Source organism: Paraburkholderia sediminicola, assembly GCF_046026855.1.
Taxonomy (GTDB): domain Bacteria; phylum Pseudomonadota; class Gammaproteobacteria; order Burkholderiales; family Burkholderiaceae; genus Paraburkholderia; species Paraburkholderia sediminicola_A.
In genome coordinates, this window is the sequence record NZ_JAQQET010000023.1 from 57,672 (window position 1) to 141,378 (window position 83,707).

General features: G+C 61.1%; 79 protein-coding genes and 1 tRNA gene. 53 read left to right on the plus strand and 27 right to left on the minus strand.

The annotated features are described in order from the left end of the window. Positions 1–83: 83 nt before the first annotated feature. Positions 84–1,229: a hypothetical protein gene (locus tag PQR40_RS24255; RefSeq protein WP_408234674.1), complete on the minus strand. Its 1,146-nt coding sequence runs from the start codon at positions 1,227–1,229 to the stop codon at positions 84–86. Between the two features lie 370 nt (positions 1,230–1,599). Between PQR40_RS24255 and PQR40_RS24260 the strand changes: the two genes are divergently transcribed. From PQR40_RS24260 to PQR40_RS24315, 12 genes are all read left to right on the plus strand, one after another. Continuing rightward, positions 1,600–1,713: a hypothetical protein gene (locus PQR40_RS24260; RefSeq protein WP_054035137.1), complete on the plus strand. Its 114-nt coding sequence runs from the start codon at positions 1,600–1,602 to the stop codon at positions 1,711–1,713. Next, positions 1,710–1,802, plus strand: a complete 93-nt coding sequence (gene kdpF, locus PQR40_RS24265; RefSeq protein ID WP_200564436.1) for a K(+)-transporting ATPase subunit F — start codon at positions 1,710–1,712, stop codon at positions 1,800–1,802. The genes PQR40_RS24260 and kdpF overlap by 4 nt, the downstream gene beginning before the upstream one ends. Then, positions 1,799–3,604, plus strand: coding sequence for a potassium-transporting ATPase subunit KdpA (kdpA, locus tag PQR40_RS24270; RefSeq protein ID WP_408234678.1), 1,806 nt, complete (start codon positions 1,799–1,801; stop codon positions 3,602–3,604). The genes kdpF and kdpA overlap by 4 nt, the downstream gene beginning before the upstream one ends. 68 nt (positions 3,605–3,672) lie before the next feature. Then, complete coding sequence (gene kdpB / locus PQR40_RS24275; RefSeq protein WP_408234681.1) at positions 3,673–5,757, plus strand: potassium-transporting ATPase subunit KdpB; 2,085 nt, start codon at positions 3,673–3,675, stop codon at positions 5,755–5,757. Positions 5,758–5,787: 30 nt separating this feature from the next. Continuing rightward, on the plus strand, positions 5,788–6,366 hold the full coding sequence (gene kdpC / locus PQR40_RS24280) for a potassium-transporting ATPase subunit KdpC (RefSeq protein WP_408234684.1): 579 nt from the start codon (positions 5,788–5,790) through the stop codon (positions 6,364–6,366). 241 nt (positions 6,367–6,607) lie between these two features. Continuing rightward, a complete protein-coding gene (locus PQR40_RS24285) occupies positions 6,608–9,442 on the plus strand; it encodes a DUF4118 domain-containing protein (protein ID WP_408509999.1) in 2,835 nt (944 codons plus the stop codon). Beyond that, positions 9,435–10,133, plus strand: a complete 699-nt coding sequence (gene kdpE, locus PQR40_RS24290) for a two-component system response regulator KdpE (protein WP_074284939.1) — start codon at positions 9,435–9,437, stop codon at positions 10,131–10,133. The genes PQR40_RS24285 and kdpE overlap by 8 nt, the downstream gene beginning before the upstream one ends. 89 nt (positions 10,134–10,222) lie before the next feature. Further along, a complete protein-coding gene (gene sugE / locus PQR40_RS24295; protein ID WP_408234693.1) occupies positions 10,223–10,543 on the plus strand; it encodes a quaternary ammonium compound efflux SMR transporter SugE in 321 nt (106 codons plus the stop codon). 248 nt (positions 10,544–10,791) lie between these two features. Further along, on the plus strand, positions 10,792–11,403 hold the full coding sequence (locus tag PQR40_RS24300) for a DUF4126 domain-containing protein (protein WP_408510000.1): 612 nt from the start codon (positions 10,792–10,794) through the stop codon (positions 11,401–11,403). Between the two features lie 56 nt (positions 11,404–11,459). Beyond that, positions 11,460–13,976, plus strand: coding sequence for an ABC transporter permease (locus tag PQR40_RS24305; protein WP_408339173.1), 2,517 nt, complete (start codon positions 11,460–11,462; stop codon positions 13,974–13,976). A 28-nt stretch (positions 13,977–14,004) separates the two neighbouring features. Beyond that, on the plus strand, positions 14,005–14,418 hold the full coding sequence (locus tag PQR40_RS24310) for a group II truncated hemoglobin (RefSeq protein WP_325043844.1): 414 nt from the start codon (positions 14,005–14,007) through the stop codon (positions 14,416–14,418). Then, positions 14,411–15,025, plus strand: a complete 615-nt coding sequence (locus tag PQR40_RS24315; RefSeq protein WP_408510001.1) for a DUF924 family protein — start codon at positions 14,411–14,413, stop codon at positions 15,023–15,025. The genes PQR40_RS24310 and PQR40_RS24315 overlap by 8 nt, the downstream gene beginning before the upstream one ends. 50 nt (positions 15,026–15,075) lie before the next feature. Here the strand turns inward: PQR40_RS24315 and PQR40_RS24320 are convergent, their stop codons facing one another. From PQR40_RS24320 to PQR40_RS24370, 11 genes are all read right to left on the minus strand, one after another. After that, on the minus strand, positions 15,076–17,073 hold the full coding sequence (locus PQR40_RS24320; RefSeq protein WP_408510002.1) for an ArnT family glycosyltransferase: 1,998 nt from the start codon (positions 17,071–17,073) through the stop codon (positions 15,076–15,078). Positions 17,074–17,334: 261 nt separating this feature from the next. Then, positions 17,335–18,081 (minus strand): SDR family oxidoreductase, encoded by a 747-nt coding sequence (locus PQR40_RS24325; protein ID WP_408510003.1) that lies wholly within the window; start codon positions 18,079–18,081, stop codon positions 17,335–17,337. Between the two features lie 81 nt (positions 18,082–18,162). Then, positions 18,163–18,747: an LOG family protein gene (locus PQR40_RS24330; RefSeq protein ID WP_408234708.1), complete on the minus strand. Its 585-nt coding sequence runs from the start codon at positions 18,745–18,747 to the stop codon at positions 18,163–18,165. A 2-nt stretch (positions 18,748–18,749) separates the two neighbouring features. After that, the gene (locus PQR40_RS24335) at positions 18,750–19,475 is read right to left on the minus strand and encodes a TetR/AcrR family transcriptional regulator (protein WP_408510004.1); all 726 of its coding nucleotides are present in this window, start codon (positions 19,473–19,475) and stop codon (positions 18,750–18,752) included. Between the two features lie 272 nt (positions 19,476–19,747). After that, positions 19,748–20,380, minus strand: a complete 633-nt coding sequence (locus tag PQR40_RS24340) for a diacylglycerol kinase (RefSeq protein WP_408510005.1) — start codon at positions 20,378–20,380, stop codon at positions 19,748–19,750. A 20-nt stretch (positions 20,381–20,400) separates the two neighbouring features. Continuing rightward, positions 20,401–21,432, minus strand: coding sequence for a glycosyltransferase family 4 protein (locus PQR40_RS24345; protein WP_408510006.1), 1,032 nt, complete (start codon positions 21,430–21,432; stop codon positions 20,401–20,403). Between the two features lie 30 nt (positions 21,433–21,462). Continuing rightward, entirely contained in the window at positions 21,463–22,404 is a 942-nt protein-coding gene (locus PQR40_RS24350; RefSeq protein WP_408234719.1) for a UDP-2,3-diacylglucosamine diphosphatase, read from the minus strand. 212 nt (positions 22,405–22,616) lie between these two features. Continuing rightward, positions 22,617–23,138, minus strand: a complete 522-nt coding sequence (locus PQR40_RS24355; protein WP_408234722.1) for an RDD family protein — start codon at positions 23,136–23,138, stop codon at positions 22,617–22,619. Between the two features lie 13 nt (positions 23,139–23,151). Next, positions 23,152–23,910 carry a DUF3106 domain-containing protein gene (locus PQR40_RS24360; protein ID WP_408510007.1) on the minus strand — a complete coding sequence of 253 codons (759 nt, stop codon included), beginning with the start codon at positions 23,908–23,910 and terminating at the stop codon, positions 23,152–23,154. A 16-nt stretch (positions 23,911–23,926) separates the two neighbouring features. After that, positions 23,927–24,355, minus strand: coding sequence for a DUF3619 family protein (locus PQR40_RS24365; RefSeq protein ID WP_408234725.1), 429 nt, complete (start codon positions 24,353–24,355; stop codon positions 23,927–23,929). Continuing rightward, on the minus strand, positions 24,352–24,915 hold the full coding sequence (locus tag PQR40_RS24370) for an RNA polymerase sigma factor (RefSeq protein ID WP_179743599.1): 564 nt from the start codon (positions 24,913–24,915) through the stop codon (positions 24,352–24,354). The genes PQR40_RS24365 and PQR40_RS24370 overlap by 4 nt, the downstream gene beginning before the upstream one ends. A gap of 352 nt (positions 24,916–25,267) precedes the next feature. Here PQR40_RS24370 and PQR40_RS24375 point away from each other — a divergent pair, with 352 nt between their 5' ends. The 7 genes from PQR40_RS24375 (at position 25,268) to PQR40_RS24405 (ending at position 35,225) form a co-directional block, all read left to right on the plus strand. After that, complete coding sequence (locus PQR40_RS24375) at positions 25,268–27,031, plus strand: acetolactate synthase 3 catalytic subunit (RefSeq protein ID WP_408234728.1); 1,764 nt, start codon at positions 25,268–25,270, stop codon at positions 27,029–27,031. Between the two features lie 111 nt (positions 27,032–27,142). Next, positions 27,143–27,634, plus strand: coding sequence for an acetolactate synthase small subunit (ilvN, locus tag PQR40_RS24380; protein ID WP_011487482.1), 492 nt, complete (start codon positions 27,143–27,145; stop codon positions 27,632–27,634). Between the two features lie 146 nt (positions 27,635–27,780). After that, positions 27,781–28,797, plus strand: a complete 1,017-nt coding sequence (ilvC, locus tag PQR40_RS24385) for a ketol-acid reductoisomerase (protein WP_035551801.1) — start codon at positions 27,781–27,783, stop codon at positions 28,795–28,797. Between the two features lie 1,172 nt (positions 28,798–29,969). Then, positions 29,970–31,670 (plus strand): group II intron reverse transcriptase/maturase, encoded by a 1,701-nt coding sequence (gene ltrA / locus PQR40_RS24390; protein ID WP_408510008.1) that lies wholly within the window; start codon positions 29,970–29,972, stop codon positions 31,668–31,670. Positions 31,671–31,787: 117 nt separating this feature from the next. Further along, complete coding sequence (locus PQR40_RS24395) at positions 31,788–32,426, plus strand: phosphatidylserine decarboxylase (RefSeq protein ID WP_325043831.1); 639 nt, start codon at positions 31,788–31,790, stop codon at positions 32,424–32,426. Between the two features lie 24 nt (positions 32,427–32,450). Continuing rightward, the gene (gene pssA / locus PQR40_RS24400) at positions 32,451–33,320 is read left to right on the plus strand and encodes a CDP-diacylglycerol--serine O-phosphatidyltransferase (protein WP_408234734.1); all 870 of its coding nucleotides are present in this window, start codon (positions 32,451–32,453) and stop codon (positions 33,318–33,320) included. A 357-nt stretch (positions 33,321–33,677) separates the two neighbouring features. Further along, a complete protein-coding gene (locus tag PQR40_RS24405) occupies positions 33,678–35,225 on the plus strand; it encodes a 2-isopropylmalate synthase (RefSeq protein ID WP_408234737.1) in 1,548 nt (515 codons plus the stop codon). Positions 35,226–35,337: 112 nt separating this feature from the next. On the opposite strand, the gene PQR40_RS24410 is transcribed toward PQR40_RS24405, so the two are convergent. From PQR40_RS24410 to PQR40_RS24420, 3 genes are all read right to left on the minus strand, one after another. Further along, positions 35,338–36,918 (minus strand): SulP family inorganic anion transporter, encoded by a 1,581-nt coding sequence (locus PQR40_RS24410; RefSeq protein ID WP_408234740.1) that lies wholly within the window; start codon positions 36,916–36,918, stop codon positions 35,338–35,340. A 76-nt stretch (positions 36,919–36,994) separates the two neighbouring features. Continuing rightward, positions 36,995–37,630 carry a carbonic anhydrase gene (locus tag PQR40_RS24415; protein ID WP_408234743.1) on the minus strand — a complete coding sequence of 212 codons (636 nt, stop codon included), beginning with the start codon at positions 37,628–37,630 and terminating at the stop codon, positions 36,995–36,997. Positions 37,631–37,857: 227 nt separating this feature from the next. Then, entirely contained in the window at positions 37,858–38,421 is a 564-nt protein-coding gene (locus PQR40_RS24420; protein ID WP_408234746.1) for a hypothetical protein, read from the minus strand. 184 nt (positions 38,422–38,605) lie between these two features. Here PQR40_RS24420 and PQR40_RS24425 point away from each other — a divergent pair, with 184 nt between their 5' ends. From PQR40_RS24425 to PQR40_RS24570, 30 genes are all read left to right on the plus strand, one after another. Next, positions 38,606–39,928: a branched-chain amino acid ABC transporter substrate-binding protein gene (locus tag PQR40_RS24425; protein ID WP_408510009.1), complete on the plus strand. Its 1,323-nt coding sequence runs from the start codon at positions 38,606–38,608 to the stop codon at positions 39,926–39,928. A 202-nt stretch (positions 39,929–40,130) separates the two neighbouring features. Beyond that, positions 40,131–40,403 (plus strand): 30S ribosomal protein S15, encoded by a 273-nt coding sequence (gene rpsO / locus PQR40_RS24430; protein ID WP_011487489.1) that lies wholly within the window; start codon positions 40,131–40,133, stop codon positions 40,401–40,403. 331 nt (positions 40,404–40,734) lie between these two features. After that, positions 40,735–42,882, plus strand: a complete 2,148-nt coding sequence (gene pnp / locus PQR40_RS24435; protein WP_408234749.1) for a polyribonucleotide nucleotidyltransferase — start codon at positions 40,735–40,737, stop codon at positions 42,880–42,882. A gap of 201 nt (positions 42,883–43,083) precedes the next feature. Further along, entirely contained in the window at positions 43,084–44,100 is a 1,017-nt protein-coding gene (locus PQR40_RS24440; protein WP_408234752.1) for an NAD(P)H-quinone oxidoreductase, read from the plus strand. Positions 44,101–44,236: 136 nt separating this feature from the next. Continuing rightward, a complete protein-coding gene (gene tpiA, locus PQR40_RS24445; RefSeq protein WP_408234755.1) occupies positions 44,237–45,016 on the plus strand; it encodes a triose-phosphate isomerase in 780 nt (259 codons plus the stop codon). Between the two features lie 82 nt (positions 45,017–45,098). Beyond that, positions 45,099–45,476 carry a preprotein translocase subunit SecG gene (gene secG, locus PQR40_RS24450; RefSeq protein WP_091795823.1) on the plus strand — a complete coding sequence of 126 codons (378 nt, stop codon included), beginning with the start codon at positions 45,099–45,101 and terminating at the stop codon, positions 45,474–45,476. Positions 45,477–45,589: 113 nt separating this feature from the next. Further along, positions 45,590–45,674: transfer RNA gene (locus tag PQR40_RS24455), tRNA-Leu, on the plus strand. Positions 45,675–45,835: 161 nt separating this feature from the next. Beyond that, on the plus strand, positions 45,836–46,195 hold the full coding sequence (locus tag PQR40_RS24460; protein WP_007175615.1) for an NADH-quinone oxidoreductase subunit A: 360 nt from the start codon (positions 45,836–45,838) through the stop codon (positions 46,193–46,195). Positions 46,196–46,258: 63 nt separating this feature from the next. Beyond that, positions 46,259–46,738: a NuoB/complex I 20 kDa subunit family protein gene (nuoB, locus tag PQR40_RS24465; RefSeq protein ID WP_006052903.1), complete on the plus strand. Its 480-nt coding sequence runs from the start codon at positions 46,259–46,261 to the stop codon at positions 46,736–46,738. Positions 46,739–46,758: 20 nt separating this feature from the next. Next, positions 46,759–47,361 carry an NADH-quinone oxidoreductase subunit C gene (locus tag PQR40_RS24470; RefSeq protein WP_408234758.1) on the plus strand — a complete coding sequence of 201 codons (603 nt, stop codon included), beginning with the start codon at positions 46,759–46,761 and terminating at the stop codon, positions 47,359–47,361. A gap of 9 nt (positions 47,362–47,370) precedes the next feature. Beyond that, entirely contained in the window at positions 47,371–48,624 is a 1,254-nt protein-coding gene (locus PQR40_RS24475) for an NADH-quinone oxidoreductase subunit D (protein WP_408234761.1), read from the plus strand. Between the two features lie 131 nt (positions 48,625–48,755). Continuing rightward, positions 48,756–49,241 (plus strand): NADH-quinone oxidoreductase subunit NuoE, encoded by a 486-nt coding sequence (gene nuoE, locus PQR40_RS24480; protein WP_054034960.1) that lies wholly within the window; start codon positions 48,756–48,758, stop codon positions 49,239–49,241. Further along, entirely contained in the window at positions 49,238–50,566 is a 1,329-nt protein-coding gene (gene nuoF / locus PQR40_RS24485; RefSeq protein ID WP_408234764.1) for an NADH-quinone oxidoreductase subunit NuoF, read from the plus strand. The genes nuoE and nuoF overlap by 4 nt, the downstream gene beginning before the upstream one ends. A 113-nt stretch (positions 50,567–50,679) precedes the next feature. Then, positions 50,680–53,013, plus strand: a complete 2,334-nt coding sequence (gene nuoG / locus PQR40_RS24490) for an NADH-quinone oxidoreductase subunit NuoG (protein ID WP_408510010.1) — start codon at positions 50,680–50,682, stop codon at positions 53,011–53,013. Then, positions 53,014–54,078: an NADH-quinone oxidoreductase subunit NuoH gene (gene nuoH, locus PQR40_RS24495; RefSeq protein ID WP_408234770.1), complete on the plus strand. Its 1,065-nt coding sequence runs from the start codon at positions 53,014–53,016 to the stop codon at positions 54,076–54,078. Positions 54,079–54,093: 15 nt separating this feature from the next. Continuing rightward, a complete protein-coding gene (gene nuoI, locus PQR40_RS24500) occupies positions 54,094–54,582 on the plus strand; it encodes an NADH-quinone oxidoreductase subunit NuoI (protein WP_408213499.1) in 489 nt (162 codons plus the stop codon). 183 nt (positions 54,583–54,765) lie between these two features. After that, entirely contained in the window at positions 54,766–55,449 is a 684-nt protein-coding gene (locus tag PQR40_RS24505) for an NADH-quinone oxidoreductase subunit J (RefSeq protein WP_408234773.1), read from the plus strand. A gap of 20 nt (positions 55,450–55,469) precedes the next feature. Next, a complete protein-coding gene (gene nuoK / locus PQR40_RS24510; RefSeq protein ID WP_006052894.1) occupies positions 55,470–55,775 on the plus strand; it encodes an NADH-quinone oxidoreductase subunit NuoK in 306 nt (101 codons plus the stop codon). A 17-nt stretch (positions 55,776–55,792) separates the two neighbouring features. Next, the gene (nuoL, locus tag PQR40_RS24515; RefSeq protein WP_408234775.1) at positions 55,793–57,865 is read left to right on the plus strand and encodes an NADH-quinone oxidoreductase subunit L; all 2,073 of its coding nucleotides are present in this window, start codon (positions 55,793–55,795) and stop codon (positions 57,863–57,865) included. Positions 57,866–57,879: 14 nt separating this feature from the next. After that, positions 57,880–59,370, plus strand: coding sequence for an NADH-quinone oxidoreductase subunit M (locus PQR40_RS24520; RefSeq protein ID WP_408510011.1), 1,491 nt, complete (start codon positions 57,880–57,882; stop codon positions 59,368–59,370). Between the two features lie 25 nt (positions 59,371–59,395). Beyond that, positions 59,396–60,868, plus strand: coding sequence for an NADH-quinone oxidoreductase subunit NuoN (gene nuoN / locus PQR40_RS24525; RefSeq protein ID WP_408510012.1), 1,473 nt, complete (start codon positions 59,396–59,398; stop codon positions 60,866–60,868). Then, positions 60,868–61,164: a DUF2818 family protein gene (locus tag PQR40_RS24530; RefSeq protein WP_408234784.1), complete on the plus strand. Its 297-nt coding sequence runs from the start codon at positions 60,868–60,870 to the stop codon at positions 61,162–61,164. Before nuoN ends, PQR40_RS24530 begins: the two co-directional genes overlap by 1 nt. 42 nt (positions 61,165–61,206) lie before the next feature. Continuing rightward, a complete protein-coding gene (locus PQR40_RS24535) occupies positions 61,207–61,791 on the plus strand; it encodes an NUDIX domain-containing protein (protein WP_408234787.1) in 585 nt (194 codons plus the stop codon). A gap of 340 nt (positions 61,792–62,131) precedes the next feature. Then, positions 62,132–62,380, plus strand: coding sequence for a hypothetical protein (locus PQR40_RS24540; RefSeq protein WP_408234790.1), 249 nt, complete (start codon positions 62,132–62,134; stop codon positions 62,378–62,380). A 51-nt stretch (positions 62,381–62,431) separates the two neighbouring features. Beyond that, entirely contained in the window at positions 62,432–62,956 is a 525-nt protein-coding gene (locus tag PQR40_RS24545) for a helix-turn-helix transcriptional regulator (protein WP_408234793.1), read from the plus strand. A 249-nt stretch (positions 62,957–63,205) separates the two neighbouring features. Continuing rightward, positions 63,206–63,631 carry a DUF1178 family protein gene (locus tag PQR40_RS24550; RefSeq protein WP_408234796.1) on the plus strand — a complete coding sequence of 142 codons (426 nt, stop codon included), beginning with the start codon at positions 63,206–63,208 and terminating at the stop codon, positions 63,629–63,631. 48 nt (positions 63,632–63,679) lie between these two features. After that, on the plus strand, positions 63,680–64,876 hold the full coding sequence (locus PQR40_RS24555; RefSeq protein ID WP_408234799.1) for an acyl-CoA dehydrogenase family protein: 1,197 nt from the start codon (positions 63,680–63,682) through the stop codon (positions 64,874–64,876). Positions 64,877–64,886: 10 nt separating this feature from the next. Further along, positions 64,887–66,014 carry an acyl-CoA dehydrogenase family protein gene (locus PQR40_RS24560; protein ID WP_408510013.1) on the plus strand — a complete coding sequence of 376 codons (1,128 nt, stop codon included), beginning with the start codon at positions 64,887–64,889 and terminating at the stop codon, positions 66,012–66,014. 36 nt (positions 66,015–66,050) lie between these two features. After that, positions 66,051–66,509 carry a MaoC family dehydratase gene (locus PQR40_RS24565; RefSeq protein ID WP_408234805.1) on the plus strand — a complete coding sequence of 153 codons (459 nt, stop codon included), beginning with the start codon at positions 66,051–66,053 and terminating at the stop codon, positions 66,507–66,509. Next, positions 66,506–66,985, plus strand: coding sequence for a MaoC family dehydratase (locus PQR40_RS24570; protein WP_408234808.1), 480 nt, complete (start codon positions 66,506–66,508; stop codon positions 66,983–66,985). The genes PQR40_RS24565 and PQR40_RS24570 overlap by 4 nt, the downstream gene beginning before the upstream one ends. A 141-nt stretch (positions 66,986–67,126) precedes the next feature. Here PQR40_RS24570 and PQR40_RS24575 read toward each other — a convergent pair whose 3' ends face one another. The 6 genes from PQR40_RS24575 to PQR40_RS24600 all read right to left on the minus strand — a co-directional run bounded on the left by PQR40_RS24575 (position 67,127) and on the right by PQR40_RS24600 (position 73,531). Continuing rightward, complete coding sequence (locus PQR40_RS24575; protein ID WP_408234811.1) at positions 67,127–67,828, minus strand: glutathione binding-like protein; 702 nt, start codon at positions 67,826–67,828, stop codon at positions 67,127–67,129. Positions 67,829–68,002: 174 nt separating this feature from the next. Beyond that, entirely contained in the window at positions 68,003–69,262 is a 1,260-nt protein-coding gene (locus tag PQR40_RS24580) for an acyl-CoA dehydrogenase family protein (protein ID WP_408234814.1), read from the minus strand. Positions 69,263–69,324: 62 nt separating this feature from the next. Beyond that, the gene (locus PQR40_RS24585; protein ID WP_408234817.1) at positions 69,325–70,431 is read right to left on the minus strand and encodes a phosphotransferase; all 1,107 of its coding nucleotides are present in this window, start codon (positions 70,429–70,431) and stop codon (positions 69,325–69,327) included. 20 nt (positions 70,432–70,451) lie between these two features. Beyond that, on the minus strand, positions 70,452–71,168 hold the full coding sequence (locus PQR40_RS24590) for a histidine phosphatase family protein (protein ID WP_408234820.1): 717 nt from the start codon (positions 71,166–71,168) through the stop codon (positions 70,452–70,454). A 21-nt stretch (positions 71,169–71,189) separates the two neighbouring features. Next, positions 71,190–71,978, minus strand: a complete 789-nt coding sequence (locus PQR40_RS24595) for an oxepin-CoA hydrolase, alternative type (RefSeq protein ID WP_408234822.1) — start codon at positions 71,976–71,978, stop codon at positions 71,190–71,192. After that, positions 71,975–73,531 (minus strand): 3-hydroxyacyl-CoA dehydrogenase, encoded by a 1,557-nt coding sequence (locus tag PQR40_RS24600; RefSeq protein ID WP_408510014.1) that lies wholly within the window; start codon positions 73,529–73,531, stop codon positions 71,975–71,977. The genes PQR40_RS24595 and PQR40_RS24600 overlap by 4 nt, the downstream gene beginning before the upstream one ends. Before the next feature lie 126 nt (positions 73,532–73,657). Here PQR40_RS24600 and PQR40_RS24605 point away from each other — a divergent pair, with 126 nt between their 5' ends. Beyond that, positions 73,658–74,305, plus strand: a complete 648-nt coding sequence (locus tag PQR40_RS24605) for a glutathione S-transferase family protein (RefSeq protein ID WP_408234828.1) — start codon at positions 73,658–73,660, stop codon at positions 74,303–74,305. 109 nt (positions 74,306–74,414) lie between these two features. Here the strand turns inward: PQR40_RS24605 and PQR40_RS24610 are convergent, their stop codons facing one another. Together PQR40_RS24610 and PQR40_RS24615 are read right to left on the minus strand one after the other, a co-directional pair. Further along, positions 74,415–75,587, minus strand: coding sequence for a pyridoxal phosphate-dependent aminotransferase (locus PQR40_RS24610; RefSeq protein WP_408510015.1), 1,173 nt, complete (start codon positions 75,585–75,587; stop codon positions 74,415–74,417). 136 nt (positions 75,588–75,723) lie between these two features. Beyond that, on the minus strand, positions 75,724–76,212 hold the full coding sequence (locus PQR40_RS24615) for a putative toxin-antitoxin system toxin component, PIN family (RefSeq protein WP_408510016.1): 489 nt from the start codon (positions 76,210–76,212) through the stop codon (positions 75,724–75,726). Positions 76,213–76,269: 57 nt separating this feature from the next. On the opposite strand from PQR40_RS24615, the gene yaaA reads away from it, so the two are divergent. Together yaaA and PQR40_RS24625 are read left to right on the plus strand one after the other, a co-directional pair. Beyond that, on the plus strand, positions 76,270–77,052 hold the full coding sequence (gene yaaA / locus PQR40_RS24620; RefSeq protein ID WP_408510017.1) for a peroxide stress protein YaaA: 783 nt from the start codon (positions 76,270–76,272) through the stop codon (positions 77,050–77,052). 34 nt (positions 77,053–77,086) lie between these two features. Further along, complete coding sequence (locus tag PQR40_RS24625; RefSeq protein ID WP_408390110.1) at positions 77,087–78,241, plus strand: M14 family metallopeptidase; 1,155 nt, start codon at positions 77,087–77,089, stop codon at positions 78,239–78,241. A 113-nt stretch (positions 78,242–78,354) separates the two neighbouring features. On the opposite strand, the gene PQR40_RS24630 is transcribed toward PQR40_RS24625, so the two are convergent. From PQR40_RS24630 to PQR40_RS24645, 4 genes are all read right to left on the minus strand, one after another. Next, a complete protein-coding gene (locus tag PQR40_RS24630; protein ID WP_408234843.1) occupies positions 78,355–79,020 on the minus strand; it encodes a BspC domain-containing protein in 666 nt (221 codons plus the stop codon). Between the two features lie 166 nt (positions 79,021–79,186). Beyond that, on the minus strand, positions 79,187–79,861 hold the full coding sequence (locus PQR40_RS24635; RefSeq protein ID WP_408234846.1) for an energy-coupling factor ABC transporter permease: 675 nt from the start codon (positions 79,859–79,861) through the stop codon (positions 79,187–79,189). A gap of 112 nt (positions 79,862–79,973) precedes the next feature. Then, positions 79,974–80,849, minus strand: a complete 876-nt coding sequence (locus tag PQR40_RS24640; RefSeq protein WP_408234849.1) for a response regulator transcription factor — start codon at positions 80,847–80,849, stop codon at positions 79,974–79,976. A 220-nt stretch (positions 80,850–81,069) separates the two neighbouring features. Then, positions 81,070–82,284, minus strand: a complete 1,215-nt coding sequence (locus tag PQR40_RS24645; protein ID WP_408234852.1) for a DUF2863 family protein — start codon at positions 82,282–82,284, stop codon at positions 81,070–81,072. Between the two features lie 272 nt (positions 82,285–82,556). Between PQR40_RS24645 and PQR40_RS24650 the strand changes: the two genes are divergently transcribed. Beyond that, complete coding sequence (locus tag PQR40_RS24650) at positions 82,557–83,672, plus strand: AI-2E family transporter (protein WP_408234855.1); 1,116 nt, start codon at positions 82,557–82,559, stop codon at positions 83,670–83,672. Positions 83,673–83,707: the final 35 nt, after the last annotated feature.

An 83,707-nucleotide genomic window follows, 5' to 3' on the forward strand; every position in this document is an offset into this window, starting at 1 on the left:
CGCGGGCGGGCGTGGCTCGCATCGGCTCGCCCCGCGCCGCCGTCGTGCTTTGAAAGCCTCGGCGGCGAGGGCGTACCGATCCCTTAATTCGACGCTTCGCTGGCCGCTACGGGCGGCGTCGGCTTCAGCTTGGCCATGCGCCCCGCGACGATTGCGGTCATGAACGCTTTCGGGAAGTCGTCGGCCATTGTCCAACTGGTGCCGCTCTTCACGAATACGAAATCGCTATGCAGTTGAATGACCGGCGACGCGCCGATTGCCGACAGCAGATCGTCCCGATAGTCGATGGTCACCGGGCACGACTGGCGCCCATCGGCAAGCTGCCGGCAGTTCGCGCTCGGGATAACGTTCAGTACGCTGTCCGCGAGGGATGCTGGTTGGTCGTCGTCAGTCGCGGGCTTCGAGGATAGTGCGGCCGGACCATGGATCTGCGCATCGAGATGGGTCAGTGCCGCCTTCATGGCCGCTTCCATGTTGTCCCGCCCGACCGGCGCGCCGAGCGTGTTATTCAGCGTGGCCGCGTCGTAGCGCGACGTGATGTATTCGGGCGGGAAAGCCTGGACGGCGAACTTGTTCTTGTCGTCCGCGGTGCGCAGCACGGCGTAGCCGATCTGCGTCTTGTCCTCGCCGATGGTCAGATCGGCGACACAGCCGCGCGAATGATCCTTGCTGTCATAGCCGATTTCGCGATGGTTCCACGTGTTCGGCAGGCCATTTTTCTGCACCATCTGCAAGCCGGTCATGCTTTTCATTTCCCCGTCGTAGATGAGCGAGTTGAGCGCCGTGGTGGTCGACGACGCGCCGCACATTGGCGTTGAATCGGGCATCAGCATATAAATGCCGAAGCCGATCAATACCACCAGCACGCCGCCAACCTGGAGCAGGAAGGACGTTTTCGCTTTTTTTCGACGAAGCTCGAGTAAGGCCTGCAAGCGCGCATTCAATCGAGGATCGACGTTGCTGATATAAAGCATCAACGCAATGCGCTGATCGAGTGGAACGGCCTTGTCTTCCGACCATTGAAAATTCTGCAGTGTGGCATTTTCTTCGTCGTCCCGATCCATATATTTTTCAGCGATCAGCCAATCCAGCAACTGTCTCGCGGTGCACGGCTCGAACTGGATATCCGGGTTGTCCAGCAAGCGCTGGCGTGCCTCGTCACAGCGATCGTCGGCGATGTAATGGGCGACGGACAGAACTGCGAGTACCGTCACTCGATCGTCGTTCATGAGTTCGGCTGCAGTTCCGTTTTCTGAATCAATTGGCATATTAAGAGCGCTATCGGAAGGTTGAATGGGCTATTTTGTTAAATCCGGTGCGTGTTTAAGCGCATTGAATAATCACGGCCATTCAGATGGATATCGCGCGCCATTATGAGCGATGGTTTCGTGTTCTGGCCAGAATTAAATGGCCAGTCGTTTATGGTTTCTCTTTCTAACGGAGCGCGTGTCGTACCGGTTTAATCGGTTTAACCGCCGTGCGTCTGGCCGTTGCCAACGTTTACGCGATTTTTACACCCCATCTCAAATCTTTGACCTGCCCTTTACGCGGATCGGCATACCGTTGCACCTATCCAAAGTCCGTGAATGGGGAATAAAAATGGATGTGCTGTATGTCGGGGGGATGGTGCTGTTTTTCGCGCTGACCTTTGCGTTGATTGCCGGCTGCGAGAAGTTGATGCAGTTCCGGCGTGGCCAGGGAGCTCGCTCATGAACTGGATCCTCTGGTTGTCGGGCGCGGCTACCGCGCTGCTGTTTATGTACCTGGTCTATGCGCTGTTGCGCGCGGAGGACATTGAATGAACTCGAACAATGTCCTGCAGGCGGGCCTCTTCATCGTCGTGCTGCTGGCAGCCGCGGTGCCGATGTCCCGCTACCTGAGCAGCGTGATGGACGGCTCCTCGCGCGTGGTTCGCTTCGGCGGCCCGATCGAGCGTTTGCTGTATCGCATCGCGGGCGTCGATCCGTCGACGGAAATGGGCTGGAAACACTACGCCATCGCCACGATCGCGTTTAACGCGCTCGGCGCGCTGTTCCTTTACGTGCTGTTGCGCGTGCAAGGCTGGCTGCCGGGCAACCCGCAGCAGTTCGGCCCGATGACGGTCGACGGCGCGTTCAATACGGCGGTCAGCTTCGTGACCAACACGAACTGGCAGGACTACACGCCTGAGCAGACCGTTGGCTATCTGGCGCAGATGCTCGGCTTCACTGTCCAGAACTTCTTCTCGGCTGCCACCGGCATCGTGGTGGTGATTGCGCTGATTCGCGGCTTCGCGCGTCACACCGCGCAAACCATTGGCAACTTCTGGGTCGACCTCACGCGTGTGACGCTTTACGTGTTGCTGCCGATGTCAGCGATCATCGCTGCGATCCTGATGAGCCAGGGCGTGATCCAGAACTTCAAGTCGTATCAGGATGTGCCCACGCTGCAAACCACCACGTACGCCGCACCGAAGCTCGATGCACAAGGCAATCCGGTGAAGGACGCGAAGGGTAATCCGGTTACGGTCGATACGCCGGTGAAGACGCAAACTCTCGCCATGGGCCCGGTTGCATCACAGGAAGCGATCAAGATGCTCGGCACCAACGGTGGCGGCTTCTTTAACGGTAACTCGGCGCATCCGTACGAAAACCCGACACCGTTCTCGAACTTCCTGCAGATCTTCTCGATCCTGGTCATTCCTGCGGCTCTCGCACTTGTGTTCGGCCGGATGATCATGGACCGCAAGCAGGGCGTGGCCGTGCTCGCGGCTATGACGATCGCATTTGGCGTGTGCGTGTTCGGCGAGATCAGTGCTGAGCAATCCGGCAATCCCGCGTTCACCGCATTGCACGTCGATCAATCGGCGAATGCGTTGCAGTCGGGCGGTAACGCGGAAGGTAAGGAAACGCGCTTCGGTATCGCGCAGTCGGGCATCTTCACGGTCGCGACCACGGCAGCTTCGTGCGGCGCAGTCGCCAATACGCACGACTCGTTGACGCCGATTGGCGGCCTCTATCCGATGCTGTTGATGCAACTCGGCGAAGTGATCTTCGGCGGTGTGGGTTCCGGTATGTACGGCATGCTCGTGTTCGCGCTGCTGGCTGTGTTCGTGGCGGGCCTGATGATCGGCCGCACGCCTGAATATGTCGGCAAGAAGATTGAAGCATACGAGATGAAGATGGTGTCGATCGTGGTGCTGCTTACACCGCTGCTGGTGCTGGTGGGCACGTCGATCGCGGTGCTGAGCGACGCAGGCAAAGCGGGTATTGCCAACCCGGGTGCGCACGGCTTCTCCGAAATCCTCTACGCGTTCAGCTCGGCCGCGAATAACAACGGCAGCGCGTTTGCGGGGCTGACTGTGGGCACGCCGTTCTATAACTGGCTCACGGCGATTGCAATGTGGTTTGGCCGTTTCGGCACGATCGTTCCGGTGCTGGCGATTGCTGGTTCGCTGGCGTCGAAGAAGCGCATCGGCGTGACCGGCGGCACGTTGCCGACTCACGGCCCGCTGTTCGTCGTGTTGTTGCTCGGCACGGTGTTGCTGGTTGGCGCGCTGACTTATGTGCCCGCGCTCGCGCTCGGACCGGGTGTCGAACATCTGATGATGATGGGCGCCCATTGAGGCCGCCCGTTGAGATGGCACGAGCGACCAACGAGTGAACAGGCGCAAACGGGAAATTCGAGGATTCAATGACTGAACATAATGCAACCAGGTCCATGTTCGACCCGGCGCTGCTGCGCCCGGCGATCGTGGACTCCTTCAAAAAGCTCACGCCGCGCACGCAGTTCCGTAATCCGGTGATGTTCTGCGTGTACGTCGGCAGTATTCTGACGACGATTCTGTGGATCGCCGCGCTCGGCGGTCAGGCCGAGGCACCCGCGGGCTTCATTCTCGCGGTCAGCTTGTGGCTGTGGTTCACGGTGCTGTTCGCGAACTTCGCGGAAGCGCTTGCCGAAGGCCGTTCCAAGGCCCAGGCAGCGTCGCTGCGCAGTGCGAAGAAAGACGTGATGGCCAAGAAGCTCAACGAGCCGCATCCGAAGTCGCCGATCCGTATTCTGACGGCGTCCGATCTGCGTAAAGGCGATGTCGTGCTGGTCGAAACCGGCGACGTGATTCCGGCCGACGGCGAAGTGATCGACGGTGTTGCGTCGGTCGACGAATCGGCGATCACGGGCGAATCCGCACCGGTGATCCGCGAATCGGGCGGCGACTTCTCGTCGGTGACCGGCGGCACGCGCGTGCTGTCGGACTGGATCGTCGTGCGCGTCACGGCCAATCCGGGCGAAGCGTTTCTCGACCGCATGATCGCGATGGTCGAAGGCGCGAAGCGTCAAAAGACGCCGAACGAAATCGCGCTGACGATTCTGCTGGTCGCGTTGACGATCGTGATGTTGCTGGCTACTGCCACGCTGCTGCCGTTCTCGATGTTTTCGGTTGAAGCTGCAAAAGCCGGGCACGTTGTGACGATTACCGCACTGGTCGCGCTGCTGGTGTGTCTGATTCCGACCACCATCGGCGGGTTGTTGTCGGCGATCGGTGTGGCCGGCATGAGCCGGATGATGCAGGCCAACGTGATTGCCACGTCGGGCCGCGCTGTGGAAGCGGCCGGTGACGTCGACGTGCTGTTGCTCGACAAGACCGGCACGATCACTCTCGGTAACCGCCAGGCATCGCAGTTCGTGCCGGCGCCCGGCTTAACCGAAGAAGCACTCGCCGACGCGGCCCAGCTTTCGTCGCTCGCCGACGAAACGCCGGAAGGCCGCAGCATCGTCGTGCTGGCGAAGCAGCGCTTCAATATCCGTCAACGCGATATGGCCTCGCTGAAGGCGGAATTCCTCGCCTTCACGGCGCAAACGCGGATGAGCGGTGTCGATCTGCCGGGCCGCGAAATCCGCAAGGGCGCGTCCGATGCGGTGAAGAACTACGTCGAAGCGAACGGCGGCCGTTTCCCGAACGAAGTCAGTACTGCGGTCGCTGAAGTCGCACGTCGTGGCAGCACGCCGCTGGTAGTCGCCGAGAAAGGCGAGCAGGGCGCACGCGTGCTCGGCGTGATCGAGCTGAAGGACGTGGTGAAGGGCGGCATCAAGGAGCGCTTCGCCGAACTGCGCAAGATGGGTATCAAGACCATCATGGTGACGGGTGACAACCGGCTGACGGCAGCAGCAATTGCCGCAGAAGCAGGTGTCGACGACTTCCTCGCCGAAGCCACGCCGGAAGCCAAACTCGCTACGATCCGCGCGCACCAGGCCGAAGGCCGGCTCGTCGCGATGACCGGCGACGGTACCAACGACGCCCCGGCGCTCGCGCAGGCCGACGTCGCGGTGGCAATGAACACCGGCACGCAGGCCGCGAAAGAAGCGGGCAACATGGTCGACCTCGATTCGAACCCGACCAAGCTGATCGAAATTGTCGAGATCGGCAAGCAGATGCTGATGACGCGCGGCTCGCTCACCACGTTCTCGATTGCAAACGACGTCGCCAAGTACTTCGCGATCATCCCGGCTGCGTTCGCGACCACTTATCCGGCACTGAACGCGCTGAACGTGATGCATCTGGCAACGCCAGCCTCCGCCATCATGTCGGCGGTGATTTTCAATGCGCTGATCATCGTGCTGCTGATCCCACTGGCGCTCAAAGGCGTGAAGTACCGGGCGCTGGGCGCGGCGATCCTGCTGCGCCGCAATCTGCTGGTCTACGGTCTGGGCGGGATCATCGTGCCGTTCATTGGCATCAAGCTGATCGATATGGTGCTGGCCGCATTCGGCTGGGTTTGAGAAGCGGCAGCTTAAGAGGAGTTACTTATCATGAAAAATCTGTTCCGTCCGCTGATTGTGATCTTTGCAGTACTGACCGCCGTCACCGGACTTGCTTATCCCGCTGTGATGACCGCAGTCGGTCAGGCCGCCTTCAACAACCAGGCCAACGGCAGCATGCTCGAGCAGGACGGCAAGGTGGTCGGCTCGAAGCTGATCGGCCAGCAGTTCGATGCGCCACAGTACTTCTGGGGCCGTCTATCGGCCACCAGCCCGATGCCGTACAACCCGCAGAGCTCGGGCGGTTCGAACCTCGGGCCGACCAACCCGGCGCTGCTCGATGAGGTCAAAGGCCGCATCGACGCGTTGAAGGCTGCCGGCACGGATATGTCGCAGCCGGTGCCGGTCGATCTGGTGACGTCCTCGGGCAGCGGTCTCGATCCCGAGATCAGCCCGGCGGCCGCCGCGTATCAGATCGAACGGGTTGCCAAGGCGCGTAAGCTCGCCGCGAACGATGTGCAGGCACTGGTCGATCGTTATACGAGCGGCCGCCAGTTCGGCATTCTCGGTGAGCCGCGCGTGAACGTGCTGCAACTGAATCTGGCGCTGGATGAGATGAAACACGGTTGAGCGTGGCTCGACGCCGGTAAGCGTCGCTCAGCGCAGTTGAGCACCGTGGTTTGGAGAAGCGGCGCCCATGCGGCGCCGCTTTCGCCATTTGTTCGCGGCCGTTATTGCGGCGGGCTGCCCGGTGCACCAGGCTGCGTCGTGCGATTGGCGAGCGTGTGACGGCCACTGCCATTTGCGGCGCGGCCGCTGTCGTGCCACCATGCATGCACTATCGCTCGCCTTACTATGAAAACCATTGAGCATGAACCGCCCCGATCCTGACGAACTGCTCGACAAGCTGCAACGCGACGAAGAGAAACGTCAGCGGGGCAGGCTGAAGGTTTTTTTCGGCGCGTCGGCGGGCGTCGGCAAGACCTATGCGATGTTGCAGGCCGCGCGGCGCCGTGCCGATGAAGGCGCGGACGTGGTGGTCGGCATCGCTGAAACGCATGGCCGCAGCGAAACTGCTGCGCTGCTCGAAGGCCTCGACGTGCTGCCGCTCGCGCATATCGAGTATCGCGGCCGCAAGCTCGGCGAGTTCGATCTCGACGCCGCGCTCGCCCGCAAACCGCAACTGATTCTCGTCGACGAACTCGCGCATTCGAACGTGCAGGGCGCACGCCATCTGAAGCGCTGGCAGGACGTGTACGAACTGCTCGATGCGGGCATCGACGTCTACACCACGGTCAACGTCCAGCACCTTGAAAGCCTGAACGACGTGGTCGGCCAGATCACCGGTATTCGCGTCTGGGAGACGGTGCCCGACCGCGTGTTCGATCGTGCCGACGAAGTCACGCTGGTCGACCTGCCCGCCGAGGAACTGCTCGACCGGATGCGCGACGGCAAGGTGTATTTGCCACAGCAGGCCGAGCGCGCGGTGCGCAACTTCTTTCGCAAGGGCAATCTGATCGCGCTGCGAGAGCTAGCGCTGCGCCGCACCGCCGACCGGGTCGACGCGCAGATGCGGGAATATCGCGCTGATCGTTCGATCCAGCGGATCTGGCAGGCGCGCGAGCGCTTGCTGGTGTGCATCGGTCCTGGCCCGGAAGCGCCGATGCTGGTGCGCGCGGCGGCACGCCTCGCCGCCAGCCTGAAAGCTGACTGGATCGCCGTCTATGTGGAAACACCCGCGTTGCAGCGCTTGCCTGACGCGCGCCGCGAACGCACGCTGAATGCCCTGAAGCTCGCCGCCGAACTCGGCGCTGAAACCGCGACGCTCGCGGGCACTGATGCGGTAGCCGCACTGATCGGTTATGCGCAGGCTCGTAACGTCTCGAAGCTGGTGGCCGGCGCGTCGACGCGCACCGGTGTCGCGCGCTGGCTGCGCCGGCCGCTCGGCGAGCGCATCGCCGAACGCGCGGGCGATCTCGATCTCACGCTGATTCGCGCGTCGTCCGAACGTGATGGCGGTGAGCAGCGCCGCTTGCTGAATACCACCGCGAATGCGTGGCGCGAGGCGCTGAGCACGGCGCGCGAACGCCGTTCACCGCCGCGCGCCTACGGCATCGCGCTGGCGATTTGCGCGGCCATTACGCTGCTGTCGAGCCAGTTGATCGATCATATCGATCTGACCAACCTCGTCATGCTGTACCTGCTCGGCGTGATCTTCACGGCCGTGAAGCTGGGGCGCGGGCCAGGTGTCGTGCTGTCGTTCATGAGCGTGGCCGCGTTCGATTTCTTCTTCGTGCCGCCGCGCATGTCGCTGTCGGTGTCCGATACGCAATATCTGCTGACCTTCATCGGCATGCTGCTGACTTCGCTCGTTATCAGCCATCTCACGTCGAGCTTGCGGCGCGAGGCGAGCGTGGCGCGGCGCCGCGAGCAACGCACCGGCGCGATGTACGCGATGGCGCGCGAGCTGGCGGCGGCGCTCACCACCGAGCAGATTGTCGGGATCGGCAGCCGGCATGTGAGCGAAGTGTTCGGCGCGCGCGTCGCGATTCTGTTGCCGGACAGCGCCGATCAGGTGAAGCAGAAAATAGAAGACCCCGATGCGGCGATCACGCTCGAAGGCGAGATGCTCGATATCGACGTCGGTCAGTGGGTCTACGATCAGCAGAAGCCTGCCGGACAAGGCACCGATACGCTGCCGGCCGCCGCCGCGCTCTACCTGCCGCTGAAGGCGCCGATGCGCACGCGTGGCGTGCTCGCGGTCGTGATGCGCGACGAGCGAGAACTGGATGTGCCCGAGCAGCAACGCATGCTCGACGCATTCGCCGCGCAAATCGCGCTGGCTTTGGAGCGGGTGCACTACGTCGACATCGCGCGTGACGCGCTCGTCAACATGGAATCGGAGCGTTTGCGCAATTCGCTGCTGTCGGCGATCTCGCACGACCTGCGTACGCCGTTGACCACGATCGTCGGCTTTTCATCAATGCTGGCGCAATCGCGCGAGGCGCATCCCGGTGAGCAACCCGGCGACGATCTCGTCGAAGCGATCCACGAAGAAGCGCTGCGCATGACCGGCATCGTCACCAATCTGCTCGACATGGCGCGCTTGCAGGCAGGCAGCCTGCAACTGAACCAGCAGTGGACGCTGCTCGAAGAAACGGTGGGCGCCGCGCTGCGTGCATGCAAACGCGTGCTGGCGAATCATCCGGTGCAGGTGAAGCTGCCCGCGGATTTGCCGCTGCTGCACCTCGATGCCGTGCTGATGGAGCGGCTCTTTTCGAATCTGTTCGAGAACGCGGCCAAATACACCGCGCCGGACACGCCTTTGACGATCGGCGCGCAACGTCTCGACGCGGACGGTAAGTCGTTCGTACGCGTTGCTGTCGACGACAACGGCCCCGGTCTGCCGGCCGGCATGGAAGCGCGTGTGTTCGAGAAATTCACGCGTGGTGAGAAAGAGTCGGCCAAACCGGGCATCGGCCTCGGCCTCGCGATCTGCCGCGCAATCGTGGAAGCACACGGGGGTACAATCGGCGCGCTCAATCGCGTGTCCGCGGATGGCCGCGTCGAAGGCGCGCGCTTCTGGTTCACGCTGCCGGTGGAAACGCCGCCCGAAGCACCGGATGCGCTGGAAGACGAAGGCGCCGACGCCTTGCCCGATCTCGATTCAACTCCTAACCCGCTTTTCAAGCCCAGCCATGAGTGACCCGAGCATCACCGTCGTCCTGATTGAAGACGAAAAGCAGATTCGCCGCTTCGTGCGAACCGCGCTGGAAGGCGAGGGCATCGTCGTGCACGACGCCGAGACCGGCAAGCAAGGTCTCGTCGAAGCCGCGACGCGCAAGCCCGATCTCGTCATCGTCGATCTTGGCTTGCCCGACACCGACGGCCTCGACGTGATTCGCGAACTGCGTGGCTGGAGCGAATTGCCGGTCATCGTGCTGTCGGCCCGTACCCAGGAAACCGAGAAAGTCGCTGCGCTCGATGCCGGCGCGGACGATTACCTCACCAAGCCGTTCGGCGTATCCGAATTGCTGGCGCGGATCCGCGCGCATATGCGGCGCCGCAATCAGGGCGGTGCGAATGAATCGCCGGTGGTGCGCTTCGGCGCGGTGACGGTCGACCTGGCTCTGCGTCAGGTGAGCCGTGACGGCGCCGCCGTCCATCTCACACCGATCGAATACCGTCTGCTCGCGACGCTTGTGCGCCACGCCGGCCGCGTGCTGACGCACCGGCAATTGCTGCGTGACGTGTGGGGGCCGTCGCATGTGGAGAGCCATCACTATCTGCGTATCTATATGGCGCATCTGCGCGGCAAACTGGAGCGCGACCCGGCGCAACCGGAGCATATCGTCACGGAAACGGGCGTTGGATACCGGCTGGTTGGCGCCGTTTGACGGTGTTTTGGTATAATTACAGATCGTAAGGACGACCTTGCGCATCTGCTACGAACGGGGACGGCCCCATCTGTTCTTGGAGCTGTCTCATGTCCTGGATTCTTCTGCTGATTGCCGGTGTGCTCGAAGTCGCGTGGGCGGCCGGTCTCAAAACCTCCGAAGGTTTCACCCGGCTCTGGCCATCCGTGTTCACGATCGTGACCGCGCTCGGCAGCTTCGTGCTGCTCGCAATGGCCATGCGCCAGTTGCCGCTCGGCACCGCCTACGCCGTGTGGACGGGGATCGGCGCGGTTGGCGCGTTTATCTTCGGCATCGTCATGATGGGCGAGGCTTTGACGGTCGCGCGGGTGGCGAGTGCGGCGCTGATTGTGATCGGATTGATCGGTTTGAAGCTGTCGTCGGGGCATTAAGCCTTTGCTGCCGTGACCGACTAACTGTCTGCGTGCGCACGAACTTCGCACGGTTAGAGTCCGCCATTTGTTAGCCGCTCTGCGTTCTGCGAATTAACGTGGCTATAATGGGATTGAATCCAACCTGAAATTGCCCGCGTCCTATTTGGCGCGGCCGGCTTGGCGCGGGTCTGACGACTTCGGTGCGGCGGTTCCCTTTCCTTTGCCCGTCGAAGCGCCCGGCACGCACAGCGCGCCTGGAGGCGGCCATGCTTGAATCACTTTCGCTCGCTGCGGGCCTCTCATGGGGCGGCGGTCTGCGCCTCTATCTGACAGTCCTGCTGGCCGGCGTGTTTGCACGCCTCGGCTTCATCCATCTCCCCGATACGCTGTCCGCACTGTCTTCGCCATGGGTGATCGGCGTAGCCGGCGTGCTGACGGTCACCGAATTTCTCGCCGACAAAATCCCCGCGTTCGATTCCTTATGGGACGCGATCCATACTTTTATCCGCATTCCGGCCGGCGCAGTACTGGCGGCTGGCGCGCTCGGCCATGCCGATCCTGCGCTGCTGACGGTCGCGGCACTCGCGGGCGGCACGTTGGCGGGCACTGCGCATCTGGCTAAAGCGGGCACGCGCGCGCTGATCAATCTGTCGCCGGAGCCCGTGTCGAATGTCGTGACCTCCACTGCTGAAGACGGTCTCGTGTTCGGCGGCATGCTGCTTGCGCTGTTTGTCCCGCTCCTGTTCCTGGTGTTGATGGTGGGCTTCCTGATATTAGCCGGCTGGGCGTTGCCGCGGCTGTGGCGCGGGGTGCAGGGCGGTTTTCGCGGGATGGCGACGCACATGGTGTCGCGGTTTGCCAGGAGCAGGCACGATTGAGCGATACGGGACGAGGTGTGACGGCGCGCGCCGATGCAGCGCGCCGGTTGGGCGGTATGGATCTGTTGCGCCAGGCCATCCGCATGACGGCGCGCGACTGGCGCGCGGGCGAACTGACGATGCTGCTGTTGGCGCTGGTGCTGGCCGTCGCGGCGTTGTCGAGTGTCGGCTTTCTGGCTGACCGCTTGCATCAGGGGCTCGAGCGTGATGCGCGGCGCATGATCGCCGCCGATTTCATCGTGCGCGCCGATCATCCGGTCGATCCGCAGTTCGCGCAGCAAGCCACGGCGCTCGGTCTGCATACCGCCAGCACGGCGATTTTCCCCAGCATGATCAACTCGACCGGCGCGCAGCCGGTCTCGCGGCTGGCTGCCATCAAGGCGGTGTCGCCGGGTTATCCGTTGCGCGGTGAGCTGCGGATTGCTTCGGCGCCGGGCGCGGCGGACCATCCCACACAAGCGATTCCGGCGCCGGGCACGGTATGGGTCGACCAGGCACTGCTCGATGCATTGAAGCTGCATGTTGGCGACGCCGTGAAAGTGGGCAATCGCAGCTTTACGATCGGCGCGATCATTACCCGCGAGCTCGACCGCGGTTTTTCGTTCATCAATTTTTCGCCGCGTTTGATGCTGCGCGCCGACGATGTCCAATCGACCGGCCTTATCACCTTCGGCAGCCGCGTGACATACCGCTTGCTGGTGGCGGGCGCGGATGCATCGGTGGCGCGCTTCGCCCAATTCGCGCATGACAAGGTGGACGGCGGCAAGATGCGTGGCGTCGCGCTCGAGTCCTTACAGGACGGCCAGCCGCAAGTGCGTCAGACGCTCGATCGCGCGAGTCACTTCCTCACGCTGGTTTCGCTGCTGACCGCATTGCTCGCGGCGGTGGCGATCGCAATGGCCGCGCATCGGTATATGCGCCGGCATCTGGACGGCTGCGCGGCGATGCGCTGTCTTGGTGTCAGTCAGGTCACGCTGCGCACGTTGTTCACGCTCGAATTCGTGGGGCTGGGTTTGATCGGCGGCGCGCTCGGCGTGGCGCTCGGTTACCTGGGGCACCTGGCGTTGCTGACGTGGCTCGGCAGTCTGATCGACGTCGCATTGCCTTACCCGACCGCGTGGCCCGCGCTCGAAGGGATTGCTGCCGGTCTCGTGCTGTTGCTCGGTTTCGCGTTGCCTCCACTATTGCCGCTGACGCGCGTGCCGCCGGTGCGCGTGCTGCGTCGCGAATGGGGCGAAGCGGGGCGCACCGCCTGGGCCGCCTATGCGCTCGGCATCGTGCTGTTCGCCGCGCTCCTGATCGTCGCAGCGGGCGAGTTGAAGCTGGGCGGCATCGTGGCGGGCGGCTTCGCCGGTGGACTGCTGGTCTTCGCGTGTATCGCGCGGCTGGCGTTGTGGGGCGCTTCGCGTCTCGTGCGCAGCGAACGTGTGAATGCGGGCATCGGCTGGCGCTACGCGCTGGCGTCGCTGGAGCGGCGCAGCGGTGCGAGTGCGTTGCAGATCACCGCACTCGGCATCGGCCTGATGTGCCTGTTGCTGATCGCGATGACGCGCAATGATCTGGTGGCCGGCTGGCGAAAATCGACGCCGCCCGATGCGCCGAACGAATTCATCATCGACATCCAGCCCGACCAGCGCGAAGCCGTCACGCACTATCTGAGCACGCACGGCGTGCCCGATACGGTGCTCTCGCCGATGGTGCGCGGCCGGCTGATCGCCATCAACGGCAAACCGGTCAATCCGGATTCGTTCAAGGGTGACGACGCGAAGCGGCTCGTCGATCGCGAATTCAATCTGTCGTACACGACGGCGCTGCCCGACGACAACCGCCTCTCTGCCGGCACTTGGTATGGCGACACGAAGACGCCGCAGATTTCGATCGAGCAGGGGCTTGCGAAGTTGATCAATGTGAAGCCCGGCGATACGCTGCGCTTCGACGTGACGGGCCTGCAAATCGACGCGCCGGTGACGAGTGTACGCAAGCTCGACTGGGGCTCGTTCAAGGTCAACTTTTTCGTGTTGATGCCGCCGGCCGCATTGCAGGATTTCCCGGCGACGTTCATCACGAGCTTCCATTTGCCGTCGGAAAAACAGTCGACCATCGACGGGCTGATCGCCGCCTATCCGAACCTCACGGCAATCGACACCGGTCCGATTCTGGCGCAGGTGCAGCGCGTATTGCAGCAGGTGATCGGCGCGGTGCAGTTCCTGTTCGCCTTCACGCTTGCGGCCGGCGTGCTGGTGCTCTACGCGGCGCTGGCCGGCACCCGCGATGAGCGTATGCGAGAATCCGCGCTACTGCGCGCGCTAGGAGCCTCGCATCGTCAGGTGCGGGCGGTGCAGGTCGCTGAGTTCGTGGCGGTTGGCGCGCTCGCCGGCTTGATGGCGGCGCTAGGTGCGCAGGTGATCGGCTGGCAACTGGCGACGCGCGTGTTCGAGTTTTATCTGACGTTCGATCCGTGGTTGTTGCCGGCGGGCGTCGCAGCCGGAATCGCCTGTGCGGGCGTGGGTGGCTGGCTAAGCTTGCGACACGTGCTGGCGCGGCCCGCGTTGCAATCGCTGCGGGACGCGTGAATTTTCTTTCCTGTTTTTGTGATTGGGTATGAGCGAACTTAACGACGAAGTGTCCGCAGCACAGCCGACGGCCTTCGAACTGGTCGGCGGTGAAGCGCGCGTGCGCGAACTGGTCGACCGGTTTTATGATTTGATGGATCTCGAAGCGGAATTCGCCGGGATTCGGGCCTTGCATCCGGAGTCGCTCGATGGCTCGCGCGATAAGTTTTTCTGGTTCTTGTGCGGATGGATGGGCGGGCCCGATCACTACATCAGCCGCTTCGGCCACCCCAGGTTGAGGGCGAGGCACATGCCGTTTCCGATCGCTTCCAGCGAGCGGGATCAGTGGCTTCGGTGTATGGCATGGGCCATGGAAGATGTCGGACTTGCCGAGCCGTTGAGAGAGCGCTTGCTGGCGTCGTTCTTCGAGACTGCGGATTGGATGCGCAATCGCAATGGTTGAGGGGGGAGCGGGACCTGACGGGGCAGAGGGGGCAGAAGCGCGTGCGGTGCTGGCGTGCTGGTTCGGCGCCCCGAATACGCCCACCTTCGGCCAGGCGCGCAAGCTCTGGTTCTCCCGCGACAAGGTCTTCGATGCGAAGCTGCTGGAACGCTTCGGGACACTCATCGACGCAGCGCGTGAAGGCTCCCTCGACAACTGGACGGCAACACCGCCCGGCGCGTTAGCGCTGGTCATTGTGCTGGATCAGTTTTCCCGCAATTGCTACCGCGATACATCGCGTGCTTTCGCTGCCGATCACAAAGCGCTGCACATCGCGCAACAGATGATCGCAAGCGGTGCCGACCTTCTATTGCCGACCGCGCATCACCGTGCGTTCGCGTATCTGCCGTTCGAACACGACGAAACGCTTGCCAGCCAGCACGAATCGCTGCGCCTGTTCACGCAGCTGAAGGCCGAGCCGGGCGGCGCGTCGTACTACTCCTCCGCGGTCAGGCACGCCAGAATCATCGAGCGTTTCGGACGCTTTCCACATCGCAATGCGCAACTCGGGCGACCCTCAACCGCTGAAGAAACCGCTTTCCTGAAAGAACGCGGTTCGTCGTTCTAGGCGCAAGGAAAACGCACACGCGCCGGCCAGATGCCGTCTGGCGCGGCGTTCTACTCGCCGCGCCCGGGCGTCGCCGGAGTCCGCACAAACACCCGCAGCAGTTCGTCGGTGTCGCCTGGACGCGCGCCTGACCAGAACGGTCGCCAATCGCCTGCCGGCGCGCGTGCATTGTCGCGGCGGCTCTCGTCGATTAGCCACGTGCACTCGGTCGTCGCCGTGTTCGCGGCCGGTTGATGCTCGATGCCGGTGTAGTAGTACAGCATTGGCGCTTCGGATTCGCCGAGTCCTGTGCTGGCCATGCAATCGCCATCGTTCCATTCGATATTCATGCGGGCGCCAAGGTTTTCGAACACGGAGCGGTAACTCTTCGCATAGTCGAGCCATGGCAGCAGCAGGGTGCTTACCAGTCCCCATGTGAGAATCGCGCCCGCGCACCAGCTCAGCACGCCGCGCCATTTACCTGTGTATTTGAAGACCGGCAGCAGCCACAGCCAGCCGAGCGTCATCAGCAGCGCGGCCGCGATCATCCCGGGCCTGACCGGCAGCACCCAATCGAGCGGCAACCAGCGGCCGAGCCGGTGCAGCGACGCATGCGTGTTGGCCGGATCGCTCATGATCGACCAGATGATCCACGCGAGCGCGGACGCGCTGCCAAACAGGACGCGGCTCGTCATATCCCAGCTCGCGTGCACACGCCGCGGCAGTTTTTCGATGCCTTGCATCGCCACCAGGGCGAGTGGGGCGATGAATGGCAGGATGTACAGTTCGCGCACCGTTGCCGAGCTTTGCAGCACGGCGAACCCCGTCCCCGCGAAGATCACCGGTAGCGCCACGCGCGGATCGCGCCAACGGCGCCAGCTGCCGCCGGCGAGTGCGGCCAGCGCCAGCGGTACGACCGGAAAACCGACGCTCAGCACGGTGCGCAGCACGAACAGGCGGCTCTCGTTTTCAGAGCCGAGTTCCGCCACCGAAAAGCCGAAGAAGCGGCCGATATTGTTGTCCCACAGCCATACCTTGAAGAGCGCTTCGGAGCGCAGATAGAAACAGATCGGCCAGATCAGCGCGAAGGGCGCGCAGACCAGCGCGGCGATGCCGAGTGCGCCAGCAAAGCTGCGAGTGCGGCAGGCGGGATAGAGCACCAGCACGGCGACGGTGGTCGCGCCGAACACGAGCGGCACGAACAGGCCCTTCGCCAGCAACGACACCCCCACGCCCGCGCCGAACATTGCCGCGCCGCTCAGAATCGCGTGGCGCCGGCGGTGTGCGTCGACCGGCAGCAGGCGCGCTTCGTCGCGCAGGTGCACCAGCACCAGTTCAAATAGTCCGCAGAAGCCGATCGCGGCGCCGGCCATCAGCGCGACGTCGGTCATCATGTCGTGCACGTGCTTGATGACGACGAGCGTGCTCGCGAATAACGCAAGCGTGCCGATTACGCGGACGTCCAGCCAGCTCGACGCGGCCACCGCGCGGCGGGCGACGCGTGCCGTGTAGTAGACGGTGAGTCCGGCGAAGAGCGCGCTCGCGAGGCGTGCGGCGTCATGCAAAGGCAGATAGCGGCCGAACATCCACGCGAGGCCGGCGGCGACCCAGTCGTAAATAGGCGGCTTTTCGACGAAGGGCTGGCCGGCGTTGGTCGGCACGACCAGATCGCCGGTGTCGAGCATGTGCTGGATGATGCCGAAGGTATAGGTTTCGTCCTGCTTCCACGGCTCGTGACCCAGGATGCCCGGTAAAAGCCAGGCACACAGGATCGCTAGCGCGACCAGCCACCTCAACGGACGGGCGGCCGTGAGCGAGCGCAAGCGCTGGGCACCACGCGAAGCGGTCGGCGCGGCGGCGGGCCCCGCGGGACCGGCAGGAGCGGTGGGTCTTGCGGGCGCCGCGGCTTCGGCTACCACAGTGTGGCCGGCTGGCAAGGCCGTGCCGGATTCGGCCGCGTGTGCCGAGTCGAGGCGCGTGTCCGGCGCACCGTCGGCAGAGCCGGCCGGCGCCGGCGTCGCAACCGCGACGTTCCCCGCGCGCCAGGGCGCGGATCGATTTTCGTACATGAGAATCTCTGGTCGCCGCACGCGGCGACGTGGGCCGCGGACTTATGCTCTGGCTGTGCGTCGCATGCGGTTGCATGCGAACGCTGCGATTGTAGTCCCAGTTTATTACTGTGGATTACAGATAATGTAGGGAATACCGCAGTTAGTCAGATGGATCGTGCTGATTCCTCGTCAAATCGACGGGAATTGACAATTGGGAGTCGGGAAAGGAGAAGTCGGCCGCCCGGAACCGTCGGCCGCGTGAACAGAAGAGGGGTTTATTCAGCGTCCGCCAGCGACGTCGAGCAGTGCGCCCGTCACGTACGAGGCGGCGTCACTCAGCAACCAGACGATCGATTCGGCGACTTCGTCGGCCCTGCCGGGGCGGCCCAGCGGCGTTGTCGCACCGAGTTGGGCGGCGCGCTCGGGCTTGCCGCCGCTCGCGTGGATTTCAGTATCGATCAGCCCGGGCCGCACCGCGTTCACGCGCACGCCTTGCGGGCCGAGTTCTTTGGCGAGGCCGATGGTCATGGTGTCGACGGCGCCTTTGGAGCCGGCATAGTCGACGTATTCGTTCGGCGAACCCAAACGCGCAGCCGCCGACGAGATATTCACGATCGTGCCCCCCGCGCCGCCGCGGCTTGTCGACATCCGGCGCGCAGCTTCGCGTGCGCACAGATACGCGCCAAGCACGTTGACGTCGAACATGCGCTTCAGCCGCGCGAGGTCCATATCCGCGAGCGGGCTCGACGGCCCGACAATCCCGGCATTGTTGACGAGCGCATCGAGCCGGCCGAACTTTTGCTGGAGCGCGCCGAACATCGCGATCACATCGGTCTCGCTGGCGACGTCGCCGGCAATCGGTAATGCACGGCCGCCGGCGCGTTCCACTTCAGCAACGGTGTCCTGCGCGGCCGCCAGGTTCTGCGCGTAATTGACGCCGACCGACCAGCCGCGTGCGCCCAGCAAACGGGCGGTTGCGCGACCAATGCCGCGGCTGCCGCCGGTGATCAGAACGGTTTTTGTCATCGCAACCTCATCGCTCGGGTGTGTTCCGAAGGGACAGTACGGCGGGTGTTCAGAAGGCCGGAGAAGCGCAGCAAGCGGCGTTCAAACGGCGTCGCGTTTGACGGCCCATTTGTCGCTGGCAGGCGGTTGATAACGCTGCAGCTTGTCGATCAGCGCGACGGGATCGGCATCCCTTTGCAGAATGTCGAAGTAGGTCTGTCGCATGAAGCCTTCGTCTACCGTGTGCTTGAGCAGCGCAATCAACGGATCGTAGAAGCCGTCGATATTCAGCAGTGCCACCGGCTTCTGGTGATAGCCGAGTTGCGCCCACGTATAGACCTCGAACAGCTCTTCGAGCGTGCCCGCGCCGCCCGGCATCGCGACGAACGCGTCGGACAGGTCGGCCATCATCTTCTTGCGATGATGCATGTCGGGCACCACGTGCAGCTCGGTCAGGCCGTTATGGCCGACTTCCTTGTTGACCAGCAACTCGGGAATCACGCCGATTGCGCGGCCGCCTTCGGCCATCACCGTATCGGCGATCACGCCCATCAGCCCTACTTTGCCACCGCCATAGACCAGCGCGAGATCGGCTTCGACCAGCGCGCGGCCGAACGCGCGCGCGGCTTCGGCGTACAACGGTTTGGCTCCGTCGGAGGAGCCGCAATACACACACACCGACTTCATACTCAAACGTCCTTCGGTTCGTTACGGGGCGCGGCGCCTTCTTTCGGCGGCAGGTAGTCGTAGAACTCGCGCTTGGGCAGCTTGCCCGACACGAGGTCGTCGAAAATCTGCCGCGAGCGGCCGCGCAGATAAGGCGCCATCAGCGACACGATCTGCACGCTCACCTGATGCAGTTCGGCGCGAATCGTTTCCTGCTCGTTGTACTTGCGCGGGTTCATCACGAACTGATACGACAGCCAGTACGTCGCGATCACGCCGATGTTGGTCGCGATCACATTCAGCTCTTCGGGCGTTGCGACCATTTCGCCGTCGGCCACGAGTTGCTCGCAGAACTGGCTCGCAAAACGCACCTTGTGGCTGATGATCTGCTTGAAGTGCGTTTCGAGCGTACGGTTGCGCGCCAGCAGATCGTTCAGATCACGATACAGGAAACGGTAGCGCCACGTGAAATCGATCATGTACTGCAGGTACGACCACATCTCGTCGATTGTCGCGCGGTGATCGTCGGGAAAGCGCAGACGCTTTTCGATCTCCTGCTCGAACTGGCTGAAGATGCTGTTGATGATGTCGTCTTTGTTGCGGAAGTGGTAGTACAGATTGCCTGGACTGATTTCCATTTCCTCGGCGATCGTCGTCGTCGTGACGTTCGGTTCGCCGATCTCGTTGAACAGCTTCAACGAGAGCTCGAGGATCCGTTCGCGGGTGCGGCGGGGAGGTTTGGCTTCCATGTAGTCCGGCCCTGGTTACGCCGGGCTGGGCGCGTGGCGGCATGCCGCTGTTGCGTGATCCATCCGGACGCGGTTGGTATAGTCGAGCGCCCCCAAACCTGCCGCTGCGCGACTGGCCCCCCGAGGGGGCAGGAAAACTTGGGGCAGCCCAGCATTTTCCTGTGAGACTATCAGTCGATTATAAACCGACCGTTCTTATACCAAGCGGATACTCAGGGTTTTCATTCATTGGAGCGCTGGATAAGGCGCGGGGCCGTACTGCAGGGTGGGTTTCATAGCCACGCTTTGATCCAGCGCACGACGAGCGGCCCGACGATCAGCCCCCACGTCATCAGACACATGCCGAGGGCAACCATGACCGCCGCGCTGCCGAGATCTTTGGCCCGGCGCGACAACTCGTGGCGTTCGAGCGAAATACGGTCGATGGCCGCCTCGACGCTCGAATTCAGCAACTCGACGATCAGCACCAGCAACACCGAGCCGAGCAGCAACACGCGTGACACGGGATCGACCGGCACCAGCACGCCGCACGGAATCAGGATAGCGGCGAGCGTGAGTTCCTGGCGAAACGCGCTTTCCTCGCGGATCGCCACACGAAACCCCGCGAGCGAATTCTTCATCGCGTGCCATGCGCGGGTCAGCCCACGATTGCCCTTGTACGGATTGAAGGGTAACGGTGCGAGCGGATCGTCGGGGCTGAGCGGTTCGTGGTGGAGATCGCTCTCCGGGCTCTCGATCCTCGCGCTGTTCACGTCGTGGAAACCATTCGCGTGATCGGCATGATTTGGCGCGCCGTGCTCGCGCACGTCGTCGAACGGCTCGATGCCGGCGGCGTCGGTGCCGGCATCGACAGCGCGCAACGCGCCGTTCGATGCGCGTGCCGCGGTGGAGTTTCGGGTTTGCATAAGCGGCTCTGCGCGTCGCGTCATGCGGCGGCGCTTTCCTCGCTATACGACGTGCGCGGCAGCGGCTTCAGATGCGCCGCGAACTGCTCGGACGCCGCCGCCCACGAGAAGCGTTCGGCCCACGCGCGGGCATGGCTGCGGTCGATCTTCAGCGCTTCGAGGCAAGCCTCGCGCAAATCTTCGTGCATGGCGCCCGCGCCGCCGTCACCGAGCACGTCGATCGGGCCGGTCACCGGATACGCCGCGACCGGCGTGCCGCAGGCCAGCGCTTCGAGCAGCACGAGTCCAAAGGTGTCGGTGCGGCTCGGGAACACGAATACGTCAGCGGCCGCATAGACCTTGGCCAGTTCGGCTTGCGTCAGCACGCCCAGGTAATTGGCCTGCGGATAGCGCGACTTCAGTTCGGCCAGCGCCGGGCCTTCGCCCGCCACCCACTTCGAGCCGGGCAGATCGAGCTTCAGGAACGCCTCGACGTTCTTTTCGACCGCTACACGCCCCACGTACAGAAAGATCGGCCGTGCGGTGTTGAGGACCTTCGAGTCCATCTGGTGAAAGATGTCGAGGTCGACGCCGCGGGTCCATAGCACCACGTTGGTGAAGCCGAATTTTTCGAGGTCGGTCTTGACCACGGGTGTGGGCGCCATCACCGCCAGCGACGCCTTGTGGAACCAGTGCAGAAACTTGTAGGTGAGCGCGATTGGAATGCCGAAACGCGCCTGTACGTATTCGGGAAAGCGCGTGTGATAGGCGGTCGTGAACGGCAGCTTATGCTGGATCGCATAGGAACGCGCGGCCATGCCGAGCGGGCCTTCAGTGGCGATGTGCAGGGCGTCGGGCGCGAATTCGTCAATACGCTGACGCAGCTTGCGGCGCGGCATCAGCGACAGGCGAATCTCGGGATAGGTCGGGCATGGAATCGTCTTGAATTCGAGCGGCGTCAGCAGATCGACGTGGTGGCCGAGTGTGGTGAGTTCGCGCGTGGTGTTTTTCAGCGTGCGCACGACGCCATTGACCTGCGGTTCCCATGCGTCGGTGACGATCATGATCTTCATCGGTTTCGGCCCAATAGAAGTGGAGAGGGACTACGCGGTCGCCCGGGCCTTTTGCACGCCGACTTCCGGTGCGCGCATCACGGTCCAGTAGATCACCTTGAGTTCGCCTTCATACGTCTCGACGAGTGCCGACAGGCTTTCGACCCAATCGCCGTCGTTGCAATACAGCACGCCGTCGATCTCGCGGATCTCGGCTTTGTGGATGTGTCCGCAGACCACGCCGTCGCAGCCGCGGCGGCGTGCTTCGTCGGTCATCACACGCTCGAACGACGAGATGAAATTCACCGCGTTCTTCACCTGATGCTTCAGGTATTGCGACAGCGACCAGTAGGGGAAGCCGAGGCGGCTGCGGATCCGGTTGAACCAGCGGTTCAGGATCAGGATCATCGTGTAGAGCGTGTCGCCGAGATACGCGAGCCACTTGGCGTGCTGGATCACGCCGTCGAACAGATCACCGTGCACGATCCAGAGGCGCTTGCCGGCGAGCGTCGTGTGGAAGGCTTCGCCGCGCACGTGGATGTCGCCGAACGCGAGGTCGCAGAACTGGCGCGCGGCTTCGTCGTGATTGCCCGGGACGTAGATGACCTGGGTGCCTTTGCGCGCTTTGCGCAGCACCTTCTGCACGACGTCGTTATGCGCCTGCGGCCAGTACCAGCCTTTTTTCAACTGCCAGCCGTCGATGATGTCGCCCACGAGGTACAGGTATTCCGACTCGTTGTGCCTCAGGAAGTCGAGCAGATACGGCGCCTGACAACCGCTCGAACCGAGGTGGATGTCGGACAGCCAGATGGTGCGATAGCGGTGCGGCTCGGCGTGGTCGTCGTCGTGGTGACCGGCATGCGCGTCGAGTGGCAGCGACGGCACGGGCAAGGGCAGTCCGTGATTAGGGTTGGGTTCCGGGCGGAACGCGACAGGGTCGACGCTCGGGCCGGTCTGGCGGAACAGGGAAGTCGCGGACGTTTTGGGGTCCATGGCTCACGCGTCGAGTTGCGGTGCCCGTATTGCGCCAGCCGCGCGTGACCCTGCCGTGACAGTCACGAGAAGTTCTTATTACTGTGTGGGGAGAAGGAGACGGCGGTAAGGGAACGGCGGGGCGCGGAGAAGGGCTGCGGCGAGAGGTAGCCGCCGTCAAGCGAACGCGAACCGCAGGCGCGGCGGCGTGAGATGCAGGGAGGTCGGTTTGTTCAGTTCGCGACGCTGATGACGCGCGTGCCGGCGAGGCGGTCGTGCAGGAATTGACGCTGCGGATCGAAGCGGCCGGTGGCGGCCCACAGCACGAACCAGATCGCGGCGATCAGCAGCGTCTGCGGCACGGCGAGGCCCAGCAACGGATGCAGCGCGAGTGGCGGCAAAAACCATAGCCACGCCAGCGCGTAACGTGCGATCGCGCGACCGGTGGACAGCGGTGCGCCGTCAGCGGCAACGACGCGCAGGCGCCACGTTTTCATTGGCAGTGTCTGGCCGCTGTGGGTCCAGAACCAGACGAAATACAGACCGACCACGAGGCCGATCCACGCTGCAAGCATGTTGTGATGGGTGAGACCGTTGCGCTGCTGCGTCAACGTGCTGAACAGATAACCCGCGATGAACACGACGCCGAACAGGATCACGGCTTCGTAGAGCAGCGCCGCGAGGCGCCGGCGAACGGTAGGCACGATGCCGGATGAATCGGCGGGCAGTGTCGAGGTGGCGAGCGGTTGGGACACAGTCGGACCCGGATCAGGAACCGTTGAAGATCGACGGCGCCTCGGCCGGCGAAACCGGCAGCGGCGTGGCGGGTACGAAGCTGCCCGCAGCGGGAATCGCCGGCGTGGCGGCGGGGCTCGGCAACGGAGCGGCAGCCGCGGCACTCACCGCTGCGGCACCGCTCGCGCCATGCTCGCGGGCATTGACCAGACGGTCGAGGCCTTTGATCTCGGTCTTGCCGGAGGGCGGCGCGCTGACGACGCTGGGCCGCCGCTTACGCTCGCTCGCGGCGAGCCGCTCCTTCTGCTCTTCCGGCAATTGCTGATAAGCCTTCCACGCATTCTGGCGGGTTTCGCGGGGCAACTCCTTCGATACCTGGTAGTTTTCGCGCGCAACGCGCCGCTGATCGGGGGTCATACGCACCCATTCAGTCATTCGGTCATGCAGGCGTTTTTGTGCATCGGGCGATAACTTCGGATAACGCGACGCGATTTTGATCCATTTTCGCTTGCGTTCGTCGCTAAACGTATCCCATTGGCCGGCGAACGGCGCGAGCGCAACGTGCTCGGCCGCGCTCAGGCGCGCCCATGCCATCGGACTATTGCTGTTGGACAGGCTGGGCAGATCGACGGCGAGGGTGGGCGCGGGCGCTTTTGCGGTCGCGTTGCCACCAGCAGCGGGCGCACTGGTGGTCGACGGGCTCGGATAAAAGCGCGGATACGTCGCGGCAAACGACACCAAGGCCGCGATCGCGCATCCGAAAACAACGGCCAAGCCGCGCTTGTAACTCACCCGAAGAATCTCCCGCTCAGTGGGCGCGTGATAGGTACGCGTTGAAACCGTGGTCGAGATAGGCATTGAGCGGCAAGTCGTCGCTTAGCATGGCTGCATCAATATCGGCGAGTTCGGCGGTACGCTGCTGGTCTTCCCAGTAGGCGATGCCCACGAGGCTGATGACCAGCGCGACGAGCGGCCAGGCAAGCGCAAAGCGGCGTAGCGGCGAACGGCGGCGCTGCGGCATCTCGAGTTGCGGCATACCCGCTGCCATGCCGGCACCGGCGAAAGCGGGCACGAACACCGGGGCGCTCACGGTTTCGGGCTTCTTGCGAGCAAGCGCGGCGCGGCGCGCCAAGGCGAGCCGGTCGACGGTAGCGGCCGGTATGCTGGCGACGGTTTCGTCGAGCGCGCGGCGCACCTGGCGGGCGAACTCGAGTTCTTTGGTTTCTAGGGAGCTCATAGCGTGATTCCTTTAGCCTTGAGCGCTTGCGCCAGCGTGTGGGTGGCCCGCGAGCAGTGCGTTTTCACACTGCCTTCGGAGCAGCCCATCGCGGCGGCAGTCTCGGCGACATCCATATCTTCCCAATAACGCATGAGAAACGCCTCCCGTTGACGTGCCGGTAACTTTTGGATCTCGTTGTCGATTAACTGTAAGACCTGTTCGCGCTCGAGTTTCTGTTCGTTGCTCTCTGAACCCGCTGAACCTTGTTGCGCCTCGAATGTTTCGAGTGGGTCGAATTCGTCGTCGTCGGCGTTGCCGAGCGAAGAAAACAGGCTAACCCAAGTATTGCGCACTTTGGCACGACGGAAATAGTCGTGCATCGCATTCTGGAGAATACGCTGAAACAGGAGCGGAAGTTCGGCCGGAGGACGGTCGCCGTATTTTTCGGCGAGCTTGATCATCGCGTCCTGCACGATATCGAGCGAGGCGTCGTCGTCCCGCACGGCGTAGACCGTCTGCTTGAATGCGCGCCTTTCGACGCCCGCCAGAAAATCGGCGAGTTCCTTGTCTGATGCCATCCGTTTGGGGGTCGGCGCAGCGTGCGTGCGCGTAATCGGTCGAAAAATGTCGTAAAACTCGCGGATGCTAACAAACTTTCGCGCCGCTGGGGCGAAACCCGTCCTACCTTGCATCTCTATAACAGGGTTTCGGTCAATATTGGGATTTGAGGGAGGCCGCCAAGGCAATATTTGCTTGACCGCGCGGAGATCTGCAGATATCGTCGCTGGTTCGCAACATAAGTGACTTGTCTCAATTGAGGTGTGGCCCAAGAAGCTCACCTGTCAACTGGACGCGCCGCTTGAACCCGAGCCACAAGCCCGGCAGAGAGCACCCGATCAATTTTTTGCCGAAAATTCGAAAGGTGAATAAATGAATATGCCCAGCGCGGAATTCTCCACGTCGGATACGACCCTCCATCCCGAAGCTGACTCTATCGGCGCCACCGTGCTCATGCGCGCTTTGGCCGACGAAGACGTCGAGTTTGTGTGGGGCTACCCCGGCGGCTCGGTACTCTACATTTACGACGAGCTGTACAAGCAGGACAAATTCCAGCATATCCTCGTGCGTCACGAGCAGGCTGCGGTCCACGCCGCCGACGCGTATGCGCGTTCCACCGGCAAAGTCGGTGTGTGCCTCGTGACCTCCGGCCCCGGCGTCACCAATGCGGTGACCGGCATCGCCACCGCCTACATGGATTCGATTCCGTTGGTGGTGATCAGCGGCCAGGTACCTACCGCCGCGATCGGCCAGGATGCGTTCCAGGAGTGCGATACGGTCGGCATTACGCGTCCCTGCGTGAAGCACAACTTCCTCGTGAAGGACGTGCGCGACCTCGCCGCTACCGTCAAGAAAGCTTTCTACATCGCCCGTACCGGTCGTCCCGGCCCGGTGCTGATCGATATTCCGAAAGACGTGTCGAAGACGCCGTGCCAGTACGAACCGCTCAAGACCGTTTCGCTGCGCTCGTATAACCCGGTCACGAAAGGTCACTCCGGCCAGATTCGCAAGGCTGTGGCCTTGCTGCTGTCGGCCAAGCGTCCGTATATCTACACCGGCGGCGGCATCATCCTCGCGGATGCATCGCGTGAGCTGAACCAGTTCGCCGACCTGCTCGGCTATCCCGTCACCAATACGTTGATGGGTCTGGGCGGCTACCGCGCGAGCGACAAGAAATTCCTCGGCATGCTCGGCATGCACGGCACGTACGAAGCCAACATGGCGATGCAGCACTGCGACGTGCTGATCGCGATCGGCGCGCGCTTCGACGACCGTGTGATCGGCGACCCGGCGCACTTCGCATCGCGTCCACGCAAGATCATCCATATCGACATCGATCCCTCCTCCATCTCCAAGCGCGTCAAGGTCGACATTCCGATCGTCGGCGACGTGAAGGAAGTGCTGAAAGAGTTGATCGAGCAGTTGCAAACAGCCGAACATGGCCCCGACACCGCGGCACTCGCCGACTGGTGGAAGGACATCGAAGCCTGGCGCGCGAAAGACTGCCTGAAGTTCGACCGCAAGAGCGACATCATCAAGCCGCAGTACGTGGTGGAAAAGGCGTGGGAACTGACAGACGGCAATGCCTTCGTGTGTTCGGACGTCGGCCAGCACCAGATGTGGGCGGCGCAGTTCTATCGCTTCAACAAGCCGCGTCGCTGGATCAACTCCGGTGGCCTCGGCACTATGGGCTTCGGCCTGCCGGCGGCGATGGGCGTGAAGATGGCGCACCCGGACGACGATGTGCTCTGTATCACCGGCGAAGGCTCGATCCAGATGTGTATTCAGGAACTCTCGACCTGCAAGCAGTACGAGACGCCCATCAAGATCATTTCGCTGAACAACCGCTATCTGGGCATGGTGCGGCAGTGGCAGCAGATCGAATACAGCAAGCGCTATTCGCATTCGTACATGGATGCGCTGCCGGATTTCGTAAAGCTCGCCGAAGCGTACGGCCACGTCGGCATGCGTATCGAACGCACGGCCGATGTCGAGCCGGCGCTGAAGGAAGCGCTGCGCCTGAAAGATCGCACAGTGTTTCTCGATTTCCAGACCGATCCGACCGAAAACGTCTGGCCGATGGTCCAGGCCGGCAAGGGCATCACTGAGATGCTCATGGGTTCGGAAGATCTATAACGACGGCTTTGCCGCCGGCTTCGTCATGCGCGCCTCCACAAAGGGTGAATGCGGACGAAGCGGCGCGAATCTGCTCGCATACGTCGACAAAACATCTGGAAGAAGCGAAACATGAGACACATTATTTCTGTCCTGCTGGAAAACGAACCGGGCGCGTTATCACGCGTGGTGGGGCTGTTCTCCGCACGCGGCTACAACATTGAAACCTTGACGGTGGCTCCGACCGAGGACCGTTCGCTGTCGCGCATGACCATCGTCTCCATTGGCTCGGACGACGTGATCGAACAGATCACGAAGCATCTGAACCGCCTGATCGAGGTGGTGAAAGTGGTCGACCTTACCGAGGGCGCCCACATCGAGCGCGAGCTGATGTTGATCAAGGTGAGGGCGGTCGGCAAGGAACGTGAGGAGATGAAACGGATGTCGGATATTTTCCGCGGCCGGATCATCGACGTCACCGAAAAGACCTACACGATCGAACTGACGGGCGCGAGCGACAAGCTCGATGCCTTCATCGAAGGGATCGACGCGACTGCGATTCTCGAAACCGTCCGTACGGGCAGTTCGGGCATCGGCCGCGGCGAGCGCATTCTGAAGGTTTGACGCGCGCGCTGGGTTGCGGTGCTAAGTTGCGTTTATTAGCCGTCTCGATCGAAGCCGGGTAGTGCCTTTAAGAACCCGGTCAAGCAACACAACATTCGCAGTATTTGTATTTCACTGATTTCACCGAATTTAGCCAAGGAACCGACATGAAAGTTTTCTACGACAAGGACGCCGACCTCTCCCTCATCAAGGGCAAGCAAGTCACCATCATCGGCTATGGCTCGCAAGGCCATGCTCACGCGCTGAACCTGAAGGAAAGCGGCGTGAACATCACGGTCGGTCTGCGCAAGGGCGGCGCATCGTGGAGCAAGGCCGAGAACGCCGGCCTGCAAGTCAAGGAAGTGGCGGAAGCCGTGAAGGGCGCAGACGTCGTCATGATGCTGCTGCCGGACGAGCAGATCGCTGAAGTCTACGCAAAGGAAGTGCACGGTAACGCCAAGCAAGGCGCAGCGCTGGCCTTCGCGCACGGCTTCAACGTCCACTACGGTCAAGTGATCCCGCGTGCCGACCTCGACGTGATCATGATCGCGCCGAAGGCGCCGGGCCACACGGTTCGCGGTACGTACTCGCAAGGTGGCGGCGTGCCCCACCTCATCGCTGTCGCGCAAGACAAGTCGGGCGCAGCACGTGACATCGCTCTGTCGTACGCAGCAGCGAACGGCGGCGGCCGTGCCGGCATCATCGAAACGAACTTCCGCGAAGAAACGGAAACCGACCTGTTCGGCGAACAAGCCGTGCTGTGCGGCGGTACGGTCGACCTGATCAAGGCCGGCTTCGAAACGCTGGTGGAAGCGGGTTACGCGCCGGAAATGGCGTACTTCGAGTGCCTGCACGAACTGAAGCTGATCGTCGACCTGATCTACGAAGGCGGCATCGCGAACATGAACTACTCGATCTCGAACAACGCCGAATACGGCGAGTACGTGACGGGTCCGCGTATCGTGACTGCTGAAACGAAGAAGGCGATGAAGGCTGTGCTGACGGACATCCAGACCGGCGAGTACGCCAAGAGCTTCATCATCGAAAACAAGGCTGGCGCACCGACGCTGCAATCGCGCCGCCGTCTGACGGCCGAGCACCAGATCGAAACGGTGGGTGCCAAGCTGCGCTCGATGATGCCGTGGATCGCTGCGAACAAGCTGGTTGACCAGTCGAAGAACTAAGAAGCCAGCTTTATGGCATCTGACCGGCGCGGCGCATCGTCGCAGCAGCCGGTAATGCAAAAAGCCGTCCAAGGGTGCTGAACCCTGGGCGGCTTTTGCTATCCTACGGTTTTACGTGCGACACGCATGCTCGTGTCCGTCAGCCCCACGTTACGGGGCATCGACTAGAGGGTTATTGAGGAAGGTCTCGACTGGACTCACCATGCCCTCCGCAGGCGGTTCCCTTGTGAGCCGCACTTTAAGAAGTAGATGTGTCCTTCGGGGCACACCTTGGTAGTGAACACGGGACACGGTGCAGTCTGCCGTCAACCGTATTGCATTGACCTGATTACCGTCAGGTCCCGCCCAGTCAGCGGCTTCATCTCCGCCGACAGGGTGGGGTGATGTTTGCAATTCCTGCGCCTTAGGGCAACGGAGTCGCTAAACGATACGAGCGAAAAGCTCGGTGTGTCATTGTTCGGCCTCGCTGGCTGCATTGGCGAGGGTAGTGAACCTGCTGTACGACCAGCAGTAGCCTAGGAAGACATGCGTCACTGGTAACTGTGGGGTGTGAAGCTCTTCTAACAATGTACCCCCCGGAAGTTCGGGCGGATGGTGGTTGCGAAATGATCATCCGGAGACTCCCAGCAGCAACGGGGTTGAGGGGCTAGGCTGGCTGATATGGTTAACGCAAGTGAACTGCTGATAAACCTCGTAAGTAGGACGGTGCCAAAGCTGCTGACAGGCATCAACCAAACAGGTGTGCGGTCGGATAACCCGCTGTAAATTCGGGTTACGTCGTCATCGGACCGCCGGGGAATAGGCAGAACCTAAGTCAGTCGTGTGACATGCCGGGAACGTGGTAAGCCTGTATGGTTGCCGGTCGTAGTTTGACTGGCAGGCGAACCGTGAGGGACGCTGTTGATTGTGCAGGTATGGGATGACGGAGAAAGCGAAAGCCGGTCTGTAATGGGTCGGATAGGGGTTGGGACATTACCCCACGCGAAAGCGGGCAGACTTCCGTCTGGTCTACCGTCGCAAGATGGCTGACTAACCCTTTAGCTGGAAGATGATTGCTGTCGGGCTTCTGGACCGTCAGCATATGTTTTTAACCCCCTTGCGGGAGCAGATCGCTCCCGCAAGGGGCGATCTGTTCTCCGCTCGGGATTCACTTCTTCGAGTAGGAGAGCAGCATGAGAGTATCTGTCCGAAAGGACGGATCTGCGCTTTCCCACGCGCCGGACAACTGGTATGCCGTAGATTGGCGGCGGGTTGACCGGAACGTGAGAGGGATGCAGATTCGAATTGCGAAGGCGACGCGGGAAGGCAACTGGCGCAGGGGGAGAGCCCTGCAACGGATGTTGACTCGCACGTTGTCCGCGAAGCTGTATGCGGTACGACGTGTTACGCAGAATCAGGGTGCGCGAACGGCTGGAGTCGATCGCGAACTTTGGGACTCGCCTGAGAGCCGATGGCTTGCTGTCGGCAGGTTGAAGCGGCGTGGATACAAGCCTCTGCCTTTACGGAGAGTCTTTATCCCCAAGGCCAATGGGAAGGAGCGCCCTCTGGGTATTCCGACCATGCGGGACCGGGCGATGCAAGCCCTGTATCTGCTGGCCCTGGAGCCGGTGTCGGAATCGACGAGCGACCCGAACTCTTACGGGTTCAGGTTAAACCGCTCGACGGCCGACGCTATGTCACAGATTTTCGTTGCCATGTCCCAGAAGGGCTCTGCTCGCTGGGTACTGGAAGCGGATATCAAGGGCTGCTTTGACCACATCAACCATGACTGGTTGGAAACCCATGTCCCAATGGACAAGGAAATCCTCCGGAAATGGCTGAAAGCTGGCCTGATTTACAAGGGGCAGCTTCAGGCGACAGAGGCCGGTACGCCGCAAGGAGGGATCATTTCTCCGACGTTGGCGAATGTGACGTTGAACGGGCTGGAGCGAGAACTGCTGGCGCACCTCAGTGCGAAGTTTGGGATCGCAAAAGCCAACAAGCTTAAAGTCAATGTAGTGCGGTACGCGGACGACTTCGTGATCACCGGTGACTCGCAAGAGTTGCTGGAGCAGGAAGTCCGACCTTGGGTGGAAACATTCCTTGCCGTTCGAGGTCTGCAACTGTCCGAGGAGAAAACGCGTATCACACACATCGATTCGGGCTTCGACTTCCTGGGGTGGAATTTCCGTAAGTACTCGGGGACCCTACTCATCAAGCCGAGCAAGAAGAACGTGAAAACGTTCTATCGCAAGGTGGCGGATACGATCAGCGGTCATAAGACGGTAAAGCAGGAGAATTTGATTCGACTGCTGAACCCGATGCTACGGGGCTGGGCGCAGTATCACAGTCCCGTGGTCGCCAAAGAGGCATACAGCCGCATGGAGTCTTTGATTTTCCGAAGACTTTGGCGGTGGTCGACGAGGCGGCACCTGAACAAGAATGCCGACTGGGTGAAGAAGAAATACTTTCACTCGGAGGGCAATCGAAACTGGGTGTTCGCTGTTCCTGTAGCTCGTGACGACGGTAGTAAGGGGTTGCTTAGCCTGTACCAACTTAGCGGTACGGAAATTAAGCGACACAGGAAGGTCAAAGGAGCATTCAATCCCTTTGATCCTGAGTGGGAGCAGTATGGCGAACAGTTGCGACAGGCGCGCATGGAACACTCAATGCGTTATCGGAAGCAATGGGTTTCGCTGTATATGTCGCAAGACGGGCTTTGCTCGCATTGTGGCTGTGCCCTGACAAAGGAGACCGGCTGGCATGACCATCATCTAGAGTATCGGATGCATGGTGGTACGGACGCCCTCTCGAACAGGGTTCTGCTTCACCCGCACTGCCATCAGCAGGTGCACACAGGTAAAATTGCGGTAACTAAGCCGGCCCGGTCTTAAGACCGGGCTTTGTTTGTAGATTTGAGCCGTATGCGGGGAAACTCGCACGTACGGTTCTTAGGGGGCCCTTCTTCCGTGAGGAAGGGGGGCTACCCTCCAAAAATACAGAAGCCATCCATGAATTACCCTCATCCGATCATCGCGCGAGAAGGCTGGCCGTTTATCGCCATCGCTGCCGTCGTTGCATTACTGGTTCATGCCTTCGCGGGATTCGGCTTTGCATGGCTGTTCTGGCTGATCCTGATCTTCGTCGTGCAGTTCTTCCGCGATCCGGCACGCCCGATTCCGACTCAGGCCAACGCCGTGCTGTGCCCGGCCGACGGCCGCATCGTCGCGGTCGAAACGGCGCATGATCCGTATGCCAACCGTGAAGCGCTGAAGATCAGCGTGTTCATGAACGTTTTCAACGTCCACTCGCAACGCTCGCCGGTGGATGGCGCGATCTCCAAGGTCGAATATTTCCCGGGTGCGTATCTGAATGCGGCCGTAGACAAGGCTTCGACCGAAAATGAACGCAATGCGGTGGTGATCGAAATGGCCGGCGGCCAGACGGTGACCTCGGTGCAGATCGCCGGTCTGATCGCGCGGCGCATTCTTTGCTACGTACGGGCCGGTGAGCCGCTTACGCGTGGTCAACGTTATGGATTTATCCGTTTTGGCTCGCGTGTCGACGTGTATCTGCCGGTTGGCAGCCGTCCGCGTGTATCGATCGGCGAGAAGGTTTCCGCGTCGTCCACGATCCTCGCTGAACTATAAAGCGGCACCAAGGAGGTTTTCCGAATGGCCGCATTCAAACCGCGTCGACCCCGCAACAGCGGACCGCTACCGCGTCCGTTCCGCCGTAACAAGCCGGTCGCGGCGGAGTCGCCAGTAGTCGAAAGCCGGCGCGCCCAGCGTCAGCAGTTCCTGAGGAAACGCGGCATTTACCTGCTGCCGAACGCGTTTACCACCGCCGCGCTCTTTTGCGGCTTCTTCGCCGTGGTGCAGGCGATGAACGTGCGCTTCGAAATTGCGGCGATCGCGATCTTCGTGGCGATGGTGCTGGACGGTATGGACGGCCGGGTCGCGCGTATGACGCATACGCAAAGCGCGTTTGGCGAGCAGTTCGATAGTCTCTCGGACATGGTGTCGTTCGGTGTGGCACCGGCGCTTGTCATGTACGAGTGGATTCTGAAGGATCTCGGCCGTTGGGGCTGGCTCGCGGCGTTCGTCTACTGTTCGGGGGCGGCGTTGCGTCTCGCGCGTTTCAACGCGAACATCGGCGTGGTCGACAAGCGCTTCTTCCAGGGTATGCCCAGTCCGGCTGCTGCCGCGCTGATTGCCGGTTTCGTGTGGCTTGCCACCGATAACCGTGTGCCGCTCAAGCTGGTGTGGCTGCCGTGGGTCGCTTTCGTACTGACCATCTACGCTGGTGTGACGATGGTATCGAACGCACCGTTCTACAGCGGCAAGGCGCTCGACGTGCGGCATCGCGTGCCGTTTGGCGTGATTCTGCTGGTGGTGGTGGCATTCGTGCTGGTGTCGTCCGATCCGCCGCTGATGCTGTTCGGCCTGTTCGTGCTGTATGGTCTGTCGGGCTATGTGTTCTGGGGCTACCAGGCGCTGCGGGGCAGGGCGAACCCGGCTCGGTCGGTGGCGCGGGACAGGTAATAGCGCATTTCCTTTTTATGGAAGTGAAACGAAAAAACGGCAGCCTTTGGGCGGCCGTTTTTTCGTTTCCGGACCCGTCTGGCAGCGTGCGGCAGGCAGGTTGGACGCTAATTGCACGATGGCGGGAATGCCGCTATAGTCGTTCGATGAATACGTTCACGTTCCCATTTGAGCTGCAACGCGAGCCTCAACAAGCCGGGGCGCGCCTAAGCGCACTCGTGCTGGCGCGTCTAACGCGCTGATCGTTTCCGCACTCCGTCTGCCTCGTCTGCGGTTTATAGCGTCGCCAGCGGTGGCGCAAACACCCAAATTCCAATACCAATCCCCACAATTGAACGACTCCTCAGGAGCCCCGACATGGCCGACAAACTGATCATATTCGACACCACCTTGCGTGACGGCGAGCAATCGCCCGGCGCGTCGATGACGAAAGAAGAAAAAATCCGTATCGCGAAGCAGCTCGAACGGATGAAGGTCGACATCATCGAGGCGGGCTTCGCGGCCAGCTCGAACGGCGACTTCGATTCGATCCACACGATCGCGGGCCTGATCAAGGACAGCACGATCTGCTCGCTGGCCCGTGCCAACGACAAAGATATTCAACGTGCTGCTGACGCACTCAAGCCGGCCGATCATTTCCGCATCCACACGTTCATCGCAACGTCGCCGCTGCATATGGAAAAGAAGCTGCGCATGACGCCGGATCAGGTGTTCGAACAGGCAAAGCTGGCGGTGCGTTTCGCCCGCAAGTTCACGGACGACGTTGAGTTTTCGCCGGAAGACGGCAGCCGTTCGGATATGGATTTCCTGTGCCGGGTGCTGGAAGCGGTGATTGCTGAGGGCGCGACCACGATCAACATCGCGGATACAGTCGGCTATGGCGTGCCGGAACTGTACGGCCAGCTCGTGAAGACGCTGCGTGAGCGTATTCCGAACTCGCATAAGGCCGTGTTCTCGGTGCACTGCCATAACGACCTCGGCATGGCGGTGGCGAACTCGCTGGCCGGTGTGCAGATCGGCGGCGCGCGTCAGGTCGAGTGCACGATCAACGGTCTCGGTGAGCGCGCTGGTAATACGTCGCTCGAAGAAATCGTGATGGCGGTGAAGACGCGCAAGGACTACTTCGGACTCGAAGTCGGTCTCGATACGACGCAGATCGTGCCGGCTTCGAAGTTGGTGTCGCAGATCACCGGTTTCGTCGTGCAGCCGAACAAGGCCGTGGTCGGTGCGAACGCATTTGCGCACGCATCCGGCATTCACCAGGACGGCGTGCTGAAAGCGCGCGACACGTACGAAATCATGCGTGCCGAAGATGTGGGCTGGAGCGCGAACAAGATCGTGCTTGGCAAGTTGTCGGGCCGCAATGCATTCAAGCAACGTCTGCAGGAATTGGGTATCGCGCTCGATAGCGAAGGCGAGTTGAATACCGCGTTCGCACGCTTCAAGGAACTGGCCGATCGCAAGTCGGAAATTTTCGACGAAGACATCATTGCGATCGTCACTGAGGAATCGGCTGAAGCGCAGCAGAAGGAGCACTACAAGTTCCTTTCGTTGTCGCAGCATTCGGAAACCGGCGAGCAACCGCACGCGAAGATCGTGTTCTCGGTTGAAGGCAAGGAAGTGACTGGCGAAGCGCGCGGCAACGGTCCGGTGGATGCCACGCTCAATGCGATCGAAACGGAAGTGGGTAGCGGGTCGGAACTGTTGCTGTATTCGGTGAACGCCATCACAACCGGTACGCAGGCGCAGGGCGAAGTGACGGTACGGCTGTCAAAGAGCGGGCGTATCGTGAACGGTGTAGGCACCGATCCGGATATCGTCGCGGCTTCCGCGAAGGCGTATATCTCGGCGCTCAACAAGCTGTATTCGAACGTCGATAAGTTGAATCCGCAACGTTCGGAGTGACAGAGCGTCAGGGCGCCGCATGCGCCCTGACCCGATGAGATTATTCGAAGCCCTGTGCCTAAAAAGCACGGGGCTTCGCGTTTTTGTAGTGACTTCCTGTTGTGTGCTCAAGCTATTCTGTCGCCGCGCGCCGCATCGACCATCCGCGCGCCGCGCGAGCTTGTGCCTGCACCTGATGCCGCACTTCAACCGCGATCTCGCGGCGCGGCGCATCGGCGACAAACGCGTCGAGTAGTTCGCGCACATCGTGATCGACGAAGTCGGCACGCGTTGCGTCGACGATCAAGGTCGCGCCGTCGGGGATCTGCTGCAGATAGTGCTTGAGCGGCACCTTGCCAAGAAACGACACGTCCTTGCGAAACGACAGCAGATAGTGGTCGCCGTGCTGTGCGAGGACGATCGGGCTGCGTAGGTTGGCATACAAGGCGAGCAACACGCTGCACAGAATGCCGAGCACGATTCCGATCAGCAGGTCGGTGGCGAGCACGCCGACCAGTGTGACGATGAACGGTGCAAACGGCGCGAAGCCTTGCTTGGCGACGGCGACGAACAACGACGGCTTGGCGAGCTTCACGCCGGTGAAAATCAGAATCGCCGCGAGACAGGCAAGCGGAATCAGATTGATGACGCTGGTCAGCGCGAACACGCTTACCAGTAACAACACGCCATGAATAACCGCGGACAGCCGGCTCTGCGCGCCGGCATGCACATTGGCGGAACTACGCACAATGACCGAGGTGATCGGCAGGCCACCGATCGCGCCAGCGATCAGATTGCCCACACCCTGCGCCTTCAATTCGCGATCGGGCGGCGCGGTGCGTCGGGCGGGGTCGATCTGCTCGACCGCTTCCAGGCTCAATAGCGTTTCGAGGCTTGCGACGATCGCCAGTGTGATGGCCACGCGCCAGACGTCAGGATTGATCAGTTGCGTGAAGTGCGGTCCGAAGTCGGCCCATGCGAGGGCGAGCTGCAATGCGGCGAACGATTCGAGCGAAGGCAGCGCGACGCGATGCTCGGCAGGCGGCGTGAACGACGGGCCGAGCAGACTGAGCAATAGCGTCGCGCCGATTCCCAGCAGAACCACGGCGAGTGGTGCCGGCACGAGCCGCACCAGCGCAAAGCGACGCAGCGCGCGCGTTTCCCAACCTACCAGAATCGCCAGCGACAGCAACGTGATCACGCAGGCCGCGAGCGAAATCGTGCCGAACGGCGTCGTTACGCTGCCGGCCATCTGGGCAGCAGCTTGCGACCCATCCGATGCGTTCGAGCCGAACAGCCCGAGCGCAAGCGGGAATTGTTTGACGATCAGGAGCACGCCGATCGCTGCAAGCATGCCTTTGATCACCGGCGACGGCACATAGGCGGCAAATCTGCCGGCCTTTAGCATGCCGAAACCGAACTGAATCGCACCGGACAGCAACACGGCCAGCAGGAACGCGGAGAAACTGCCGAGTTGCGCGATCCCGTCGACGACGATCACAACGAGGCCCGCCGCCGGCCCGCTTACGCTCAACCGCGAGCCGCTCAGCACGGCAACCACCAGGCCGCCGACGATGCCCGACACAAGCCCGGCAAATGGCTCGACACCCGACGCGTTAGCGATGCCCAGACAGAGCGGCAGTGCCACCAGAAAAACGACCGTGCCTGCAAACAGATCGCGCTGAAACGTGGAAAGAAAAGCTCGAAGGTTCATGGAGTCTGTGCGGTAGTGTTTGGAGTTGCATGTGCGGCGAAGGCCATGCCGAAGCCGGTTCGATAGAGGCGATGCACTACGCGGCGCTATGGGCGGCCGTCGCGCAGGTCATCGCGTCGTCGGCTTCGTAGCCGGACGTGAGCACCTTGATGCGCCCGTCCTCGAGCGCGAAAATCCAGCCGTGAACGAGCGGTGCCGGGTCAGCGTCCCGCACGATTGGACTCGCGCGTAACTGGCGGACCTGTTCGAGCACGTTCAATTCCGCGAGACGGTCGATGCGCTCACGCTCGCTCGCATGGCTCCCGAGCTCGTCGCCATGCGCTTTTGCTAGCGCGCACAACGGTGCGATCCGGCGATTCACGTGTGGCAGCGTCGGTTCCGGCGGCAGCAGGGCAGCGCGCACGCCGCCGCAGCCATAGTGACCGCAGACGATCACGTGCCCCACCTTCAGCACCCGCACGGCGTATTCGAGGACGCTTGCGGAGTTGTCGTCGTCGGGATGAAAGAGGTTGGCGATGTTGCGGTGAACGAACAGATCGCCAGGCTCGCAATGCGTGATTGTTTCCGCGGGCACACGGCTATCCGAGCAGCCGACCCACAGCACGTGCGGATTCTGGCCTCGCACCAGATCACGAAAAAATTCGGGGTTGCGCGCGGCGGTTTCGTGCGCCCATGCAACGTTGGCGACCAGCAGGCGTTTGGGACGGTTCATCGATAGCAGCTCCGTAAGTGGGGTGCACCGACTCGTAGCCGAATCCCGGCTGCGCGCGAACAGCGCAGTGGGTACGGGTAACGCGAATCAATGCTTACGAAAACCTTTCTATCAAAAAATAAATCCGCTGTGCGCGAAATAAAATCCGCCGCTATGCGCCATAAATAAAAAAAGCCGCCTGAAGAGGCGGCTTGGCAGATCCATGCGCGATGGGTTCGAGCGGGCGCTCAGAACAGGCCGCGGCGATCCGGATCGTGCAGCGGATCAGGGGTTTTCTGCGTGAGCCGCACAATGCCCTGATCGTCGAAATAAAAGCTGTACATCATGTACCAGACGTTGTCTTCCATATAGCGATACGTCCAGACCTCGCGCTTCATCAACGGGAAGTACGATGTTTCGACTGGGCGGCCGAAGTTCACCAGCACGTCGCTCTTTGTCCACTTGCCGATTTCCGCCCGGTAGAACTCGTTGGGCTGAAGCACCTGGCGCACGGTGACGATCTTGCCGGATGCGTCGATGTCGGCGGCAGTGGTCGTCTCGCCCATCGGCTGGGTCGGCCACATCAACCGCTTGCCGCCGTTGGGCAGATCGTAGCTTTCACGCGGTGCACCGAGGCGGGCGATGATGGTCGATTCGTCCGCGCCCTGGCTGTATTGCTGCCATGGCTGCACGCAGCCGGCGAGTGTCACTGTGAGGGTGAGCGCGCTCAGGCAGATGAACGCGGCGCGGCGCAGGCGTACTGCGGGCGGCGCTGCGATCGAGGCCGCCGTGGATGGATGGCGGTTGAACATAAATTCCTCCGATGGCATTTGAGTAGCGGTTTTTATCATCGAGACGCATTATTTTGACACGGGCGGCAGCAAAAGATTTGCGCTTTGTGCGGGGCGTCTCCGGAAGCACAGTAACGGATTCGCCGGCTTGCTTATTCCGTCTGGAACGCCCTATGATCCGCGCTTCGACCAATCAAGCGGGGCAATGACGATGGCGAAGTGGCAACGGGCGGCAGCAGCGGCAGTTATGGCGCTGGCGGCGATTTCGACGGCCGCGGCGGCTTATGCCGTGGGAGAAACGGCGTCTGGTCCGGCGAGCAAACCGGTGAATAAGCCCTCGGGTACGCCGATCGAGTTGGCGCTGATTGAAGGCATGTCTGGTCCGTTCGCGAACGCAGGTGCGGCGGTGGAGCGCAATCTGCGTTTCGGTGTCGAACAGGTGAATGCGCAAGGCGGCGTGAAGCTCGCCGACGGCGCGCATCCGCTCGAACTGGTCGTGCTCGACAGCAAGGGCAGTACTGAAGAGGCGTTGGTGCAACTGCGCGCCGCCGCGGACCGGCACATCGGTTACATCATGCAGGGCAACAGTTCGGCAGTGGCGGCCGCGCTGCTCGGCGCGATCGAGAAACAGAACAGCCGCGAGCCTGCGAATCGCGAACTGTTTCTCAATTATTCCGCCGACGATCCCGCCCTGACCAACGCCAATTGCAGCTTCTGGCACTTCCGCTTCGACGCGCACGCGGGCATGCGCATGGATGCGCTGGCTGACGTGATCCAGCGCGACAAAGCGGTGAAGAAGGTTTATCTGCTGAACCAGGACTACAGCTTCGGCCACGACGTCAGCAGTCTCGCGCGTTCGACGCTGGCGACAAAGCGCCCGGATATTGCGGTCGTCGGCGACGAATTTCATCCGATCGGCCGTGTGAAGGACTTCGCGCCGTACATCGCGAAGATCCGCGCGAGCGGCGCGGACGCGGTCATCACTGGCAACTGGGGCAACGACCTGACGCTTTTGGTCAAGGCTGCGCGAGAACAGGGCCTGGACACCCGGTTTTACACGTTCTATGGCAACAGTCTTGGCGCGCCTGCCGCGTTAGGTGACGCCGGCGTCAAACACGTGATCGCGATAGCCGACTGGCACCCGAACGCCGGCGGTGCGGCTTCCGACGCGTGGTATGCAGCATTTCGCGCCCGTTTCCCGGCTGCCCAGGACGACTACCCGGTGCTCCGCATGCCGTTGATGATCGAAACCCTCGCCGCGGCGATGAACCGCGCCGGCAGTGCCGACCCGACGGCCGTCGCCCGGGCTCTGGAGGGGATCAGGTTCGACAACGGCTTTCATGCCTCGTGGATGCGTGCCGAGGATCATCAATTGATCCAGCCCCTTTACGTGATGGAAATGGATAAGGCCGGCACGCCGGGTGTCAAGTTCGACAACGAAGGTTCCGGCTACGGTTTCCGCACGGTGCTGGCTTTGCCGCCCGAGCGGACTGTGCCGCCGACCGTGTGCAAGATGAAACGGCCGTAAAGGGACCCCTGAGCAAACCCAACCCGCCCACGATCCCGCCCGGCACAGCGGGGTTCGCGGCCGGATTGGGCTGTGCTACAATACGCGTCCCGTTGTGAAGCATGTCGCATGGTTGTAATTTGTAATGCGAATGCACATACGGGGTAATTCACGGCACGGCCTTTCTTCCGTGACCGCCTGTCTAGTTCTCAAGGAAATCGACATGTCCGCAGTTGAAACAAGCAAGAAGTCCGAAGTCGTTGCGCAATTCGCACGCGCAGCTAACGACACCGGTTCCCCCGAAGTTCAGGTCGCGTTGCTCACGACCCGCATCAACGAACTGACCGTTCACTTCAAGGCCCACACGAAAGATCACCACAGCCGCCGCGGTCTGCTGCGCATGGTGAGCCGCCGTCGCAAGCTGCTCGACTACCTGAAGGGTAAGGACGCGGATCGTTACCGCGCACTGATCGAGAAGCTGGGTCTGCGTAAGTAATCGGCCAGTCGTTCAACAAGATGCCTGTGTCAGTTCCACTGATACAGGCATTTTGTTTTTGCACGGTGCGCCTCATGTGATGCGCACTGCCTGTTGGCCGCGGTAGCGTGACGATTCATGCGGCGACTAGCAGGAAAACAGCAGCAAAAAAAAGCAGCAAAAAAGCAGAAATACGGCCGGGCTTCAGGGCAGAGCTTTGTGTCATTCCAGCGGTTCGCGCGCGTAGAGCGTGGTTCTCTGGAATGGCATAACACTACTCTCCCCATGCGGCGCCGGTCCTGGCGTTGCCGCGCCGCTTCTGGTCCGCGCGGCATTACGAAGAGGAAAAGCAATGACTATGTTCAATAAGATCGTCAAAGAATTTCAGTGGGGCCAACATAAGGTTCGCCTCGAAACGGGCGAAGTCGCTCGTCAGGCAGGCGGCGCGGTGATCGTCGACATCGAAGACACCGTCGTGCTGGCTACTGTGGTCGGCGCCAAGACCGCCAAGCCGGGTCAGGACTTCTTCCCGCTGACCGTCGATTACCTCGAAAAGACCTACGCTGCAGGCAAGATCCCCGGTGGTTTCTTCCGCCGCGAAGGCCGTCCGTCGGAAGGCGAAACGCTGACCTCGCGCCTGATCGACCGTCCGCTGCGTCCGCTGTTCCCGGAAGGCTTCTACAACGAAGTCCAGGTCGTGATTCACGTCCTGTCGCTGAACCCCGAAATCCCCGCTGACATCCCCGCGCTGATCGGCGCGTCGGCGGCGCTCGCTATTTCCGGTCTGCCGTTCAACGGCCCGGTCGGCGCAGCACGCGTGGCCTACATCAACAACGAATACGTGTTGAACCCGACGCGTCCGCAGATGAAGGAATCGGCACTCGACCTGATCGTCGCCGGTACGGAACGCGCGGTGCTGATGGTGGAATCGGAAGCACAGCAACTGACCGAAGAAGTGATGCTCGGCGCAGTGGTGTTCGGCCACGACCAGATGCAGGTCGCGATCGACGTGATCCACGAACTGGTTCGCGAAGGTGGCAAGCCGGAATGGGACTGGAAGCCGGCCGCCAAGAACGAGCCGCTGATCGCACGCGTGTCGGAACTGGCGCAAGCCGATCTGCTCGCCGCTTATCAGATCCGTGACAAGCAAGCGCGTTCGGCCAAGCTGAAGGAAGTCTACGCAGCGACGTCGGCCAAGCTGGAAGAAGAAGCAGCGGCAGCCGGCACGGTTGCGGCGGACAAGGCTAGCGTCGGCAATGTGCTGTTCGACATCGAAGCAAAGATCGTCCGTACGCAGATCCTGAACGGCGAACCGCGTATCGACGGCCGAGATACGCGCACTGTGCGCCCGATCGAAATCCGTACCGGCGTGCTGCCGCGTACGCACGGTTCGGCCTTGTTCACGCGTGGCGAAACGCAGGCAATGGTGGTCGCAACGCTGGGCACGAAGGGCGACGAGCAGAACATCGACGCGCTCGAAGGCGAGTACCGCGAACGCTTCATGCTCCACTACAACATGCCTCCGTTCGCGACCGGCGAAACGGGCCGCGTCGGTTCGCCGAAGCGCCGTGAAATCGGTCACGGCCGTCTGGCCAAGCGCGCGCTGGCTGCTTGCCTGCCGAGCGCCGACGAATTCGGCTACTCGATCCGCGTCGTGTCGGAAATCACCGAATCGAACGGTTCGTCGTCGATGGCTTCGGTGTGCGGCGGCTGCCTCGCACTGATGGACGCCGGCGTTCCGATGAAGGCGCACGTCGCCGGCATCGCGATGGGCCTGATCCTCGAAGGCAACAAGTTTGCCGTGCTGACCGACATCCTCGGCGACGAAGATCACCTCGGCGATATGGACTTCAAGGTGGCCGGTACGGAACAAGGCGTGACCGCGCTGCAGATGGACATCAAGATCCAGGGCATCACCAAGGAAATCATGCAGGTCGCTCTCGCGCAAGCGAAGGAAGGCCGTATGCACATCCTCGGCAAGATGACCTCGGCGGTGTCGGGTGCGAACACGGTGCTGTCGGACTACGCACCGCGCATGATCACCATCAAGATCAACCCGGAAAAGATCCGCGACGTGATCGGCAAGGGTGGTTCGGTGATCCGCGCGCTGACCGAAGAGACCGGCACGACGATCGATATTTCGGACGACGGCGTCGTCACCATCGCCAGCACGAGCAGCGAAGGGATGGCCGAAGCGAAGAAGCGTATCGAGAACATCACGCTGGAAGTCGAAGTGGGTCAGGTGTATGAAGGCACCGTGCTCAAGTTGCTCGACTTCGGCGCGATCGTCAACATTCTGCCGGGCAAGGACGGTCTGTTGCACATCTCCGAAATCGCCAACGAGCGTATCAAGGACATCAACGACTACCTGAAGGACGGCCAGCAGGTGAAGGTCAAGGTCATCCAGACGGACGAAAAGGGCCGCGTGCGTTTGTCGGCCAAGGCGTTGCTGAACGACGCCTCGAACGGTGCGCCGCAAGGCGAACCGACGCCGCAGTAATGCGGTAGCAGGGCGACGGCCGGCAGCGCGAATGCGCGCCGGCCGTTTTTCATGAGGGGTGCAGGGTGGATTGCGTTGCAACGCAGGTGCAAACCGGCACAAGCGGGTACTCTGTTTGCGTGAAGCGCTTCGTCGCAGTTCAGACGATTTTCGCCGCTTCGTACGAGTAGGCAACGCAATCCAATCTTGGAGTTGACGCAGATGAAAGCGATCGAAATCACCGAATTCGGTGCGCCTGAAGTCCTGAAGCTGGCGGAGCGGCCCACGCCGCAGCCGAAAGCGGGCGAGGTGCTGATCAAGGTGGCGGCATCCGGCATCAACCGTCCGGACGTGTTCCAGCGTAAAGGCGGCTATGCGCCGCCGCCGGGTGCATCGGATCTGCCGGGGCTGGAGGTGGCGGGTGAGATCGTCGGCGGCACTATCGACGAGAAGAACAATCCGTTCGGCCTGAAAGTGGGTGACCGCGTGTGTGCATTGCTCGCGGGTGGTGGTTACGCCGAATATGCGACCGCGCCGCTGTTGCAGTGCCTGCCGGTGCCTGGTGGTTTGTCGGACGTCGAGGCGGCTTCGCTGCCGGAAACATTCTTCACGGTGTGGAGCAACGTGTTCGACCGTGCGCAACTCGGCAAGGGCGAAGGCGCGCCGAACGAGACCCTGCTGGTGCAGGGCGGTTCGAGCGGTATCGGCGTGACGGCGATCCAGATCGCGCACGCGCTGGGTTTTCGCGTGTTCGCTACGGCCGGGTCGGACGAAAAGTGCCGTGCTTGTGAAGCGCTGGGCGCCGAACGTGCGATCAACTACAAGACTGAGGATTTCGTCGAGGTCATCAAGTCGCTGACGAACGATCGCGGCGTTGATGTCATCCTCGACATGGTGGCGGGCAGTTATGTGCCACGTGAGCTGACTGCCTTGGCCGACGGCGGCCGCATCGTGCTGATTGCCTTGCTGGGCGGCGCGAAGGCGGAACTGAATCTGAATGAGGTGCTGCGCCGCCGTTTGACGGTGACGGGGTCGACGTTGCGTCCGCGTCCGATCGAGTTCAAGGCGAAGATCGCCGCGCAATTGAAAGAGCGCGTGTGGCCGCACCTCGAAGATGGCCGCATCAAGCCGGTGGTGCACCGTGTGTTTCCGGCCGCGCAGGCCGCTGAAGCGCACACGCTGATGGAGAGCAGCACGCACGTTGGCAAGATCGTGCTGACTTGGGGTCAGGACGCTTGACACGCTTGGTTTGACGCGGTCGGTTTGACCCGATCCACCCCACGCAGTAAAATTGCGCGTTTTGCGCACGCCGCATGAATCCGAAAGGCGGGCTTTTAGGCGCAAACCAGGCCCGCCGCCAAGACAAGACGAGACGATGTCGAAACAACGAGCCAAGCTGGTAGTCGGTAACTGGAAGATGCACGGGCGCCTTGCCGAGAACGCAACGCTGTTGCGGGCGGTGGCGCAAGGCGCGGGCGAATTGCCGGCCGATGTACGCGTTGGTGTCTGTGTGCCGTGCCCTTATCTCGCGCAGACTCAATCGTTGCTGGAAGGCAGCAAGGTCGTGTGGGGCGTGCAGGATGTTTCCGCGTTTACGCATGGGGCCTATACCGGCGAAGTGGCCGCGCAGATGGTGGTGGATTTCGGCGCCACGCTTGCGATCGTTGGACACTCGGAGCGCCGTGCCTACCATCGTGAAAGCGCAGAGTTGGTTGCGGTGAAGACGCAGCGTGCGCTGGAAGCGGGTTTGACCCCGATCGTATGTGTCGGCGAAACGCTCGAAGAGCGTGAGGCCGGCTCGACCGAGCAGGTGGTCGGCGCACAATTGGATGAAGTGCTGGCGAAATTGTCGGCGGAAGAGGCGGCGCGTATCGTTGTCGCATACGAGCCGGTGTGGGCGATCGGCACGGGCAAGAGTGCTACGTCGGACCAGGCGCAAGCGGTGCATGCGTTCCTGCGTTCGCGTCTTGCGGTAAAGGGCGCGGCGGTAGCGGATGTGCCGGTGTTGTATGGCGGCAGCGTGAAGCCGGAGAACGCGGAAGAATTGTTCCGCCAGCCGGATATCGACGGTGGCCTGATCGGCGGCGCGTCGTTGAAAGACCAGGATTTCCTGGCGATCTGCAAGGCGGCCGGCGCGATCAGCGTCGCCAGTTAAGCAGGGCGCCTCGGCGAGGATGACCCAATCCCGCGCGGCACACTTTGTGTGGCGCGGTTAAATAAAGACTCAGGTGAGTGTGATGCTGTATTTGAAAACATTGATTATCGTCGTTCAGCTGTTGTCGGCACTCGGGGTCATCGGCCTTGTGTTGTTGCAGCACGGCAAAGGCGCCGATATGGGCGCTGCTTTTGGTAGCGGTGCATCGGGCAGCCTGTTCGGCGCGACCGGTTCGGCAAACTTTTTGTCGCGTACCACGGCCGTGCTCGCAGCCGTGTTTTTTGTAACAACGTTGACGCTCACCTACCTCGGTGCGTATCGCGCAAAACCGTCCGCAGGCCTGCTGGGCGCGGCTGTAACTGCTCCGGTTGCGGCTTCCGCTGCGTCCGCCCCGGCGGGTGGTTCGGCTGTATTGCCGGCATCCGCTGCATCTGTCCCCGCGACAGATGTGCCGAAATAAATTTTTCGTTCAAAGTGCTTTTGTGCGTTGAACAAACTGTTTAGACCAGTTACAATCTTAGTCTTGAAGCGATTCGCGGGTTTTATAAGTTGTTTTCCCGGATTGCATACAGTGCCGACGTGGTGAAATTGGTAGACACGCTATCTTGAGGGGGTAGTGGCGAAAGCTGTGCGAGTTCGAGTCTCGCCGTCGGCACCAAATGTTATCTAAATGCCAGCCGCTTGCTTCGCTTCGGCTGGCATTTTCACTTCTGACGCGCGGCTTGCGTTGAGCTTGCGGCATGTGCGTTGCCAAAGTGATTTCGCGTCAGGAGTGCTATGCTCTTGGCGGCATTCAGAACCAACCGATAGAGGATAGTCTTGAACCTCGCAGCCTATTTCCCCGTCTTGTTGTTCCTCATTGTGGGCACCGGTTTAGGCGTAGCACTGGTCAGCATTGGCAAGATCCTCGGTCCCAATAAGCCCGATACCGAGAAAAACGCACCATACGAGTGCGGCTTCGAAGCATTCGAAGATGCGCGCATGAAGTTCGACGTGCGCTACTACCTCGTCGCCATTCTCTTCATCATTTTCGACCTTGAAACCGCGTTCCTGTTCCCGTGGGGTGTGGCCCTGCGCGACATTGGCTGGCCTGGCTTCATGGCAATGATGATTTTCCTGCTCGAATTCCTGTTGGGCTTTGCCTATATCTGGAAGAAAGGTGGCCTCGACTGGGAATGATGGATTAATCGCCGGTTTGCGTGGGTGGCCAAGGCTTGCCGCCCCGTCTGGAGTGGAAAGCAAATGAGTATCGAAGGGGTCTTGAAGGAAGGGTTTGTCACCACTACGGCAGACAAACTGATCAACTGGACGCGCACCGGCTCGTTGTGGCCGATGACGTTCGGTCTCGCGTGCTGCGCGGTCGAGATGATGCATGCGGGCGCTGCCCGTTATGACCTTGACCGTTTCGGCGTGGTGTTTCGTCCGAGTCCGCGTCAGTCGGACGTGATGATCGTCGCCGGCACGCTGTGCAACAAGATGGCGCCGGCTCTGCGCAAGGTCTACGATCAGATGGCTGAGCCGCGCTGGGTGATTTCGATGGGCTCGTGCGCGAACGGCGGCGGCTATTACCACTATTCCTATTCGGTGGTGCGCGGCTGCGATCGGATCGTACCGGTCGACGTCTACGTGCCGGGTTGCCCGCCTACTGCGGAAGCGCTGGTGTATGGCGTGATCCAGCTGCAGGCCAAGATCCGCCGCACCAACACAATCGCCCGTCAATAAGGCAACGCCTCCCCCACAATATGGCAAGCAAACTCGAGACCCTGAAAGCGAACCTCGAGGCGGCCTTTGGCGGCCTCCTGTTGAGCACCACCGAAGCAATCGGTGAGTTGACGATCGTCGTGAAGGCGAGCGATTACATCAACGTTGCAACGCGTCTGCGCGACGATCGCACGCTCGGCTTCGAGCAGTTGATGGATCTGTGCGGCGTCGACTATCAGACTTACGCCGATGGCGCATACGACGGCCCGCGTTTCGCGGCCGTGCTGCATTTGCTGTCCGTGCAGAACAACTGGCGTCTGCGCCTGCGCGTGTTCGCCCCGGACGACGAAGTGCCGATCGTCGCATCGGTTGTCGATATCTGGAGTTCGGCCAATTGGTACGAGCGCGAAGCATTCGACCTGTACGGCATCGTCTTCGAGGGTCACCCGGACCTGCGCCGCATCCTGACCGACTACGGTTTCATTGGTCACCCGTTCCGTAAAGATTTTCCTGTCTCCGGCTACGTCGAAATGCGTTACGACCCGGAAGAGAAGCGCGTCGTCTATCAGCCTGTGACGATCGAGCCGCGGGAAATCACGCCGCGCGTGATCCGCGAGGATCGCTATGGCGGTCTGAAACACTAAGAGAACGCCATGGCAGAGATCAAGAACTACACGCTCAACTTCGGCCCTCAGCATCCGGCAGCGCACGGTGTGCTGCGCCTCGTGCTCGAACTCGACGGCGAAGTCATCCAGCGCGCCGATCCGCACATCGGCCTGCTGCATCGCGCGACCGAAAAGCTCGCGGAAACCAAAACTTTCATCCAGTCCGTGCCGTATATGGACCGCCTCGACTACGTGTCGATGATGGTCAACGAGCACGGCTACGTGATGGCGATCGAAAAGCTGCTCGGTATCGAAGTGCCGATTCGCGCGCAGTACATCCGGGTGATGTTCGACGAAGTCACGCGCGTGCTGAACCACCTGATGTGGATCGGCGCACACGCGCTCGACGTCGGCGCGATGGCGGTGTTCCTGTATGCGTTCCGCGAACGCGAAGACCTGATGGACGTGTACGAAGCAGTGTCCGGCGCACGGATGCACGCGGCTTACTACCGTCCGGGCGGTGTCTATCGCGATCTGCCTGACGCAATGCCGCAATACAAGGCGTCGAAGATTCGCAATGCGAAGGCTTTGTCGCGGATGAACGAGAACCGTCAAGGTTCGCTGCTCGACTTTATCGACGATTTCTTTACGCGTTTCCCGAAGTGTGTCGACGAATACGAAACACTGCTCACCGACAATCGGATCTGGAAGCAACGTCTGGTCGGTATCGGTGTGGTCAGCCCGGAACGCGCGCTGAACCTCGGTATGACCGGCGCGATGCTGCGCGGCTCGGGTATCGAGTGGGATCTGCGCAAGAAGCAGCCGTATGAAGTTTACGACAAGATGGATTTCGACATTCCGGTCGGCGTTAATGGCGATTGTTATGACCGTTATCTGGTTCGCGTCGAAGAAATGCGTCAGTCCACGCGGATTGTGAAACAGTGCATTGATTGGTTGCGTAAGAATCCGGGTCCGGTGATGGTCGACAATCACAAGGTCGCGCCGCCGTCGCGTGTCGGCATGAAGTCGAACATGGAAGAGCTGATTCACCACTTCAAGCTCTTCACGGAAGGCTTCCACGTGCCGGAAGGCGAGGCATACGCCGCGGTCGAGCATCCGAAGGGCGAGTTCGGTATCTACCTGATCTCGGACGGCGCGAACAAACCGTATCGCCTGAAGATTCGCGCGCCGGGCTATGCGCACCTGTCCACGCTCGACGAAATGGCGCGTGGTCACATGATCGCTGATGCTGTGACGATCATCGGTACGCAGGACATCGTGTTCGGCGAAGTGGATCGCTAGGACGTATTCATCGGCGCGCGTCTTCAGCTTGTACCGAAGCACGCGTCAAGCACAGGAACGCCGGGTCTGTCGCAGCATGATTCAAGCGACGGGTTTTCGTTCGGTAGGAATTGAAAGAGTCGTGTCTGAAAATGATCTCAGCTGAAGGCCTGAAAGAAATCGATCGTGCGATCGCGAAGTATCCCGCCGATCAGAAACAGTCCGCCGTGATGTCGGCGCTGGCTACTGCTCAGGAAGAGCATGGCTGGCTGTCGCCCGAACTCATGCAGTTCGTTGCGGACTATCTCGGCATGCCGGCGGTCGCCGTGCAGGAGGTGGCTACCTTCTACACGATGTACGAGACCTCGCCGGTCGGCAAGTACAAGATCACGCTCTGCACGAACCTGCCGTGCCAGCTCGGCCCGGACGGCGGCTCCGACAGCGCCGCTGAATATCTGAAGCAGAAGCTCGGCATCGACTTCGGCGAAACCACGGCTGACGGCAAGTTCACCTTGAAAGAAGGTGAATGCATGGGCTCGTGCGGCGATGCGCCGGTGATGCTGGTGAACAACCATCGCATGTGCAGCTTCATGAGCCGCGCGAAGATCGACCAGCTGCTCGAGGAACTTTCGAAATGACGTCTTTACACGATCGTCACATCAAACCGCTGATTCTCGCCGGCCTGAACGGCGACAACTGGCATCTCGAAGACTATGTGGCGCGCGGCGGTTACGCCCAACTGCGCCGCATTCTGGAAGAAAAGATTCCGCCCGAGCAGGTGATCGCCGATGTCAAGGCGTCGGGTCTGCGCGGCCGTGGCGGTGCAGGTTTTCCGACCGGTCTGAAGTGGAGCTTCATGCCGCGTCAGTTCCCGGGCCAGAAGTACCTCGTCTGCAATTCGGACGAAGGCGAACCGGGCACGTTCAAAGACCGCGACATCCTGCGTTTCAATCCGCATTCGCTGATTGAAGGCATGGCCATTGGCGCGTACGCAATGGGCATCACGGTCGGTTACAACTATATTCACGGCGAAATCTGGGAAGTCTACAAGCGCTTTGAAGAAGCGTTGGACGAAGCCCGTCGCGCCGGGTTCCTCGGCGACAACATCATGGGTTCGGGCTTCTCGTTCGAACTGCATGCGCACCACGGTTACGGCGCCTACATTTGTGGCGAAGAAACCGCGCTGCTCGAATCGCTTGAAGGCAAGAAGGGCCAGCCACGCTTCAAGCCGCCGTTCCCGGCGAGCTTCGGCGTCTATGGCAAGCCGACCACGATCAACAACACCGAGACGTTCGCTGCGGTGCCGTTCCTGCTCGCAATCGGTCCGCAGAATTACCTCGAAATCGGCAAGCCGAACAACGGCGGCACGAAGATCTTCTCGATCGCAGGCGACGTCGAACGTCCGGGCAACTATGAAATTCCGCTCGGTACCCCGTTCGCGACGCTGATGGAACTGGCCGGCGGCATGCGCGGCGGCAAGAAGATCAAGGCTGTGATTCCTGGCGGCTCGTCGGCACCGGTGATCCCGGGCGAAATGATGATGCAGACGGACATGGACTACGACTCGATCGCCAAGGCAGGCTCGATGCTCGGTTCCGGCGCGGTCATCGTGATGGACGAGACGCGTTGCATGGTGCGTTCGTTGCTGCGTCTGTCGTATTTCTATTATGAAGAGTCGTGCGGTCAGTGCACGCCGTGCCGCGAAGGCACCGGCTGGCTGTATCGCGTTGTGCATCGTATCGAACACGGGCTTGGCCGTCCGGAAGATCTGGATCTGCTGAACTCGGTTGCTGAGAACATCATGGGTCGCACGATTTGCGCGCTCGGCGATGCAGCGGCTATGCCGGTTCGCGGCATGCTCAAGCACTACTGGGACGAATTCGAATATCACGTCGCCCACAAGCATTGCCTCGTCGGCGGTCACGCCGGTGCGGCAGCGGCGTCGGAAACAGTGGCTGCCTAAGAAGTACGCCAGATAGTGCACCAGAACACGTCATCCGCGGGATTCATCGCCTGAAACGGGCGATGAGAACGGCGAACGGTTGAGCGGTAACAGGTTAAGGAAGATTGACCATCATGGTTGAACTTGAAATAGACGGCAAGAAAGTAGAGGTGCCTGAAGGCAGCATGGTGATCCAGGCTGCGCATAAGGTCGACACGTACATTCCTCACTTCTGCTATCACAAGAAGCTGTCGATTGCGGCCAACTGCCGGATGTGTCTGGTCGATGTCGAAAAAATGCCGAAGGCCGTGCCCGCATGCGCCACGCCGGTGTCGGCTGGCATGATCGTGCGCACGAAGTCCGAGAAGGCGGTGAAGGGCCAGCAAGCCGTGATGGAATTCCTGCTGATCAACCACCCGCTGGATTGCCCGATCTGCGATCAGGGCGGTGAGTGTCAGTTGCAGGATCTGGCCGTGGGCTACGGCAAGTCGGCATCGCGCTATAGCGAAGAAAAGCGTGTGGTGTTCCACAAGAACGTCGGCCCGCTGATTTCGATGGAAGAAATGTCGCGCTGCATCCATTGCACGCGTTGCGTCCGTTTCGGCCAGGAAGTGGCCGGCGTGATGGAACTCGGCATGCTGGGCCGCGGTGAACATTCGGAAATCACGTCGTTCGTCGGCAAGACGGTCGACTCCGAACTGTCGGGCAACATGATTGATCTGTGCCCGGTCGGCGCATTGACCAGCAAGCCGTTCCGTTACAGCGCCCGCACGTGGGAACTGTCGCGCCGCAAGTCGGTGAGCCCGCACGATTCCGTCGGCGCGAACCTCGTGGTGCAAGTGAAGAACAACCGCGTGATGCGTGTTCTGCCGTTCGAAAACGAAGCCATCAATGAATGCTGGATTTCGGACAAGGATCGCTTCTCGTACGAAGGTTTGAACAGCCCTGAACGTCTCACGCAGCCGATGCTCAAGCAGGGCGGCAAGTGGGTCGAGACCGACTGGCAAACCGCGCTTGAATATGTGGTCAAGGGTTTGAAGGGCATCAAGGGCGACCACGGCGCGAACGCGCTGGCTGCGCTCGGCAGCGCCCACAGCACCGTCGAAGAACTATTCCTGCTGAAGCAGCTCGCGCAAGCGGTCGGTACGCCGAACGTCGACTTCCGTCTGCGTCAGTCGGATTTCTCCGCACCCGTCAACGGTGCACCGTGGCTCGGTACCACGATTGCCGACCTTTCGAACGTCGACGCCGCACTGGTAATCGGTTCGGATCTGCGTCGCGATCATCCGCTCTTCGCCGCGCGTCTGCGTCAAGCTGCCAAGAGCGGTACGAAGCTCACGCTCGTGCAAGCTACAAACGACGACGCGCTGATTCCGCAAGCGCAGCGTGTCGTTGCCGCGCCGTCGGCATGGCTCGACGCACTGGCCGGCATCGCTGGCGCGGTCTCGGAAGCAAACGGCGTGGCACTGCCAGAAGCCCTCGCCGGCACGCAGCCGACGGACGCTAACAAACAGGTCGCGAAGTCGCTTGCCACCGGCGAACGCCGTGTGGTGTTGCTCGGCAACGGCGCGGTCCGTCATCCGGACTTCGCTGCGATTCACGCCACGGCGCAATGGATCGCAGACGCGACCGGCGCAACGTTGGGCTTCCTCACCGAAGCCGCCAACACGGTCGGCGCGCATCTCGTGAACGCATTGCCGGGCGAGGGCGGTTTGAACGCTCGCGAAGTGTTCGAGCAACCGCGCAAGGGTTATGTGCTGCTGAACGTCGAACCTGAGTTCGACACGGCCAATCCGGTGCAGGCTTTGGCCGCGCTGAAGCAGGCTGAAATGGTTGTTGTGATGTCGCCGTTCCAGACAGGCGCCGATTATGCAGACGTGCTGCTGCCGATCGCACCGTTTACGGAAACGGCCGGCACGTTCGTCAATGCGGAAGGTACGGTGCAGACATTCAACGGCGTCGTGCGTCCGCTTGGCGATACGCGTCCGGCATGGAAGGTTTTGCGTGTATTGGGCAGCCTGCTGGGCGTGCCTGGCTTCGAATTCGACACGTCGGAAGAAGTGCGCACGGCGGCCCTTGGCGATGGCGATCTGGTCTCGCGTCTGTCGAACAGGACGGGCGTTGCGGTTGCGCGCGGCAAGGCGGTGAAGGCAGCGGAAGGCAAGTTCGAGCGTATCGCCAACGTGCCGATTTATCACGCCGACGCGCTGGTGCGTCGTGCTGAATCTCTGCATCTGACGGCAGCAGCGCGCGCAGCGAATTCGGTCGGTCTGCCGGCTGCGCTGTTCGACAAACTGGGTTTGAAGGAAGGCGACGCAGTGCGCGTGCGCCAGGGCGAGCAATCGGTGCAGTTGCCGGCCGTGCGCGACGCAAATCTTGTGGAGACGGTCGTCCGCGTATCGGCGGCTACGCCTGCCGGTGCAGCGCTGGGCAGCCTGTTCGGTGAACTGGTGGTGGAGAAGGCGTAAATGAGCTTGTTCGATACGATCAACTCGGGCGGCACCCAGCTTCTCGGTGTGGCATGGCCCACGGTGTGGGCACTGGTGCGCATCCTGGTGGTGGCCGTCGTGATCCTGCTGTGCGTGGCTTACCTGATTCTGTGGGAGCGTAAGCTGATCGGCTGGATGCACGTGCGTCTCGGCCCTAATCGCGTTGGCCCTGCAGGTTTGCTGCAGCCAATCGCCGACGTGCTGAAGCTGTTGCTGAAAGAAGTGATTCAGCCGGCGCAGGCCAGCCGCTGGATCTACCTGATCGCGCCGATCATGGTGGTGGTGCCGGCTTTTGCGGTCTGGGCGGTGATTCCGTTCCAGGCTGGCGCGGTCCTCGGCGACATTAACGCCGGTCTGCTTTACGCGATGGCGATCTCGTCCATCGGTGTGTACGGCGTGATTCTGGCGGGCTGGGCGTCGAACTCGAAATACGCGTTCCTCGGCGCCATGCGCGCGGCCGCCCAAATGGTCTCGTACGAAATTTCGATGGGTTTCGCCCTCGTCGTCGTGCTGATGACCTCGGGCAGCCTGAATCTGTCGGACATCGTCGGTTCGCAGGAGCGCGGTATTTTCGCCAGTTACGGCCTGAACTTCCTCTCGTGGAACTGGCTACCGCTGCTGCCCATGTTCGTCGTGTACTTCATCTCGGGCATCGCCGAAACGAACCGTCACCCGTTCGACGTGGTGGAAGGGGAGTCGGAAATCGTCGCGGGTCACATGATTGATTACTCGGGGATGGCGTTCGCGCTGTTCTTTCTCGCCGAGTACATCAACATGATCGTGATCTCGGCATTGGCTGCAACATTGTTCCTCGGCGGCTGGAGCGCACCGTTCGGTTTCCTGTCGTTTATCCCGGGCATCTTCTGGCTGGTGCTGAAGGTTTTCTTCCTGTTGTCGGTATTCATCTGGGCGCGTGCTACGTTCCCGCGCTATCGCTATGACCAGATCATGCGTCTGGGCTGGAAGATTTTCATTCCGGTTTGCGTGGTGTGGCTCATCGTGGTCGGTTTCTGGATCATGTCGCCGTTGAATATCTGGAAATAAAGGGCGGATGAACCCATGACCGCAATCCAAAACTTTTTCAAGACCTTCTTCCTGACGGAGCTGCTCAAAGGCCTCGCGTTGACCGGACGTTACACGTTCAAGCGCAAGGTGACGGTGCAGTTCCCGGAAGAGAAGACTCCGATTTCGCCGCGTTTCCGCGGCCTGCATGCGCTGCGACGCTATGAAAACGGCGAAGAACGCTGCATCGCCTGCAAGCTGTGCGAAGCGGTGTGCCCGGCGCTCGCCATCACGATCGAATCGGAAACCCGTGCGGACAACACGCGCCGCACGACGCGTTACGACATCGACCTGACCAAGTGCATCTTCTGCGGTTTCTGCGAAGAAAGCTGCCCGGTCGATTCGATCGTCGAGACGCATATTCTCGAATATCACGGCGAAAAGCGCGGCGACCTGTACTTCACGAAGGACATGCTGCTGGCCGTGGGCGATCGCTACGAAGCGGAGATCGCTGCGAGCAAGGCAGCCGACGCACCGTATCGTTGAAGCGCTTCTGTTGAAGCAGTAAATGCGGCAGTAAATGAAGCAGTAACACGGCCTGTTGTCGGGCCGAGCGCCGCGGTCTGACCGCCGCGGCACGGCGCACCTGTGCAGTTGTTCTGGCCGTTTTGCCAGACGCACGTGCCAAAGAACAATGCCTGACGATGGCCTAACGATGAACCGGTAATCATGGAATTCACGACCGTACTGTTCTACATCTTCGCACTGCTCCTGGTGGTTTCAGGGCTGAAGGTGATCACCTCGCGCAACCCGGTTTCGTCCGCACTGTTTCTGGTGCTGGCGTTCTTCAACGCAGCCGCGATCTGGATGCTGCTGCAGGCCGAGTTCCTCGCGATCCTGCTGGTGCTGGTGTATGTCGGCGCGGTGATGGTGCTGTTCCTGTTCGTCGTGATGATGCTGGACATCAACATCGACGTGCTGCGCAAAGACTTCAAACGCTTCGTGCCAATGGCCACGCTGGTGGGCGCGATCATCGTGATCGAGACCGCGCTGATCCTGTGGCACGGCTACGGCGCGACTGCCACGGCGCTGCGCGACACCACGGCTGCCGCGAACGGTATGGCCGACTGGTCGAACACCCGCCTGATCGGCAAGGTCATCTACACCGACTACATCTTCGCGTTCGAAGTCGCCGGCCTTGTGCTGCTGGTGGCGATCATCGCGGCGATTGCGCTGACCACGAGCCACAAGAAAGACAGCAAGCGCCAGAACATCGGCGACCAGGTCAAGGTGCGTGCTCAGGACCGCGTGCGTATCGTGAAGATGGCATCTGAAAAGACCGCGGCAACTGTCGCGGCGGAAGAAGCCGCAGCAGCGGCAGCGGCCGACTCGGCACCCGCCAAGAACAGCTGAGCGGACAGGAGATAGAAATCATGTTGACCCTTGCTCATTACCTTGTCCTCGGCGCGATCCTGTTTGCGATCAGCATCGTCGGCATTTTCCTGAACCGTCGCAACGTCATCATCATCCTGATGGCGATCGAACTGATGCTGCTGGCGGTGAACACCAATTTCGTCGCGTTCTCGCATTACCTTGGCGACGTGCACGGTCAGATCTTCGTCTTCTTCGTGCTGACGGTTGCAGCAGCTGAAGCCGCGATCGGACTCGCAATTCTGGTGACCCTGTTCCGTAGCCTCGACACGATCAATGTCGAGGACCTCGATCAGCTCAAAGGTTAATTTCAGGTAAAGCGGTTATGTCAACGATACTCAATGAAAACCTGCTGCTGGCGATCCCGCTGGCACCGCTGGCCGGCTCGCTGATTGCGGGGCTGTTCGGAAAAGCGGTAGGGCGAGCCGGTGCGCACTCGGTTACGATCCTCGGCGTCGCGATCTCGTTCATCCTCTCGGCCATCGTCTTCTTCCAGGTGATGGACGGTGCGAGCTTCAACGCCACTGTTTATAACTGGATGCAAATCGGGCAGACGAAGTTCGAGGTCGGCTTCCTGGTCGACTCGCTGACGGCGATGATGATGTGTGTGGTGACCTTCGTGTCGCTCATGGTGCACATCTACACGATCGGCTATATGGCCGACGACGACGGCTACCAGCGCTTCTTCTCGTACATCTCGCTGTTCACGTTCTCGATGTTGATGCTCGTGATGAGCAACAACTTCCTGCAACTGTTCTTCGGTTGGGAAGCGGTGGGCCTGGTGTCGTACCTGCTGATCGGTTTCTATTTCACGCGTCCGACGGCGATTTACGCGAACATGAAGGCGTTTATCGTGAACCGCATCGGGGACTTTGGTTTCCTGCTCGGTATCGGCCTGCTGTTCGCGTTCGCCGGATCGATGAACTACGGCGATGTGTTCGCGAAACGCACCGAACTCGCCGCATTGAGCTTCCCGGGCACGGACTGGGGTCTGCTGACGGTTGCCTGTATTTGCCTCTTCATCGGCGCGATGGGTAAGTCGGCGCAGTTCCCGCTGCACGTCTGGCTGCCGGATTCGATGGAAGGCCCGACACCGATCTCCGCACTGATTCACGCGGCAACCATGGTGACGGCCGGTATCTTCATGGTGACGCGCATGTCGCCGCTGTTCGAACTGTCGGACACGGCGTTGTCGTTCGTGATGGTGATCGGTGCGATCACGGCGCTGTTCATGGGTTTCCTCGGGATTATCCAGAACGACATCAAGCGCGTGGTGGCTTACTCGACACTGTCGCAGCTCGGTTACATGACGGTCGCACTCGGTGCATCGGCCTACTCGGTCGCCGTGTTTCACCTGATGACGCACGCGTTCTTCAAGGCGTTGCTGTTCCTTGGCGCGGGTTCCGTGATTATTGGCATGCACCACGATCAGGACATCCGCAACATGGGCGGCCTGCGCAAGTACATGCCGATTACCTGGATCACGTCGCTGGTCGGTTCGCTGGCGTTGATCGGTACGCCGTTCTTCTCCGGCTTTTACTCGAAAGACTCGATCATCGACGCAGTGAAGCTGTCGCATCTGCCGGGTTCGGGTTTCGCGTACTTCGCGGTGGTGGCGAGCGTGTTCGTCACTGCGCTGTACTCGTTCCGTATGTACTTCCTGGTGTTCCACGGCAAGGAGCGTTTCCGCGATCCGAAGCATCCGGAATCGCCGATGGGCATCGAAGCGGCCGCGCACGCGCATGACGGTCACGGCCATGACGCGCACGGCCATGGTCACGGGCACGACGACCACGCACACGAGCCGCACGAAACGCCGTGGGTGGTGTGGCTGCCGCTGGTGCTGCTGGCGATCCCGTCGGTGGTGATCGGTGCGATCGGTGTCGGCCCGATGCTGTTCGGTGATTTCTTCCAGCATGGCGTGGCGTTCGACAAGGTGATCTTCATCGGCGCAAACCATCCTGCGGTGCAGGAGATGACTGAAGAATTCCACGGCTGGGCGTCGATGGGTCTGCACTCGGTCTCAGGTTTGCCGGTGTGGCTGGCGCTCGCAGGTGTCGTGGTCGCGTGGTTCCTGTACCTGGTTCGTCCTGACCTGCCGGCTGTCATCAAGCGCGCGTTCGGTCCGATCTACACGCTGCTCGACAACAAGTACTACATGGACAAGATCAACGAAGTCGTGTTCGCGCGGGGCGCCGTGGCAATTGGCCGTGGTCTCTGGAAGGAAGGCGACGTCGTGGTCATCGACGGTATCGTCAACGGTAGCGCGCGCTTTATCGGCTGGTTTGCCGGCGTGATCCGCTTCCTCCAATCCGGTTACATCTACCACTACGCGTTTGCCATGATTATCGGCATGTTGGGGCTCCTGACCCTGTTTGTAACGCTCGGCGGCAAATAAGGCGAGGGACACTAATGCACGCTTATCCGATTCTCAGTATTGCGATCTGGTTACCGATCCTCGTAGGTCTCCTGGTCCTCGCTATCGGTTCCGACCGGAACCCGGCTCCGGCGCGCTGGATTGCGCTGATCGGCTCGGTCTTCAGCTTCCTCGTGACGATCCCGCTGATTACTGGTTTTGATTCGAGCACCGCCGATCTGCAGTTCGTCGAAAAGGCGAACTGGATCGAGCGTTTCAACATCACGTACCACCTGGGTGTCGACGGCATCTCGATGTGGTTCGTCGTGTTGACCGCATTGATTACGGTGATCGTCGTGATCGCCGCGTGGGAAGTCATCACGAAGAATGTCGCGCAGTACCTTGCTGCGTTCCTGATCCTCTCCGGCATCATGGTCGGCGTGTTCAGTTCAGCGGACGGCATGCTGTTCTACGTGTTCTTCGAAGCGACGCTGATTCCGATGTACATCATCATCGGGGTGTGGGGTGGGGCGAACCGCGTGTATGCGGCGTTCAAGTTCTTCCTGTACACGCTGATGGGCTCGCTGCTGATGCTAGTCGCGCTGCTTTACCTGTACATTCAGACCGGCACGTTCGATCTGGCTACATGGCAGAACGCGCAGATCGGCATGACGCCGCAGATATTGATATTTATAGCGTTCTTCATGGCTTTCGCCGTGAAGGTGCCGATGTGGCCGGTTCATACGTGGTTGCCTGACGCGCACGTGGAAGCGCCAACCGGCGGCTCGGTCGTGCTGGCCGCGATCATGCTGAAGCTGGGCGCCTATGGTTTCGTGCGCTTCTCGCTGCCGATCGCGCCGGACGCGAGCCATTTCCTGGCGCCTGTTGTCATCACGCTCTCGCTGATCGCGGTGATCTACATCGGCCTGGTTGCGATGGTGCAGGCCGACATGAAGAAGCTGGTCGCGTATTCGTCGATCGCGCACATGGGTTTTGTGACCCTCGGCTTCTTCATCTTCAACCAGCTCGGCATGGAAGGCGCGATCGTGCAGATGATCTCGCACGGCTTCGTGTCGGGCGCGATGTTCCTGAGCATCGGCGTACTGTATGACCGTATGCACTCGCGCCAGATCGCCGATTACGGTGGCGTCGTCAACGTGATGCCGAAGTTCGCGGCGTTCGTGATGCTGTTCTCCATGGCCAATTGCGGTTTGCCGGGTACTTCCGGTTTCGTCGGCGAGTTCATGGTGATTCTGGCTGCTGTCCAGTACAACTTCTGGATCGCAGGCGGCGCGGCAGTCACGCTGATTCTCGGTGCGGCCTACACGCTGTGGATGTATAAGCGGGTGTACTTCGGCGCGATCGCCAACGATCACGTGAAGAGCCTCGTGGACATCAACCGTCGCGAGTTTTTCATGCTGGCAGTGCTCGCTGCACTGACGCTGTTCATGGGCCTGTATCCGAAGCCCTTTACCGATGTGATGCACGTATCCGTGGAAAACCTCCTCTCCCACGTCGCGCAGTCCAAACTGCCGTTGCCACAGTAATGCAGAGCGGAGGAACTTAAAGATCATGCAAAACGCCCCTATGACTGCCCTGTTGCCCGACGCACTGGTGATGCTCGCCGTTGTGCTCGCGTGGCTCAACGACACGTTCGTCGGCCAGGCCGGTCGCCGTACCACGTATTTCATCGCGTTCTTCTCGACGCTGATTGCCGGCATCTGGTTCGCGGTGAACGCGTTCGATCCGCAGGTTCACTACTTCTTCGGTCACATGTATGTGGTGGATTCGTTCGCCAGCGTGATGAAGGCGGTGGTGACGCTCGGCTACGCAGTGTCGATCGTTTATTCGCGCCGGTACCTCGAGGATCGCGGGCTGTTCCGCGGTGAATTCTTCCTGTTGGGCATGTTCTCGTTGCTCGGTCAGCTCGTGATGATCTCCGGCAACAACTTCCTGACGCTGTATCTCGGTCTGGAACTGATGTCGCTGTCGTTGTACGCTGCGATCGCACTGCGTCGTGACGCAGTGCCGTCGAATGAAGCGGCAATGAAGTACTACGTGCTCGGCGCACTGGCTTCCGGCTTCCTGCTGTACGGCATTTCGATGCTGTATGGTGCAACCGGTTCGCTCGACCTGAACGAAGTGTTCAAGGCGATCGGCACGAGCCACTACGATCCGAGCGTGTTGCTGTTCGGCGTGATCTTCATCGTGGCAGGCGTGGCGTTCAAGATGGGCGCGGTGCCGTTCCACATGTGGGTGCCTGACGTGTATCAGGGCGCTCCGACGGCCATGACGCTGATGGTCGGCGGCGGCCCGAAGGTGGCGGCATTTGCGTGGGGCCTGCGCTTCCTTGTGATGGGTCTGCTGCCGCTGGCGGTCGAATGGCAGGAAATGCTGGTGATCCTGGCGGCGCTGTCGCTGATTGTCGGCAACATCACCGGTATCGTGCAACGCAACGTCAAGCGGATGCTCGCATATTCGGCAATCTCGAACATGGGCTTCGTGCTGCTCGGTCTGCTGTCCGGCGTGGTCGACCACAAGACCACGGGAGCTGCCAACGCGTACGGCTCGGCGATGTACTACAGCATCGTCTACCTGATTACAACGATGGGCACCTTCGGCGTCATCATGCTGTTGGCTCGCCGCGATTTTGAAGCTGATACGCTCGAAGATTTCAAGGGCCTGAATCAACGCAGCCCGGTGTTCGCCTTCGTCATGATGGTGATGATGTTCTCGCTCGCCGGCATCCCGCCCGCGGTCGGCTTCTACGCCAAGCTCGCGGTGCTGCAGGCAACCATGAATGCCGGTTTGACCTGGCTGACTGTGCTGGCTGTGATCACGTCGCTGTTCGGTGCGTTCTACTACCTGCGTATCGTCAAGCTGATGTACTTCGACGAACCGCAAGACAAGTCGCCGATCCTCGCCGACACGAGCACGCGTGCCTTGCTCGCGTTCAATGGGGTTGCCGTGCTGGTGCTCGGTATCGTGCCGGATCCGCTGTTGAAGGCCTGCCTGCAGGCTATCCAGCACACGCTGCTGCTCTGATGTCGGCTGCGGGTTGGTTTATCGTGTTGTTGGCGCTGGTCGGCGCCAACCTGCCGTTCCTGAATCAGCGTATCTTCGCCGCTGTGCCGTTGAAAGCGGTGAAGAAGAGCGCCTGGATCCGGATAGCCGAATTGATCGTGCTGTACTTTGTGGTCGGCGCGTTCGGTTTTCTGCTGGAAGCACGCGCGGGTAACCGCTTCGAACAGGGGTGGCAGTTTTACGCGATCACGTTCGCGTTGTTCATCGTGTTTTCATTCCCCGGTTTTACCTTCCAGTATCTCGTCAAACGTCGCTGACGGCGCCTCGCCGTCGCGCACCACGCTGTCCTGAGGTCGCATATGGCTGAACTTCCCGATCACGATGCCGCGCTCACCGAGACCTGTCTTGAGAGCAAAACGATCCATCAAGGGCCGTTCCTGACGCTCAAGTGCGATACCGTCCGCTTGCCCGACGGTAAGCAGGCCACTCGCGAGTATGTTCAGCATCCGGGCGCCGTGATGGTGATTCCGCTATTCGACGACGGCCGCGTGTTGCTGGAAAGCCAGTACCGCTATCCGATGGGCAAGGTCATGGTCGAGTATCCGGCGGGCAAGCTCGATCCGAACGAAGGCGCGCTGGCTTGCGCGAAACGTGAGTTGCAGGAAGAGACCGGCTATACTGCGCGCGAATATGTTTATCTGACGCGCATTCATCCGATCATTTCCTACTCGACCGAATTCATCGATATTTACCTGGCGCGTGGGTTGACTGCCGGCGAGCGTAAGCTCGACGACGGCGAATTCCTCGAACTGTTCACGGCGTCTGTTGCCGATGTATCCGAGTGGGTGCGCACCGGCAAGATCACCGACGTGAAAACCGTTATCGGCACGTTCTGGCTGGAGAAAGTGTTGTCGGGTACCTGGTCAATGGCTGAGCCGCAATAACGCGCTTCGTTCAGAACGCAGTGCGCGCGCGGCTCGCGCGTGAGCTGGAAAGTTTGCAAAAAGCCCCTGTTGGTCGACGACCGGCGGGGGCTTTGTCATTGCGGGCACGATATCGATTCAATGGACTCTCCGATGTCTGGAAAATGGATTCTCGTCCTATGCCATCTGACAGTCTCGCCCTATGGCTGTTGCCGATCTAGTATCGACGTCTGGCAGCAGAGTTTTGTTATCTCGTTTATTTTGGATAACGAAGGGTATGAGATGAATTCGATTGCGGCTACGAGCACGCGAGGTTGTCACTTGACAACCTCGCGTGCTCGTACTAAATTGGAGGATATAGATGGTTCGAGGAATCCATTCCAAGAAAGAGGTCGAGGCCGCGCTGGCTTATGCGGAAAGAAACGGCTGGCGTGTCCAGGCCGGCGGTAAAGGCCACGCTTGGGGAAAGATGTACTGTCCTTACAACGACACGGAATGTCGGTGCGGCGAGTTCTGCATCTCGAGTGTGTGGAGTACGCCGAAGAATCCCGGTAATCACGCCAAGCACCTGAGGCGCATCGTCGACAACTGCACGACACGCCGGCAGTAAAAGTGTTTGAAGGGCAAACAGGCCGGAGCTGAATGAAGGCAGGAGTAGCTTATGGAATATGTGTTCACCCTGAAGTACCGCCTCGCTGCGGAAGATTGCGATCTTGACGAGATTGTCGAGCGCCTGGGCGAAGCCGGATGCGACGATGCCACGATCGGTGTGGGGCAGCCGGGGCGCATTGCGCTGGTTTTTGCTCGCGAAGCAGCGTCGGCGTTCGAGGCGCTTGTCAGCGCACTCAAAGATATCAAGCAAGCCGTGCCGTCTGCGCGTCTTGTCGAGGCGGGGCCGGATTTCGTCGGCCTCACGGATGTCGCAGAGGTAGCGGGCGTGTCGCGGCAAAACATGCGCAAGCTGATGCTGAGCCACGCAATCGACTTTCCGCCGCCGGTTCACGAGGGTAGTGCGTCCGTGTGGCATCTGTCGGACATCCTTGACTGGCTGACTGAGCGTGGCGGGTATGACATCAAGGCGGACGTATTCGACGTCGCGAAATCGGCCAAGCAGATCAACCTTGCCAAAGAGGCGCTCAAACTCGAGCCGCGGCTTAACCGCCGACTCGAATTCCTTGTGGCATAAAAGGGGCGCGACGGCAAGCGCGTCAACCCTTGAGCTGCATCCAATCGGCGCACCCTTTCATCTGTGGATTCGGTGTGCCGTTGTTAGTTGGGCTACCTTCGGCAGTCCGTTGCGCAAAGCGTTAAAATCGCCCACCGCGTTCGATTTGTCGGCAACGCCTGGTGTCAACGCGTCGTCCGTAAAAATTTACGAACGACCGTTCACAAATTTCCATTTTGCGCTAAACTGGCACGCAAGCCCTGATTCCACATGAAGGTCCTCGATTTACAGTGCCCGCATGGCCATCGGTTCGAAGGCTGGTTCGCTTCGGCTGATGAATTCGAGTCGCAGCAGTCCCGCAAGCTCGTCGAATGTCCGATCTGCGGTGCGAACGAAGTGAGCCGTTTGCCGTCGGCGCCCCGACTGAATCTGTCGGGCGCGACTGATACGAAAGTCCCTGCAAGCGTGGGGGACATGCAGGCACGTGTGATGCGCGCATTGCGCGAGGTACTGGAAAAGACCGAGAACGTGGGCGACCGCTTCGCTGAGGAGGCACGGCGCATTCACTACAACGAAGCGCCTGCACGCAATATTCGCGGTGTCACGACACCAGAAGACGCGCAAGCCTTGGTCGAAGAAGGCATCGAAGTGATGCCGCTGCCGGTCCCGGCTGCCTTGAAGGAACCGCTGCAATAGCGCAGTGGCTCACTGGCAGCGGGCGGTTGCGGCCAGGAGACACGACGCATGAATCTGGACTATTCCCCCGCTGACGACGCGTTCCGCGCCGACATCCGCGCCTGGCTCGAAGCAAATCTGCCTCGCGAGCTGAGCGAAAAAGTACTCAACCACAAGCGTTTGAATCGCGAAGACTTCGCGGGCTGGCACAAGCTGCTCGGCACGCGCGGCTGGTCTGTCATCGCGTGGCCGAAAGAATACGGTGGCCCTGGCTGGGACGCGACCCAACGGCATATCTGGGACGAAGAGTGCGCCCGTATTGGTGCGCCGTCCGTGTTGCCGTTCGGCGTCTCGATGGTGGCGCCTGTGTTGATGAAGTACGGCAATGAGGCGCAGAAGCGCCACTATCTGCCGCGCATTCTCGACGGTACAGACTGGTGGTGTCAGGGCTATTCCGAACCTGGCTCCGGTTCCGACCTGGCCTCGCTGCGCACGCGTGCCGAGCGCGCCGGCGATCACTATGTGGTCAACGGTCAGAAAACCTGGACCACGCTGGGCCAGTACGCCGACATGATGTTCTGCCTTGTGCGTACCGACAGCGGCGCGAAAAAGCAGGAGGGCATCTCGTTCCTGCTGATCGACATGAAAACGCCAGGCATCACTGTGCGTCCGATCATCACGCTCGACGAAGACCACGAAGTCAACGAAGTGTTCTTCGAGGACGTGAAGGTGCCGGTCGAAAATCTGGTCGGCGAAGAGAATCGTGGCTGGACCTATGCGAAGTACCTGCTCGGGCACGAGCGCACCGGCATCGCGCGTGTCGGGCAATCGAAGCGCGAACTCGTATTTCTGAAGCGCCTCGCGCTGGATCAGCGGAAGAACGGCAAACCATTGCTGCAAGATCCGGTGTTCGCCGCGAAAGTCGCGAGCCTTGAGATCGAATTGATGGCACTCGAAGTCACCGTGCAACGCGTGGTCGCCAATGAAACGGGCGGACGTGGGCCGGGGCCGGAAGCCTCGATGCTCAAGATCAAGGGCACGGAAGTGCAGCAAGCGCTGACCGAACTGATGTTCGAGGCAATCGGACCGCTCGCCGCACCGTTCGACGTGCCATTCCTTGAAGGCGAACGCGAACATAGTCTCGCCGGTGACGATGACGCCGCGCCGCTGGCCGCGTACTACTTCAACTTCCGCAAGACGTCGATTTACGGCGGCTCGAACGAAATTCAAAAGAACATCATCGCGCAGATGATTCTCGGACTCTGAGGAGCGGCGCATGGACTTCACTTTCAACGACGAACAACAGCAATTCGCTGACGCACTGCGCCGCTATCTGGACAAGAGCTACGGGTTTGAAGCGCGCCAGGCGATCGTGCAAACGGAATCCGGTGTGTCGGATGTGCACTGGGCAGCCTTCACCGAACTGGGTCTGACCGCCTTACCGGTGCCCGAAGCGCAGGGTGGCTTCAACGGCAGCCCGATCGACATGCTGGTGGTCATGCAGGAGCTTGGCCGTGCTTTGGTGGTCGAGCCGTATTGGGCGACCGCGGTGGGTATCGAAGCGCTACGGCTTGCGGGCAAAGGGCAGGGCGAAGACGCGTCGCTGCTTGAACGCGCGGCTCAGGGCGAAATCAGGCTCGCAGTGGCATTTCACGAACCGCACGCACGCTACGATCTGTTCGAGGTCGAGACAGCTGCGAGCGGGCAGGGCGAACAGCAGACATTGAGCGGCACGAAGTCGGTGGTGCTGCACGGCGCGCAAGCGGATTACTGGATCGTGCCGGCACGGTTGAATGGCGAGATCGCGCTCTTTATCGTCGCCCGCGATGCGGCCGGCGTCAAGGTCACTGACTACCGCACAATCGAGGGCCAGCGCGCCGCGACACTCAAGTTCGATAGCACGCCGGCACGTCAGCTCGCCGGCAAACACGCCGGCGCCGCAGCGCTCGAGCACATCGCAGACTACGGCACGGTATTGCTGTGTGCGGAAGCGGTCGGCGCGCTTGACGCACTGAACCACGCCACGGTCGAGTACACGAAAACGCGCCAGCAGTTCGGCCAGCCGATCGCGCGTTTTCAGGCGTTACAGCATCGCATGGTCGAAATGTTGATTCATGCTGAGCAGGCGCGTTCGGTCACTTATCTGGCGGCCATGCGTTACGCCAGCGTGGACGCTGACGAACGTCGCCGCGCGGTCTCGGCGGCGAAGGCGCGGGTCGGTCAGGCCGCGCGTTTCGTTGGTCAGCAGGCGGTCCAATTGCACGGCGGCATGGGCGTTACGAACGAAGTCGCGGCGGCGCATCTTTTCAAACGTCTTGCTATCATCGAAACCACATTGGGCGATGTCGATCACCATCTTGCGCGGTTCGCCGCGCTGCCCGATTTTGTCTCTGCCGAAGCTTGATCAGCCGGTCGAATCGGATAAGAAAGAGGTGTGACGATGGGTCTGAGTTTCGAGGACATGGTAGTCGGCACGGCTACTGAAGTCGGTAAGCATACTTTCACGCGTGAAGAGATTGTCGAGTTCGCGCAGAAGTTCGATCCGCAGCCGTTCCACCTGGACGAGGCTGCAGCGGCCGAGTCACCGTTTCGCGGACTGATCGCGAGCGGCTGGCACACCTGTTCGGTCATGATGGGCATGCTGGTGCGCAACACGATCGCGGGTTCCACGTCGATGGGCTCGCCTGGTATCGACGAGATCCGCTGGTTGAAGCCGGTGCGCGTTGGCGACACGATCACGATGATGAACGCCGTACTCGACAAACGCGTTTCGGAGAGTAAACCGGACCGCGGCATCGTTTCGACGCAATGGGAAGGCATCAACCAGCACGGCGAAACGGTGATCACGGTGCGCTCCAAAGGGTTGTTCGGACTGCGCAATCCGGGGGGCGCGTCATGACGGGCAGCAGCGCGGTGTCTGCCGCAAGCTTTGGCGATGCAACGGCGTTGCGTGCGCTGGTTGGCGCTGAACCGCTCGTTAGCGAATGGCTGACGATCGATCAGGCGAGCGTCGATCGTTTTGCCGAAGCTACCGGCGATCATCAATGGATTCACGTCGACCCTGAACGGGCGCGGCGTGAGTCGCCGTTCGGTGGTCCGGTCGCGCATGGGTTTATGACGCTGTCGTTGATTCCGGCGCTGCTCGGCAAGACGGTGGCGATCGAGCAGCGCATGGGCGTCAATTACGGATTGAATCGCGTGCGGTTCACTTCGCCGGTGTTGGTCGGCTCACAGTTGCGTGCCCGGTTTGCGGTGAAATCCGTCACCGACGTTGACAAAGCCGGCGTGCAGGTTGAGTGGAATGTGACGCTGGAGCGGCTGGGCAGCGAGCGGCCGGTATGTGTCGCGGAGTTCATCACGCGGCACTACTTCTAGCGTTTCAGTGCATGCATGTTGGCAAAAAAGCGCGAGCGGCACTACGGCCGGCTCGCGCTTTTTTTATGTAGACGTTTCTGCGAACGCGATGTCATCGCCACGATCAGCGCGAACAACGCGATCAACGACATAGCGCCGATATTAGCGCTTCGCGTACTGTGTCGCGCCGAACAGCATTTCCTTAGCCTTGTCGTCCATGAGTGGTTTGCGGGCTGACGCCAGCACGTCGACACCGCGCACCACCGCCGGACGTGCGGCAATCTCCTCATGCCAGCGCTTCACATTTGGAAGCGCGTCGAGTTCGATCCCCTGGTTTTGCCACGAACGGGTCCACGGAAACGCGGCGATGTCAGCGATCGTGTAGTCGTTGCCGGCCAGATACTGTGTCTTGCCGAGCTGGGTATCCATCACGCCATAGAGGCGCCGTGTTTCGTTCGTGTAGCGATTGATCGCGTATTCGATCGGCTCCGGCGCGTAGATGCGAAAGTGATGCGTTTGCCCGAGCATCGGCCCCAAGCCACCCATCTGGAACATGAGCCACTGCAGTGTGGCGTAACGTGCTGCCGGATCGGTCGGCAGGAACTTGCCGGTTTTCTCGGCGAGATAAATCAGAATTGCACCCGATTCGAACAGCGCAAACGGCGTGCCGTCGGCGCCCTTGGAGCCCTCGGAATCGACGATCGCCGGAATCTTGTTGTTCGGGCTGATAGCGAGGAATTCGGGTTTGAACTGGTCCCCCGCGCCGATATCCACGGCATGCGCGGTGTACGCGAGGCCCGTCTCCTCGAGCATGATGTGAACCTTATGGCCGTTCGGGGTTGCCCAGCTATAGACGTCGATCATCCTGGCTCCTTCGTTTCGTGAAAGCGGCGCCACAAAGGACGCCGCAGTTGACGAAAATTAGAGCACAGATCGGACGATGCTGCTGGCCGTGCCACCATGAACCGGTTTCGACTTCGCGGCGCAATCCACCGCCGCGAAAGCTAACCTGGACCACGCGTTCAGACGATCAAACGCTCAAACCCGTGTAATCGGTGTCTCCACGCGAGCGGCGGCACCCGCATCCATATAGCGCGCCAGTTCGAGCTTGGCGATCGCGTTGCGGTGCACTTCGTCAGGGCCATCGGCGAAGCGCAAGGTCCGTGCGGATGCATACGCATACGCCAGCGGGAAATCGTCACTGACGCCGCCGCCGCCGTGCGCCTGGATCGCCCAGTCGATCACCTGGCATGCCATATTCGGCGCAACCACCTTGATCATGGCGATCTCGCCGCGTGCGCCCTTGTTGCCGACCGTGTCCATCATGTAGGCGGTCTTCAGCGTCAGCAGACGCGCCTGTTCGATCATGCAACGCGCTTCGGCCATGCGCTCCTGTGTGACGCCTTGCGCGGCGACTGGCTTACCGAAAGCGACGCGTTGCATGGAGCGTTTAGCCATGAGTTCGAGCGCACGCTCGGCGAGGCCGATCAAACGCATGCAGTGATGGATGCGTCCCGGTCCGAGGCGGCCTTGGGCGATTTCGAAGCCGCGTCCCTCGCCGAGCAGCATGTTGGCGGCCGGTACACGTACGTTTTCGAGCGTGATTTCCATGTGGCCGTGCGGTGCGTCGTCGTAGCCGAATACGGTGAGAGGGCGGTGCACGGTGATGCCGGTGGCATCGGCGGGGACCAGAATCATCGACTGCTGCGCATGGCGTGGCGCCTCAGGATCGGTCTTGCCCATCACGATGTAGACCTTGCAGCGCGGGTCCCCCGCACCGGACGACCACCACTTGTGGCCGTTGATCACGTAGTAGTCGCCATCGCGCACGATGCTCGTCTGGATATTGGTCGCGTCCGACGACGCCACTTCCGGCTCGGTCATCAGAAACGCCGAACGGATGTGCCCTTGCAGCAGCGGCTCGAGCCATTCACGCTTGTTGTCGTCGCTGCCGTAGCGCTCGATCGTTTCCATATTGCCGGTGTCGGGCGCGTTGCAGTTGAACACTTCCGGAGCCCAGGGCACGCGGCCCATGATTTCGCACAGCGGCGCGTATTCAAGATTCGTCAGACCGGCGCCGCGTACCGATTCAGGCAGGAACAGGTTCCACAAGCCCGCGTCGCGCGCTTTCTGTTTCAGTTGTTCGATCAGTTCGGTCGGGAGCCACGCGTTGCCGTTCTGGCGATTGCGCGCGATCTCGGCATAGAACGCCTGCTCGTTCGGATAGATGTGCTCGTCGAAGAAGGCGAGCAGTTTCTCGCGCAGCGCCTGAACCTTCGGGGTGTAATCGAAATTCATGTATGACCTCGCGGATGACGGATGACGTTTATTCTGGAGCGCAACCTGGTGCGTCGATTCGCTTAGCGCACCTTCTGCGCGTAGCGCCAGGCGAGTTCAGCCATCGGCTTCGCACGACGGCCGGCGTCGAGCGCCTGAGCGCTGGCCGCGGTGCCGTCGACCACGCGTTTCATGATCCCTTGCAGGATCGCGGCGATGCGGAACATGTTGTACGCCAGATAGAAATTCCAGTCGCCGTGGATCTCGAAGCCGGTGCGCTTGCAATATCGCTCGACGTATTGCGCCTCGTCCGGAATGCCGAGGGCCGCCCAGTCCAGACCCGCAATGCCACGGAATTGCGCCGGATCGACGTGCCACGCCATGCAGTGGTAGGCGAAGTCGGCGAGCGGATCGCCGAGCGTGGACAACTCCCAGTCGAGTACGGCAAGTACACGCGGCTCGGCGGGATGGAAGATCAGATTGTCGAGCCGGTAGTCGCCATGCACGACTGAAGCGCGCTCGCTCGTTTCCGCCGGCATATGGTGCGGCAGCCATTCAATCAGGCGCTGCATCGCGTCGATCGGTTCGGTTTCGGACGCGATGTACTGCTTACTCCAGCGGCCGATCTGGCGTGCAAAGTAGTTGCCCGGTTTGCCGTAGTCGGCAAGGCCGATTGCCGTGACATCGACGCTATGCAGCGCGGCGATCACACGATTCATTTCGTCGTAAATCGCCGCGCGCTCCACGGGCGTCATGCCGGGTAGAGACTGATCCCACAGCACGCGGCCTTCGACGAACTCCATCACGTAGAACGCCCGGCCGATCACACTCTCGTCTTCGCACAAGGCGAGCATGTTCGCGACCGGCACGTCGGTGTCAGCCAGCGCATGCATCACGCGGTATTCGCGTTCGACAGCATGCGCCGAGGGCAGCAGCTTCGCAGCCGGTCCGGGCTTCGCTCGCATCACATACGAGCGCGACGGTGTGACCAGTTTGAAGGTGGGATTGGACTGGCCGCCAGCGAATTGCTCCAACGTGAGCGGTCCGGAAAATCCGTCGACATGCTGGGCTAGCCACGCGGCGAGCGCGTCACTGTCGAAGCGTTGCCGCTCGTTGACCGGACGTGTGCCCTCAAAGGCCGAATAATCCGGTTTGTGTTCTGGTTCGCCGGTCTGTGTGGCTTGCACCATGTGTCTCCTCCAGTTCGGGGTCAGCTACGCTTGTATTGAATAAATTGCGCGTAGAGCATTTCCATCGTGGTATTGCGAGCGTCGCGATGTAGCGGCGACGGCGGTGAATAGTTGATCGTGCGCAGCACCCAGTCGCGCGGCTCGGCGCCGACGTCGAGCGCGTTGATGCAACCGGTGGCCTGCGCCAGATGGCCGAAGAAAGTGCGGCCGCCGGCGGTAAGCGCGTGCGACAGAATCGCGCGATTCACGCCGCCGTGCAGCACCAGCAGTACGGTGTCCCACGACGTGTCCTCGCGTAATGCCGCCACTGCGGGCAACACGCGGTCGAACAACGCGCCGATGGTTTCGCCGTCGAGAAAGCGCATGCTTTCCGGCACGATGCCGTCGAATACGCCGAGAAATGCCGCTTCGATATCCTGCAGCGGAATGTTGCTGAGTTTGCCGCCGCGAATTTCCTGCCACGCGGGCTCGATTTCTAGCGCGATCTGCTGACCGGTCTCGGCCAATACGCGTTGCGCGGTTTCGACCGTGCGCGGCAAACCGCTCACGATCACCCGATCGAACCGGACTTGCTGTTCGGCGAACACGCGGCCTGCTGCGCTTGCCTGCTCGCGGCCATTGGTGTTCAGCGGCACGGTTTCGGGATCGATCGCGCGGCCGCTATCGTCGAAGTAGGTTACGTCGCCGTGACGCATCAGGAAGATGCGGCGGCGCTTGGGGAGTTGATATTCAGGCATCGTCCCTTGGTTCGCTTATGTTCACTTGTAGATTGGCGCGCGTTTTTCGAGGAACGCGGAAATCCCTTCGAGGCCGTCGCGATGATGCAGGGATGCGACGAAACCGTCGCGTTCGGCAACCAGATGCTCAGCGAGCGGCTGTGTGCCGGCCGCGCTGATGAGCCCTTTGATGCGTGCGACCGAGTTCGGCGAAATCTTGCCGAGCTCGTCGGCCCAGGCGACAGCGGTGTCGCGCACTGTGCCGGTTTTCGCCAGTTTGTTGACGACACCGAGATCGTGCAGACGCGTGGCGCCGATCGGTTTACCCTCGATCAGTACTTCGGTCGCCAACTGACGTGGCAAGGCTTGCGCGAGAAACCACGAACCGCCGCCGTCGGGCGTGAGGCCAACACGCGCATACGACATCACGAACTTGGCGTCTTCCGCGGCGACGATCAGATCGCACGCGAGCGCGAGCGAAAACCCCGCGCCGGCGGCGGCACCGTCAACGGCGGCGATCACCGGCTTCGACGACAGACGCAGCGCCGAAATCCATTCGCCGAGCAGATCGATGCTCTCTGCTTGCACCGACGGATCTTTCGCGCGATTCTCCAGCAGGCGATTCAGATTGCCGCCGGCACAAAAGAAGTTGTCCGCGCCGGTAATCACGACGGCGCGTATGGAAGGATCGCGCTCGATCGATTCGAGCGCTTCGATGCCCGCGGCATACATGTCCGGATGCAGCGCGTTGCGTGCGCCGGGGTTCGACAGCGTGAGGACCAGCGTCGATTCGCTTTCGGTCGGGCGCGAGGTCAGCAGTTCGGCGCTCATTGTTGCGTCTCCGTTTGAAAGTCGGCAGCGTCGCGTTGTGTCAGCGACAGACCAAGTTGCGCTCGCCTTGCAAGCCAGGGTGACGGACGGTAGCGCGGATCGCCGAGCACGCTGAAGATATTGCGCAAGATGGTGAGGATCGTTTTCGCGCCGAGCGCATCGCCGAGTGCGAGCGGCCCGCGTGGGTAGCCGAGGCCTAGCGTCACGGCGAGGTCGATATCGTCCGGCGTCGCGATCTGCTTTTGCGCGATGTCGCAGCCAATGTTGACGATGGTCGCCACGACGCGTTGTGCGACGAAGCCGGTCGAGTCGCGGATCACCGTGACGGGCACGCCGTCTGCGGCAAATAGTGCGTGCGCGGTCTCGCGTGCGGCGCGGCTGGTGGCGGGTGTCGTCATCAGCGTGCGACGCGGCACGACGGCCAGCGGGAACAGGGTATCGATAGCGACAACGCGAGTCGCATCGAGTGCTTCGTCGACGGCGGCGGTGGTCGCGTCATGACCGAACGGTGTCGCGACGATCAGCGAGTCCGCTGCGGGCGTGACGCCTTCGTCGAGCTTTACACCTGCCTTGGCGATGAGTTGCACGACGGCTTCATGCGCTTGCGGATAGCGCTTGCTGACCCATACGCTTTGGGGCAGTTCAGTCGGCGCGGGCGCTTCTGCGGGCACCTGCTGCTTGCCGTCTTCGTAGCGATAAAAACCTTCGCCCGTCTTGCGGCCGATCAATCCGCCCGCGAGCCGCGTGCCCGTGATCGGCGACGGCGTGAAGCGCGGTTCTTCGTAGAACTGGTGATAGATCGACTCCATCACCGGATGCGATACGTCGAGCGCCGTTAGATCGAGCAGTTCGAACGGCCCTAGGCGAAAGCCCGCCTGCTCGCGCATGATGCGGTCGATGTCGGCGAAGCTGGCAACGCCTTCGCCGGCTACACGCAGGCCTTCTGTATTCATGCCGCGGCCGGCATGATTGACAATGAAGCCGGGCATGTCTTTCGCGCGCACCGGCGTGTGGCCCATGCGTCGCGCGAGTTCCATCAGCGCGTCGCCGATGGCGGGATCGCTGCGCAGGCCGTCGATCACTTCGACGACCTTCATCAACGGAACCGGATTGAAGAAGTGATAACCGGCCACCCGCGACGGATTCGTGCAGCCCGCTGCAATCGCCGTAATCGACAACGACGACGTGTTCGACGCCAGTACGCAACGGCCGCTTACCACCGTTTCGAGTTCGCGAAAGAGCGCTTGCTTCACATCGAGCTTTTCGACGATCGCTTCAAGGACCAGATCACAATCGGCCAGATCGCCGATGACCTGCGCGCCGCTCACATTCGCCAGCGCGGCGAGCGAGCGGGTCTGGTCGAGCTTGCCTTTGGCGGTCAATTTGGCGAAAGTCTCGGCAAGGTAGTCGCGCGCGGCGCCGATCGCGGCGGGATTCGTGTCGTAGAGACGCACGGTGAGGCCCGCCAGCGCGGCAATCTGGGCGATGCCACGGCCCATTGCACCGGTTCCGACAATGCCGATAGTCTCGATGCTGAAATTGCGAGAGATCATTGTGATGCTCGACTCCATGGTTATTTTAGAATAGCACGATCGTGCAATTTAATGGATGATTGATCGAAGACCGCTGCTTTGATTTTGACGAGCGGTCTCAAACAACCCGAAGAAAGGAGACACCCGATGATCAAGCTGTGCGGTTTCGCGCTCTCTAACTATTACAACAAGGTGAAGTTTGTGCTTCTCGAACACGGCATTCCGTTCGAGGAAGTGCTCGTGATGCCGAGCCAGGAAGAAACCATGCTCGAGCATTCTCCGCTCGGCAAGGTGCCCTATATCCAGACCGAACACGGCGATCTGTGCGAATCGCAAAGCATCGTCGAGTATCTGGCCGCGCGATTTCCCGACAAGGCGATTTTTTCCGCCGACCCGTGGGAAGCAGCCAAGGAGCGTGAGTTGATCACGTTCGTGGACGTGCATCTCGAACTGACCGCCCGGAATCTCTACAAGGAAGCGTTCTTCGGCGGCACCGTGACTGACGCGACCAAGGGGCGCGTCGAGAAGCTGCTTGCGCATCACATTGCTGGCTTCAAGCGGATCGCGAAGTTCGGACCGTATTTGAGCGGCGAGCGTTTCAGTGTCGCCGACACAGCAGGTTATGTGAGCTTGCCGCTGGTGGGCATGACGACGCAGACCATCTACGGCCGCGATTTCCTGCTCGACGCCGGCGTGGACTGGAAAAGCTATGTGAAGACAATCAACGCCCGGCCGGCCGCGCAACGCGTGACCGAAGATCGTAAGGCGCATATCGCGGCCTCGCGGCCGGCCTGACGTGCGGCAGGTTTGCAAGTGAAATGAACTCGGGCGTGCAACGCACGCATGGGCGGCTGCGCGCGATGGCGAGGAACGTGGGTTCGTTCGCAGCATCGCGCGGGGCGTCCTAGAGCCGCGCCAGCCGGTCGAGCGCGGTGGCGAGGGTGGTCTCCTGCTTGGCGAAGCAGAAGCGCACCACGCCTGATTCATGGGCTTCGTGATAGAACGCCGACACCGGAATCGCCGCGACGCCGATCTCGCCGGTCAGCCATTGGGCAAATTCGGCTTCGGGCAGGTCGCTGATCGTCGAATAGTCGACGCACTGAAAGTATGTGCCCGTGCAAGGCAGGAGCTTGAAGCGTGAATTCGCGAGGCCGGCACGGAAGAAGTCGCGTTTCTTCTGATAAAACGCGGGGAGATCCAGATATGGTGCTGGATCCTTCATGTAGTCCGCGAGACCCACTTGCATCGGCGTATTGACCGTGAACACGTTGAACTGGTGCACTTTACGGAATTCAGCCGTGAGTGCCGCGGGTGCGGCTACGTACCCGATCTTCCAGCCTGTGACGTGATAGGTCTTGCCGAAGCTCGACACCACGAAACTGCGCTGCGCCAGCTCCGGATAACGCGCAACGCTTTCGTGCGGCGCTCCGTCGTACACCATGTGTTCATAGACTTCGTCCGACAGAATCAGCACATTGGTACCGCGCACGATTTCTTCGAGCTTACGCATGTCTTCCGCGCGCCAGACCGTACCGGTCGGATTGTGCGGTGTGTTGATCAGCAGAAGCCGCGTTTTCGGCGTGATCGCAGCAGCGAGCTTGTCGAACGGGATGGTGTAGTCGGGCGCCTCGAGCGTGACGAATACCGGCTTGCCGCCGGCCAGCTCGATCGACGGCAGATAGCTGTCGTAGGTCGGTTCGACCACGATCACTTCGTCGCCCGGATGCACAGTGCAGAGAATCGCGGTCAGCAGCGCCTGCGTGGCGCCCGCCGTCACCGTGATCTCGCTGGTGGCGTCGTAGCGGCGGCCGTACAGGTTCGCGATCTTGTCTGAGATTGCCTGGCGCAGCGGCGCAGCGCCGGCCATCGGCGGGTATTGATTGTGGCCGTCGCGCATTGCGTTCGCGACCGCGTCGACAATGCGGGGATCGCAGCCGAAGTCGGGAAAGCCCTGGCCGAGGTTCACCGCGCCTTTTTCGGCGGCGAGCGCACTCATTACAGTGAAAATCGTCGTGCCGACGTCCGGCAGGCGGGACGGAAACGAGGGACTCATAGGCGTGTCGTGCGGTGCATTCATGGCGCTGTCCGGAGCGTGGTCGAGTGAATTGGCGAAATTGACAGGGGGCGTCGTTCGAAAAGGACGAAGCCCGATTGTAGGGAATCGCCGCGCTGTGTGCGCGCAGTCGACCCGACGTTGGTCATCCGGCCAGGGTTCATACTGGTACGGGTTCGTTCGCGATTGTCATGCAGGCGCTGACGAACGGAGCCGGCTGTGCAATCTGGAAGCCGAAATCACGCGCAATCCGTTTGGCGAGTTTCAACACCGCGCGATCTTTCGACACCAGCCAGTCGGCCTGCGCGGCGTGCGCGAGCTCGAGGAATTTCTGGTCGTCGCGGTCTTTGCATTTGGGCAACGGTCTGGCATCTTCCGCGGGTACTGCGGGTTCGACCAACTGCGCCAGGCGTGCGACGACGGCAAGCGCCGCCGCCTTGTCGACATTGCGATGCACGAATTGCGGATAGTCGAGTACGTAGGTGAGTTCAGCGAGGCAACGCGCGTCGATCAGCGCGGCGAGCGCACCACTTTCGAGCGCGGCGCGGATCGGCCGCGTGTGCGGATCGTCGAACACGAGAATATCGATCCACACATTGGAATCGAGGACAACGCGCAAAGCGCCGTGTGAGGCATGGGAACCGGGCATTCGTTACAATCTGGCTTTCGTCTTTGACCGCCAGGCACGGCGTGCCTGCAAGCCTCTATGATAATCGTTCTGTCGCCGGCGAAATCGCTTGACTACGAAACCCCCACGCACGTCAAAAAGCACACGATCCCCGATTTCGTCGACGATGCGGCCGAATTGATCGGCGGATTGCGCCTTTTGTCGCCGCAGCAGATCGGCTCGCTGATGAGTATTTCCGATCAGCTTGCGCATCTCAACTTTCAGCGTTACGCGGAATGGTCGCCCAGCTTCGGCACGCACAACGCCAAGCAGGCGGTACTCGCGTTCAACGGCGATGTGTATGAGGGTTTCAGCGCCCGGACGTTGTCGTCGGCCGATCTGGATTACGCGCAGAATCACGTGCGCGTGCTTTCCGGCCTGTACGGATTGCTGCGCCCGCTCGATCTGCTGCAACCGTACCGGCTCGAAATGGGTACGCGCTTTGCCAATACGCGCGGCAAGGATCTGTACGCGTTCTGGGGCGAACGGATCACGCAGGCTTTGAATGCGCAATTGAAGAAGCGCGCTACCGCCTCGCGCGTGCTGGTCAACTGCGCTTCGGGTGAGTACTTCAAATCGGTCAAGCCCAAGCTGCTCGACGCGCCGATCGTCACCCCGGTGTTCGAAGACTGGAAGGGCGGCCGCTACAAGATCATCAGTTTCCACGCCAAACGCGCGCGCGGTTTGATGGCGCGCTACGCGGTCGAAAACCGTCTCGACAAGCCCGAGCAGTTGAGAGACTTCGACGCTGAAGGTTACGCATTCGACGCTGAAGCCTCGAACGATTCCACTTACGTATTCCGCCGCCGTATCGCCGACTAAGCGATTGCCGCGCACACAGGCAGGGAAGATTATTATGACGTTATCGATTACGAGCAACTTCGACGCAGGCGCGATCGAAGTGCTGGCCTGCGAAGACGCCGGCAACATCCGTCTGCGCGTGCGGCCCGACAGCCACGCCGAGTTCGCGCAGTGGTTCTATTTCAGGTTGTCCGGCGCGGCCGGCGAGCGCTGTGTGATGACCTTCGAAAACGCCGCGGCATGCGCTTTCGCCGAAGGCTGGCGCGACTATCAGGCAGTGGCAAGCTATGACCGGGTGAACTGGTTCCGCGTGCCGACTATCTATGATGGCCGCGTACTGACGATCGACCACACGCCGGATTTCGACCGCATTTACTACGCGTATTTCGAACCGTATAGCGAGGAACGTCACTCGGAGTTTCTCGGTGCGGTCCAGCAGATGCCGCAGGCCACGCTCACTGAGTTGGGCAAGACGGTCGAAGGCCGGCCGATGTCGCTGCTGACGCTGGGCACGCCGCAAACCGGTGACACGCCCAGGAAAAAGATCTGGCTGATCGCGCGCCAGCATCCTGGGGAGACGATGGCCGAATGGTTTATCGAAGGTCTCGTAAAGCGTCTCGCGGGTTGGGGCGATTGGGCGGGCGATCCGGTGGCGCGCAAGCTCTACGATCACGCGGTGTTCTACATCGTGCCGAACATGAATCCGGACGGCAGTGTGCATGGCAATCTGCGTACTAACGCGACGGGCGCGAACCTGAACCGCGAATGGATGGAGCCGGACGCCGCGCGCAGTCCTGAGGTGCTGGTGGTGCGCGACGCAATTCACGCGACTGGCTGCGACCTCTTTTTCGATATCCACGGTGACGAGGCGCTGCCGTACGTGTTCGTAGCCGGCTCCGAAATGCTGCCGGGTTTCACCGAGCGGCAGGGAGAGGAACAGAAGGCATTCATCGAAGCCTTCAAGCATGCGAGCCCGGACTTCCAGGACAAGTACGGCTATGCCGCGAGCAAGTATCGCGAGGACGCGCTCAAGCTGGCTTCGAAGTACATCGGCAACGAATTCGGCTGTCTGTCGTTGACGCTGGAGATGCCGTTCAAGGACAACGCCAATCTGCCGGACGAGCGGGTGGGTTGGAACGGCGAACGTAGCGCGTCGCTGGGCGCCGCCATGCTGCAGGCGATTTTGCGGCACGTGGAGACGTTCGCCTGACCGGACGCTGTATAAAAAAAACGGGGCGCACACTTTAGAAGTGTGCGCCCCGTTTTTTAGTGCCGACATGACCTGCGGCGCGGGTGAGTGAAAACGGCCGCGGGTCTTGCCCGTTATTGAGTCTTTTTCGCCGGGGATTTTTTCGCGGTCGATTTGCCCGAAGACTTGCTGGAAGTCGTTCGCGAAGATTTCCCCGAACTTGCCTTTGAGGACTTGCCCGTCGCTTTCTTCGTGGTTTTACCGCTAGCGGAGTGCTTGCCCTTCACACTCTTATGCTTGCCCGAAGACGCTCGTGATCCAGTAGATCCGGAACTATGCGCACGGGCTGGCGGCACCGGATCGTTCCAGCTGAACGCCAGCATCTGGGCGCCCACATAGCCGCAGCGGAACTTGAGATCGGCTGGATCTCCGCCGCCGCTCTGGCGGATTCCGAGCCCCTCGACGGTGACGATGTTGTCCACCTTGACGCGCTGCTTGCCGTCGTCGAACGAATCGTTCCAGGGGGTGACCGACGCATGCGCGCTGTCGAAAGAGCTGGGTGGAAATTCGACATGGTCGAAGGCGGTTGATGTGCTTGCAACAAAGTTGCCGTGAGCAGCACAGTCCGCGACCAGCGGGTCTGCGTGCATGTCATTGACAAATTTGTTGACGAGATCGTTGTGCTGTTCGAGTTGATCGGCGTATGCGGGAGCAGTGCATATGAGCGAGAGACCCGCTGCAAATGTTGCTAACCGGCCGACCAACCGCAGCAATCGGCGCGGTACGTTGGTGCTATCCATCTAGTTCGTTAGACGCTAATGAGACGTGAGGCACGTAAGATGCACGGCGGGAGGGAGGAGTTCAATCCTGACACAAATATTTTGTCCTGTCGTGGTGCGTGCACTCGGGCGCTTTGTATGCGAGACAGCAGATAGCCGTAGATGCGTGCTCGATGCCGAGCCCGTGTCAGGTACGTGGCCCGCCCAATCGGTATCGACGCACATCATAAGTCGTGACCCACGCCGGGCGGTAGACCGCGATCAATGCCGTTGACATGCCCGTGAACCAGGCCTCGCCGGTGGCTAGCAGAAGCACGCTGAACGCGTAGCCGACCGGCACCACGGTCATGGAACCGTCGGCGAGCGTAATGTGAACGCCGAGCGCCGCAGCCGCCGTGAGCGACACCGCAATGGCGGGTGAGACAAAACCCTGGCCCAGGATAAACATAAAGAGATTGCGTGGCAACCAGGCGATGCTGGCACGCTGGATCAAGGTAGAGATGCCGACAGGCAGCGCGCCGAACACGATGAACGTCAGCGCAATGCCCTGCCAGGGGGCGTCGAAGACGACAGCGGCGAGACCGGTGACTATCGCCATGGCGATCAGCGCCAGCGCCCAATCGAATAATGTGACGACTAGCGTGGCGCCGAGCAGATGCATGACAGTGCCGTCGTCGAGCCATGCGTTGCTCGCCCACAGGACCGACACCGCGACAATAATCGCGAGCCAGACATGCTGGAGTGTGCCGTCCTGAAGTCGTTTGAAAGGATTTTTCCACAGCGCGAGCGCGACCACTATCGCAGTGGCGATCCAGCCACCGACAGCGACCCAGAACGGAAGCGGTGTGTAGAGGAAACCCATGTATCTCATATTACTCGTTGGACGAGAAAAGGTGTGAGCGGATTCCATGCCAGCCGGCGCGAGCGCCGCCAGAAAATGCGCGTTCCGATTCTGGCGAGAGCGCCGGCTGACGTTATGCCGAACCTTGCGTAACCTGCTCCGTCGCCGGCCCGGCGGGCGCATCGCCGTAAGGCGTGCTCGGTTCGGCTGCCATTGGCAGCGTGTCGGCCGTGTCGTTCGCTGGCAACGGATACTGGAAGCGCCGCAGCGTGCGGTGCCGCAACGGCACCACGCCGGCTTGTCCCATTACCGGACGAACCGGTTGTTCGCCATCGTTGCGCAGTACTTGCAAATGAGCCGACAGCCAGCCGTTGTAGAGCGCGACCGCGGCGGCGCGGTTGGGCGCTCCGAGTTGCTGGAATATGCTCGTCAGATGGATCTTGACAGTGCCTTCACTGATGCCGAGCGTGCGCGCGATCATCTTGTTAGTGCTGCCCATGTGAACGCAGCGCATGATCTGCTCCTGGCGGGGCGACAGGCCGTTAGAAAGTTTGGTCCGGCGTGGCGGCGGGCTCTTTTCATCGAACGGCCGGATGGCGGCATCCGGCGGTAGCGGAGGATTGAGCGCCAGCGCGCCGGGCGGCACATAGTGACCACCGAGCAGGACCATCTCGAAAGCGCGCACGATCAGGCACGGATCGGTTTCGCGGGGGACCACGCCGAGCACGCCCTCGTCCATGAGGTCCCGCACCGCAGTCGGCGAGACCTCGTCGGTCAGCACTGCAATGCGCAAGTCCGGGTAATGGCTGAGCAGGCGACGGGTATCGTCAACCGACATCCAGTCCTGCCAATCGATCACAAGCAGGTCGGGCCGCAGGCGCTTGAGCGTACGTTCAACCTGACGCCAATCCTGTGCTTCGTTAAAGCGCGCTAGCCGGTCGATTTGCCGCAGCAGTGCTTTGAGTCCATCGCGTCGTTCCGCGTCTGAGTTGAGTATTGAGAATCGCATGCCATGTCTCCAGATAAATCGGGCGTGGTGGCGCGATGCATGCGTGCCGGCGAAGGTGCCGGGCGCATTACGATGCACCACTGGCACTATCATGACAAATTCCTTCCGTTTTGACGGCCTGTCCAAAAGGCATAGGAGGAATGACATAAAAAAAACCCCCGCGCTCGGCGGGGGTTTCCTGATGTCGGACGGTGCGGCGCAATGACACCGCGCCGGTGGGTCAGTGGAAATGCGGTTGCGCGGGCTCCGCGTCTTCCGGCATTTCGGCGTGGACGATTTCGCCGAGCGGGTCCGCATAGAGCGGGACACCGCAGTCATCGCAATATTCCGGCTCGAAGCGACCTGAGTGGCGGCGCACGTCTGTCACACCGGTTTCCTTGAGCAATGCGACGATTTCTTCGAGCGGGTCGTCTGACGCAGCGGTTTCTTGCGGTTCTTCATCGATGCCGGGTTCGCCGTTCTCGCGGCCATAAAGTGGCCACACGACGCCGTAGATCACGTCATTGCTGCCCCGGCGCGTAAAGCCGACCCGGTATTCGTCGATACGGCGCTCGCCGAAGCCCGCGACAACCGCGCGCAACTCCTGGGGCGCCGCGCCGATTGTGTCGAACAGATAGCGCACGGCGGTACGTACCGTGTGAGGGCGCACGCGTTCGTCGGCGTCGCGGCAGGCCGAATAATAGGCATCCGGCAACAGACACTCGAATTCACATCCGGGCAGTGCCAGCGACAGATTGGCGCCGCCTTGCGTTGCCCATTGCTCGAGGCATTGGCCACGCTCGATCCGAGTGCCATTTTCTTCTTCCTGCCAGCGAAACGCCGGCTCGCCCACCGGCGCCGCGACCACAGCCAGCAGAAAGCGCGGGTCGGCCAGGATTGGCGAGGTTTCCGGCAGTTCGCCAAAATTGAGTTTGGCGTTGGCGCCAGCCATCGCTGCTTGAGCGAGTTGCTGGGCAATGCGCCAGGTTTCGACGTGGTGACGCGGCAGTTGATCGATGCTGTACAGGAACGGCACCATGGCGACACGCGTATTGGCCGCGAGCACATGCGCCTGCAGGTGCGCGCGCAGCGCGTCGGCTGCGTCCGGTTTGAGCGGGCCGGAAGGAATCATGTAGCGAGTCCAGGCCAGCACAGGTGCGGCAATCAGCAGCGCTTCATAAGGAACGCCTTCATGTTCGATGATGAACGACTCGCTATGCGTTTCCGCCATGTCGGCGAGCGCGCCGTAAGCATCAGGATGATTCTGCTGTAGATGATCGAGCGCGGCGTCCAGCGTAGTCTGGTTGGCGTTGCGGACGATCTTGGCCAGCAGCGCATCGAGCTTTGCTTCCCAGAAGCGGTCTTCGGTGCGGCTGCCCGACGCGAAAAGCGCGAGCGAGAGACCGACGAGCTTGTCGGCATCAGGGGGGAGACGTTTGGCGATTCGCGAGCGCATAAATCCAGGAATTTGGGGGCACAGAACCTTATATTCTAGTCTTTTCTATGCCGCCATATTATTTGGCTGACTATGCCGGATGGATTGGGACGTTTCCGCATTCAAAATAACGCCTGTTGCCGGTGCTGCCAGATGCGTTGCGCGGCGTCCTGGCCGGATGATATAAGACAGGCCCGGAGGCGTGACTCGCTTCTATACTGACTGCCTTCAGTGGGTGCTTCGCAAGCGTATGTCTATTCGTCGCTGTGGTCTGGCACAACAGGAGATTCATAGTGAAATCGGACCAACTGATTGAGCGTCTCGCCGCCGTGTTCGCGTTGATCATATTGGTGGGCGGCTCTCTGCTGGTGCTTGCGCCTTTTACGACCGCGCTGTTGTGGGGCGCCATTCTCAGTTATAGCTCGTGGGGCTTGTACCGGCGGCTCACTACGGCAGTCGGGGGGCGGCGGAAGCTGGCTGCGACGTTGATCGTGTTCATCATTCTGGTTGTGGTGCTTGGCCCGTTCGTCTATGCGGGCTTTGCTTTCGGTGCGCACGTTCATGACATCGTCGCGTTGGTACAAAGGCTCTTTGAGGCTGGCTTGCCGGATTTGCCGCCGTGGGTTGGGCGAATCCCGTTAGTTGGCTCGAACATCGAGACGTTTTGGGCGAGTGTAACGAGCAGCAACTCTGAGTTGATCGCACAAATGCGTGCACTTGCGGCACCGGCAGGCAAGTGGATTCTGGCTGCTGCGATTGCTGTTACGCATGGTTTGGGTTTGTTGGCGCTGAGCATCGTGCTCGCGTTCTTCTTTTATACCGGAGGGGAGGGCGCAGCGGCCTGGCTGAGGGCGGGCATGCGGCGCATCGCCGGCGAACGTGCCGATTATTTGCTGGCGCTGGCGGGCAGCACGGTAAAGGGCGTGGTCTACGGGATTCTCGGCACGGCGCTTGTGCAAGGCATTCTCGCTGGCTTCGGTTGCTGGATTGCGGGCGTCCCGGCACCGGCGTTGCTTGGGTTGGCGACATTCTTCCTGTCGGTGATACCGGGCGGTCCAGTTGTCGTCTGGTTGCCCGCGGCGATCTGGCTGTATCACGGCGGTGCAACTGGTTGGGCAGTCTTTCTGGTCGTGTGGGGCGTTTTGGTCGTCGGCATGTCCGACAATGTCATCAAGCCGATCCTGATCGGCAAAAGTAGTGACATGCCGCTAATCCTTGTGATGCTGGGTATCCTGGGCGGCGCGTTTGCTTTCGGCTTCCTTGGTGTTTTCATCGGTCCGACTTTGCTGGCGGTTGCCTATACCGTGCTACACGACTGGACGATTGGTGCCCCGGCGGCGCGCGCTTCGGCCCCCGCCGTGCAAGCGCCGGTTGATGATGATCCAGGCCGCATAGAAAAAGCGCCTTGAAATAAATTCCAGATACCGCTTGCAAGGCGTAGTCT

Coding starts and splice junctions, on each gene's coding strand:
- PQR40_RS24255 (WP_408234674.1), bottom strand. CDS start 1,229: ATGAACGACGATCGAGTGACGGTACTCGCAGTTCTGTCCGTCGCCCAT.
- PQR40_RS24260 (WP_054035137.1), top strand. CDS start 1,600: ATGGATGTGCTGTATGTCGGGGGGATGGTGCTGTTTTTCGCGCTGACC.
- kdpF (WP_200564436.1), top strand. CDS start 1,710: ATGAACTGGATCCTCTGGTTGTCGGGCGCGGCTACCGCGCTGCTGTTT.
- kdpA (WP_408234678.1), top strand. CDS start 1,799: ATGAACTCGAACAATGTCCTGCAGGCGGGCCTCTTCATCGTCGTGCTG.
- kdpB (WP_408234681.1), top strand. CDS start 3,673: ATGACTGAACATAATGCAACCAGGTCCATGTTCGACCCGGCGCTGCTG.
- kdpC (WP_408234684.1), top strand. CDS start 5,788: ATGAAAAATCTGTTCCGTCCGCTGATTGTGATCTTTGCAGTACTGACC.
- PQR40_RS24285 (WP_408509999.1), top strand. CDS start 6,608: ATGAACCGCCCCGATCCTGACGAACTGCTCGACAAGCTGCAACGCGAC.
- kdpE (WP_074284939.1), top strand. CDS start 9,435: ATGAGTGACCCGAGCATCACCGTCGTCCTGATTGAAGACGAAAAGCAG.
- sugE (WP_408234693.1), top strand. CDS start 10,223: ATGTCCTGGATTCTTCTGCTGATTGCCGGTGTGCTCGAAGTCGCGTGG.
- PQR40_RS24300 (WP_408510000.1), top strand. CDS start 10,792: ATGCTTGAATCACTTTCGCTCGCTGCGGGCCTCTCATGGGGCGGCGGT.
- PQR40_RS24305 (WP_408339173.1), top strand. CDS start 11,460: ATGGATCTGTTGCGCCAGGCCATCCGCATGACGGCGCGCGACTGGCGC.
- PQR40_RS24310 (WP_325043844.1), top strand. CDS start 14,005: ATGAGCGAACTTAACGACGAAGTGTCCGCAGCACAGCCGACGGCCTTC.
- PQR40_RS24315 (WP_408510001.1), top strand. CDS start 14,411: ATGGTTGAGGGGGGAGCGGGACCTGACGGGGCAGAGGGGGCAGAAGCG.
- PQR40_RS24320 (WP_408510002.1), bottom strand. CDS start 17,073: ATGTACGAAAATCGATCCGCGCCCTGGCGCGCGGGGAACGTCGCGGTT.
- PQR40_RS24325 (WP_408510003.1), bottom strand. CDS start 18,081: ATGACAAAAACCGTTCTGATCACCGGCGGCAGCCGCGGCATTGGTCGC.
- PQR40_RS24330 (WP_408234708.1), bottom strand. CDS start 18,747: ATGAAGTCGGTGTGTGTGTATTGCGGCTCCTCCGACGGAGCCAAACCG.
- PQR40_RS24335 (WP_408510004.1), bottom strand. CDS start 19,475: ATGGAAGCCAAACCTCCCCGCCGCACCCGCGAACGGATCCTCGAGCTC.
- PQR40_RS24340 (WP_408510005.1), bottom strand. CDS start 20,380: ATGCAAACCCGAAACTCCACCGCGGCACGCGCATCGAACGGCGCGTTG.
- PQR40_RS24345 (WP_408510006.1), bottom strand. CDS start 21,432: ATGAAGATCATGATCGTCACCGACGCATGGGAACCGCAGGTCAATGGC.
- PQR40_RS24350 (WP_408234719.1), bottom strand. CDS start 22,404: ATGGACCCCAAAACGTCCGCGACTTCCCTGTTCCGCCAGACCGGCCCG.
- PQR40_RS24365 (WP_408234725.1), bottom strand. CDS start 24,355: ATGAGCTCCCTAGAAACCAAAGAACTCGAGTTCGCCCGCCAGGTGCGC.
- PQR40_RS24370 (WP_179743599.1), bottom strand. CDS start 24,915: ATGGCATCAGACAAGGAACTCGCCGATTTTCTGGCGGGCGTCGAAAGG.
- PQR40_RS24375 (WP_408234728.1), top strand. CDS start 25,268: ATGAATATGCCCAGCGCGGAATTCTCCACGTCGGATACGACCCTCCAT.
- ilvN (WP_011487482.1), top strand. CDS start 27,143: ATGAGACACATTATTTCTGTCCTGCTGGAAAACGAACCGGGCGCGTTA.
- ilvC (WP_035551801.1), top strand. CDS start 27,781: ATGAAAGTTTTCTACGACAAGGACGCCGACCTCTCCCTCATCAAGGGC.
- ltrA (WP_408510008.1), top strand. CDS start 29,970: ATGAGAGTATCTGTCCGAAAGGACGGATCTGCGCTTTCCCACGCGCCG.
- PQR40_RS24395 (WP_325043831.1), top strand. CDS start 31,788: ATGAATTACCCTCATCCGATCATCGCGCGAGAAGGCTGGCCGTTTATC.
- pssA (WP_408234734.1), top strand. CDS start 32,451: ATGGCCGCATTCAAACCGCGTCGACCCCGCAACAGCGGACCGCTACCG.
- PQR40_RS24405 (WP_408234737.1), top strand. CDS start 33,678: ATGGCCGACAAACTGATCATATTCGACACCACCTTGCGTGACGGCGAG.
- PQR40_RS24410 (WP_408234740.1), bottom strand. CDS start 36,918: ATGAACCTTCGAGCTTTTCTTTCCACGTTTCAGCGCGATCTGTTTGCA.
- PQR40_RS24415 (WP_408234743.1), bottom strand. CDS start 37,630: ATGAACCGTCCCAAACGCCTGCTGGTCGCCAACGTTGCATGGGCGCAC.
- PQR40_RS24420 (WP_408234746.1), bottom strand. CDS start 38,421: ATGTTCAACCGCCATCCATCCACGGCGGCCTCGATCGCAGCGCCGCCC.
- PQR40_RS24425 (WP_408510009.1), top strand. CDS start 38,606: ATGACGATGGCGAAGTGGCAACGGGCGGCAGCAGCGGCAGTTATGGCG.
- rpsO (WP_011487489.1), top strand. CDS start 40,131: ATGTCCGCAGTTGAAACAAGCAAGAAGTCCGAAGTCGTTGCGCAATTC.
- pnp (WP_408234749.1), top strand. CDS start 40,735: ATGACTATGTTCAATAAGATCGTCAAAGAATTTCAGTGGGGCCAACAT.
- PQR40_RS24440 (WP_408234752.1), top strand. CDS start 43,084: ATGAAAGCGATCGAAATCACCGAATTCGGTGCGCCTGAAGTCCTGAAG.
- tpiA (WP_408234755.1), top strand. CDS start 44,237: ATGTCGAAACAACGAGCCAAGCTGGTAGTCGGTAACTGGAAGATGCAC.
- secG (WP_091795823.1), top strand. CDS start 45,099: ATGCTGTATTTGAAAACATTGATTATCGTCGTTCAGCTGTTGTCGGCA.
- nuoB (WP_006052903.1), top strand. CDS start 46,259: ATGAGTATCGAAGGGGTCTTGAAGGAAGGGTTTGTCACCACTACGGCA.
- PQR40_RS24470 (WP_408234758.1), top strand. CDS start 46,759: ATGGCAAGCAAACTCGAGACCCTGAAAGCGAACCTCGAGGCGGCCTTT.
- PQR40_RS24475 (WP_408234761.1), top strand. CDS start 47,371: ATGGCAGAGATCAAGAACTACACGCTCAACTTCGGCCCTCAGCATCCG.
- nuoE (WP_054034960.1), top strand. CDS start 48,756: ATGATCTCAGCTGAAGGCCTGAAAGAAATCGATCGTGCGATCGCGAAG.
- nuoF (WP_408234764.1), top strand. CDS start 49,238: ATGACGTCTTTACACGATCGTCACATCAAACCGCTGATTCTCGCCGGC.
- nuoG (WP_408510010.1), top strand. CDS start 50,680: ATGGTTGAACTTGAAATAGACGGCAAGAAAGTAGAGGTGCCTGAAGGC.
- nuoH (WP_408234770.1), top strand. CDS start 53,014: ATGAGCTTGTTCGATACGATCAACTCGGGCGGCACCCAGCTTCTCGGT.
- nuoI (WP_408213499.1), top strand. CDS start 54,094: ATGACCGCAATCCAAAACTTTTTCAAGACCTTCTTCCTGACGGAGCTG.
- PQR40_RS24505 (WP_408234773.1), top strand. CDS start 54,766: ATGGAATTCACGACCGTACTGTTCTACATCTTCGCACTGCTCCTGGTG.
- nuoK (WP_006052894.1), top strand. CDS start 55,470: ATGTTGACCCTTGCTCATTACCTTGTCCTCGGCGCGATCCTGTTTGCG.
- nuoL (WP_408234775.1), top strand. CDS start 55,793: ATGTCAACGATACTCAATGAAAACCTGCTGCTGGCGATCCCGCTGGCA.
- PQR40_RS24520 (WP_408510011.1), top strand. CDS start 57,880: ATGCACGCTTATCCGATTCTCAGTATTGCGATCTGGTTACCGATCCTC.
- nuoN (WP_408510012.1), top strand. CDS start 59,396: ATGCAAAACGCCCCTATGACTGCCCTGTTGCCCGACGCACTGGTGATG.
- PQR40_RS24530 (WP_408234784.1), top strand. CDS start 60,868: ATGTCGGCTGCGGGTTGGTTTATCGTGTTGTTGGCGCTGGTCGGCGCC.
- PQR40_RS24535 (WP_408234787.1), top strand. CDS start 61,207: ATGGCTGAACTTCCCGATCACGATGCCGCGCTCACCGAGACCTGTCTT.
- PQR40_RS24540 (WP_408234790.1), top strand. CDS start 62,132: ATGGTTCGAGGAATCCATTCCAAGAAAGAGGTCGAGGCCGCGCTGGCT.
- PQR40_RS24545 (WP_408234793.1), top strand. CDS start 62,432: ATGGAATATGTGTTCACCCTGAAGTACCGCCTCGCTGCGGAAGATTGC.
- PQR40_RS24550 (WP_408234796.1), top strand. CDS start 63,206: ATGAAGGTCCTCGATTTACAGTGCCCGCATGGCCATCGGTTCGAAGGC.
- PQR40_RS24555 (WP_408234799.1), top strand. CDS start 63,680: ATGAATCTGGACTATTCCCCCGCTGACGACGCGTTCCGCGCCGACATC.
- PQR40_RS24560 (WP_408510013.1), top strand. CDS start 64,887: ATGGACTTCACTTTCAACGACGAACAACAGCAATTCGCTGACGCACTG.
- PQR40_RS24565 (WP_408234805.1), top strand. CDS start 66,051: ATGGGTCTGAGTTTCGAGGACATGGTAGTCGGCACGGCTACTGAAGTC.
- PQR40_RS24570 (WP_408234808.1), top strand. CDS start 66,506: ATGACGGGCAGCAGCGCGGTGTCTGCCGCAAGCTTTGGCGATGCAACG.
- PQR40_RS24575 (WP_408234811.1), bottom strand. CDS start 67,828: ATGATCGACGTCTATAGCTGGGCAACCCCGAACGGCCATAAGGTTCAC.
- PQR40_RS24580 (WP_408234814.1), bottom strand. CDS start 69,262: ATGAATTTCGATTACACCCCGAAGGTTCAGGCGCTGCGCGAGAAACTG.
- PQR40_RS24585 (WP_408234817.1), bottom strand. CDS start 70,431: ATGGTGCAAGCCACACAGACCGGCGAACCAGAACACAAACCGGATTAT.
- PQR40_RS24590 (WP_408234820.1), bottom strand. CDS start 71,168: ATGCCTGAATATCAACTCCCCAAGCGCCGCCGCATCTTCCTGATGCGT.
- PQR40_RS24595 (WP_408234822.1), bottom strand. CDS start 71,978: ATGAGCGCCGAACTGCTGACCTCGCGCCCGACCGAAAGCGAATCGACG.
- PQR40_RS24600 (WP_408510014.1), bottom strand. CDS start 73,531: ATGATCTCTCGCAATTTCAGCATCGAGACTATCGGCATTGTCGGAACC.
- PQR40_RS24605 (WP_408234828.1), top strand. CDS start 73,658: ATGATCAAGCTGTGCGGTTTCGCGCTCTCTAACTATTACAACAAGGTG.
- PQR40_RS24610 (WP_408510015.1), bottom strand. CDS start 75,587: ATGAATGCACCGCACGACACGCCTATGAGTCCCTCGTTTCCGTCCCGC.
- PQR40_RS24615 (WP_408510016.1), bottom strand. CDS start 76,212: ATGCCCGGTTCCCATGCCTCACACGGCGCTTTGCGCGTTGTCCTCGAT.
- yaaA (WP_408510017.1), top strand. CDS start 76,270: ATGATAATCGTTCTGTCGCCGGCGAAATCGCTTGACTACGAAACCCCC.
- PQR40_RS24625 (WP_408390110.1), top strand. CDS start 77,087: ATGACGTTATCGATTACGAGCAACTTCGACGCAGGCGCGATCGAAGTG.
- PQR40_RS24630 (WP_408234843.1), bottom strand. CDS start 79,020: ATGGATAGCACCAACGTACCGCGCCGATTGCTGCGGTTGGTCGGCCGG.
- PQR40_RS24635 (WP_408234846.1), bottom strand. CDS start 79,861: ATGGGTTTCCTCTACACACCGCTTCCGTTCTGGGTCGCTGTCGGTGGC.
- PQR40_RS24640 (WP_408234849.1), bottom strand. CDS start 80,849: ATGCGATTCTCAATACTCAACTCAGACGCGGAACGACGCGATGGACTC.
- PQR40_RS24645 (WP_408234852.1), bottom strand. CDS start 82,284: ATGCGCTCGCGAATCGCCAAACGTCTCCCCCCTGATGCCGACAAGCTC.